The 115,343-nt window shown below is 65.3% G+C and carries 97 protein-coding genes and 2 tRNA genes (2 of these 99 running past the window's edge); 62 read left to right on the top strand and 37 right to left on the bottom strand.

Annotated features, from left to right (window positions below):
- From BRADO_RS27520 to BRADO_RS35525, 6 genes are all read left to right on the top strand, one after another.
- Positions 1-788 carry the 3' portion of an aliphatic sulfonate ABC transporter substrate-binding protein gene (locus tag BRADO_RS27520; protein ID WP_041757019.1) on the top strand. The gene continues 169 nt to the left of window position 1, outside the view, so the window shows 788 of its 957 coding nt (coding positions 170-957); the start codon falls outside the window, past its left edge; its stop codon occupies positions 786-788.
- 34 nt (positions 789-822) lie between these two features.
- Complete coding sequence (gene ssuD, locus BRADO_RS27515) at positions 823-1,998, top strand: FMNH2-dependent alkanesulfonate monooxygenase (protein WP_041757017.1); 1,176 nt, start codon at positions 823-825, stop codon at positions 1,996-1,998.
- Positions 1,995-2,801, top strand: a complete 807-nt coding sequence (gene ssuC / locus BRADO_RS27510) for an aliphatic sulfonate ABC transporter permease SsuC (protein WP_012029471.1) — start codon at positions 1,995-1,997, stop codon at positions 2,799-2,801. The genes ssuD and ssuC overlap by 4 nt, the downstream gene beginning before the upstream one ends.
- Positions 2,802-2,811: 10 nt before the next feature.
- Positions 2,812-3,672, top strand: coding sequence for an ATP-binding cassette domain-containing protein (locus BRADO_RS27505; protein WP_012029470.1), 861 nt, complete (start codon positions 2,812-2,814; stop codon positions 3,670-3,672).
- Between the two features lie 14 nt (positions 3,673-3,686).
- A complete protein-coding gene (locus BRADO_RS27500) occupies positions 3,687-4,262 on the top strand; it encodes a flavin reductase family protein (protein ID WP_012029469.1) in 576 nt (191 codons plus the stop codon).
- Between the two features lie 66 nt (positions 4,263-4,328).
- Entirely contained in the window at positions 4,329-4,484 is a 156-nt protein-coding gene (locus BRADO_RS35525; RefSeq protein WP_012029468.1) for a hypothetical protein, read from the top strand.
- Positions 4,485-4,628: 144 nt separating this feature from the next.
- Here the strand turns inward: BRADO_RS35525 and BRADO_RS27490 are convergent, their stop codons facing one another.
- Together BRADO_RS27490 and BRADO_RS27485 are read right to left on the bottom strand one after the other, a co-directional pair.
- Positions 4,629-4,895 (bottom strand): hypothetical protein, encoded by a 267-nt coding sequence (locus tag BRADO_RS27490; protein ID WP_041757015.1) that lies wholly within the window; start codon positions 4,893-4,895, stop codon positions 4,629-4,631.
- A gap of 58 nt (positions 4,896-4,953) precedes the next feature.
- Positions 4,954-7,185 (bottom strand): caspase family protein, encoded by a 2,232-nt coding sequence (locus tag BRADO_RS27485; RefSeq protein ID WP_041757013.1) that lies wholly within the window; start codon positions 7,183-7,185, stop codon positions 4,954-4,956.
- A gap of 438 nt (positions 7,186-7,623) precedes the next feature.
- On the opposite strand from BRADO_RS27485, the gene BRADO_RS27480 reads away from it, so the two are divergent.
- Positions 7,624-9,579, top strand: a complete 1,956-nt coding sequence (locus tag BRADO_RS27480) for an autotransporter domain-containing protein (protein WP_041757011.1) — start codon at positions 7,624-7,626, stop codon at positions 9,577-9,579.
- Between the two features lie 213 nt (positions 9,580-9,792).
- On the opposite strand, the gene BRADO_RS27475 is transcribed toward BRADO_RS27480, so the two are convergent.
- The 8 genes from BRADO_RS27475 to BRADO_RS27440 form a co-directional block, all read right to left on the bottom strand.
- Positions 9,793-11,166: a sigma-54-dependent Fis family transcriptional regulator gene (locus BRADO_RS27475; protein ID WP_012029465.1), complete on the bottom strand. Its 1,374-nt coding sequence runs from the start codon at positions 11,164-11,166 to the stop codon at positions 9,793-9,795.
- Between the two features lie 53 nt (positions 11,167-11,219).
- Positions 11,220-11,567 (bottom strand): flagellar motor switch protein FliN, encoded by a 348-nt coding sequence (gene fliN / locus BRADO_RS27470; RefSeq protein ID WP_012029464.1) that lies wholly within the window; start codon positions 11,565-11,567, stop codon positions 11,220-11,222.
- Positions 11,568-11,597: 30 nt separating this feature from the next.
- Entirely contained in the window at positions 11,598-12,215 is a 618-nt protein-coding gene (locus BRADO_RS27465) for a FliH/SctL family protein (RefSeq protein WP_012029463.1), read from the bottom strand.
- Complete coding sequence (gene fliG, locus BRADO_RS27460; RefSeq protein WP_012029462.1) at positions 12,215-13,303, bottom strand: flagellar motor switch protein FliG; 1,089 nt, start codon at positions 13,301-13,303, stop codon at positions 12,215-12,217. Before fliG ends, BRADO_RS27465 begins: the two co-directional genes overlap by 1 nt.
- Positions 13,304-13,347: 44 nt before the next feature.
- A complete protein-coding gene (fliF, locus tag BRADO_RS27455) occupies positions 13,348-14,946 on the bottom strand; it encodes a flagellar basal-body MS-ring/collar protein FliF (RefSeq protein WP_012029461.1) in 1,599 nt (532 codons plus the stop codon).
- A 329-nt stretch (positions 14,947-15,275) separates the two neighbouring features.
- Complete coding sequence (locus tag BRADO_RS27450) at positions 15,276-15,551, bottom strand: DUF1153 domain-containing protein (RefSeq protein ID WP_002714638.1); 276 nt, start codon at positions 15,549-15,551, stop codon at positions 15,276-15,278.
- A gap of 271 nt (positions 15,552-15,822) precedes the next feature.
- Positions 15,823-16,518: a flagellar hook assembly protein FlgD gene (locus BRADO_RS27445; protein ID WP_012029460.1), complete on the bottom strand. Its 696-nt coding sequence runs from the start codon at positions 16,516-16,518 to the stop codon at positions 15,823-15,825.
- A 12-nt stretch (positions 16,519-16,530) separates the two neighbouring features.
- A complete protein-coding gene (locus BRADO_RS27440; RefSeq protein ID WP_012029459.1) occupies positions 16,531-18,126 on the bottom strand; it encodes a flagellar hook-length control protein FliK in 1,596 nt (531 codons plus the stop codon).
- Positions 18,127-18,484: 358 nt separating this feature from the next.
- On the opposite strand from BRADO_RS27440, the gene mnmA reads away from it, so the two are divergent.
- The 7 genes from mnmA (at position 18,485) to BRADO_RS27405 (ending at position 24,954) form a co-directional block, all read left to right on the top strand.
- Positions 18,485-19,678, top strand: a complete 1,194-nt coding sequence (gene mnmA / locus BRADO_RS27435; RefSeq protein ID WP_012029458.1) for a tRNA 2-thiouridine(34) synthase MnmA — start codon at positions 18,485-18,487, stop codon at positions 19,676-19,678.
- 27 nt (positions 19,679-19,705) lie between these two features.
- The gene (locus BRADO_RS27430) at positions 19,706-20,344 is read left to right on the top strand and encodes a class I SAM-dependent methyltransferase (protein ID WP_012029457.1); all 639 of its coding nucleotides are present in this window, start codon (positions 19,706-19,708) and stop codon (positions 20,342-20,344) included.
- Positions 20,345-20,410: 66 nt separating this feature from the next.
- The gene (locus tag BRADO_RS27425; RefSeq protein ID WP_012029456.1) at positions 20,411-20,761 is read left to right on the top strand and encodes a hypothetical protein; all 351 of its coding nucleotides are present in this window, start codon (positions 20,411-20,413) and stop codon (positions 20,759-20,761) included.
- 246 nt (positions 20,762-21,007) lie between these two features.
- A tRNA-Met gene (locus BRADO_RS27420) sits at positions 21,008-21,084 on the top strand.
- Between the two features lie 615 nt (positions 21,085-21,699).
- A complete protein-coding gene (locus BRADO_RS27415) occupies positions 21,700-21,990 on the top strand; it encodes a hypothetical protein (RefSeq protein WP_012029455.1) in 291 nt (96 codons plus the stop codon).
- Between the two features lie 706 nt (positions 21,991-22,696).
- Positions 22,697-24,199 carry a hypothetical protein gene (locus BRADO_RS27410; protein WP_244422899.1) on the top strand — a complete coding sequence of 501 codons (1,503 nt, stop codon included), beginning with the start codon at positions 22,697-22,699 and terminating at the stop codon, positions 24,197-24,199.
- Between the two features lie 269 nt (positions 24,200-24,468).
- Positions 24,469-24,954 (top strand): hypothetical protein, encoded by a 486-nt coding sequence (locus BRADO_RS27405; protein WP_012029453.1) that lies wholly within the window; start codon positions 24,469-24,471, stop codon positions 24,952-24,954.
- 134 nt (positions 24,955-25,088) lie between these two features.
- On the opposite strand, the gene BRADO_RS27400 is transcribed toward BRADO_RS27405, so the two are convergent.
- The gene (locus BRADO_RS27400; protein WP_012029452.1) at positions 25,089-25,766 is read right to left on the bottom strand and encodes an XRE family transcriptional regulator; all 678 of its coding nucleotides are present in this window, start codon (positions 25,764-25,766) and stop codon (positions 25,089-25,091) included.
- Positions 25,767-26,008: 242 nt separating this feature from the next.
- Here BRADO_RS27400 and BRADO_RS27395 point away from each other — a divergent pair, with 242 nt between their 5' ends.
- The 4 genes from BRADO_RS27395 to glnT all read left to right on the top strand — a co-directional run bounded on the left by BRADO_RS27395 (position 26,009) and on the right by glnT (position 30,300).
- A complete protein-coding gene (locus tag BRADO_RS27395; protein ID WP_012029451.1) occupies positions 26,009-26,902 on the top strand; it encodes a glutamine amidotransferase family protein in 894 nt (297 codons plus the stop codon).
- A complete protein-coding gene (locus BRADO_RS27390; RefSeq protein ID WP_012029450.1) occupies positions 26,902-27,585 on the top strand; it encodes a protein glxC in 684 nt (227 codons plus the stop codon). Before BRADO_RS27395 ends, BRADO_RS27390 begins: the two co-directional genes overlap by 1 nt.
- Before the next feature lie 10 nt (positions 27,586-27,595).
- The gene (locus tag BRADO_RS27385) at positions 27,596-28,921 is read left to right on the top strand and encodes an FMN-binding glutamate synthase family protein (RefSeq protein ID WP_012029449.1); all 1,326 of its coding nucleotides are present in this window, start codon (positions 27,596-27,598) and stop codon (positions 28,919-28,921) included.
- A gap of 80 nt (positions 28,922-29,001) precedes the next feature.
- Positions 29,002-30,300 carry a type III glutamate--ammonia ligase gene (gene glnT, locus BRADO_RS27380; protein WP_012029448.1) on the top strand — a complete coding sequence of 433 codons (1,299 nt, stop codon included), beginning with the start codon at positions 29,002-29,004 and terminating at the stop codon, positions 30,298-30,300.
- A gap of 164 nt (positions 30,301-30,464) precedes the next feature.
- Here the strand turns inward: glnT and BRADO_RS27375 are convergent, their stop codons facing one another.
- From BRADO_RS27375 to BRADO_RS27360, 4 genes are read right to left on the bottom strand one after another with little or no spacing between them, the layout of a single operon-like run.
- Positions 30,465-31,061: a sarcosine oxidase subunit gamma gene (locus tag BRADO_RS27375; RefSeq protein ID WP_050781048.1), complete on the bottom strand. Its 597-nt coding sequence runs from the start codon at positions 31,059-31,061 to the stop codon at positions 30,465-30,467.
- Positions 31,054-34,029, bottom strand: a complete 2,976-nt coding sequence (locus tag BRADO_RS27370; RefSeq protein ID WP_012029446.1) for a sarcosine oxidase subunit alpha family protein — start codon at positions 34,027-34,029, stop codon at positions 31,054-31,056. Before BRADO_RS27370 ends, BRADO_RS27375 begins: the two co-directional genes overlap by 8 nt.
- Complete coding sequence (locus tag BRADO_RS27365) at positions 34,026-34,289, bottom strand: sarcosine oxidase subunit delta (RefSeq protein ID WP_012029445.1); 264 nt, start codon at positions 34,287-34,289, stop codon at positions 34,026-34,028. Before BRADO_RS27365 ends, BRADO_RS27370 begins: the two co-directional genes overlap by 4 nt.
- A gap of 8 nt (positions 34,290-34,297) precedes the next feature.
- Positions 34,298-35,548, bottom strand: coding sequence for a sarcosine oxidase subunit beta family protein (locus tag BRADO_RS27360; RefSeq protein WP_012029444.1), 1,251 nt, complete (start codon positions 35,546-35,548; stop codon positions 34,298-34,300).
- 55 nt (positions 35,549-35,603) lie between these two features.
- Between BRADO_RS27360 and BRADO_RS27355 the strand changes: the two genes are divergently transcribed.
- The 17 genes from BRADO_RS27355 (at position 35,604) to BRADO_RS27275 (ending at position 52,544) form a co-directional block, all read left to right on the top strand.
- Complete coding sequence (locus BRADO_RS27355) at positions 35,604-36,587, top strand: GlxA family transcriptional regulator (protein WP_041757006.1); 984 nt, start codon at positions 35,604-35,606, stop codon at positions 36,585-36,587.
- A 169-nt stretch (positions 36,588-36,756) separates the two neighbouring features.
- Positions 36,757-37,923 (top strand): transporter substrate-binding domain-containing protein, encoded by a 1,167-nt coding sequence (locus tag BRADO_RS27350; RefSeq protein WP_012029442.1) that lies wholly within the window; start codon positions 36,757-36,759, stop codon positions 37,921-37,923.
- Between the two features lie 35 nt (positions 37,924-37,958).
- Entirely contained in the window at positions 37,959-38,567 is a 609-nt protein-coding gene (locus BRADO_RS27345) for an ANTAR domain-containing response regulator (protein ID WP_012029441.1), read from the top strand.
- A gap of 251 nt (positions 38,568-38,818) precedes the next feature.
- Complete coding sequence (locus BRADO_RS27340) at positions 38,819-40,075, top strand: ABC transporter substrate-binding protein (protein ID WP_012029440.1); 1,257 nt, start codon at positions 38,819-38,821, stop codon at positions 40,073-40,075.
- Between the two features lie 63 nt (positions 40,076-40,138).
- Entirely contained in the window at positions 40,139-41,032 is an 894-nt protein-coding gene (gene urtB, locus BRADO_RS27335) for an urea ABC transporter permease subunit UrtB (RefSeq protein ID WP_012029439.1), read from the top strand.
- 2 nt (positions 41,033-41,034) lie between these two features.
- Positions 41,035-42,177, top strand: a complete 1,143-nt coding sequence (urtC, locus tag BRADO_RS27330; protein ID WP_012029438.1) for an urea ABC transporter permease subunit UrtC — start codon at positions 41,035-41,037, stop codon at positions 42,175-42,177.
- Between the two features lie 3 nt (positions 42,178-42,180).
- Positions 42,181-42,924: an urea ABC transporter ATP-binding protein UrtD gene (gene urtD, locus BRADO_RS27325; RefSeq protein WP_012029437.1), complete on the top strand. Its 744-nt coding sequence runs from the start codon at positions 42,181-42,183 to the stop codon at positions 42,922-42,924.
- A complete protein-coding gene (gene urtE, locus BRADO_RS27320; RefSeq protein WP_012029436.1) occupies positions 42,924-43,619 on the top strand; it encodes an urea ABC transporter ATP-binding subunit UrtE in 696 nt (231 codons plus the stop codon). Before urtD ends, urtE begins: the two co-directional genes overlap by 1 nt.
- Before the next feature lie 92 nt (positions 43,620-43,711).
- Positions 43,712-44,749: an aliphatic amidase gene (locus tag BRADO_RS27315; RefSeq protein ID WP_012029435.1), complete on the top strand. Its 1,038-nt coding sequence runs from the start codon at positions 43,712-43,714 to the stop codon at positions 44,747-44,749.
- Positions 44,750-44,944: 195 nt separating this feature from the next.
- On the top strand, positions 44,945-46,291 hold the full coding sequence (locus BRADO_RS27310; RefSeq protein ID WP_050781047.1) for a cytosine permease: 1,347 nt from the start codon (positions 44,945-44,947) through the stop codon (positions 46,289-46,291).
- 74 nt (positions 46,292-46,365) lie between these two features.
- Positions 46,366-47,385, top strand: coding sequence for an alpha/beta fold hydrolase (locus BRADO_RS27305; protein ID WP_012029433.1), 1,020 nt, complete (start codon positions 46,366-46,368; stop codon positions 47,383-47,385).
- A gap of 55 nt (positions 47,386-47,440) precedes the next feature.
- Positions 47,441-47,971 carry an urease accessory protein UreE gene (gene ureE, locus BRADO_RS27300; RefSeq protein WP_012029432.1) on the top strand — a complete coding sequence of 177 codons (531 nt, stop codon included), beginning with the start codon at positions 47,441-47,443 and terminating at the stop codon, positions 47,969-47,971.
- 2 nt (positions 47,972-47,973) lie between these two features.
- A complete protein-coding gene (locus BRADO_RS27295; RefSeq protein WP_012029431.1) occupies positions 47,974-48,645 on the top strand; it encodes an urease accessory protein UreF in 672 nt (223 codons plus the stop codon).
- A gap of 12 nt (positions 48,646-48,657) precedes the next feature.
- Positions 48,658-49,353 (top strand): urease subunit gamma, encoded by a 696-nt coding sequence (locus BRADO_RS27290; protein WP_012029430.1) that lies wholly within the window; start codon positions 48,658-48,660, stop codon positions 49,351-49,353.
- A 21-nt stretch (positions 49,354-49,374) separates the two neighbouring features.
- Positions 49,375-51,084 (top strand): urease subunit alpha, encoded by a 1,710-nt coding sequence (gene ureC / locus BRADO_RS27285; protein WP_012029429.1) that lies wholly within the window; start codon positions 49,375-49,377, stop codon positions 51,082-51,084.
- A 4-nt stretch (positions 51,085-51,088) separates the two neighbouring features.
- On the top strand, positions 51,089-51,736 hold the full coding sequence (gene ureG / locus BRADO_RS27280) for an urease accessory protein UreG (RefSeq protein ID WP_012029428.1): 648 nt from the start codon (positions 51,089-51,091) through the stop codon (positions 51,734-51,736).
- Positions 51,702-52,544, top strand: a complete 843-nt coding sequence (locus tag BRADO_RS27275) for an urease accessory protein UreD (protein ID WP_012029427.1) — start codon at positions 51,702-51,704, stop codon at positions 52,542-52,544. Before ureG ends, BRADO_RS27275 begins: the two co-directional genes overlap by 35 nt.
- A gap of 2 nt (positions 52,545-52,546) precedes the next feature.
- Here the strand turns inward: BRADO_RS27275 and BRADO_RS27270 are convergent, their stop codons facing one another.
- Together BRADO_RS27270 and BRADO_RS27265 are read right to left on the bottom strand one after the other, a co-directional pair.
- On the bottom strand, positions 52,547-54,862 hold the full coding sequence (locus BRADO_RS27270) for a nitric oxide reductase activation protein NorD (protein WP_244422898.1): 2,316 nt from the start codon (positions 54,860-54,862) through the stop codon (positions 52,547-52,549).
- Positions 54,850-55,650 (bottom strand): CbbQ/NirQ/NorQ/GpvN family protein, encoded by an 801-nt coding sequence (locus tag BRADO_RS27265; RefSeq protein ID WP_012029425.1) that lies wholly within the window; start codon positions 55,648-55,650, stop codon positions 54,850-54,852. Before BRADO_RS27265 ends, BRADO_RS27270 begins: the two co-directional genes overlap by 13 nt.
- Positions 55,651-56,656: 1,006 nt before the next feature.
- Between BRADO_RS27265 and BRADO_RS27260 the strand changes: the two genes are divergently transcribed.
- From BRADO_RS27260 to BRADO_RS27215, 11 genes are all read left to right on the top strand, one after another.
- On the top strand, positions 56,657-57,304 hold the full coding sequence (locus tag BRADO_RS27260) for a hypothetical protein (RefSeq protein WP_157872620.1): 648 nt from the start codon (positions 56,657-56,659) through the stop codon (positions 57,302-57,304).
- A 208-nt stretch (positions 57,305-57,512) separates the two neighbouring features.
- Positions 57,513-57,680: a hypothetical protein gene (locus BRADO_RS36030; RefSeq protein ID WP_371259346.1), complete on the top strand. Its 168-nt coding sequence runs from the start codon at positions 57,513-57,515 to the stop codon at positions 57,678-57,680.
- Between the two features lie 274 nt (positions 57,681-57,954).
- Positions 57,955-60,540, top strand: coding sequence for an ATP-binding protein (locus BRADO_RS27255; protein ID WP_012029421.1), 2,586 nt, complete (start codon positions 57,955-57,957; stop codon positions 60,538-60,540).
- Positions 60,541-60,883: 343 nt separating this feature from the next.
- Positions 60,884-61,612, top strand: coding sequence for an ABC transporter ATP-binding protein (locus BRADO_RS27250; RefSeq protein ID WP_012029420.1), 729 nt, complete (start codon positions 60,884-60,886; stop codon positions 61,610-61,612).
- Positions 61,612-62,532, top strand: a complete 921-nt coding sequence (locus tag BRADO_RS27245) for a branched-chain amino acid ABC transporter permease (protein ID WP_041757003.1) — start codon at positions 61,612-61,614, stop codon at positions 62,530-62,532. Before BRADO_RS27250 ends, BRADO_RS27245 begins: the two co-directional genes overlap by 1 nt.
- 1 nt (position 62,533) lies before the next feature.
- Complete coding sequence (locus BRADO_RS27240) at positions 62,534-63,565, top strand: branched-chain amino acid ABC transporter permease (RefSeq protein WP_012029418.1); 1,032 nt, start codon at positions 62,534-62,536, stop codon at positions 63,563-63,565.
- Positions 63,562-64,734: an ABC transporter substrate-binding protein gene (locus BRADO_RS27235; RefSeq protein WP_012029417.1), complete on the top strand. Its 1,173-nt coding sequence runs from the start codon at positions 63,562-63,564 to the stop codon at positions 64,732-64,734. Before BRADO_RS27240 ends, BRADO_RS27235 begins: the two co-directional genes overlap by 4 nt.
- A gap of 12 nt (positions 64,735-64,746) precedes the next feature.
- Entirely contained in the window at positions 64,747-65,460 is a 714-nt protein-coding gene (locus tag BRADO_RS27230; protein WP_012029416.1) for an ABC transporter ATP-binding protein, read from the top strand.
- A 77-nt stretch (positions 65,461-65,537) separates the two neighbouring features.
- The gene (locus BRADO_RS27225) at positions 65,538-66,998 is read left to right on the top strand and encodes an aldehyde dehydrogenase family protein (RefSeq protein WP_012029415.1); all 1,461 of its coding nucleotides are present in this window, start codon (positions 65,538-65,540) and stop codon (positions 66,996-66,998) included.
- Positions 66,999-67,239: 241 nt separating this feature from the next.
- Positions 67,240-67,644 (top strand): carboxymuconolactone decarboxylase family protein, encoded by a 405-nt coding sequence (locus BRADO_RS27220; RefSeq protein ID WP_012029414.1) that lies wholly within the window; start codon positions 67,240-67,242, stop codon positions 67,642-67,644.
- Positions 67,641-68,558, top strand: coding sequence for an NAD(P)-dependent oxidoreductase (locus BRADO_RS27215; protein ID WP_012029413.1), 918 nt, complete (start codon positions 67,641-67,643; stop codon positions 68,556-68,558). Before BRADO_RS27220 ends, BRADO_RS27215 begins: the two co-directional genes overlap by 4 nt.
- A gap of 250 nt (positions 68,559-68,808) precedes the next feature.
- On the opposite strand, the gene BRADO_RS27210 is transcribed toward BRADO_RS27215, so the two are convergent.
- Entirely contained in the window at positions 68,809-69,474 is a 666-nt protein-coding gene (locus BRADO_RS27210) for a nucleotidyl transferase AbiEii/AbiGii toxin family protein (RefSeq protein ID WP_012029412.1), read from the bottom strand.
- Positions 69,458-70,285: a hypothetical protein gene (locus BRADO_RS36025; protein ID WP_063822884.1), complete on the bottom strand. Its 828-nt coding sequence runs from the start codon at positions 70,283-70,285 to the stop codon at positions 69,458-69,460. The genes BRADO_RS27210 and BRADO_RS36025 overlap by 17 nt, the downstream gene beginning before the upstream one ends.
- Positions 70,286-70,406: 121 nt before the next feature.
- On the opposite strand from BRADO_RS36025, the gene BRADO_RS27200 reads away from it, so the two are divergent.
- Both BRADO_RS27200 and BRADO_RS35835 read left to right on the top strand, forming a co-directional pair.
- Positions 70,407-72,338 (top strand): DEAD/DEAH box helicase family protein, encoded by a 1,932-nt coding sequence (locus BRADO_RS27200; protein WP_244422896.1) that lies wholly within the window; start codon positions 70,407-70,409, stop codon positions 72,336-72,338.
- Entirely contained in the window at positions 72,335-72,832 is a 498-nt protein-coding gene (locus tag BRADO_RS35835) for a DEAD/DEAH box helicase (RefSeq protein ID WP_012029409.1), read from the top strand. The genes BRADO_RS27200 and BRADO_RS35835 overlap by 4 nt, the downstream gene beginning before the upstream one ends.
- A 142-nt stretch (positions 72,833-72,974) precedes the next feature.
- Here BRADO_RS35835 and BRADO_RS27195 read toward each other — a convergent pair.
- From BRADO_RS27195 to mobA, 5 genes are all read right to left on the bottom strand, one after another.
- A tRNA-Ile gene (locus BRADO_RS27195) sits at positions 72,975-73,050 on the bottom strand.
- Between the two features lie 185 nt (positions 73,051-73,235).
- Positions 73,236-74,201, bottom strand: coding sequence for a tripartite tricarboxylate transporter substrate binding protein (locus tag BRADO_RS27190; protein WP_041757001.1), 966 nt, complete (start codon positions 74,199-74,201; stop codon positions 73,236-73,238).
- Positions 74,202-74,284: 83 nt separating this feature from the next.
- Positions 74,285-75,493, bottom strand: coding sequence for an ABC transporter substrate-binding protein (locus BRADO_RS27185; protein WP_041757751.1), 1,209 nt, complete (start codon positions 75,491-75,493; stop codon positions 74,285-74,287).
- A gap of 211 nt (positions 75,494-75,704) precedes the next feature.
- Complete coding sequence (locus tag BRADO_RS27180; protein WP_041757750.1) at positions 75,705-76,295, bottom strand: cation transporter; 591 nt, start codon at positions 76,293-76,295, stop codon at positions 75,705-75,707.
- Entirely contained in the window at positions 76,295-76,933 is a 639-nt protein-coding gene (mobA, locus tag BRADO_RS27175) for a molybdenum cofactor guanylyltransferase MobA (RefSeq protein WP_012029405.1), read from the bottom strand. Before mobA ends, BRADO_RS27180 begins: the two co-directional genes overlap by 1 nt.
- A 224-nt stretch (positions 76,934-77,157) precedes the next feature.
- Here mobA and mobB point away from each other — a divergent pair, with 224 nt between their 5' ends.
- The 3 genes from mobB to BRADO_RS27160 all read left to right on the top strand — a co-directional run bounded on the left by mobB (position 77,158) and on the right by BRADO_RS27160 (position 80,449).
- Complete coding sequence (mobB, locus tag BRADO_RS27170; RefSeq protein WP_012029404.1) at positions 77,158-77,691, top strand: molybdopterin-guanine dinucleotide biosynthesis protein B; 534 nt, start codon at positions 77,158-77,160, stop codon at positions 77,689-77,691.
- A 124-nt stretch (positions 77,692-77,815) separates the two neighbouring features.
- The gene (locus BRADO_RS27165; protein ID WP_041756999.1) at positions 77,816-78,055 is read left to right on the top strand and encodes a sulfurtransferase TusA family protein; all 240 of its coding nucleotides are present in this window, start codon (positions 77,816-77,818) and stop codon (positions 78,053-78,055) included.
- A 738-nt stretch (positions 78,056-78,793) separates the two neighbouring features.
- Positions 78,794-80,449: an OFA family MFS transporter gene (locus tag BRADO_RS27160; protein ID WP_012029402.1), complete on the top strand. Its 1,656-nt coding sequence runs from the start codon at positions 78,794-78,796 to the stop codon at positions 80,447-80,449.
- Positions 80,450-80,575: 126 nt separating this feature from the next.
- Here the strand turns inward: BRADO_RS27160 and BRADO_RS27155 are convergent, their stop codons facing one another.
- The 3 genes from BRADO_RS27155 to BRADO_RS27145 form a co-directional block, all read right to left on the bottom strand.
- On the bottom strand, positions 80,576-80,851 hold the full coding sequence (locus BRADO_RS27155; RefSeq protein WP_041756997.1) for a hypothetical protein: 276 nt from the start codon (positions 80,849-80,851) through the stop codon (positions 80,576-80,578).
- 139 nt (positions 80,852-80,990) lie between these two features.
- Positions 80,991-81,239 (bottom strand): hypothetical protein, encoded by a 249-nt coding sequence (locus tag BRADO_RS27150; RefSeq protein ID WP_012029400.1) that lies wholly within the window; start codon positions 81,237-81,239, stop codon positions 80,991-80,993.
- 54 nt (positions 81,240-81,293) lie between these two features.
- Positions 81,294-81,734 carry a hypothetical protein gene (locus BRADO_RS27145; protein ID WP_012029399.1) on the bottom strand — a complete coding sequence of 147 codons (441 nt, stop codon included), beginning with the start codon at positions 81,732-81,734 and terminating at the stop codon, positions 81,294-81,296.
- A 436-nt stretch (positions 81,735-82,170) separates the two neighbouring features.
- Between BRADO_RS27145 and BRADO_RS27140 the strand changes: the two genes are divergently transcribed.
- From BRADO_RS27140 to BRADO_RS34385, 7 genes are all read left to right on the top strand, one after another.
- A complete protein-coding gene (locus BRADO_RS27140) occupies positions 82,171-82,260 on the top strand; it encodes a K(+)-transporting ATPase subunit F (RefSeq protein ID WP_006614032.1) in 90 nt (29 codons plus the stop codon).
- Positions 82,261-82,294: 34 nt separating this feature from the next.
- Positions 82,295-83,998: a potassium-transporting ATPase subunit KdpA gene (kdpA, locus tag BRADO_RS27135; protein ID WP_012029397.1), complete on the top strand. Its 1,704-nt coding sequence runs from the start codon at positions 82,295-82,297 to the stop codon at positions 83,996-83,998.
- A gap of 16 nt (positions 83,999-84,014) precedes the next feature.
- Positions 84,015-86,135, top strand: a complete 2,121-nt coding sequence (gene kdpB / locus BRADO_RS27130) for a potassium-transporting ATPase subunit KdpB (protein WP_012029396.1) — start codon at positions 84,015-84,017, stop codon at positions 86,133-86,135.
- Positions 86,136-86,250: 115 nt separating this feature from the next.
- The gene (locus BRADO_RS27125) at positions 86,251-86,859 is read left to right on the top strand and encodes a K(+)-transporting ATPase subunit C (protein WP_012029395.1); all 609 of its coding nucleotides are present in this window, start codon (positions 86,251-86,253) and stop codon (positions 86,857-86,859) included.
- Between the two features lie 64 nt (positions 86,860-86,923).
- A complete protein-coding gene (locus BRADO_RS27120; protein ID WP_012029394.1) occupies positions 86,924-89,641 on the top strand; it encodes a sensor histidine kinase KdpD in 2,718 nt (905 codons plus the stop codon).
- Complete coding sequence (locus BRADO_RS27115) at positions 89,638-90,327, top strand: response regulator (RefSeq protein WP_012029393.1); 690 nt, start codon at positions 89,638-89,640, stop codon at positions 90,325-90,327. Before BRADO_RS27120 ends, BRADO_RS27115 begins: the two co-directional genes overlap by 4 nt.
- A gap of 84 nt (positions 90,328-90,411) precedes the next feature.
- Positions 90,412-90,714, top strand: coding sequence for a DUF6496 domain-containing protein (locus BRADO_RS34385; RefSeq protein ID WP_012029392.1), 303 nt, complete (start codon positions 90,412-90,414; stop codon positions 90,712-90,714).
- Between the two features lie 300 nt (positions 90,715-91,014).
- Here BRADO_RS34385 and BRADO_RS27105 read toward each other — a convergent pair whose 3' ends face one another.
- Positions 91,015-91,893 carry a Ku protein gene (locus tag BRADO_RS27105; protein ID WP_012029391.1) on the bottom strand — a complete coding sequence of 293 codons (879 nt, stop codon included), beginning with the start codon at positions 91,891-91,893 and terminating at the stop codon, positions 91,015-91,017.
- A 373-nt stretch (positions 91,894-92,266) separates the two neighbouring features.
- On the opposite strand from BRADO_RS27105, the gene ligD reads away from it, so the two are divergent.
- On the top strand, positions 92,267-94,981 hold the full coding sequence (gene ligD, locus BRADO_RS27100) for a DNA ligase D (RefSeq protein WP_012029390.1): 2,715 nt from the start codon (positions 92,267-92,269) through the stop codon (positions 94,979-94,981).
- A 68-nt stretch (positions 94,982-95,049) separates the two neighbouring features.
- On the opposite strand, the gene BRADO_RS34380 is transcribed toward ligD, so the two are convergent.
- Positions 95,050-95,214, bottom strand: a complete 165-nt coding sequence (locus BRADO_RS34380) for a DUF3309 family protein (protein WP_012029389.1) — start codon at positions 95,212-95,214, stop codon at positions 95,050-95,052.
- A 171-nt stretch (positions 95,215-95,385) separates the two neighbouring features.
- On the opposite strand from BRADO_RS34380, the gene BRADO_RS27095 reads away from it, so the two are divergent.
- Entirely contained in the window at positions 95,386-95,697 is a 312-nt protein-coding gene (locus BRADO_RS27095; RefSeq protein WP_012029388.1) for a polyhydroxyalkanoic acid system family protein, read from the top strand.
- On the opposite strand, the gene treY is transcribed toward BRADO_RS27095, so the two are convergent.
- The 5 genes from treY to treS are packed head-to-tail and all read right to left on the bottom strand — an operon-like array spanning position 95,698 to position 107,788.
- Entirely contained in the window at positions 95,698-98,502 is a 2,805-nt protein-coding gene (gene treY / locus BRADO_RS27090; RefSeq protein ID WP_012029387.1) for a malto-oligosyltrehalose synthase, read from the bottom strand.
- A gap of 2 nt (positions 98,503-98,504) precedes the next feature.
- Positions 98,505-100,271 carry a malto-oligosyltrehalose trehalohydrolase gene (gene treZ / locus BRADO_RS27085; RefSeq protein WP_012029386.1) on the bottom strand — a complete coding sequence of 589 codons (1,767 nt, stop codon included), beginning with the start codon at positions 100,269-100,271 and terminating at the stop codon, positions 98,505-98,507.
- Positions 100,268-102,343: a glycogen debranching protein GlgX gene (gene glgX, locus BRADO_RS27080; RefSeq protein ID WP_012029385.1), complete on the bottom strand. Its 2,076-nt coding sequence runs from the start codon at positions 102,341-102,343 to the stop codon at positions 100,268-100,270. The genes treZ and glgX overlap by 4 nt, the downstream gene beginning before the upstream one ends.
- Before the next feature lie 4 nt (positions 102,344-102,347).
- Positions 102,348-104,486, bottom strand: a complete 2,139-nt coding sequence (glgB, locus tag BRADO_RS27075) for a 1,4-alpha-glucan branching protein GlgB (RefSeq protein ID WP_012029384.1) — start codon at positions 104,484-104,486, stop codon at positions 102,348-102,350.
- On the bottom strand, positions 104,483-107,788 hold the full coding sequence (gene treS / locus BRADO_RS27070; RefSeq protein WP_012029383.1) for a maltose alpha-D-glucosyltransferase: 3,306 nt from the start codon (positions 107,786-107,788) through the stop codon (positions 104,483-104,485). The genes glgB and treS overlap by 4 nt, the downstream gene beginning before the upstream one ends.
- 344 nt (positions 107,789-108,132) lie before the next feature.
- Between treS and malQ the strand changes: the two genes are divergently transcribed.
- Positions 108,133-110,085 (top strand): 4-alpha-glucanotransferase, encoded by a 1,953-nt coding sequence (gene malQ / locus BRADO_RS27065; RefSeq protein ID WP_012029382.1) that lies wholly within the window; start codon positions 108,133-108,135, stop codon positions 110,083-110,085.
- Positions 110,086-110,129: 44 nt separating this feature from the next.
- On the top strand, positions 110,130-111,941 hold the full coding sequence (locus tag BRADO_RS27060) for a glycoside hydrolase family 15 protein (RefSeq protein ID WP_012029381.1): 1,812 nt from the start codon (positions 110,130-110,132) through the stop codon (positions 111,939-111,941).
- Positions 111,942-111,950: 9 nt separating this feature from the next.
- On the opposite strand, the gene BRADO_RS27055 is transcribed toward BRADO_RS27060, so the two are convergent.
- The 3 genes in view from BRADO_RS27055 to zwf are tightly spaced (at most 18 nt apart) and all read right to left on the bottom strand, a layout consistent with a single transcriptional unit that may run on beyond the window.
- Positions 111,951-112,763, bottom strand: coding sequence for a Cof-type HAD-IIB family hydrolase (locus BRADO_RS27055; RefSeq protein WP_012029380.1), 813 nt, complete (start codon positions 112,761-112,763; stop codon positions 111,951-111,953).
- An 18-nt stretch (positions 112,764-112,781) separates the two neighbouring features.
- Positions 112,782-114,029, bottom strand: a complete 1,248-nt coding sequence (pgl, locus tag BRADO_RS27050; RefSeq protein ID WP_012029379.1) for a 6-phosphogluconolactonase — start codon at positions 114,027-114,029, stop codon at positions 112,782-112,784.
- A gap of 10 nt (positions 114,030-114,039) precedes the next feature.
- Positions 114,040-115,343, bottom strand: partial view of a glucose-6-phosphate dehydrogenase gene (zwf, locus tag BRADO_RS27045; RefSeq protein WP_012029378.1) — the 3' portion only. 220 nt of this gene lie beyond the right edge of the window; only the last 1,304 of its 1,524 coding nucleotides appear in the window; the start codon falls outside the window, past its right edge — the gene reads right to left on this strand; it ends in the stop codon at positions 114,040-114,042.

The raw sequence follows: 115,343 nt of genomic DNA, 5'->3' as shown, positions 1-115,343 counted from the left end.
CCGATGGCATCAGCGTCGTCTGGGTCGACTTCCAGTTCGGGCCGCCGCTGCTCGAGGCGATCAACGTCGGCAGCGTCGATTTCGGCTATGTCGGCGACGCCCCGCCGATCTTCGCGCAGGCCGCCAATGCCAAGATCCGCTACGCCGCCGCCGTCAAGCAGAACGGCAGCACGCAGGCGATCATCGTGCCGAAGGACTCGCCGATCAAGACGCTGGCCGATCTCAAGGGCAAGCGTATCGCGTTCGGCAAGGGCTCAAGCGCGCATAATCTTCTGGTCGCGGCGCTCGAGAAAGCCGGCATCGCCTGGAGCGACATCACGCCGGCGCCGCTCGCGCCCGCCGATGCAACCGCGGCCTTCGTCAAGGGCTCGGTCGACGCCTGGTCGATCTGGGATCCGTATCTCGCGCTCGCCGAGATCAAGGAGAACGCGCGCGCGATCGTGTTCGACAAGGACGTGCACAAGCCGAACTCGTTCTACATTGTCGGCAGCGACTTCGTGGAAAAGTACCCGGCCATCGTCGCGAGGCTGAACGCGGCCTTCGCCGCCGAGGGCGTGTGGGCCAACGATCACCATGAGGAGGTCGCCAAGGCGCAGGCCGAAGCGACCGGCGTCGATATCGAAGCCGTCAAGCGCTTCGTCGACCGCTCGGTCTACAGCGTCGTGCCGATCGACGACGAAATCATCAAGAGCCAGCAGGCGGTCGCCGATCGTTTCGCCCGCGTCGGGCTCATTCCGAAACAAGTCAATGTCGCCGACATCGTGTGGAAGTGGACGCCGTCCACCTGATCCCGGTCGCGACCTCAATTCGAAAGTGAACGACATGAGTAACGCTTCGAAGCCCAATGTGCTGTGGTTCCTGCCGACCCATGGGGATGGCCGCTATCTCGGCACCTCCGAAGGCGGCCGCGAGGTCAACTTCAACTATCTCCGCCAGATCGCGCAGGCTGCCGATCAACTCGGCTATTACGGCGTGCTGCTGCCCACGGGGCGGAGCTGCGAGGACTCCTGGATCGTGGCGTCTGCCGTGGCGCCGTTCACCGAAAAGCTCCGCTATCTGGTGGCGGTGCGTCCGGGCCTGCAATCGCCGAGCGTGGCCGCGCGCATGACGGCGACGCTTGACCGTGTCAGCAACGGCCGGCTGCTGGTCAATGTCGTCACCGGCGGCGATCCCGTGGAGAACAAGGGCGACGGCATCTTCCTGTCGCATGAGGAGCGCTACGAGGTCACCCGCGAGTTCCTCACCGTCTACAACAAGCTGCTCGAAGGCGAGGCCGTCAATTTCGCCGGCAAGCACATCACGGTCGAGGACGGCCGGCTGCTGTTCCCGCCGGTGCAGTCGCCGCGCCCGCCGCTGTTCTTCGGCGGCTCCTCCGATGCCGGCATCGACGTCGCCGTCGACACGGTCGAGAAATATCTCACCTGGGGCGAGCCGCCGGCCGATGTCGCCGCCAAGGTCGCCAAGGTGAAGGCGGTCGCCGACAAGCGCGGCCGCAAGCTGTCGTTCGGCATCCGGCTCCATGTCATCGTGCGCGAAACCAATGAGGAGGCGTGGGCCGCGGCCGACGACCTCATCAAGCACGTCACCGACGAGACCATCGCCTCGGCGCAGAAGATCTTCGCGCGGATGGATTCGGTCGGGCAGCAGCGCATGTCGCAGCTGCACGGCGGCCGCCGCGACAAGCTCGAGATCAGCCCGAACCTGTGGGCCGGCGTCGGCTTGGTGCGTGGCGGCGCGGGCACGGCGCTGGTCGGCGATCCCGATACGGTCGCGGCGCGCATTCGCGAATATCAGGACATCGGCATCGATACGTTCATCCTCTCCGGCTATCCGCATCTCGAGGAGGCCTATCGCTTCGCCGAGCTGGTGTTCCCGAAGCTCGGCCTGAATGTCGCGGAGCAGGGCGGCAACGTCACCAAGCTCCGCGCCAATACGGGTCCGTTTGGCGAGACCATCGCCAATGAGCATCGTCCCCTGCAGCGGGCCTCGCAGTCATGAGCTTGATCGAAAGCCTTCCCAAGGTCCGCAAGCTGGCGGTGCCCAAGGCGGATGGATTTCTGCCCTGGCTCGTGCCGCTTGCGATCATCCTGATCTGGCAGGCAGCCTCCGTCGCCGGTCTCGTGTCGCCGCGCGTGCTGCCGGCGCCGAGCGACGTCGCGCGCGCCGGCTGGAAGCTGCTGTGGTCGGGCGAGCTCGGCCGCAACATCTGGGTCAGCTTCTGGCGCGCCTCGATCGGCTTCGTGATCGGCGGCGGCATCGGCTTCGCCTTCGGTCTCGCCAATGGCCTGTCGCAGCTGTCGTCCAAGCTCACCGACACCACGCTGCAGATGATCCGCAACGTGCCGCATCTGGCGCTGATCCCGCTGGTCATCCTGTGGTTCGGCATCGACGAGAGCGCAAAGCTGTTTCTCGTCGCACTCGGCGTGTTCTTCCCGGTTTATCTCAACACGCTGCACGGGATTCGCACCGTCGATCCGCAACTCATTGAAATGGGCCGCGTCTACGGCATGACGGACGGCGAGCTGTTCCGCCGCGTGATCTTCCCCGGCGCGCTGCCGTCGATCTTCGTCGGCCTGCGCTTCGCGCTCGGCATCATGTGGCTCACCTTGATTGTTGCCGAGACGATCGCGGCGTCATCCGGCCTCGGCTACATGGCGATGCAGGCGCGCGAGTTCATGCAGATCGACGTCGTCGTGCTCTCCATCCTGATCTACGCCCTGCTGGGCAAGGTCGCCGACAGCGCCTCGCGGCTGTTGGAGCGGCTGACGCTGTCCTGGCATCCGGCGTTCAGCAAGCATTGAGGTTACGTAAATGCAGCAAGTGCTCCGACTTCCCGTGTCCAGCGCCGAGGCGATCGACGGCTCCGACGTGGTCGGGCATGCTGAGGCCTTCCGCCCTCAGAGGAAGCCCAGCGTGAGCCCGGCGACATCCAAGACGCGCGGCCTGCCGCTGGTGATCCGCGATCTCCGCAAGGCGTTCGGCGACAACGAGGTGCTGCGCGGCATCGACCTGGAGATCCCGGCCGGCCAGTTCGTCGCCATCGTCGGCCAGAGCGGCTGCGGCAAGAGCACGCTGCTGCGGCTGATCGCAGGCCTGGACAAGCCCACCTCCGGCACGATCAGCTTCGGCGAGACGGAGGCGCGGCCCGAGGACGTCCGCGTCATGTTCCAGGAGCCGCGGCTGCTGCCGTGGGCGCGCGTCTTGTCCAATGTCGAGGTCGGCCTCGGCCGCGATCGCAAATCGGCCGCCGCGCATGAGCGCGCACGCCAGGCGCTGGAGGAGGTCGGCCTCGCCGAGAAGCGCGACCAATGGCCTGCCGTGTTGTCCGGCGGTCAGAAGCAGCGCGTGGCGCTCGCTCGCGCCCTGGTCAGCGGGCCGCGCCTGCTCGCCTTCGACGAGCCGCTCGGCGCGCTCGACGCGCTGACCCGCATCGCGATGCAGCGGCTGCTGGAGCGGGTCTGGGCCGACCAAACCTTCACCGCAATCCTGGTCACCCATGACGTGGCGGAAGCCGTCGCCCTTGCTGATCGGGTCCTGGTGATCGAGGAGGGCCGGATCGCCGAGGACATTACGGTCGATCTGCCGCGCCCGCGACAGCGCGGCTCTGCCGAGCTGGCGGCGCTCGAAGGCTCGATCCTGGGCCAGTTGCTTGGACCGGGCCCGGCGGGTTAGGAAAGATCAACGCAATGAACTCCATCGTCCGCCACATGCCTGATGCCACGGCGCTGCCGCCGGATTTCCGCTCTGCGATGCGCCAGCTGGTCGGTGGCGTCAGCGTCATTACCGTCGGACGGGGCGACGAGATCACCGGCATGACCGTGAGCTCGCTGTCCTCGCTCGCGGTGGATCCGCCCTCGATCATCGTCAGCCTCAATCGCAATGCCTCGTCCTGGCCGATCCTGCAGCGGGAGCGCGTGTTCGGCGCCAATCTGCTGGCCGCCGACCAGATCGGCGTGGCCGAGCGGTTCGCCGGTAAAGGCGGCCTGCGCGGCGCGGAACGTTTTGCCGGCGCCGAATGGCGCAAACAGGTCACCGGCGTGCCGCTGCTGGTCGGTGCGCTGGCGACGCTCGACTGCGAGGTCGAGGAGATCATCGAGCGGCATTCCCATGCCATCGTCATCGGCAAGGTGGTCCATGTCGCGGTGGCGCCGCAGTCGGCTGCCCTGGCGTATTGGCATGGCAGCTATGTCACCGTCGATCGCGACGACGATCTCGGCCGGCTGGCGGCGCTGAGCGTGCCCGATCCCCGGCTGACGACCTGACCGGACGCGCTGGCGTCCGGGCGACGGACGCCGTAAAAGCCGCCGTCGGCGTCAGCGGCGGAATTCATGAAACGGATCGGAACCTGGGCTCTCTACGTGGTCGGCACGGTCGCGATGCTTTACCTCGCGCTCTACGCCTACGCCATGTTCACGCAGCGCGAGTTCACGCCCGGCGATCCGATCCACATCTTCCGCAATCCCGAGGCGCCGAGCTTTTCATAGGGCTACCGCGCTTGGTCGACGCCAAGGCGGCGCGCCCACGCCGCGCATGACGGGTTGCGTCGGGATCGACGGCCATCTGCCAAAATTGCAAACCGCTGAAACTCCGGGCTGCGCAGTCAGGAGATGGGGACCTTGTGGCCCGCTTCAGAACCCGATGCCGATCAGCTGCAGGAATGGCACGCTGCGTTCAAGGTTGTCGCATTTCGGGTGCTCAGCCACGGCCGCGATCCGAGCCGTCGCATGGTTTCGCCTGATCGCGCGTCGCTCGACCTGGAGGCCGTGGTGCTGCTGTAATGAGGATGCCGAGAAGAATCTGTCGATGAACTGGGAAGCATCCGCCCGACCTGTGGTCAGGAAGATCGCTTCAGCCGCCGTGACCGCAGCAAGCGCGACTGAACGGATGCGGGCCATGTTCTGATCCTTCCCTCGATACTGATTCGGTGACCCGAGTTGCCGGACCGGAAAACCATCAGAATCCGACGCCGATGATCGTGCTGTGAGCGCCGCCGCCACTCACGATGCTCGGACGCGCGACCGCCTGCTGCCGGGCGCGGGGAGTATCGATGTCGGATCTGGCGCGGCGAGCGGGCTCTCGCCCGGCTTCGCGATTGGCCTGCTTGCGTCGCGGCTTGTCCTCATCGTCCTCCTTGCGCGAGGTCGGAGCTGCCGAAACCGGCTTCTCGGTCGCGACACAGACGTCGCCCTTCAACGTCTCGTCGCTCTTGCACTGGATGGGACAGACCCGTGTCGCGTGTTTGCCGAGTTCGCCGACCAGATCCTGCGTCACACTGACCTTGTCCGCTTCGAACGGCTGCCCGCCAAGCGCAAGATAACGGTTGAGCGCGGCTTTGGTCGAATCTGTCAGCTTGCCATCCGGCTTCGCAGTCAAGCAGCCGAGCCTGATCAATTCGATCTGGGCGGCCGTCACAAGCTGGGGCGAATTCGGCTGCGCCGCGGCCCGCTTTGCGGCTTCCGCGTTGAACCGATCAACCGCAGCGATGATCAGCGGTCCCAGCCGTTCACAGGTGACGGCTTTGGAGAACGACTTGAGGTCGTCGATGCCGGACCCCGCGCTCCCCTTGGCGATGATCACATCGAGCTGGGCCTGCTGGTCCTTGCAGGCTGCTTCCTTGGCGGCCGCGAGGTCGGCCACCCTGCGCGCCTCCTCGGCTTCCTTCGCTTGCTTGTCGGCGGCTGCCTTTGCGGCAGCTGCGGCGGCCGCGGCACGATCGCGTTCGGCTTGCTCGGCCTGCTGCCTGGCCAGCTGGGCCTTGCGCTCGGCCTCGGCGGCCTTGGCCAGCCGATCAGCTTCGGCCGCCGCTGCGCGCCGCTCATCATCGATCCGCTTTTTCTCGGCTGCTGCAGCCGCCGCTGCTGCCTTTGCCTGCTCGGCCGCCTCCGCTATGCGCGCCCGGCGCTCGTCTTCCTCGCGCTTTTTCTGAGCGGCCAATTGCGCCTGTTCGGCCTCCGCTTTGCGCTTGGCGTCCTCTACCGCCTGCCGCGCGGCCTCGCGCGCGGCGCGCGCCGCCTCCTCGCGCTCCTCGATCGCTCGTTTCAGGACGTCAATGCGCTGCTGCGCAGTGATAGCGAGCGGTGCGTCCGGAAAGCGCTTGATGAAGCGCTGCAGCACGGGGATGTCGACGCTATCCTTGATCTTGTCCCACTCGATCCGGTCCTTCGTCGGCGGTGCGTCGCGGGTCTCTGGCGATGCCGGTGGTATGGCCGCGACTTGGATATTGGCCTGCGGCTGGCTGTTCATTGCATCCAGCTGCGCGCGCGCCAGGTCAGCATAGAATCCCGTCGGGTGGGTCGCCAAAAATACCTCCCAGGCTCGCTTGGTGCTGATCTTCTGGACCAGTTCGTAGTCCGCCTTGACGTCACTGACCGGGGCTTCCTGTGGTATCGCCGGCGCCGGGACCAGCGAGATCGTACCGCCGCCGAGCGCGCCATAAACATATGGCTCCTGCCGATTGCCGGTCGACCTCAGGACTTCGTCCCTGACGCGCCCGAAGGCCAGCCGCACGTCGAGACCAGGCACCGTCAGATTCTTGAGGATCGAGAGCGTGAAGGGACTGTGCTCGCCGTCGCCATCATCGGCCGTGGAGCCGGCCTTGGCCGCATACGCGATGAGCGTATCCGTCAGCGTCGGCTCGACCTTGCCAAGGCCGCCGCCGACCGCACGGGTCGTCGTGCTCCGTCGCTCCCTCCGCATCGTACTGACGAAGGGGTTGTCGCGACAGGCATCGAGGATGACCAGGCGCAGCCGCTTGGCTCCATCGGCCGAGGAGACCAGGCGTTCGAGCGGGATCGCCTCGTCGTCTGCGTCGCGGTCTGAAGCCAATCGCGCGTCCACCGGAATGAGATAGTTGAGGCCGCCGATCTCGAGGCCATGACCGGCATAGTAGACGACCACAATATCCGCCTGGTCGGCGGTGGCTTCGAATTTGCGGATCGCACGCTTGAACTCGAGGTTGCCGACGTTGATGAGCGTGTCCACCGTTTCGAAGCCGGCGTCCCGAAACATCTTTGCGATCGAATTCGCATCGCGGGCGGGGTTCGCCAATTGCGGTACCGACTGGTAGCTCGAGTTACCTATCACGAGCGCCACGCGACGCTCGGCAAGGGCGCGGTCGGGTGCCAGGACTGCCAAGAAAAGAGTCCCGACAATCGTCGCCACCATCGCGGTCAGCTGCCGGATCATCAAGCATTCCGTTGCGGGAAGACTTCACCAACCGAACCATTCGGCAAGAGTTGCGGCAACTCACCTGGCCCGATCCCAGAGACGCTACAGATGTTATCGCCGGGGGCGCCTTCCTGCAATGTGTGACACGATGCGTGCAGAAGGTATTAAATTACGCGTGTCATCTGTACGCTAGAGTTATCTGTTACCGTCGGATAAGTTGTTAGTCCGATTAAATGCACAATCGTGCGGAGCGAGCAGCAGGCCGGTCGAAGCGCTGTTCACGTCAGATGGTATTCGAACGCCGCGATTGCGTTCGAAATGTTGCTGAACAGAGACATCCGGTGGAATTAACAACTCATACCGCCACAAAGTTGAGCGGACAATATTCCTTGCTCGATGCGGGCCCGATAATCTTTGCGTAACTTTTTTCGATTCCGTTCTTTGGGGCAGATTGCAATGCGCGCTTTCGGGAAATGGGGTGGTGTTTTTGGCTTCGCGTTCACCGCGGCCATGATCACGGGAGTATCCACCGCTTCCGCGCAAAACTGCGGCGCAACGACGCAGACCGGTGCAACGATCAACAACATCGGCACGCTCGCCGTGCCGACGAGCTCCGCCAGCGCATCGATCTCGGCGGCGATCGGCAACGTCAACACCGCCTTCCTGACTCAGCAAGGCAGCGCCTTTGTGTCGGCTCCGGCGAACCCGGCTCCCGATCAGCCCGGCGGCGGTGTCTGGGCCCGGGGCGTCGGCGGTCAAGTGAACATCAGTTCGTCGTCACAATCGGCGGGTACCTCGACGCAGGGCGGCGCGGTCTTCAACACCACCTCCACCAACTGCTCCAACGTGCAGAAGGAAAATTTTGCGGGCGTGCAGCTGGGGACCGACATCGCGCGGCTGAACTGGAGCGGCTGGAACGTCCATCTCGGCACGACAGCCGGCTATCTCGGTGCGAAGACCACCGACAATGCCGGTTTCAGCAACAATTTCGAGGTGCCGTTCTTTGGCGCCTATGTGGTTGCCACCAAGGGTCGCTTCTTCGCTGACCTCATGATCCGGCAGGAATACTACAATATCAACGTGAACAACGCCGGCTTCGCGTTCGCGAATCAACCGATTGCCGCCCACGGTTACTCGATCTCGGCGTCGACCGGCTATAATGTCGATCTCGGTAATGACTGGTTCATCGAACCGTCCGCGGGCTTCATCTATTCGAAAACCTCCGTAGACAGCTTCACGGCACCTGGCGTTGGCGGGCCGAACTTTACTCAGATCGCAGGCATCGTCCGGACGAACGATGTCGAGAGCGAGATGGGGCGTCTGAGTCTGCGCGGCGGAAGGACGATCGCGACCTCCAGTGTGGTCTGGCAGCCGTTCGCGTCGGTCAGCGTCTTCCACGAGTTCGCCGGTAACGTGACGTCGAACTACACGTCCTTGAACGGCATCTTCCCGGCTCCGGGTGGAGCCCCATTCACCTACAATCAGGCGACGACGACCACGCGTGTAGGCACCTATGGCCAGTACTCTGTCGGTGTGGCCGGCCAGATCGTCAACACGGGATGGCTTGGTTTCGTTCGCGTCGACTACCGCAATGGATCGAGAATCGACGGCTGGTCCGGCAATGCCGGCGTTCGCTATCAATTCTCACCGGAAACGATTGCTGCCGCAATCATGCCGACCAAGGCCGCCGTCAAGGCTCTGCCGGTCGCCATGACATCGACCAATTGGACCGGTTTCTATGTCGGCGGCTTCTTCGGCGGCTCGGCGGGGCGCACCGACGTGCGGTTCGGCGACCCCGCCACCAACAGCACTCGGCCCTGGACGAGCGGCGTCTTCGGTGGCGGCCAAGTTGGATATAATTATCAATTTGCCGGCAGCTGGGTGTTCGGTGTCGAAGGTGATATCGGCGCTGCCAATATTCACGGTGCGCGGACCGTCGGCAACCAGGCGTTCGGCGCCGGTCTGACCTCGGCCTATTTCGTGGCTGAGGACAAGACCAACTGGGTCGCCAGCGCGACCGCCCGGCTTGGTTATGGTTTGGGACGCACGCTGTGGTACGTGAAGGGTGGTGCTGCGTTCGAGGATGGTCGCACGACCGCCACCTGCTACAATCCGAACGGCGTCGCCATCGGGAGCGTCTGCAACAACGCGGCCGGCGTCGTTTTCGCGAGCGGCACAGGGTTCGGAATCTCCAACACCCGGGTCGGCTGGACGATCGGCTACGGAACCGAATTCGATCTTGGCCGGAACTGGTCGGCAAAGGCCGAGTACGACTATCTGTCGTTCGGACGTTATCGCGCCCTTTCATCCGATGGCACGACGACCCTCTCGGCCAAGGCCGATAGCATCAGCCAGGTCAAGATCGGCCTCAACTACCGCTTTGCTCCCCAAACCGTGGTGGCCAAGTACTGAGGCGGCCAACCGGGGTCGGATCGCCGGCCCCGAGCTCTCGCCGACAGGAACCCTCGCAACTGGGCCGCGACACGCGGCAGCTCATTGGAGGGCGCCATCGGCGAAAAGCCTTTCTCGTCGGTTCAACTCACGCGTTTCGCCGTCTGGCAAATGGCAACGGCGCGCCGACACCGGCGCGCGCCGAGTTGAGTCGGAGCAACCAATTCTCGCTGTTCAGACAGAACTCGGCATCCGCTCGCCGGCGCCAGGTGGCGGGATCGGCACGCCGCCGTCGGCGTATTCGTTGAGCTTGTTGCGCAACGTGCGGATCGAGATGCCCAGAATGTTGGCCGCATGTGTCCGGTTGCCCAGGCAGTGCTTCAAGGTTTCCAGGATCAGGTCGCGCTCGACGTCGGCGACGGTGCGGCCGACGAGGGCGCGCGTGACCTGCTCCGCCGCCATCGTAGCATGAGCCACGGCCGGCTGGGTCTTGCCGATGTCGAGGCGGGCGCCGTCGGGAGTGAGGATCGCGTCGGGCCCGATCTCGTCGCCCTGCGCCATCAGCACCGCGCGATGCATGGTGTTCTCGAGCTCGCGCACATTGCCCGGCCAGCGGTTGGTCGTAAGAATACGCTTGGCCTCCGCCGAGATCGGTCGCAGCGGCACGGCGTTAGCCTCGGAATATTTGCGCGCGAAATGCTGCGCCAGCTCGAGGATGTCAGCGGGACGCTCGCGCAGGGGAGGGATCTTCAGGTTGACGACGTTGAGGCGGAACAGCAGGTCCTCGCGGAACGTGCCTTCGCGCACGGCATCGGCAAGGTTGCGGTTCGAGGTCGCGATGATGCGGATGTCGACCGCGACGGGGCGGGTGCCGCCGACGCGATCGATCACGCGCTCCTGGATCGCGCGCAGCAGCTTGGACTGCAGCCGCACGTCCATCTCGGAGATTTCGTCGAGCAGCAGCGTGCCGCCATTGGCCTCCTCGAACTTGCCGATGCGGCGCGCGACGGCGCCGGTGAAGGCGCCCTTCTCGTGGCCGAACAGCTCGGACTCCAGCAGATGCTCGGGGATCGCGGCGCAGTTGATCGAGATGAACGGGCGCTTGGCGCGGGCCGAGCGGGTGTGGACGTAGCGCGCCAGCACCTCCTTGCCCGTGCCGGACTCGCCGGTGATCATCACCGAGGCGTCGGAGCCCGCGATCTGCTGGGCGAGCTTGATCACCTTGGCCATCGCGTCGTCGCGATAGACGAGGTCGCGGCTGTCGTTGGCGACGGCGGCGAGAACCGCGGCGATCAGCTCGGGGTCGGGCGGCAGCGGGATGTATTCCTTGGCGCCGGCATGGATCGCGGCGACCGCGGCGCGGGCATCGCTGGTGATGCCGCAGGCCACGATCGGCACATGGATGTGCTCGGCATCGAGCCGCATCACCAGGTCGCGGATGTCGAGCGCGACGTCGACGAGCAGGAGGTCGGCGCCCTTGCCGCCGCGCAGCACGCGCATCGCCTGCTCGTTGTCCTCGGCATGGGTGACGGTCGCGCCATTTTCCATGGCGATCTTGGTGGCCGCGGTGAGCTGGCCCTTCAGCGTTCCGACGATGAGAAGCCGCATGGTGGTCTCCTATACGATCGCGCCGCTCTCGATCAGCGCGCCGGTCATGTCTGTCAGTTGCGGTCGGACTTGATGATTTCCGTCATCGTCACGCCGAGCTTGTCCTCGACCAGCACCACCTCGCCGCGGGCGACGAGACGGTTGTTGACGTAGATGTCGATGGCCTCGCCGACCTTGCGGTCGAGCTCGAGCACGGTGCCGGGCCCGAGCTTCAGAAGCTCGCCGACATCCATCTTCGAGCGGCCGAGCACGGCCGAGACCTGCACCGGCACGTCGAACACCGCTTCGAGATCTGCGGCAATCCGCGCCGCGTGCTCCTCCTCGGTATAGCCGGTATCGCCGGTAATCGGCGGGGCGTCCGCGGAATTGAGGTCGGGAAGCGGGATCTCATTGTCGCTCATGACTTAAACTCCCTCGGCCATCAGAGCCGCCTAGTTCTTCTTGGACGCCATGTAGCGTCCGACCAGTTCGTTGATCTTGGCGTCGATGGCAGCGCGTTCCAGCACCACGCCGCCATCCGCCCACTCGATTCGGCAATCACCGGTCGCGATCTCCGGCTCGGCCAGGATCACCAGGCGCCCCTCGAAGCCGCTCTGCTTGGCGAGCTTCTCGATCTTCTCGCGCGCCAGCTCGTACAAGGCGTCGTTGATGCGCAGCACGAGGTGCGGCGTGGCCACCAGATGCGCGAAGCAGTCGTGCACCAGGCCGGTGATCTCGCCGAGCGGCTCGGCTTCGATCAGTGCCGCGCACAGCTTGCGGGCGACGGCGACCGCGACGTCCACGGCTTCCGTCTCCATCCGCTGCTCGATCCCAGCGAAGCGGGCGGAGATGCCCTGCAGCTGAATGTTGATCTGCTCCAGCGCCGCGGCCACGCGCCGATCGGCCTCGACCTTGGCCTCGCGTTGCGCGGCCTCGTAGCCGTTGCGGTAGGCGGCGGCTTCGGCGGCCGCGACCTTATGTGCGATCTCGGCGGCCGAGGCGCCGCGCTCGCGCGTCTTCTCCGGCGCGGCAAAGTCGGTATCGAACAGGAACTTCGCGGGCTGGGCCATCAATACACCAGTTCGTCGTCGGCGCGGTTCTTGCTGAGCATGATCTCGCCCTTGGCGGCGAGGTCCTTGGCGAGGTTGACGAGCAGGGCCTGCGCCTCGTCGACGTCGCGCAGGCGCACCGGACCCATCGCGGCCATGTCGTCCTGCAGCATCTTGGCGGCGCGCGACGACATGTTGCCGAAGAAGAAGTTGCGGACCTCCTCGTTGGCGCTCTTCAGCGCCACGCCGAGCTTGTCCTTGTCGACATTGCGCAGCAGCGTCTGGGCGGAGGCGGAGTCGAGCTTGATCAGGTCGTCGAAGGTGAACATCAGCGCCTTGATGCGCTCGGCCGACTCGCGATTCTCTTCCTCCAGCGAGGTGATGAAGCGGGTCTCGGTCTGACGGTCGAAATTGTTGAAGATCTCGGCCATGACCTCGTGGGCGTCGCGGCGGCGGGTCTGCGACAGGTTCGACATGAACTCGGTGCGCAGGGTCTGCTCGACGCGCTCGATGACCTCCTTCTGCACCGCCTCCATGCGCAGCATGCGGCCGATCACGTCGAGCGCCATGTCCTCGGGCAGGATCGCCAGCACGCGCGCGGCATGCTCCGGCTTCAGCTTGGACAGCACCACCGCGATGGTCTGCGGGTATTCGTTCTTGAGGTAGTTGGCGAGCACCTCTTCCTGGACGTTGGAGAGCTTCTCCCACATGTTGCGGCCGGCGGGGCCGCGGATCTCGTCCATGATGCCGTTGACGCGCTCCGGCGGCAAATATTGCTGCAGCAGCCGCTCGGTGGCGTCGAAATTGCCCATCAGCGCGCCGGAGGCGGACATCCGCGAGACGAATTCGAGCATCAGGTCCTCGACGACGTCGGCCTCGACGGTGCCGAGCGTCGACATCGCCAGCGACAGTTCACGCACCTCGTCGTCGTCGAGCTGCTGCCAGATCTTGCCGCCATACTGCTCGCCCAGCGCAAGCATCATGACGGCCGCGCGCTTCGGGCCGCTCAAGGGCTCGGTCTTCTCGCGCTGCGCCTGGCGGCTCGCGAGCGTCGCGATGACGGTGGAGATGTCGTTGGCGTTGGCGTTCTGCGTTTGCGGAAGCGACATGGCGATCTACGTTCTTTTCACTTCAGATGGTTCACGTCGAAGGATCAGCTCTGCTGCGGCTCGGCGAGCCACTGGCGGATGATGGCGGCGGCCTCGCCCGGATTGCGGTCGGCCAGCTCGCCCACGCGGTGGACGGACTGGGCGTGGACCTGGCCCTGGACCTGGGCGACGTCGATCAACTGGGCGGTCTGCTGGGCGTGGGCCTGCGCTTGCGCGGTTTCGTCGGTGATCGCCGGAACGGCGTTGGCGGCAGCGATCTCCTCGGTCGAGATGATCTTCTTCACCAGCGGCCGCACCACCATGAACACCACGACGATGCCGAGCAGCATCATCACGGCGAGCTCGATGACGTACATCACGTCGTCCTTGGTGAAGTGCAGCATGCCGAGGAAGCCGGTGGGCTCGCTGATCTGCGGAACGACCGGACCGTCGGCGAATTTCAGGTTGACCACCTCGACCTGGTCGCCGCGCTTCTGGTCGAAGCCGATGGCGGAGCGAACCAGGGCTGCGATGCGATCGAGCTCCTCCTTGCTGCGCTCCTTGTAGACCAGGTCGCCCTTCTCGTTCTTCGAGTAGGCGCCGTCGACCAGCACCGCGACCGAGATGCGATTGACCCGTCCCGCCTCGGTGACTTCCGTCTTGGTGGTTCGGGAAATCTCGTAATTGTTGGTCTCTTCGGTCTTTTTGCTCTGATCCTTCGGCTGCTGGCCCTGCTGGTTCTGCTGATTGCCAGGCAGTTCATTGTTGACCGTGACCTGACCATTGCTCTCCGACGTCGCCGACTGCTCTTCGCGGGTCTGACTCGACCGGAGCACGCGGCCCTCCGGATCGTAGCGGTCGGAGGTCTGGGTGATGCGGTTGAAGTCGAAGTCGGCCGAGAGCTGGACCCGGGCGCGGCCCGATCCGACCACCGAGGACACGATGTCCTCGACCTGCTTGCGCATCCGCTTCTCGAACGCATTGCGGCGTTCGTCGCCGACCTGCTGGTCGATGTCGGTCTGCGTGCCGTCGGCGAGCAGCTGGCCGGCTTCGTCGACGATCGACACCCGCTGCGGCTTCAATCCGTTCACGGCTGATGCGACGAGGTGGCGGATGGCGCGGATCTGGTTGGCTTCGAGAGAGCCGCGCACGCGCACGACGATCGAGGCCGACGGCTCCGGGGTCTCGCGCGAGAACAGCGGCCGCTCGGGGAGAACGAGATGGACGCGGGCCGCCTGGACCCGGTCGATGGCGCGGATGGTGCGGGCGAGCTCGCCCTCCAGCGCCCGGAGATGGTTGATGTTCTGAACGAAGCTCGTGGTGCCCAGCGCGTCCGACTTGTCGAAGATCTCGTAGCCGACGCCGCCGCCCTTGGGCAGGCCGCCCTCGGCGAGCTTCATGCGCAGCCGGGTCACCTTGTCCTTGGGCACCATGATGACGCTGCCTTCATTGCGGATCTCGAAGGCGATGCCCTGCCGCTCCAGATCCTTGATGATGCTGGAGGAGTCGTCCATGCTGAGGTCGGTGAACAGGGTCGTCATCTGCGGCGCGGTCACGCGCATGATGACGAAGCCGAAGAAGCCGACCAAAGCAGCCGTGACCGCAACCATGGCTGCGAGCCGCGCGGCGCCCAAACCCTTCAGGAAGTCCAAGAGACCTTGCAAGCAACTGCCCCATAGTTCGGCGACGGGTGGCTGCTGAAAGGTGATTTGAGCTTCGCGGGCCTTTACGGCCGGTTGCAGAGATCGCGAAATTCAATCCTTAACCTTCACCGACACCCGCATTCCAGGTGGCGATCCGATCTCGGCCTCGGCTTCCTCGTGAGAGACAGGTCGCGGAGGTTGAATCGAACCACTGGGCAATATTTGCCTATGGGAAGGTTTCGATATGGTTAACGATCGTTAAAGGGTCCTAACAAAGTGTAGGCATGCCAAAAATCGGCTTAGCGGAGCCAAGCCGATTTCACGGAAATCCGGATCGCGCCGTTAACGCCTTATTGGCGATATTGCTGAATTCGGGTGGTGCGCAGCCCGGCGAGACCATGCTGGTCGATCGAGAACTGCCACGACAGGAATTCGTCGACGGTCAGGGTGTAGCGGCTACACGCCTCTTCGAGGGACAACAATCCGCCGCGGACCGCAGCGACGACTTCGGCCTTGCGGCGAATGACCCACCTCTTGGTGCCTGGCGCAGGCAAATCCGCGATGGTGAGCGGACTGCCGTCAGGCCCGATGACGTATTTCACCCTCGGGCGATGGGGTTCTGTCATGGCGTACTCACAAACTCTTAACCACTGAACTCACGGTAAGACCCTACGCCGCCTCGCTTAAAATTTGCCTAAGCAAAGGGCGGGAATCAGGAGCTCCGCGCCAACGCCGCCGCTCCCGGCGGCGGAAAGCCCCGAGAGCGAAAACGTGGTAAATGATTGGTTAAGAGTTTCCGGCGTTTACGCCGGCATGACGCCATATCGGTTGAGCTTGAAGCTCAGGTTCAACCGCAAGCGTATCCGTCGTCTTAAGATCGGGGCAGGGCGTTAAGGCCTAGCTAACGATGCGCTGGATCTGGTTGACGGTGTAGGTCTGGCCGCCGATCGACAGCAGCGGCGGCTGCTGGGTGAGATCGACCGAAGACACCGTGCCCTGGACCTGAGTCGAGACCGCCACGGGATTGCCGGAGCTGTCCTTGGCGGTGATCGTCAGCTTGTACTGGCCGTCGGGCCATTGCGTGCCGTCGCTGCCCTGGCCGTTCCATGTGTAGGGCTGGTTGTCGCCGGCGGTGCCGTTGTAGGTGCCGCTGAAGACGGTCTGGCCGACGCTGTTGGTGATCGTCGCCGTCATCGTGCAGTCCTTTGGGATGCTGACGTTCCAATCGGCCTTGCCGCTCGCCAGGGCTGTCTGCGAGCCGTTGACCACGGCGGTCTTGCCGACGAAGGCGAGCGCCTGGGTGGCCTGCGTCGTCTGCTGCATCGTGAGCAGGGACGCCAGCTGGTCGTTGGTCTTGAGCTGCTGCTCGACGCCGGCGAACTGCACGAGCTGCTGGGTGAACTGGTTGGTGTCCAGCGGATCGAGCGGGTTCTGGTTCTGCAGCTGCGTCGTCAGCAGCGTCAGGAAGGTCTGGAAGTTGCCCGCGATGGTCGAGGTCGCGCTCCCGCTCAGGCCGCTGCCCGATGACGTGGTGGTCGTCTTGGTCGTGCCCGAGACGGCGGGGCTTGCCGTGATTGCGTCGCCGATGGCCATGGAAGCCTCCTGTTAAACCCTGATATCGACACCGCCCTGCGCGCCGAACATCCGTCCATAGGACCGTCCGGCGAGCTGGACCGGGACGTTTTCGTCCTCGGTCACGATCAGGCGTTGCGAGTTGCCGTTCTGCTGGTAGTCGCCGCCGTTCTGGCCGGACGAGTTCTGGTCGCGGAGCGAGAATTGCAGCCCGCTGTTGTTGCTCTTGAGGCCGGCGTCCTGCAGCGCCTGCTGCAACTGCGGCGCGGTCTGCTGCAGCATGGCCAGGGTCTCGGGCTTCTCGACCCGCAGATGCGAGGTCACCTGGCCGTTGCGGTCGACGTCGATGCGGACATCGATACGGCCGAGCTCGGCCGGATCGAGCCGGATCTCGAAGCGGCTCTTGCCGTTCAGCGCGGAGGCCGCGATCTCGACCGCGAGCCCGTGCAGCGGCACGCTGGCGGTGGTCGCGGCCGTCGCCGTGAGATTCGCGGCGGTGATCGGGTTGGTCTGGGCGGCCGGCGTCGACAGCTGCGGCTGCAGCGCGGTTGCAGCCTGCGCCGACGGATCAATCTGGCCGTTGGTCTGGACGTTGCCTGGCGCGGCGCCGCGCTCATGCGCGGATGGGGCGGGCGTGGTGTTCCCCTTGGCCGGTTCGAGCTCGCTGCCATCCGGCTTCGTGGCCACCGCTGGCTGCTGCGTCGGGCCGGCCGCTTGGTTTTGTGGATGGGCGCCCTGCGCCGGGGCATTGCCCAGATCGGCGCTCTTGCCGGTCTCGCCGGCCGCAAGCCCGGTCTTGGCCTGGGCAGCGGCCTTGACCGCTGGCTTGCTGCCGCCGGGGGTGGCCGCGTCGAGCGCCGCTGTAAAGGTCTGGTCGGACGGGGCCGCAGTTTCGGTCCTGGCCGTCGTCGCGGCGTCCGCACCAGTGGTTGAGGCGGCGTCGCCCGCCGTCTTGGCTCCGGCCGTCTTCGCTGCCGCGGCCATCAAGCCGGCATTGGCATCGACCGATCCGTCGAGCACCGGCGCGGCGGTGCCGGCTGGTCCGGTCGGGGTCGGTCCGGCGGAGGTGCCATCGCCGTCAGTCGCACCGGGGCCGACGGCCGCGGTGGCGAGCGTGATCCCGGAGGGAAGCGCGACGGCCACCGGTGTCGGTCCGGTGGCCTGATCGGCGGTCGCGGCTTGTGCGGCCGCAATCGCGTCGGCACTGGCCTTGTCGCCGTCCGTCTTGTCCGTGGTCTTTTCCGTGGTCTTGCCGTCGGTGCTATCGGTCGAGTCTGTCGCGCTCTTGGCCGGCTTGCCGGCGGTCGTGTCCGATGTGGTGTCCGGTCCGGCCTTGTCGGTGCGGGAGGGGCCGTTGTCGGCCTGGCCCTGCGTCTTGTCCGAGGCCTTGGCCTGGCTGGTGCGATCCGTATCGCTGCTGCGGCCGGAGTCGCGGCTCGGTGCGGCGCTGCTGGCGCGAGACACCGGCTGGGGCGAGGGGAGGGACGATGTCGACGGGTCCGGCGGTGTCGCGGCATCGACCAGCGCCGAGAAGCTGTCGGGCAGCTGCGAGGCGTCCTGACGCGGCTGTTTCGGCGCCGTGGTCTTGAGAGCCGGGCTGGCCTGGATGTCTGACGTGACGCTGAACACCTTGGATCCTCTCGCGATAAAACTCGTCGACCCAGTTCAGCAAGGAGCGGGCCAAGGCGGGGTTTGTGAAAAGTATCAATCTTATCAATTATTTGTATGTATGTGCGAGATTGGCCCGCGGCACGACCTCCCCGTCATTTCTGCCCGGCCGGCAAGATTTGCCGCTGTGGCCACCGGCCGGCGCGATTGCTTCGCGGGAAGTGCGCCTATATGAAAGACCAATGCTTCTCGCGTTGTTTCCGACCGGGAGACCGGGTCCGGACATTGCTGGGAGCAAGCCATCCGCAAAGACGGCACATGCGCGGTGTTCCCGTGCCGGGGACCCGCAGCCTGATGCCGCGATCGCAGTGACCTGACCATGCTCAACAGTCTCGATCTCGAAGGCCGTCCCGAGGACACTAGGGTCGTCGTCGCCATGTCCGGCGGCGTGGACTCGTCGGTCACGGCTGCGCTGTTGAAGTCGCAAGGATACGACGTCGTCGGCATCACCCTGCAGCTCTACGATCATGGCGCGGCGACGCACCGCAAGGGCGCCTGCTGCGCCGGCCAGGACATTCACGACGCGCGCAACGTCGCCGAGCGGCTCGGCATCCCGCATTACGTGCTGGACTACGAGGACCGCTTCCGCGAGTCGGTGATCGACAATTTTGCCGCGAGCTACGCCTCGGGCGAGACGCCGGTGCCGTGCATCGAGTGCAACCGCGCCATCAAGTTCGGCGATCTCCTGAAGACCGCGCGCGAGCTCGGCGCCTCGGTGCTGGCGACCGGCCACTACGTCGCCTCGCGCCGTCTGCCGGACGGATCGCGCGCGCTCACCTGCGCCGCCGATGCCGATCGCGACCAGAGCTATTTCCTGTTCGCGACCACCCGCGAGCAGCTCGACTATCTGCGCTTCCCGCTCGGCGACATGACCAAGCCGGAGGTGCGCGAGCTGGCGCGCCGCTTCGAGCTCGAGGTCGCCGACAAGCACGACAGCCAGGACATCTGCTTCGTGCCGACCGGCCGCTATACCGACATCATCGGCAAGCTGCGTCCGAATGCGATGGAGCCCGGTGAGATCGTCGATCTCAACGGCCGCGTGCTCGGCGCGCATCAGGGCATCGCCAACTACACGATCGGCCAGCGCAAGGGCCTCGGCATCGCCGCCGGCGCGCCGCTCTACGTGGTGAAGCTGGACGTCACCACGCGCCGTGTCGTGGTCGGCCCGCGCGAGGCGCTGCGCACGCACCGCATCACTTTGCGCGAGGTCAACTGGATCGGCGACGGCGCGCTTGATGCCGCCGTGCGCGACGGCCTCGAGCTGTTCGTGCGCGTGCGCTCGACCCGCGCGCCGCAGCCGGCCTGGCTGCGTGGCGCCGACGGGAGCTACGAGGTCGAGCTCGTCGGCGGCGAGGAGGGCGTCTCGCCGGGACAGGCCTGCGTCTTCTACGACGCAGCTTCGGGCCGCGCCCGCGTGCTCGGCGGCGGCTTCATCCAGAGCGCGGTCGCCGAGAGCAGCGCGACCGCCGGCCTGGTCCGGCCGCAGCGCGTGGCCGAGCCGGTCCGCGGCTGATCAGCGTCCATCATTCAGGGCAGGGGCATGGGGGACATCGACCGCGCGGGGGTCGAAAAGGCCTACGAGCGCTGGGCGCCGATCTATGATCTGGTGTTCGGCAAGGTCTTCGATCAGGGGCGCCAATCGACCATCGCGGAAGCTGATCGCATCGGCGGCCGCATTCTCGACGTCGGCGTCGGCACCGGCCTGTCGCTGTCGGACTATGCGCGCACCACGAAGATCTGCGGCGTCGACATCTCCGAGCCGATGCTGCGCCGGGCGCAGGCGCGCGTGCGCGAGCTGAAGCTTTACAACGTCGAGACGCTCGCCGTCATGGACGCGAAGCATCTCGCCTTCCCCAACGATTTCTTCGATGCGGTGGTCGCGCAATATGTCATCACCGCGGTGCCGGACCCGGAAGCGACGCTCGATGATTTCATCCGTGTGCTGAAGCCGGGGGGCGAGCTGATCCTGGTCAACCATATCGGTGCCGAGAGCGGGCCGCGGCGGATCTTCGAGCTTGCCTTCGCGCCGGTCGCGCGCCGGCTCGGCTGGCGGCCGGAGTTCCCGTGGGCGCGGTTGGTGAACTGGGCCGCGAGGCATGGCGGGGTGACGCTGGCGGAGCGTCGGCCGATGCCGCCGATGGGCCATTTCTCGCTGATCCGCTACCGCAAGGGACGATGACAGCGCGCGCTTGCCGCGGTGGCCGTCTGGCTGGGAACGCGAGCGCCGGGTTCGCGTTGCTTCGCCATGAGCATCAGGCAATCACTGTTCCTCTCGTTCCTGCTGGCCTCGGCCGCCGCCGTGGCGCATGCGCAGGCGCCGCCGACGCCCGCCACGCCGCCGCAGACGACGGCGCCGGCTCCCAACGCCAACGCCGCCTGCGCGCCGAATGCGCGGGCGACGCCAACGCCGGACGGCATCACCACCGGCCGCGCCGGCGAGCCGCTGGGCGACAAGCTCGCCAAGACCAATGGCGTGCTGTGCCCGCCGAGCGGCGTCGATCCGGAGATGCACGCCCCGACTCCCGAAGGCGGCAACACGCCCGTGATCCCGCCGCCCGGCAGCCCCGGCGGCAATCCGAACGTGCAGCCGAAGTGAGCGCAACGTCTTCGTCGAGATTCGCCGCGGCTTGAGGCGGGTACGCGCAGGCGCGTGCATCTGGCCAGGCGTCGCTGCCCTCAACACCGGCTCAAACCCTGACGAGTCTTGAGGAAATCCTGCGGTCCGAAAACCGCCGCCGGCCGCGAGCTTTGCTTGACAGCAGCGGGACCGGCTCCTTATATGCGGCCCGTTCACAACGCCCGCCGCGCTCGTTCGACCGGCTCGGCCTTGATCGGACACCGTGGCGGGGTAGCTCAGCTGGTTAGAGCACGGGAATCATAATCCTGGGGTCGGGGGTTCGAGTCCCTCCCCCGCTACCAAGTGTCACCGTAGCTGGCATCAGGGAACACTCCTTCCCGAGTCAGGCACACAGCTTCCCCTTCAATGTCAAATCCTTCGCGGGCTCCCTGCGGGTCAATCGCGGCCCTGTGCACGAGCGACCGGAGTTCGTTGCGTGCCTGGTGGTCCTCGGCGTCAGCGTGGTCCGCCAAGTTCTTGCCAGCATCGACGGTTGCGACATAGCGGTCCAGGGTTGCCGGGTGAAGGGCAACTGAAACAAGGATTCCTCGCGCGCGGCTAGTTCCGCCTCGAAAGGCTCGCTGTTATTTGAGCCCGGCGACGCGTTGCCGAGCGTCGTTCTTCGACATGACGCAGCGGATGAGAAGATCGATGTTGCGCGGCCGCTCGCCCCTCGATCCGATCGGGCTTCGTCTCCAGGCCACGTGCGTGTTGCGGCAGCGTCTCCGGCACGCCGCTCGCTTTCGCGATTGTCGTTGCGCTCGTACGTCGCGGTTCTAACAGCTGTCGCTGTCGCGCACGGCCGAAACAGCCGCCATCCGGTGGCGAGCACTCGACCACGTTCAGCCAGGCTGCAAGGACGTTCACGGACGTGATCGCGACATCTCGCGCTTGTTTGAACGTTTGCGAGGAAATGCTTGGAGATCCCGAACGGTCTCGGAGATGCAGGCTCCAAGCTCGTTTGGCTGCTGCAGATCAAGGAGAAGCCGATGACCAAAGCGTCTCTCGTATGCGTTGCGCTCATCAATGCCGTCCTCTTCACCAACCAGGCGATGGCTGCCTGCCACGGCGTTGGCAAGAGACACATCGCTGCAAAGGCCCACGAAACGACAGGATGTATTCGAGCGCCAAATGTCGGCGCGTTTGCGTCCGATCCCTATACGTCGCCGCCATGCGTGCCAAATCCGTGGGGCGATATGATCCAATAGCAACCAATCGTGGGGCTGGCGAGCCTCGCCGGCTCCACGCGGAGTGGTCGCGCTCGCTCACGGCGAAGCGACCCCGCGCAACCAGCCGGTCGATCGAGAACAGGCCATGTCGGGCAGGATCGTCTTGGGATGTGCGTTGGCACTTGCGTTGTTGTCGCTCACGCAAGGCGGCTCGGCAGCCTCGCTCGCTCACAAGGAGCCTTGGCCCATTGACCAGGGCCGCAACCATCAGCCGACGAGGGCAGATCTGAGAGCGCGCGGAGCCGAAGATGTCACGCCCGATGAGGCAGTGTCATCGATCAACTCTACGGGCAGCTGATGGCAAGTGCCGGTGGCGAACACGAACTGACAGCCTGCCTTCAGCAACGTCGCCACAGAGGCAATTCGATCGGCGGCGCTCCAGTCCGACGCGATGCGTCTCCTGACCGATGAAGGAGCTGCAATTTGGAAAGTCCAGTATCTCGCGGATCGCGCTTGGCGGCGTGTTATTCCAGAGCGCACCTTCATAACAACGTGATGGAGGACATGCGGTTCGCGAGGAATAAGGGCGTCCCGAGTCACATCGTGCACCAGGAGTAAAGCACGCGCGCATCGCGATCGTGAGGATCGCATGCATAGCCTGCTTCTCATGAAGCGGAGGCTCGAAATGCGACCATTCACATGCGCAATGATAGCTTGTCCCGTGATCCTGGCGTCCGGACACGCCTTGGCGGATGACAACGCGGCACAGGAAATCCAGGCTTTGAGGGCCAGGCTGAAGCAGATCGAGAGTCGCGTGGACGCGGAGATCCACAAGCGTCAGGCACTGGCGGCCGAGGCGTCTCACATGTCGCCGACCGGCAAGGTGCCGTTGCCCGAGCCCTGTGAGCCAGGCAAATTCTGCTACAAGGGCGTGACTTTCACATTCGGCGGGTGGGTTGACCTGACCGGCATCTATCGCTCGCGCAATCTCGCTTCCGATACGGGCTCGGTCTACAACTTCATTCCGTATCCGCAGGCGCGAAACTTCAACACGCCGGAAGCGCGCTTCTCGGCGCGGCAGAGTCGATTCTCGGTGCTTGCCGCCGGCAATGTCGATCCTGACACGCATCTCGCCGGCTACGGCGAGATCGACTTCGAGGGCGCGGCTCAGACCGCGAATTCGGTCGCGACAAACTCGTTCAATCCACGCATGCGCCAACTCAGCCTGGAGTTGGATCGCTCGGATCTCGGTTTCCACTTCCTGGCCGGCCAGTCCTGGTCGCTCAATGCGCCCAGCAAGGCGGGCATTGATCCCCGGGGCGTCGATGCGCCGGGTGTCATCGACTTCGAATCCGTTCCGGGCTTCCTGGCGGTGCGCCAGCCCGGGCTTCGGATATGGAAGGACCTGGGTCCCGAGTTCAAGGTTGCCGCATCAGTTGAAAACCCGCAGACGGCGTTCTTCGGCGGCAACACGCCCGCCGTGGGCACGCCGGCGGTCGGGCCGCAAGGCGTGTTGAACCCCAATCTCCAGGTCAATCTGACCGGACCAGGCGGCAGCTTCTTCAACAGCCTCAACAATGTCAGCCTCAACCAGGTGCCCGACGTCACCGTCAAGGCTGCGTGGGATCCCCGGCTCGGACCCTACCGACTGCATGTCGAGGCCTGGGGGCTCTATCGGCAGCTGTTCGATCGCTTCAATTCCGCAAACCACGCCTACGACACCGGCAGCTTCGGCGGGCATATCAATGCCGAGCTGATCCTGAAAACACTGGAGCTTCAGCTCTACGGCTCACAGGGTGTTCTGGGACGCTTTACCGCCACCCCGTTCCCGGATGCGACGGTGGCGCAGGATGGCACGCTCCTGCCGCTGACGATCACGGCGGCGGCCGCGGGACTAATCTGGCACACGACACCGAGCCTTGATCTCTATACTTATGCCGGCCTCGAAAAAGCAAAGGCGGCGTTTGCAAATGTCGGGACGGTGCCGTTCGGCTACGGCAATCCGCTCTACAACAATACGGGCTGCAACATCGAGAACTCGCCGGCGGCAACCTGTAACGGCAACACGCGCGAGGTCAGGCAGATGACGGCCGGCTTCTACGAGACCGTCTATCAAGGCAATTTTGGCGCGCTCAAAGCCGGCCTGCAATATTCATTCACGCAGCGGTTCGCGTTCCCCGGCGTGGGCGGGGCTCCGAAGACGGACGACAATGTCGTCATGGCGCAAATTCGCTACTACCCGTTCTGACGCGCAGACGCACTTGCCGGCCGCCTCGACGGAAGCAATACAGTCGCGCGCCTCAATCCGAAACGGCCGGCGGCTCGCAAGGGAATGGGAAGAATGCAGTCCGCGCAGAGCGGCATTTTCAGGATCCGCCGGATCTCTACTCCGGATCGGACATTCCACGGGAGGACGTCGACGTGAGAGCAGAACGAGCGAGCCATCGTGCCGAAAACGATCGTGGACGAGTTTCGCGCGTAGTTGATCCGGATCTTCCCCGAGCAGAATTGCGCAGGATGTACAGCACTTTCGACGAGGGAACGGAGCGCGCCGATGAGACGTGGTTGATGGACGATGGCTGGCTCGATCTGCTGCGTCGGTGCAGCAGCGTCGTGGGAGGCTTCGGGCGGGCGATGGTAGGCGCGATGAGCGGGACGTTTGTCGCGGCTCAGCTCACCATGACAAGTCCGGCCATCTTTGATCATGCTGAGTTCATCGCAGGGGTGGTCCTGAGCGGAACAGTGGCCTTCTACCTCGCGACCGACGTGCCTTCGCCGCCACGCGCCGCCGGCGCGATGCGCCTGACCAGGCTCGTCCCCCAGCTTGCCAGGTCCCTCGGCGAGATAGGCTGGTTCCTTGCGGCGTTCGCGGCGCTCGTCTCGATCTACGATTTCGTCTTCGGGACGCCGGTCAGTCCGCGCTGGGAGGTGATCATCGCGGGCGGCTGGATGTTCGGTGTCTTGATGCAATCAGGCTCCGGGCTCATCGCGAGACTGAGATGAACAGCTGGGATGGGCAACCCTTTGGATCCTGTCTGCGGCCGGCCTGACGGGAGCGACGACCCGCCTGGCGCTCGACGCTCTCTCGGGTAAAGTCCATGCCAGCGTGCAGTCTTCACGACCGAGGCGTTCGCCTTCTAGCGACTGCGTCGGGGATAGATGATGACTGAGAGATAGGTCATCGGCGCCTTGATCAGCTCCTCGGGGCCGTGGCGGGCGGCGGCGTCGAAGAACAGGGCGTCGCCGGGCTCGAGCAGATAGAGGCGGTCGGCGTGGCGGTAACGCACCTTGCCGGAGAGCATGTAGATGAACTCAACGCCGGCATGGCGGAAATCGGTGTAGGGGACGGCGTCGCCCTTGAGCGTGATCAGATAGGGCTCCACGACGACGTCGCCGCCCAGCGAATGGCCGAGCAGATCGTAGAGATGGCCCGCCTTGGTGCCGCGCCGCTCGATCCGCACGCCATGGCCGGCTTTCACGAATGAGCAGTCGCGCTCCTCGCCGTTCTCGCGAAACAGCCGCGCGATCGGCACGTTCAGTGCCTTGGCTAGCGCCGACAATGTCGCCAGCGACGGCGAGATCGAGCCGTTCTCGATCTTGGACATCATGCCCGCGGAGATGCCGGCGGCGGCGCCGAGCTCCGCGACGGTGAGATCGAGATCCTTGCGCAGGCGGCGGACCTCGGCCCCGATCTCCGTCTCCAGCGTCGGCGTGGCCTCCTTCGGCGCCATCGAGCCGGTAAGAAGTTCAGGCTCCTGCCGTGGCGTCTCCGCCTTGCCGTGCTTCCGGGGATGCTTTGCGGCGCCTTTCGCCACAGGAAACCTCGCGATCGTGATCGGCCGCCGCAGCGCAGCCGCCCTCAGACTTCTATACGCCGCACATGCCCTCGCTGCCAGTGCGAGTGATGAGTCCATGCCGTGGACGGCTGTCGGGGCGTCCGACGACTGGCGTTCTTCGAGTGAATAAAAGTTTCTTGACGAGAACGTTGCCTGCGCTATGTTCGGCACCCTGACGGGAAGGCTCGGCCCGTCGCACAACGAGGTGGAGGGAGCAGCGCATGTGTGGAATCGTCGGGCTGTTCTTGAAAGCTCCACGGCTGGAGCCGGAGCTCGGCGCGCTGCTCAGCGACATGCTGGTCGTGATGAGCGATCGCGGGCCCGACAGCGCGGGCTTCGCAGTCTACGGCGCGCGGACGGAAGGGCGCGTCAAGCTCACCATCAGCGGCGCCGGCGAGCAGGTCCTGCAGCAGGCCGTGGCCGAGCTCGGCAAGGCGATCGACGAGGCGCCGGGGCTTGTTCTGCACGATACCCATGCCGTGGTGTCGATCCGCGCCGAGAAGGAGAAGACGGCGCGCGCCTTCGTGGAGCGTCGCGACGACATCAGCTTCGTCGGCGGCGGCGCGCGCATGGAGCTCTACAAGGAGGTTGGCCGTCCCGAGCAGGTGACGCAGCGCTTCGGCCTGCCGCGCATGGCCGGGAGCCATGGCATCGGCCACACCCGCATGGCGACGGAATCGGCGGTGACGACGCGCGGGGCGCATCCGTTCTCGACCGGGCTCGATCAATGTCTCGTGCACAACGGCTCGTTGTCGAACCATAATGGCGTCCGGCGCATGCTGCAGCGGGAGGGCATGCGCTTCGCGACCGAGAACGATACCGAAGTTGCGGCGGGCTATCTGAGCTGGCGTATCCGCGAGGGCGCCTCACTGAAGGAGGCGCTGACTGCGAGCCTTTCCGATCTCGACGGCTTCTACACCTTCGTGGTCGGCACCGAGACCGGCTTTGCCGTGTTGCGCGATCCGATCTCCTGCAAGCCCGCTGTCATGGCCGAGACCGACGATTACGTCGCGTTCGGCTCGGAATATCGCGCATTGGCGATGCTGCCTGGCGTCGACAAAGCGCACATCTTCGAGCCCGAGCCGGCCACGGTCTACGTCTGGGAGCGTGGCTGATGCCGAGCTTTGACTTGGCGACTGCGCCGTTGCGCGAGCTGAACGCCGCACTGCATGCGCTCTCGCCCGATACCAACGAGACGCACTGGGTGGTCAGCAATCCCTCCGGCAAGCATGCGCTCGCCTGCGGGCTCGATGCGCCCGTCACCGTCGAGATCGACGGTCATGTCGGCTACTATTGCGCCGGCATGAACAAGAACGCGACCGTCGTGATCTCCGGCAATGCCGGCGTCGGCGTCGCCGAGAACATGATGTCGGGCGAGGTCCGCGTCAAAGGCGATGCCAGCCAGTCGGCGGGCGCGACCGGCTGCGGTGGGTTGCTGGTGATCGAGGGCAACGCCTCGGCACGCTGCGGCATCTCCATGAAGGGCATCGACATCGTCGTGAAGGGCTCGATCGGACCGATGAGCGCGTTCATGGCGCAGGCCGGCAATCTCGTCGTTCTCGGCGATGCCGGCGATGCGCTCGGCGATTCCATCTACGAGGCCCGGCTGTTCGTGCGTGGCCGCGTCGCGAGCCTCGGCGCCGACTGCATCGAGAAGCCGATGACGGAGGAGGATCGCGCGATCCTTGCCGCCGTGCTCAAGCGCGCGGGCGTCGATGCAAGCGCCGGCGAATTCAAGCTCTACGGCTCGGCGCGGCGCCTCTATCACTTCCACATCGACAATGTCGACGCTTACTGAGGCTATCACGATGTCCGCGCCTCCACATCGCACCCCGCCGCGCTTCTCAGCGACCTTCAACCCGAGCGTCATTGCCGAGATCCAGCGCGCCGCGGCAACCGGCATCTACGACATCCGTGGCGGCGGCGCCAAGCGCGCGTTGCCGCATTTCGAAGATCTGCTGTTTCTCGGTGCCTCGGTCTCACGCTACCCGCTCGAAGGCTACCGCGAGAAGTGCGGCACCGACGTCACGCTCGGCACCCGCTTTGCGAAGAAGCCGATCAAGCTGAAGATCCCGGTCACCATCGCCGGTATGAGCTTTGGCTCGCTGTCGGGGCCCGCCAAGGAAGCATTGGGCCGCGGCGCGTCGGCCGCCGGAACGTCGACGACGACCGGCGACGGCGGAATGACGCCGGAGGAGCGCGGGCATTCGTCGATCCTGGTCTATCAATATCTGCCCTCGCGCTACGGCATGAACCCGGACGATCTGCGCAAGGCCGACGCGATCGAGATCGTGATCGGGCAGGGCGCCAAGCCCGGCGGCGGCGGCATGTTGCTCGGGCAGAAGATTTCGCCGCGCGTCGCCAAGATGCGCACCTTGCCTGAAGGCATCGACCAGCGCTCGGCTTGCCGCCATCCTGACTGGACTGGGCCGGACGACCTCGAGATCAAGATCGAGGAGCTGCGCGAGATCACGGATTGGGAGAAGCCGATCTACGTCAAGGTCGGTGCCAGCCGGCCCTATTACGACACGGCGCTCGCAGCAAAGTCCGGTGCCGACGTCATCGTGCTCGACGGCATGCAAGGCGGCACGGCGGCGACCCAGGACGTCTTCATCGAGCATGTCGGCCTGCCGACGCTCGCTGCCATTCGCCCCGCGGTGCAGGCGCTGCAGGATCTCGGCCTGCATCGCAAGTTGCAGCTGATCGTCTCCGGCGGCATCCGCACCGGCGCCGACGTGGCCAAGGCGCTCGCGCTCGGCGCCGATGCCGTCTCGATCGGCACGGCCGCGCTGATCGCGCTCGGCGACAATGATCCGCAGTGGGAGGCCGAGTATCAGAAGCTCGGCACCACGGCCGGCGCCTATGATGATTGGCAGGAAGGGCTCGATCCCGCGGGGATCACGACCCAGGATCCTGCGCTCGCGGCGCGGCTCGATCCGGTCAAGGCAGGCCGCCGTCTCGCCAACTATCTCTCGGTGCTGACCTTGGAGGCGCAGACCATCGCGCGCGCCTGCGGCAAGAGCCATCTGCACAATCTCGAGCCTGAGGATCTCGTCGCCTTGACGATCGAGGCGGCGGCGATGGCCGGCGTGCCGCTTGCAGGCACCAATTGGATTCCGGGGCTCGACAAATAGGCTGGCAGTGCTGCGCGCGCCGCTGACGAGATCGACGGATAGAAGATGCCGGGGTCTTCTGAGGACTCAAAGGGGAAACCATGTCGAGTAGTCTCCATGCCGTCGCGTGCGAACGAGGCATAAAATATTTCCTGATCTCCTACACCGACCTGTTCGGCGTGCAGCGCGCCAAGCTCGTGCCGGCTGCGGCAATCGACGGCATGGTCAAGACCGGCGCTGGTTTCGCCGGCTTCGCGACCTGGCTCGACATGACGCCGGCGGATCCCGACGTGTTCGCGATGCCGGATCCGGCGAGCCTGATCCAGCTGCCATGGAAGCCGGAAGTCGGCTGGCTCGCCGCCGATCCTTGGATGAACGGCAAGCCCGTGGCCCACGCGCCACGCAACCTGCTCAAGCACATGATCGCCGATGCGGCGGCGCAAGGCTATGAGCTGAAATCGGGCGTCGAATGCGAGTTCTTCCTGATCTCGCCCGACGGCACCGAGCTGTCCGATGCGGCGGACCGGCAATCGAAGCCCTGCTACGACCAGCAGGCACTGATGCGCCGATACGAGGTGATCGCCGAAATCTGCGACGCCATGCTGGCGCTCGGCTGGAAGCCGTATCAGAACGATCACGAGGATGCCAACGGCCAGTTCGAGATGAACTGGGAGTTCGACACGGCGCTGAAGACGGCCGACCGTCACGCGTTCTTCAAATACATGGTGCGCTCGATCGCCGAGAAGCACGGGCTGCGTGCCACCTTCATGCCGAAGCCGTTCGTTGATCTCACCGGCAATGGCTGCCATGCTCACGTCTCGGTATGGAAGGACGGCCGCAATCTGTTCGAGGACGAGGCCGGCGAGCTCGGCGTGTCCAAGCTGGGCTATCAATTCCTCGGCGGCATCATGCATTCCGCTGATGCGCTCGCCGCGCTCTTCAACCCCACGGTCAACTCATACAAACGCATCAATGCGGCGCGCACGACATCGGGCGCGACCTGGGCGCCGAACTCAGTGACCTATTCCGGCAACAACCGGACCCATCTGATCCGCATTCCGGAAGCCGGCCGCTTCGAGGTCCGTCTCGCCGATGGCGCCGCCAATCCGTATCTGCTGCAGGCCGGGCTGCTCGCTGCGGGTCTCGACGGCATCGCCCATGAGCGTCATCCGGGCACGCGTCTCGACATCAACATGTACACCGATGGCCATACGGTGACGACCGGCAAGAAGCTGCCGCTCAATCTGCTGGACGCCATCCGCGCGTTGGAAGCGTCGACTGTGCTCGGCGAGAAGCTCGGCGATTTCATTCCCTGCTATGTCAAGCTCAAGACCGAGGAATGGAATGCCTATGCGCGCCATCTGACGCAGTGGGAGCGCGACACGACGCTGGATTGCTGAGCGGTCGATGAGGCCGGTGACGTGAGCCCTGTCGTCACCGCGCGTCAACGCGAGGAGCGCAGCGACGACGCAATCCGGAGTCCCGCACGCGCCCCCGGGATTGCTTCGCTGCGCTCGCACTGACGAGGACAGAGCGTGGCGCTGCGCGACGAGTGGTGAGAAACCTACTGTCTCACGTCGCAGCCGAATTCCGCCGCGGCCTCCGAGAACCACCGCCAGAAGCTGCGGGACAGGCTGCGGAAGACGGCGATATCGAAGCAGGGATGGCCGTCCTGGTCGTCGTTGCGCCAGATGATGGCGCCGATATGCGCGACGACCGTCGTGGCGGCAGCGCTCGGCGGGAAGGCGCGCTCGTGCAGATCGATCGGGAATCCCTTGGCCAGCACGTCACGAATGGCGGAACCGCCGACGCGGAACACGACATAGCCGCCGCTCTGATCGACGATCGAGGCGAGCGGGCCGAGCGAGGTCTTCAGCGAGGAAGCCAGATGGTGGTTGCGGCCGTCCGCCACGGCGAGCCAATGCTGCGGGCCTAGACCCACGAAGGCGATAGCGTCCGTCCGCGCCAGGGCAGGGCTCTGCGGCAACGACACCCCGTGCCGTTGCTGGACGATATCGCGCAGCGCCGCGTCCTGGCCCTTGCGCGCCTGCAGCGTGGCGAGCCCGAGATCGGCGCGTTCGGTGATCGAGACCCGGCTGCTCGGCAGCAAGGTCGCTTGATCAGCGAGCGATGTTCGGGACGGCAAGCTGATATCAGCCATGGAGCCGCGCTCCCTGTGGATCGAGGAAGACCGGCGAGACCAGTTCGACTTCGGTGTCGCCGTCGCGCACCGGATCGTAGGCGCGCATGCGCTCACCGACCCGCTGCGGTCCGCGCTTCACCAAGGCGAGGCCGATCCAATGTCCCAGCGTCGGCGAGAACGCCACCGACGTGACGTAGCCCTCATCGTTCTCCGTTGTCGGCGCCGCGCCGAGCGCCAGCATGTGCGCGCCGGCGCGCAGCCGGTCCTGCGGCTTGATCGGGCGCAAACCGATCAGCGTCGGCCGGTCAGGATCGACGAGACCCGGCCGCTGCGCCAGCACGCGGCCGATATAATCCTTCTTCTGTGACATCATCCGCCCCAGCCCGAGATCGGCCGCCGTGGTCGTGCCGTTGATCTCATTGCCCGCGACATGGCCCTTCTCGATGCGCATCACGCCGAGCGCTTCGGTGCCGTAAGGCGTGATCCCGAATTCGGCGCCAGCCTTCATGATCGCACGGATCGCCGCATCGCCGTGCTGCGCGGGCACCGCGATCTCATAGGCGAGCTCGCCGGAGAACGAGACGCGGAACAGCCGCGCCGGAACGCCGTGCCAGGTAAATTCGACGCAACCCAGATAGGGCAACGCCGGGTCGGAAACGTCGGCTGCCTCGCCGAGGAGTTGCTCCAGCAGCCGCCGCGCGTGCGGGCCGGCGATCGAATATTGAGACCACTGCTCGGTGACCGAGACGAGCTGCACGTCGAGCTCCGGCCATAGCACCTGCCGAGCATGCTCGAGATGCTGCATCACCTTGGCGGCGTTGGCCGTCGTCGTCGAGACCACATAATGATCGGACGCGAAACGCGCCGCCGTGCCGTCATCCATCACGATACCGTCCTCGCGCAGCATCACGCCGTAGCGCGTCTTGCCGACCGGCAAGGTCGAGAACATGTTGATGTAGACGCGGTCGAGGAAGATGCCGGCATCGCTGCCCTGCACGTCGATCTTGCCCAGTGTCGACACATCGCAGACCCCGACCTTGCCGCGGACGTCGCGCACCTCGCGCGAGACGGTGGAGAGCCAGTCGGATTCGCCGGGCTGTGAGAACCATTGCGCGCGGAGCCAGGCGCCGGTTTCGACGAAGCTCGCATTGGTCTGCCCGGCCCAGTCATGTCCGGCGGTCAGCCGTGTCGGACGGAAGTCGCGGCCGCGGTGGTGGCCCGCGAGCGCGCCGATCGCGACGGGTGTGACGGGCGCGCGGAAGATCGTGGTGCCGACCTCGGCCATGCTGCGGCCCGTCAGTTCCGCCATCAACGCCTGGCCGTTGATGTTCGACGTCTTGCCCTGATCGGTCGCCATGCCCAGCGTGGTGTAGCGCTTGAGCAGCTCGACCGAGCGGAAACCCTCGCGCGCGGCGAGCGCGACATCGGCGCTGGTGACATCGTGCTGGAAATCGATGAAGGCCTTGGATGAGGTAGCGGCCTGCCAAAACGGCGCCAGCGCGATCTCCTCATCGTCCGCCCGCGGCGATGCAGCGGCGGTCGTGCCAAAGCCCGCGGCCGCTGCGGCCGCGGCACCGCGCGCCGTGCCCTGTTGCAGGGCCTCGGCGAGGCTGAAAGCGCCTGATGCAGCCCCCGCGACGGTCAGGCCCGGCGGCAACGCATCCGGCACGAAGGCCGCATGCACATCAGACCAGCGAGGCCGATGTCCGAGATGGGTGGTCAGAGCGAGATGCGGCGACCAGCCGGCCGACATGGCCAACAGGTCGACATTCAAACGGTGGTGCCGCCCGTCCGCCGTCCGCAGGATGACTGCCTGCAGCCCGGAGCGGCCGCGCGTATCAATGACGTCGGCACCGAGATGGACGGGAATGGCAAGCCGCGTGGCCTCGGCGCGGAGTCCCGGTCCGACGGCATCGCGGTGGTCGATGATCGCCGCCACGATGACGCCGCTGCGGGCGAGATCGAAGGCGGTCGTCCAGGCGTCGTCGGTGCCCGTATAGACCGCTGCCCGCCGGCCCGGTGCGACCGCGTACCGGTTCAGATAGCTGCGCACGCTGGCGGCCATCATCACGCCGGGCCGGTCGTTGCCGCCGAACACGATGGGGCGCTCGATCGCGCCGCTCGCAAGCACAGCAGCCCTTGCGACGATCTTCCAGTAGCGCTGGCGTGGCTGATGCGGCTGGGGTTCGGCGAGATGGTCGGATACGCGCTCGAGCGCGCCATAGGTGCCGCCATCATAGACGCCGAACACGCTGGTGCGCGTGAGGATGCGGACGTTCGGCAGAGCCGCGAGCTCGGCGGCCACGTGCAGCGCCCAGTCGGCGCCGGGCCTGCCATCGATCTCTCTGAGATCGCTGTTGAGACGGCCGCCGAGCATGCAATCGTCGTCGCACAGCAAGACACGCGCGCCGCTGCGTGCCGCGGCAAGCGCAGCCGCAAGCCCCGCAGCGCCGCCGCCGATGACCAGGACGTCGCAGAACGCGTGAACTTTCTCGTAAGTGTCGGGATCGGCCTCGGCGCTGGCGCGCCCGAGCCCTGCGGCGCGGCGGATCGCGGGCTCGTAGATCTTTTCCCAGAACGCGGCCGGCCACATGAAGGTCTTGTAGTAGAAGCCGGCAACGAACAGCGGCGACAGCAGCGAGTTGATGGCGCCGAGATCAAGACGCAACGACGGCCACCTGTTCTGGCTCCAGGCCTGCAGGCCCTGATACAGCTCGATCGTGGTGGCGCGCGTGTTCGGCTCGCGCCGGGCGCCCGATCTCAGTTCGACCAGCGCATTCGGCTCCTCCGGCCCCGCGGTCACGATGCCGCGCGGACGGTGATATTTGAACGAGCGGCCGACGAGTCGAACGTCATTGGCCAGCAGCGCCGCCGCCAGCGTATCGCCGGGATGGCCTTGATAGCTGCGGCCGTCGAAGCTGAAGCCGATCGTCCTGCTCCGATCGATCATGCCGCCGGAGGGGAGCCTGTAGGAGACCGGTTTCATGCCGCGCCTCGCCGCGCCAGGACCGCTCCGAGCACCTGATGGGTCCGGACGTTGCGTGTCACGACCAGCCAGCTGCGGCAGCCCTGTGCGTGATACCAGAGCCCGCGATGCTCGCCGGCCGGATTGTCGCGCAGATAGGTGGCTTCAAAGAAGCGTCGCGGCGCATCGTCGGTGGTGGGATCAGGGCGCGGCGCGGTGTCGCCGTGATAGGCGAACTCGCTGAGGTCGCGCTCGCCGCAGAACGGGCAGGGAATTCGCATGGCTGGCCTCAGTGCAGGTTGGGCTGCGCGCCCTGACCTTTTTCGTCGATCAGGTCGCCGGCGGCGAAGCGATCGAGGCGATAGGCGCTTGCGACCGGATGCGGCTCGTCGCGCGCGAGCAGATGCGCGAAGCACCATCCCGACCCGGGCGTGGCCTTGAAGCCGCCATAGCACCAGCCGGCGTTGAGATAGAGCCCCGCCAGCGGCGTGCGGTCGATGATCGGCGAGCCGTCCATCGACATGTCGACGAGCCCGCCCCAGGAGCGCAGCATGCGCACGCGGCCGATCGCCGGCATCAGCGCCATGCCGCCCTCGCAGACATCCTCGATGGTCGGCAGATTGCCGCGCTGGGCGTAGGAATTGTAGCCGTCGATGTCGCCGCCGAACACCAGGCCGCCCTTGTCGGACTGACTGATGTAGAAGTGGCCGGCACCGAAGGTGACGACGCCTGGGATCAGCGGCTTGATCGCCTCGGAGACGAAGGCCTGCAGCACATGGCTTTCGATCGGCAGCCGCAGGCCGGCATGGCGCGCCACGAGCGAACTGCTGCCGGCGACCGCGAGCCCGACCTTGCCGGCCTGGATCGTGCCCCGCGTGGTGGTGACGCCGGTGATGCGGTCGCCGTCACGCACAAAGCCGGTGACCTCGCAATTCTGGATGATGTCGACGCCAAGGTCGCTGGCACCGCGGGCGTAGCCCCAGACCACCGCGTCGTGCCGCGCGGTGCCGCCGCGGCGCTGCAGCAGGCCGCCCTTGACCGGAAAGCGCGCATTGTCGAAATCCAGCAATGGCAGCATGGTCCGGACGGCATCGGCGTCGAGCAGCTCGGCATCGGCGCCGGCCAGCCGCATCGCATTGCCGCGCCGGGCGAAGGCATCCCGTTGCGCGTCGGAATGGTAGAGGTTCAGAACGCCGCGCTGGCTGACCATCGTATTGTAGTTCAGGTCCTGCTCCAGGCCTTCCCACAGCTTCATCGACCATTCATAGAACGGCTCGTTGCCGGGCAGCAGGTAGTTCGAGCGGATGATCGTGGTGTTGCGGCCGGCATTGCCCGAGCCGATCCAGCCTTTCTCGACCACGGCGACGCGGCGGATGCCATGCTGTTTGGCGAGGTAATAGGCTGAGGCCAGCCCGTGACCGCCGCCGCCCACGATCACAATGTCGTAGCTCGCCTGCGGGGCGGCGTCGCGCCAGGCAGGCTGCCAGTCGCGGTGGCCGCGCAGCGCTTGGCGCGCGAGAGTGAACAGAGAGTAGCGCATGCGCGTCCGATCACGGGTTGTCCGTACGAGATTGCGCTGATAAGTATCCTTGCGCATGTCCAAAAACGACATAAAACTATCCAGAAGCGACGACCCCCGCTCGCACCGGGTCGGCTTCCTGCTGATCCCCGGTTTTGCGCTGATGTCCTATGCCTCGGCGGTCGAGCCGCTGCGCGCGGCGAATGTCCTCAGCGGCCGCACGCTCTATCGCTGGCGCCATATCGCGATCCGAGGCACCGACATCCCGGCTTCCAACGGCGTCCGCATCCCCGCAGACGTCACGATCGGCAGTGCGGCTCGTTTCGACTCGATCGTGGTCTGCGCCGGCGGCAATCCGGCGACGTTCTCACATCCGCCAACCCTCGCCTATTTGCGGAGCGCGGCCCGGCATGGCGTCCGGCTGATCGGCGTCTCGGCTGGCCCGTTCGTCCTCGCCCAGGCAGGCCTGCTCGACAGCCATCGTTGCACGATCCATTGGGAGCATGTGCCGGCGTTCACCGAGACGTTTCCGGCCTTGTCGCCGAGCCGCTCGCTGTTCGAGATTGATCGCGACCGCTTCACCTGCGCGGGCGGCATCGCGGCCCTCGACATGATGCATGCGATGATCCGGATCGATCACGGCGCGCGGCTTGCAGCAGCTGTGAGCGACTGGTTTCTGCAGACTCAGGTCCGCCACGGCGAGGCCGCACAACGGCTGTCGCCGGCCGAACGCTTCGGCGTCCACCACCCCAAGCTGGTCGATACGCTGGTGCGGATGGAAAAGCGGATCGAGCGGCCGCTGGCCGCGCCCGAACTGGCCCGGCTGGTCGGCCTCTCGCTGCGCCAGCTCGAGCGCCTGTTCGCGCATCATCTCGGGACAACCATCCATCGCCGCTATTTGCAGATCCGCCTGGAGCATGCCCGCAGGCTGCTCCGGCAGAGCACGATCGCGATCGGCGAGGTCGCGCTTGCAACCGGGTTTGCGACGCCGATGCATTTCGCACGCTGTTACCGGCATCAGTTCGGCATGACTCCGCGCGAGGAGCGCCGCACGCGCTGATCACGCCGCCGCCGTCGACCACTATCCGCGCTGCCGGCTCGAACCGCTATTTGTTGGCGCGGTTGACGCCGAGCAAACAATCATCCTAGACAGAACCAGGTGGCGTTCCCTCGGCACGGCCGGTCGATGGTGTCGGGAGACGCATTCAGGAGCGTGGTGCTGTCGTCCTATGGGTTCTTCAGAGAGGCAGCCTGAAAGCTGGCGTGTCGGCGTACTGTTTTCGCAGACCGGCGTGACCTCGGGCATCGAACGGACACAACTGAACGCAACTCTGCTCGCGATCTCCGAGATCAACGCCGCCGGAGGCATCCTGGGGCGCCCGGTCGAGCCGATCATCTACGATCCAGCGTCCGACCCCAAAAAATTCCGCGCCTTCGCCGAGCGGCTGTTCCAGGTTGACCGCATCCGTCTGCTGTTCGGCTGCTACATGTCGAGCACGCGCAAGGCCGTGTTGCCGTCGGTCGAAGGCCATCGCGGCCTGCTGTTCTACCCGACCCTGTACGAAGGCTTCGAGTACTCGCGCAACTGCATCTATACCGGCGCCGCCCCCAACCAGAATTCGTTGCAGCTCGCGCGCTTTCTGCTCTCGACCTACGGCAACCGCTTCCTGTTCGTCGGCTCGAACTATGTCTACCCCTACGAATCCAACCGGCTGATGGCCGATTTTGTCGTTCAGGGGAAGGGCAAGGTGCTGGACGAGATCTACGTGCCGCTGCACGCGCAGGCCAAGGATTTCGACAAGGTCATCGCCCGCATCAAGAAGACCTCGCCGGACGTGATCTTCTCGACCGTGGTCGGCAGCGGAACGGCCGATTTCTACCGCGCCTATCGCGCCGCCGGCTTCGATCCGACGCGGATGCCGATCGCGAGCCTGACCACCAGCGAGGCCGAGGTCGCCGAGATGGGCGCCGAATCCGCCGAGGGCCACATCACCGCCGCGCCGTTCTTCGAGACGCTGTCGTCACAGGCCGCGCGCCGCTTCGTCGCCAGCTTCAAGTCGAAGTATGGCGACGATGCGCCGGCGACGGCGTGCGCGGAGGCCGCCTACTTCCAGGTGCATCTGGCGATGCGGGCGGTGGCCAAATGCGGCTCCGATGATCCGGAGCAGGTGCTCGGCAACATGCGCGATTTCGAATTCGACGCGCCGCAGGGGCGGGTTCGGGTCGATCCCGAGAACAACCACACCTATCTGTGGCCGCGCATCGCGCGCGTCGACGGCCAGGGACGGTTCCAGATCGTCTGGAATCCCGGCGTTCGGGTGAAGCCGGATCCGTATTGCGTGGTCCAGAGTCTCGACGACTGGTCGGTCGACGAGCAGCAACTCATTCGGTCCTGAGGTCAGGGGTAGCGTGGCGGGGCGGAGAACCGGGCGTGGCGATCCAAATTCTTCGTGATCTGCGCGGCCTGCGGGTCCATGTCGTACACCCGCCGGACAGCGAGCGGACCAAACTGGTCGAACATCTGCGGCGCATCGGCTGCATGGTCGAGATGCAGTGGCCGGTGCCGGATTGCTGGGCCGAGGGCGCAGACGTGGTGCTGCTTGCGATCGAGCATGATGTGCGTTTGGAAATTCAGCGGCTGCTCAAATCGGATGCAAACCATCGGCCGACGCTGATCGCTGTCGTATCGTACGAGGATCCGTCGACGCTGCAACTCGTGCTCGAGGCCGGAGCCGTCGCCGTGATCGAGCGGCCGATCCGGCCGTTCGGATTGCTCACGAATCTGACGATCGCGCGCAGCCTTTGGCTGGAGCGGCGCGAAGCCGAGAAGCGCGTCCGCAAGCTCGAGCGCAAGCTGGCCGGCATCCAGCGCATTCAAAAAGCCAAGGCGATCCTGATGGATGGCCAAGGATTGAGCGAGGCTGATGCTTATGAGAGCATCCGTAAGCAGGCGATGTCCAAGCGGTTGTCGATGGACGACATGGCCGCGGCAATCATTCACGCTAACGAGCTCTTGCAATACCGCGTGAAAGGTGATTAGCTTTTATTAGTTGAGGGGAGAAATTCCTTCTCAGCGCCGCCGGACCATCAATGATGCTGGTCTGGCACCGGCTAGGTAGCCCGAAGAACCCGTGAAGGGTTCGTCGGGCTTTTTTGTTTTTGGGTTCGAGTCTGACCGTCGGCGCATGGCGCGTCGTCGGAGCTCGATCCGCTCTGGGCGATTTTTGGCAACAAGCAGCGTGCTTCGGCGCGAACGAGGACGCGTGCCTGGACAAACGGGGAGTGTGCGGTATGGCAGTCGATCGACGCAAATTCTTGAAGAGCGGTGCCCTGGCGGGCGGCGCGCTGATTACCTCGCCATGGGTGTTCTCGACCGGCGCGCAGGCGGCCGGCGAGATCAAGGTGGGCGTGCTGTTCTCGCTTACCGGCGGTCTTTCGATCGTCGAGAAGTCGCTGCACGATGCGACGATGATGGCGATCAGCGAGATCAACGCCGCCGGTGGCGTCAAGGGGATGAAAATCTCTGCGATCGCCGAGGATGGCGCATCCGATCCCAAGACGTATAACGAGAAGGCGTCGAAGCTCGTCATCCAGGACAAGGTCCCGACCGTGTTCGGCTCCTATACGTCCGCCAGCCGCAAGGCGGTCCTGCCGGTGTTCGAGAAGCGCAACAATCTCTATTTCTATCCGACCTATTATGAAGGCTTCGAGTGCTCGAAGAACGTCGTCTATACCGGCGCCGTTCCGAACCAGCAGCTGTCGAACTTCATTCCCTGGATCATCAAGACGCTCGGCAAGAAGAAGTTCTTCATCGTCGGGTCGAACTACATCTATCCGCGCGAGATGGCGAAGGTCTCCAAGATCCTGATCGAGAAGAACGGCGGCGAGTGGATCGCCGACGAATATCTCGAGCTCGGTCATTCTGAATGGGGCTCGATGGTCAACAAGATCAAGAGCTCCGGCTGCGACGTCGTGCTGTCCAACGTGGTCGGCGACTCCGTGATCGCGTTCTATCGCGAGTACAAGAACCAGGGCCTGACCCACGACAAGCTGCCGATCTGCGCGACGGTCACCTCTGAGATCGAGATCGCGGCGATGGGCGCCGAATACGCCGTCGGCTCCTTCACCTCGTTCCCGTACTTCCAGGCGATCGACACCGACCGCAACAAGGCGTTCATCGAGCGCTACCGTAAGTTCGTCAAGGACCCCAAGGCGGTGACGCACCACGCGCTTGAATCGTCGTACTTCCAGGTCTTCCTGTGGAAGCAGGCGGTGGAGAAGGCCGCCGAGATCACGCCGGTGGCGATCCGCGAGGCGGTGAAGGGCCAGGAGTTCGACGCGCCCAACGGCCACGTCAAGATCGAGGCCGAGAACCTGCATACGTACCTGACGCCGCGCATCGCGCAGTGGCTGCCGGACGGGCAGGGCAAGATCATCGATGCGTACAAGGAGCCGGTCATGCCGCTTCCTTACGTCGCCTACGGCGAAACTCCGACGAACCTCTTCTGCACCGGCAAGGGGCTCGACGCGGCCAAGCTGAAAACCTGACGTCAAGGAAACCCTGTCCACCGCGCGCCTCCCTCGCGCGGTGGATGGCGGGAGGCATCTGTCATGCTCGAGGTTCTGTTTATCGGTCTCAGCCTGGGATCGATCCTGCTCCTGGTCGCGCTCGGTCTCGCCATCACCTATGGCGCGATGGGCGTCATCAACATGGCGCATGGCGAGATGGTCATGGTCGGCGCCTACGTGACTGTGCTCTCCGGCCTGTGGCTCGGCACCAACATCTTCGTCGCGATCCCGCTGGCCTTCATCGTCACCGCGCTGCTTGGGCTGCTGATCGAGCGCGTCGTGGTGCGCAAGCTCTATGGCCGGCTGCTCGACACGCTGCTCGCGACCTGGGGCATCGCCATTCTGATTCAGCAGGCGGTGCGGCTCGAATTCGGGCTGTCGTTCCTCGGCATTCACATCCAGGGCCTTGGGCCGGGTCTGCAGAACGTGAGTGTGCCCGACATCCTGCAGGGCACGTTCCGCTTTGCCGGCTCCGACATCAACCGTTACCGCGCCTTCATCATTCTCATCACTGCCATTCTCGCCATTGCCACCTGGTTCGTGATCTACCGCACCGTGGCTGGCACGCAGGTCCGCGCCATCATCCGCAATCCGAAGATGGCGGCGGCCTGCGGCATCGACGTCACCCGGGTCAACGCGCTGACGTTCGCATTCGGATCGGGGCTCGCCGGAGTGGCCGGCGTGATGATGTCCGGCTTCAAGACGGTCTTCCCGGACATGGGCACGTCGATGGTGGTCGACGGTTTCCTCGTTGTCGTGATGGGTGGCGTCGGCAGCCTGCTCGGCTCGGTCCTGTCGGCCGGCATTCTCGGTGAGATCAACGGCCTCGTTGCTGCGGCGACCAACGACATCCTCGCCCGCGCTGTCGTGTTCGGCGTCGTGATCGCCATCATCGTGCTCAAGCCGAAGGGCCTGTTTGCCCTCAAGGGACGCTGATCATGATGTCGAAGCGACGCATCGACTGGGCGATCTACGCGATCTTCATTGTCGCGATCATGCTCGTGCCGCTGATCATGGACTCGTTCTGGCTCAACCGGCTGGCCAAATATCTCGTATTCGGAATGCTGGGTATCGCTGTGGCGCTGTCCTGGGGCTATGCCGGCATCCTCAACCTCGGCCAGGGCCTGTTCTTCGGGGCCGGGGCCTACATGCTGGCGATGTCGCTGAAGCTCGCAAGCTCGACCAGCCTGCAGCAGGGTTCCGACAAGCCGGTGCCCGACTTCATGCTGTGGAACGCCGAGCCCGGCGCCAAGACCGAGCTGTGCTGCATCAACAAGGCGTCGTTTCTCTGGCTGCCGTTCCAGAGCCAATGGTTCGGCGTTGCGATGGGTCTGATCCTGCCCGTCGTGATCGCCTTCGTGCTCGGTTCGATCGTGTTCCGCAAGCGCATCGCCGGGGTCTTCGTGTCTATCATCACGCTGGCGCTGGTGCTGCTGGTGCGGCTGGTCATGATCGACGCCCAGCCGGTGACGAACGGCTTCAACGGCCTCACCGACCTCGGCTGGTTCAAGCTCGGCGAGTTCGAATTCGATCCCTATGTGGTCCCGACCTATTATCTGATCGCGATCTCGCTCAGCGTCATGCTTGTGCTCGCCCGGCTGCTGGTCGAGACCCGGGCCGGCGTCATCCTCCAGGCGATCCGCGATGACCAGAACCGCGCGCGCTATCTCGGCTTCGACGTGCCGGCCTACCAGACGTTTTTCTTTGCCGTGTCGGCGCTCATCGCGGGCTTCGCCGGCATGCTCTACGTCATCGTGTCGGAGTTCGCCTCGCCCACCTTCATGGATCTGAGCTTCTCGATCACCATGGTGGTGTGGGCCGCGGTCGGCGGCCGAGCCTCGATCCTCGGCGCCTGCATCGGCGCAATTCTGATCAACATGATCTCGGCGACGGTCAGCGAGACCGAAGGGTTCGCGGAGGCCTGGAAGGCAATCATCGGCCTCGTCTTCGTTCTGGTCGTGCTCTATCTGCCGCGCGGCATCGCCGGCCTCGCGCATGACCTGATCGATCGCCTCGTCGCCCGCAAGCCGTCGACGCCGGCGCTCGGTGTCACCGATCCATCCTCGCAGCCCGCGGAGTAGCCGATGGCCCAGGCAGCGCTCACCATCGACGGACTCAGCGTCGACTTCGAAGGCTTCAAGGCGGTCAACGGCGTGTCGATGATCGTCGAGGACGGCGAACTGCGCGTGCTGCTCGGCGCCAACGGCGCCGGCAAGACCACGCTGATGGATCTGATCTCCGGCAAGACCAAGTCCACCAGCGGCCGCGTCTTCGTGCACGACACTGAGATCACCAATTGGGAGGAACACAAGATCGCGCGCGCCGGCATCGGCCGCAAGTTCCAGATCCCGAGCGTGTTCAAGGAACTCACCGTCCGCCGCAACCTGGAAGTAGCGAGCTGCAAGAATCCCGGTGTGTTCGCCAATCTCGGCTTCGGTTTTGCCGCGAAAGCCAAGATCGATGAGGTGCTGGAGCTGATCGGGCTCACCGAGGAGGCGAACCAGGTCGCGGCCTATCTCAGCCACGGCCAGACCCAATGGCTCGAGCTCGGGCTGCTGATCACTCAGGATCCCAAGATCATCCTGCTGGACGAGCCGACGGCGGGGATGACGCAGGCGGAGACGCACAAGACGTCGCTGATCGTCAACAACCTCAAGGGCCGCCACACCATTATCGTCGTCGAACACGACATGGCCTTCGTGCGCGAAATCGCGGAGCGGATCACGGTGCTGCATCTCGGGCAGGTGCTGGCGGAGGGAAGCGTCGCCGAGATCGAGAACGATCCCAAGGTGCGCGCCGCCTATCTCGGATCGAAGGGGATTTCCTGATGCTGGCGCTCGCCCATGTCGACAGCTTCTACGACCGCAGCCACATCCTGCACGACGTCACGCTCGACGTACCCGAGGGGCGCGTCACGGCGGTGCTTGGCCGCAACGGCACCGGGAAGACGACCCTGCTGAAGACGCTGATGGGGCTGACCGATCGGATGCACGGTCAGATCCGTTTGGGCGACCAGGAGATCGGCTCAGAGCCGACATTCAGGCGGGCGCGCGCCGGCATCGCCTATGTCCCGCAGGGTCGAGAGATCATCCCTGACTTCACCATTCGCGAGAACATCCTGATGGGCTCGTTCGCGCGGGCCGACGGCAAGCGCGAGATTCCGCCGCTGGTCGCCGAGCTGTTCCCGTATCTGATGAACAATCTTGACCGTAATGGCGGCGTGCTGTCCGGTGGTCAGCAGCAACAGCTCGCGATCGCGCGCGCGCTCGCCGCCAATCCCAGGATCATCCTGCTCGACGAACCGAACGAGGGGATTCAGCCCTCCATCGTCGAGGAGATCGAGCAGGTCATCATCCGGCTCAACCGCGAGGTCGGGCTGACGGTGATACTGGTCGAGCAGAACGTCGCGTTCGCCCGTAATGCGGCCCATCGCTTCGCGATGATGGAGAAGGGACGCATCGTTGCCGCGGGCGATATTTCGGAACTCACCGACGCGATGGTCCATCGCCATATGGCGGTGTGACGGGTCTGCGTCGTGGAGAAAGGGAGGTGCGTCGACCAGCGCACCGGATGTGTAACGGCAGGCTTTGACGGGTTGGTAGCAAGGAGAGCAAGATGCTGCACGGTGATATCACTTCGAGTAACGACACGATCGGCGTCGCCGTCGTGAACTACAAAATGCCGCGCCTCCACACCAAGGCGGAGGTGCTCGACAATGCCCGCAAGATCGCCGACATGATCGTCGGCATGAAGACGGGTCTGCCGGGCATGGACCTCGTGATCTTCCCGGAATACTCGACCCACGGCATCATGTACGACTCCAAGGAGATGTATGAGACGGCCTCGACCGTGCCGGGCGACGAGACCGAGATCTTTGCGGAAGCCTGCCGAAAGGCGAAGGTCTGGGGCGTGTTTTCGCTGACCGGTGAGCGCCACGAGGAACACCCGAAGAAGGCGCCCTACAACACGCTGATCCTGATGAACGACAAGGGCGAGATCGTGCAGAAATATCGCAAGATCATGCCCTGGGTGCCGATCGAGGGCTGGTATCCCGGCAACTGCACCTATGTCTCGGAAGGGCCGAAGGGCCTGAAAATCTCGCTCATCATCTGCGACGACGGCAATTATCCCGAGATCTGGCGTGACTGCGCCATGAAGGGCGCCGAGCTGATCGTGCGCTGCCAGGGCTACATGTATCCGGCCAAGGATCAGCAGGTGATCATGGCAAAGGCGATGGCCTGGGCCAACAACGTCTATGTCGCGGTTGCCAATGCGTCCGGCTTCGACGGCGTCTACTCCTATTTCGGCCATTCGGCGATCATCGGATTCGATGGCCGTACGCTTGGCGAATGCGGCGAGGAGGATTACGGCGTTCAGTACGCGCAGCTGTCCAAGTCGCTGATCCGCGACGCGCGCAAGAACGGCCAGTCGCAGAATCACCTCTTCAAGCTGCTGCACCGCGGCTACACCGGCATGATCAACTCCGGCGATGGCGATCGCGGCGTCGCGGCCTGTCCGTATGATTTCTACGCCAAGTGGGTCGCCGATCCCGAAGGAACGCGCGAGATGGTGGAGTCGTTCACCCGCTCCACGGTCGGGACCGAGGAATGTCCGATCGAGGGCATTCCGAACAAGAAGGTCGCGCACCGGTAGGCGGGGCCAAGCGAGAGCGGCGGAGCTGTCCGCCGCTCTCCTGATCCGCCGGACCTTCCGCTTGGGGTAGGCAGGGCCGGACGCGGCAGGTCGAGGCGCAACCCGAAAAGATTGGCTTTGCTGGCGTCGTCGGAACTCGACGGCGAATGAGACATCGTGCGTGAACGTCAACGACACATTCACAGGGGCACTGCAATGGATCACAGTTTGGCTAAGGCCGGTTCCGTCACCGGCAATCTTCATGATGCGGAGGATCAGGTCGATCATCTGCTCGGCAGCGAATACGAGCACGAGCCTGTGCCGATGAGCGCGCGGCGCAGCGCCTTCTCGGTGACCATGGTGTGGCTCGGCTTCCCGATGATCATTACCGGAGCCATGACGGGCTCGCTGCTCGTGCTGGGGATGGGCTTCTCCCGCGCGCTCGTCGCCATGATCGTGGGCAACCTGATCATGCTCGCCTATGTCGGACTGCTCGGGCTGATCGGGACCAAGCGCGGCATGAACTTCGCGCTGATCGCCAGCATCGTGTTCGGGAAGAAAGGATATGTGTTCGCCTCCGGCCTGCTCTCGACGCTGCTGCTCGGCTGGTACGCGGTACAGACCGGGATCACCGGAGCTCTTGTGAGTTCGACCTACGGGCTCAACTATGTCGCCATGACGATCCTGGCCGGTCTATTGTACATCGGCATCACGTTCGTCGGCGTGAAGGGACTGCACTATATCGGGCTGGTCTCGGTGCCGCTCTTCGTCGTTCTCGGCCTCTATGTCGCGATCGATGCGGCCGTGAGTCATTCGGCGTCCGCCATCTTCGCCTACGCCGGCAATGGCGGCGTCGCGACGATGTCGATGGGCGTCGGGCTGACGGTCGTGATCGCGCTGTTCATCGACGCCGGAACGGTGACGGCCGATTTCAACCGATGGGCCAAGACCCCGACCGCATCCCTGGTGGCGACCTTCAGCGCATTTCCCTTCGCCAACCTGATCGCGATGCTTGTCGGCGGCGTGATGACGGCAGCGCTGGCGGTTCCGAACGCCAATCCGTTCGGTGCCGACAACATGTTCGGCTACATGAACGGCAAGCAGATGGCGTGGCTCAGTGTGCTTGCGTTCCTGTTCCTCTACATCAACCTGGGGTCCGTCTGCTCGCACTGCCTCTACAATGCGGCGACCGGCTGGTCGCGGATCCTGGGAACGCATATGCGGCTGATGGCCGTCATTCTCGGCGCGATCGGCATTGCGGTCGCCGCGGGTAACGTCTGGGCGTTCTTCATTCAGTGGCTGTCGTTGCTCGGTATCCTCGTTCCCCCGATCGGCGCGATCATTCTGATCGACCAGTATCTGTTCAGGCCGGAGTCGAAGATCGATGCCGATTGGCGCCCGCAGGCGTTCGTGGCCTGGGCTGTCGGCTCGATCTGCGCCTTCGTCGTGGAGCAGTGGATGCCGTATCTGTCGACAGCGCTGTCAGCGGCGATCGTGGCCGGCGTGGTCTATTTCGGCATCAGCCGGTCGACGAGCGGTAGTGCCGTCCCTGCAAAATCGTGAAGCGCCATCTTCGGCGGCCACCGCGCGCGGTGACCGCCGAACCGTCATTGCAATTCCAGAACAGGAGCATCATCGTGAGTCTCGATTACGACATCTACGATCTCGGCGACGTCAAGCTCCAGCGCGGCGCAACCCTGCGCGGCTGCAAGCTGGCCTACAAGACGTTCGGAACGCTGAACGCAGCGAAGGACAACGTCATCGTCTATCCGACCTGGTACTCCGGGCAGCACTACGACAATGAATGGCTGATCGGCGCAGGCCGGGCGCTCGATCCGGCCAAGTATTTCATCATCATTCCCAACATGCTGGGCAACGGGCTGTCGTCGTCGCCGAGCAACACGCCGGAGCCCTATAATGGGCCGCGGTTCCCGCAGGTCACCGCCTATGACAACGTGCGGGTTCAGCATCGTCTGGTGACTGAAAAGTTCGGCGTCTCGCACATTCGCCTCGTCACGGGCTGGTCGATGGGCGCGCTGCAGACGTTCCATTGGGGCGCACTCTATCCCGACATGATGGACCTGATCGCGCCGTTCTGCGGCTCGGCGAAATGCTCGCGGCACAACTTCGTGTTCCTCGAGGGCGTGAAGGCGGCGCTCACCGCTGACGCCGCGTGGAAGGAGGGCTGGTACACCGACAAGCCGGCGCGCGGCCTTCGCGCCGCGGCACGCGTCTATGCCGGCTGGGGTTTCTCGCAGGCGTTCTATCGCGAGCAACTCGATCTCAAGGCCATGGGCTACTCGTCGCTGGAGGACTTCCTGGTCGCGTTCTGGGAAGGCTTCTTCCTGCCGAAGGATCCAAACAATCTGCTGACGATGCTGTGGACCTGGCAAAACGGCGATATCAGCGACAACGAGATCTACAAGGGTGATTTCAAGGCGGCGCTCGGCGCGATCAAGGCCAAGGCGTTCGTGATGCCGGGCCAGACCGATCTCTACTTCCCGCCGGAGGACAGTCAGTTCGAGGTCGCGCATATGCCGAACGCCGAGTTCATCCCGGTGCCGTCGATCTGGGGGCATTTCGCCGGCGGACCGGGCACGAACCCGGCTGACGTCGACTTCATCGATGCCAAGCTCAAGGCGCTGCTCGCCTCGTGACGCATCGCGGTGGCGGCGCGGGCCGCCACCGCAGACACAGTGAGGGATCGATCGCATGTTACGAATCGAGCACGTCCTGGGTAGCCGCATCGATGCCGCTCTGGCGGAGCCACTGCACAAGCTCGAGCATCGCGGCGGCATCGACGTGGTCGACATTCCCGCGCCCGATCTCGCACGCCGGCGGCTGCTCGTCTCGACTCGCAAAGGCGAGGAGCTGGCCATCGCGCTGCCGCGGGCCGAGAGGCTGTTCGACGGCGCGGTGCTGCTGTTGGAGGCCGACCGTGCGATCGTGGTGCGTGCCGCGACCGAACGCTGGCTGCGGCTCGAGCCGCGCTCGATCTCGGACGCGGTGGAGCTCGGCTATCAGGTGGGCAACCTGCACTGGCGGGTCCGGTTCGGCGGCGAGGTGCTGCTGGTGGCGCTCGAGGGGCGGCCCGAGGACTACACGGCGCGGATCGAGAACCTGGTCGCGGCCCGGCGTGTGGCCGTCACCGTGCTCGACGAGGAGTCCGCCGATAGCCCGGCGCAGGCCGACGCTGCACCCGGAAGCGGACATGGTCACCATCATCACCACGGCGATCACTGACCATGCTGCCGATGTTGCGCGCGATCTGGCAGGCCGACGCCGCGTTTCCAAGCGGCGCCTTCGCATTCTCCTACGGGATCGAAGGCGCGTTGTCGCTGCGCCCCGACATGACCCTGCATGATTTCGAGCGGCTTTGTGCCGCGGTGCTGCGGCAGCGCTGGGCGAGCTATGACCGGGTGGCTCTGCTGCGCGCGTTCCGGACCGGTCCCGGGCTGGACGCACTCGCGACGATCGACCGGCAGGTCGAAGCGTCGACGGTGATCGAGACGCTGCGCGCCGGCTCGCGCCGCAACGGCGCATCGTTCCTGGCGGCGCATGCGCGGCTCGGTCAGCCCCTGGCGGTCGATCTGCGGGAGGCCGTCCGGGCAGGGAAGTGTCTCGGGCACATCGCCGTGATGCAGGGCGCGCTGTGGGCGGCGCTCGGACTCGATCAGCGTCATGCCGAATTGTGCTCGGCCTATACGGTCGCGTCCGGACTGATCACGGCCGCGGTGCGGCTCGGCGCCGTCGGCGCGCTGCAGGGACAGGGTGTCTTGCAGGCGCTGCTGCCGCTGATCGACGATCTGCTCGCGACGCCGGTCGACGACGAGGCCGAGCTCGAAAGCTTCATCCCCTTTCTCGACGTCGCGACGGCGCGACACGTCCACGCCGAGCTGCGCCTGTTTGCCAATTGAGAGCGAGACCGTATGCTGCTGACACCCACCGAACTCGAGCGCCTCACCATCTTCAACGCCGCCGAGCTGTCGCGCCGCCGCCGCGGCCGCGGACTCAAGCTGAACTATCCGGAAGCTGTCGCGATCATCACCGACGAGATCCTTGAAGGCGCGCGCGATGGCCGCAGCGTGGCCGACCTGATCAGCCACGGCTCGACCATCCTCACCACTGACGACGTGCTGCCCGGGATCGCCGCGATGATGGACATCATCCAGGTCGAATGTGTTTTTCCCGATGGCACCAAACTGGTGACCGTGCACGAGCCGATCCGTCCCGCGCCGGGTTCGGCTGCCGATCCCGAACGGCCCGGCGAAATCAGGGCGCAAGCCGGACAGCTTGCGCTCAATGCCGGCCGACGCAGCGTGACACTGACCGCTGTCAACACGGGGGATCGGCCGATCCAGATCGGCTCGCATTTCCACTTCTTCGAGGTCAACAAGGCGCTCGAATTCGACCGCGCTTCTGCATTCAACATGCGGCTCGACATTCCTGCCGGCACCGCGGTGCGGTTCGAGCCGGGCGCCTCGAAGGAGGTCACCTTGGTGGAGTTCGGCGGCCACCAGCAGCTGAGCGGGCTGAACAATCTCACCGACGGCACCGCGTCGGATCCGGCCGTCCGCAGCGCGGCGCTGGCCCGGGCTAAGGCGCGCGGCTTTCGCGGGGCGTGACCATTTCAAGGGGGACATCACGTGGCGACGATCGACCGGCGTGACTACGCCGCACTCTACGGCCCGACAACGGGTGATGCGGTCCGGCTCGGCGACACCTCGCTGTTTGCCGTGGTCGAGAAGGACCACGCCGTCTATGGCGACGAGTGCCTTCATGGCGGCGGCAAGACGTTGCGTGACGGCATCGGCATGGCAGGTCTCACCAGCGCCGAGGGCGCGCTCGACTTCCTGCTCTGCAACGTCACCGTCATCGATCCCGTCATCGGAATCGTCAAGGGCGACCTCGGCATCCGCAACGGGCGCATCGTCGGCATCGGCAAGGCCGGCAATCCCGCGATCATGGACGGCGTCGATCCGCGCCTGATCGTCTCGACCGGCACCACCGTGCGCGACTGCGAGGGCCTGATCGCGACGCCCGGCGCGATCGACGTGCACGTGCATTTCGACAGCGCAGGTCTCGTCGAGCATGCGCTGGCGAGCGGCATCACCACGATGATCGGCGGCTCGCTTGGACCGATCACGGTCGGCATCGACTCCGGCGGTCCCTTCAATACCGGCAAGATGCTGCAGGCGGCAGAAGCCTGGCCGATGAATTTCGGCTTTCTCGGCCGCGGCAATTCGCATCGCGAGGCGCCGCTGATCGAGCAGCTGCAGACCGGCGTGATGGGGCTGAAGCTGCACGAGGACTGGGGCACGATGCCAGCGGCGATCGACACCTGCCTGAAGGTGGCCGATGCCTGCGATTTTCAGGTCCAGATCCACACCGATACGCTGAACGAATCGGGCTTCGTCGAGAACACGCTGGAGGCGATCGGCGGCCGCACCATCCACATGTATCACACCGAGGGCGCCGGCGGCGGCCATGCGCCTGATATCATCCGCGTCGCCGGCGAGATGCACTGCCTGCCGTCGTCGACCAATCCGACCAATCCCTACACGGTCAACACGTTCGACGAACATTTGGACATGACGATGGTGTGCCATCATCTCAACCCGGCGATCCCCGAGGATGTCGCCTTCGCCGAGAGTCGCATCCGCGCGCAGACGATCGCGGCCGAGGATGTGCTCCACGATATTGGCGCGATTTCGATGCTCGGCTCCGACAGCCAGGGCATGGGGCGCATCCATGAGGTGATCTGCCGGACCTGGCAGCTCGCTTCGAAGATGAAGGACCAGCGCGGGCCGCTTCCGGAGGACAGGCCTGGCTTCGGTGACAATGCCCGGATCCGGCGCTATATCGCGAAGTACACGATCAATGCCGCGAGGACCTTCGGCATCGCCGATCACATCGGCTCGCTCGAGGACGGCAAGATCGCCGACATCGTGGTGTGGCGGCCGTCGTTCTTCGGCATCAAGCCGGAGCTCGTGATCAAGAGCGGCTTCATTGCGTGGGGCGCGATGGGCGACAGCGCCGCCTCGCTGATGACCTGCGAGCCGATGCTGTTGCGGCCGCAATGGGGCGCGTTCGGCCGCGCACCGGCGGCGCTGTCGGCCTGCTTCGTGCATCCGCTGGCGATCGAGCGCGGGCTCGGCGCCGAGCTCGGCCTGTCGAAGCAGCTGTTGCCGGTGAAGGGCACGCGCAAGCTCTCCAAGCGCGACATGCTGTGGAACGACAACTGTCCGAAAGTCACGGTCGATCCGGAGACCTTCGACGTGTTCGTTGACGGCGAGCTCGCGACCTGCGAGCCGGCGCGCGAGCTGCCGCTGGCGCGGCGCTACATGCTGAGGTGAGACGATGCTGCAGACACTTCGGCAAGCCGACGCGCAAGTGACGGCCGGCGCGGCGCGGGTCGGCATCGGCGGCCCGGTCGGCTCGGGAAAGACCGCGCTGATCGAGGCGCTGATCCCGGTGCTGCAGCGGCGGGGCATCGATTTCGCCGTCGTCACCAACGATCTCGTCACCAAGGAGGACGCCGAGCGGCTGCGCCGTTCCGGCCTGATCGATCCGGAGAGGGTGTCGGCGGTCGAGGCCGGGGCCTGTCCGCACACCGTGATCCGCGAGGATCCCACGCTCAACATCGCCGCCGGCGACGAGCTCGAGGCGCGCTTTCCGGGTGTCGAGCTGATCCTCTTCGAGTCCGGCGGCGACAATCTCGCCTCGACCTTCTCGCTCGACCTCGTCGACTGGTGGATCTTCGTCATCGACGTCGCCGGCGGCGACGACATCCCGCGCAAGCGCGGACCCGGCCTGCTGCGCTGTGATCTCCTCGTCGTCAACAAGATGGACCTCGCGCCGCATGTCGGTGTCGATCTCGGCCGCATGCTGGAGGAGGCGCGGCAGGTGCGCGGTGGACGGCCGGTGATCGCCACCAATCTGAAGTCCGGCACTGGCGTGGAGGCGGTCGCCGATGCGATCTCCGCTGCAGTCCTGTTCCGCGTCTGAGGGCCGCGCGGTCGAGGCCGCGCTGTCCGTCGATCATGCCGGCGGCCGCAGCGTGCTGCGACGTCAGAATGTCGGCTATCCCTTGCACGTCACCCGCGGGTTCCATCTCGACGCCGCGCGGCCGGATCTGCTGACCTTGTATCTTCAATCGGCGTCCGGCGGCCTCTATGCCGGCGATCGAATTGCGCTCGACGTGAGCGTCGCGCGCGACGCGGCCTTCCATCTGACCACGCAGGCGGCGACGGTTGTTCATGACGGCCGTGGCATCGGCGCGCTGCAGCGCCAGACGATCACTGTCGACAGCGGCGCATTCTGCGCGATCACCACCGATCCCTACGTGCTGTTTCCCGGTGCCGAGCTCGCGCTCGATACGGTTGCGACCGTGGCGGACGATGCCGTGCTCTGCGTCGCCGACGGCTTCGCCGTGCACGATCCGCGCGCGAGCGGCCGCGCCTTCAGTGAGTTCTCCGGCCGGCTGCGGGTGCTGCGTCCCGATGGCCATCTGCTGCTGCACGATGCCGGCCGCGTCAGTGGCGACGAGCTGCATGGCGCGCTCGGCCCGTTCGCGGCCGCAGCCAATCTCATCATCGTCGCGCCGCCCGACCGGCTGCCGTCGGTCAAGAGCTTGCAACAGGCTGCGGATGGTTGCGGGGCGCTGGCCGGCGCGTCGCGTGCCCCGAACGATGCGGGTCTCGTGCTGCGCATCCTGGCCCCCGATGGCGGCACCTTGTCGCGCGCAACGGATGCGGCGTTCCACGTCGCAGCGGCGGCCGCGCTGGGCGTGACGTTGTCGCGCCGGCGCAAATAGCCTCATCGCCGCGCCAGCCTGAAATAGAGTTCGGACAGCCGCGCCGGCAGATCCTCGACCCGGTGCACCAGCATGGTGTTGCCGCGGCCGAAGACGCGCGTCGCGGCCTCCGCGCCGGCCCGGCCAAGCACGACGCCATAGGCATCGATGCCCTGCGCGTGCAGCCCGAGCGCGGCGCGACGGGCGTCCTCGATCAGGTCGAGCGGATCGGAGACGTCGATGTCGGACGGCTCGCCGTCGGTGAGCACGATCAGCAGCTTGCGGCTGCTTGTTGCTACGCCGAGCACGGCGCCGGCATGGCGCAATGCCGCGCCCAGACGTGTGGACAGTCCGGACACGAGGCCCGCGAGCCTTGCGCGGCAATCGCGGTCATAGGCTTCGCCGAAGTTCTTGATGCTCGTCATCCGGATGTCGTCGCGGCCGTCGGAGGCGAATGCGAGCAGCCCGAACGTGTCGCCGAGCTGGTCCATCGCCTCGGCCAGCAGAGCGACGGCCAGGCGTTCGAGATCGAGGACCGTCGCGCCCGACGCCAGACGGTCGCGTGTCGATTCCGACACGTCGATCAGCAGCAGCGCCGAGAGGTCGCGATGCAGCGCCTTGGCCGACCGGAAGACGCGCGGATCCGGCATCTCGCCGCCGCGGAGCGCGATCCCGGCGTCGAGCACGGCGTCGAGGTCGAGGTCGTGGCCGTCCTGCTGGCGCTTCAGCCGAACGGTGCGGCCGATGCGGACGGCGCGGACCAGCCGCGCGACACGGCTGCGCAAGCTGCTGGCCTGCTCCAGTGCGTCCTCGATGGCATGCGAGCCGCCGCTTCCGGCCGCGACCTCGCGCACAGTGGTCCAGTCCGGCCGCTCGATCGCATCGACGCGATCCCATTCCGGATAGCGCGCCAGCATGACGCCGCGCGCGTCCGGCGCGACGGGGCGGGCGCGTCCGGGCTCGGCCGCCGCGTTGTCCTCATCCTGCTCGCGCCGTTCGCCGCTCTCGCTCTCCTGCTGCTCCGGTCTGACCGCATCGATGAACAGCTCGAGCACCTCGGCCGACGGAGCCGCATCGCCGTCGAACTCCCACAGGCCGAGACCATCGTCGCGATAGAGCGGCTCGACGACATAGGTCTTGGCGTTGAACTGCACGCGCATCTGGCCGAGATCGTTGCCGAGCAGCATGCCGATCTCGCGGCTGATGGCGTGATCGTCGAGGCGCGGCAGCGCCGCGGTGAACAGCGCGCGGCCCTTGCTGACGAAGCCGTCCTCATCGCGATAGGACGGATCGAACAAGGCGCGCGCCAGCCGTGCCAGCAGCATCGGCGCCGTCGCGACGCTGGTCGGGACGGCGACATGGTATGGCGCCCACAGCCGCCGCAGGCCCGAAAAGTCGCGCATCGCAAGCGTTTCGACGCGGGCGTCCTCGATCAGGTTGACCAGTGCGAGCTGCAGCGGCTTGAGCTGCCCGACAGCAAAGCGCGCGCGTCCGAGCACGAGATGCGCCTGCGCATGGGCCGCGGCCGCGCGAAACAACGCGCGCGCCGCCGCGCCTTGCGTGCCGCGATAGATCTCGGGCAGGCGGATCAGCGGCCCAGCGATCGCCACGCGGCGTTGCGGCGTCTGGCCGCCGTCCACCGCCATGCTTCGCAGCAGCGGCACCTCGCCGAACAACGCCGTGAGAAAAGCCTTCAGCTCGGTCTCGACGTCGGCGAACGTCACCGCGCCGGGATCGCGCGCGATCAGCCGCAGCGCCAGCTCGTCCTGCAGCGAAAAAAACGCGAGCCGCTTGCGGCGGTCGCCGGCGGCAGCGCGCAGGCCGGAGGCGACAAAGCTTTCGAACGCCTCGATCGTGCCCGGCCGCAGGATCTCGGGCATGTGGCCCGCCGCGGCCGCGAGCGACTCCGGCGCCTGGGTTGCCAGCGCCGTCATCGTCCGCCACCAGCGCGATAGCGCCGCGCCGCGCCCGAGGATGCGGCGCGCGGCGGGCAGCGCCTTCAAGGCGCTGGTCGCCGCCGGCGCGCCGGCATGGCGGCAGATCTCGGCGGCGGCCTGCGCGGCGCCGAGCAGCGGCGCGATCTCGTCCGCGGCGTCGCTGGTGCTCGCATCCCAATAGGCGATCAGGCAGGCCGCGCCTGCATTGACGTTGGCGAGAGTGAGCACCGCGCCGGCCCATGCCTCCATCACGGGCGGATCGAAGCGGCGCGACAGCGTGTCCCACGCGGCAATGAACAACGGCCGCAACGTCTCGCGCTGGCGCATCCACAGATGCAGCGTGCGGGTGTGCCCTTCCGCGCCGCTCACCAGCTGCAGCGGCGCCGCGCTCACGGCAGGCACGCCGCGATCGCGTCGGAGAGCGCGACGCGGATATCCGGATTGTCGGTGATCGGCAGCACGATGCCGGATTGCACGGCGTCCTGCAGCGGCAGGCCAGCGCGCACCATGCGGCCGGTGTGGATGAGCATCCGGGTCGAGGCGCCCTCGTCGAGCCCGTGACCCTGCAGGTTGCGCGAGCGCTCGGCGATGCTGACCAGCAGGCGTGCGAGATCGGCATCGGCGCCGCTCTCGCGGGCGACGATCGCGCTCTCGGCGGCCGGCGGCGGATAGCCGAAATCGATCGCGATGAAGCGTTGCTTGGTCGATTCCTTGAGGTCCTTGACCGCGCTCTGATAGCCTGGATTGTAGGAGATGGTGAGCTGGAAGTCGGGATGCGCCGGCACGATCTCGTTGTGCTTGTCGAGCGGCAGGATGCGGCGCGCGTCGGTCAGCGGATGGATCACCACCGTGGTATCCTGCCGCGCCTCGACGATCTCGTCGAGATAGCAGATCGCGCCGTGCCGCACGGCGAGCGTCAGCGGGCCGTCGTGCCAGACCGTGCCGGCGGGTTCCAGCAGATAGCGTCCCGCGAGGTCCGCTGCCGTCATGTCCTCATGCGCAGCGACGGTGATCAAGGGCTTGCCGAGCCGCCAGGCCATATGCTCGATGAAGCGGGTCTTGCCGCAGCCGGTCGGCCCTTTCAGCATCACCGGCAGCCGCTCGTGATACGCCGCCGTGAAGGTGGCGATCTCCTGACCCGCGGGCTGATAATAAGGCTCTTTGTCGATACGATAGGAGTCGAGGATCATGCTGGTCTCCGCTTCCCTCGTGGAGACCGGCCAAGCACCGCCGTTCTCCGCACAGGGAGATAGGGCGATCATTGCCATGGGAGCACGCTGCAGCCTCGGAGCGTGCGGGAATGCAGCTGCGCTGCAGCGGGAATTAGAGACGAAAACCCGGCGCTCGACAAGACGAAATGAGTTGCGGTGACGTCCCTGCAGCATAGGCCCTGCCGGGGATGCGTTCATGGGGGCGGCGATTGCGTGCGTTCGGGCGAATGGCATGTGCAAGGATCCAAGGCGTCACCGACGGACCAGCTGCGACTTGACGGCAAAGGGATGTTTGGACGTGCCGGTCCCCTCCGAGCTGCAAGCGCGGCTCATCAGCCTCGCGGCGCGTTTGTGCGTCCGAGCTTTGCTCTCAGGCACGCCCTCAACTGAGAAGGGCGCAGGGAAGGCCGGGTGCGGGCCGCACCCATGGCCCGCCTGCAGACAAAAAAGCAGGCGGCAGTCACCACAGGATTGGCCGAACAACCCGGCCTTCCCTGCGCGATGGATCTTACGGCTGCTCCGTGCTCTCCCAGGGGACCGGGCTTGCTTGCCCCCGTCATCGACATCGTCGCCGACCAAGACACCAGCGTCGGGGTGTCGGGACCACACGGCTTGACCGTCCGCGAAGGGATCGTTCGTCCGCACGCGAAACGCGCACTGCGACCCCACGCGGCCACCGCATCTCCCGCTCCACGGTCCGTGACGATCGCGAAACGCCCCTTCGGTGAGCGGAAGACGCGCGGAGCATCGATCTGATTTGCCCGACGACACAAGGCCGGATTTGCTCGACGGAATGCGGCAAACTGGCACGACGGGCAGTTTGCTCGGGTGGGTACGGACGGCTCATTCTCAGGCGGTAGGTTCGAGGGCGGAACACCATCTTGCCAGATCGCGCACGGTGCCAAGCTGTCCGAAACGGAAGGTCTTCAATTGAAAGGCTCGCTACTTTAAGATGTGGTGCGTCGGCCAGATAGGAGGTAGCGCCATGGTGCAAAATGAGCGTGCGGACGGAGCCACTCATGATGGCACACAGGCTCAAACGGCTGCGAGCTTCTCAGATAGAGCCGCCTTAGGAACGTCGCGCGGTCTTTTTAGTAGGCCGAGGCCTATGCCAGATGATCGCTTTTCCGGCCAATACTTCATGATCTCCGTTGCAGGTGGTTGGGTCGTAGAGCTCGTCTACTGCTTTGTGTCGGAAGCCCAATTTTTGGAAGGTATCCGTACCTTCTGTTTGCTTTGGCTTGCCTCGGCAGCAGCTTTCTTCTGTGGTACCATCATCGGCTTCTTGTTTGCCGTGCCGAAATCCTTGTCTAGCCCAGACACAGCAGCTGCTCAGAGGATTGGTCGCTATAGAGGCAATACGAATCTCGAGGAGGTGTCCGACTGGCTGACGAAGATCATCCTAGGATTAGGCCTCGTGCACGTCGATAAAGTCATTCAATTCATTGACGGACTGGGTGATGCGGCCGCGACTTCAATTGGACCCACGCAAGGTGCAAAACTGATTGCGATTTCGTCGATGATTTATGGCTTCGTGGCAGCGTTCATCATCGTTTATACGTGGACGCGTACGGCTGTGCGGCGAGACTTCGAGAGAAGTGAGTTCGCGGTCGTGGACTCGGTGAGAAGCTAAGCATACCAATAGGTTCCAACGCGCACTTAAGCTCCAGATGGTTTTGCGCTGATCTCCTGTTGCGGCGAGCCGACCGGCGTTGCGACCTGCTTCAATGCCGACGTCGCCGCAACCGCCAAGCGAGATCTCACGCCCGGTGAGGTGCTCGACGGGGAAGGCGGCTACACCGTGTTCGGCAGGCTGACGCCGGCGGAGACCTCTCTGGCCCATGGCTATCTTCCGCTGGGGCTGGCGCATCAGGTCCGGCTGGTTCGTCCCGTCGCCAAGGACGCCTTGCATCACCTGGTCGGACGTCGCGATGGACGAGACGGTCCCTGTGCGGCTGCGCCGCGAGCAGGAGGCGATGCATACCCCGGCCGCACGCCGGCACGCGTAACGGACACGCCCACCAGCCCGTGCGGTACAGGGGAGCCTTGGCTTCCGGCGCGGACATTGAAGTGAGCGGGCGCGGTCGGCGCGGCGTCATCAAATACCGCAAAGATGACATTCGCGCGGAAACCATGCTATCCAGGCGCTGCGATTGCTCGCGAGGCGCGGGCCCGGAACGTCGGGCTCGGCAAGACGTCCGGAGATTGGCGGGAGTTGGGCTGAGACTCCCGGGGACCCATCGCCGGGGAATCGGCTCGACGCTTTCCTGAAGTTCTGCGCTGATGTTGGACCCAACCACAACGATTGCCGACCATCGGCGTGGCTCGCGACGAGACGGCATTGTCCGTGCCCTGATCCGCCGCGCGCCGCGGTTCGGGATGAGACGCCGCTGGACGCCGCGGATCATCGTGCTGAGTGGTCTGGTCGTCGCCCTGCTGTGTGACGCCTTCGTCGCGCACATGCTGTTCGTCAATCATCGGGAGACGTACCGGGCGACCGAGGCGGCCAATGGCGACCTTGCCCGCGCGCTCGAAGAATACATGCTGCGCAACATCCAGGGCGTCGAGCTGCTGTTGAGCACCACCATCGACAGCCTGCAGCGCAACCCGTCGCTGCTCACCCGCGGAAATCCCGCGCTCGTCAGTGAGCTCAAGCGCAGGGTGGCGCCGTATCCCGTCGCCGGCGGCATCGCGGTTCTCGACGCCGAGGGCAACCTGCTCGGCGACAGCGAGGGGAACGGCGGTCCGGGCCGCGAGAACAATTTCGCCGATCGGGCCTATTTCAAGGTCCAGCGCGACGACCCGGACCATGGTCTTTTCATCGACGTTCCGGTTGCCGCGCGCGTCAACACCGGTCTGTTCATCGCGATGAGCCGCGCCTTCGTCATGCCGGACGGGCGCTTCGCAGGCGTCGTGTTCGTGCCGGTCGACTACGAGAATCTCCGGCAGTTCTTCCTGTCGCTCAATGTGGGGCAGCGCGGCACCGTGACGCTGTATCGCGACGACGGCACGATCCTGCTGCGGACGCCGAACGCTGACGCGTTTGCCGGCCGCAACCTTCGCTCCAATCGCCTGTTCACGCAATTTCTCCCGCTCGCCCCTTACGGAAGCTTCGAAGGCAGCGGCGTCACCGACGGGGTGTCCCGCAGCATCAGCTATCGGCGCGTCGCCGGCCTGCCGCTCGTCGTCACCGTGGCGCGCCATCCGGTGGAGTATCTGGCGGGGTGGAAGAACAACGCGCTGTACTACAGCGCGGTTGCCGCCGGGCTCAATCTGCTGATCGTCGGATTCGGCTTCAGCCTCGCGCGGCAATGGCAGCTGCGCGCGGCGTCCGAACAGGCGGTGCGGGACAATCTGGAGCAGTATCAGCTGGTGACCGAGAACGTGCCCGCGCTGATCGTGCGGGTCGGCGCCGACGGCCGCATCCGCTTCGCCAACCGCGTCGCGCGGGAGTGGTATGCCCAGGCTCCGGCGCAGGCCATCCGCAGCCGCAAGGTCGACGATTTCATCGATCCGCTGCGGGCCGGAGAGGCGAGGCTGAAGATCGAGTCGGCGTTGGCCGGACGCGCTATGCGCGGCGAGGAGAAGATCACCTTTCCCGACGGTCGCGAGCGCTGGTGCGAGACCATCCGGGTGCCCGACCGCGCCCAGGACGGCACGGTGCGCGGCTATGTCGTGCTGTCGGTCGACATCACCGAGCGCAAACGCATCGAGGATGAGTTGCGCCAGGCGCAGAAGATGGATGCCATCGGCCAACTGGCCGGCGGCATCGCGCACGACTCCAACAACATGCTGGCGGCGACGCTCGGCAATCTCGATCTTCTGCTCGACACGTTGCCGCCGGGCGAGGCCGCCTCGCGCGGCATGGCCGAGCGGGCGATCGAGGCAGCCGAACGGGTCGCCGATCTCAACCGGCGCCTGCTCGCCTTCGCGCGCAAGCAGACGCTGCAGCCGCAGATCACCGACGTCAATCAGCTGGTCGGCGGCATGACGACGATCCTTCAGCGGACGCTCGGCGAGACCATCGCGATCGAGCTGGTGCAGGATCCGGACTTGTGGCACTGCCTGATCGATCCCACGCAACTGCAGAACGCGCTGCTGAATCTCGCCCTCAACGCGCGCGATGCGATGCCCGGAGGCGGACGGCTCACGATCACGACCGCGAATGCCGTGCTCGCTCAGCCGCTCGACGACGGCGACGAGCGCATCGACGCCGGCGACTACGTGACGATCGCGGTATCGGACAAGGGCGCCGGCATGACGCCCGACATCGTGCGCCGCGCCTTCGAGCCGTTCTTCACCACCAAGGAGTTCGGCAAGGGGAGCGGGCTCGGGCTGAGCATGGTCTACGGCTTTGCGAGGCAGTCCGGCGGCACGGTGGTGATCGCGAGCCGGGTGGCGGAAGGCACCCGCGTCACGCTCTATCTGCCGAGCGCAGGACCGGCGCTGATCGAGCGGACGAATCCCGGAGCATCGCGCCCGCCGCGGCCTGAGACGGCCGAACGGATTCTCGTCGTTGAGGACAATGTCCTGGTCGGCGCCATGGCCTCCACCATGCTGTCCGCGATGGGATACGATCCCGTCGTGGTGATCAATGCGACCATGGCGATCGCTGAACTGGAACGGCGGGGGCCGTTCTCGCTCATGCTGACGGATATCGTCCTGCCCGGCGACATGACCGGAATCGACCTCGCGCGCCAAGTGCGGGGCAGGTGGCCCGGCCTGCCCATCATCTTCATGTCCGGTTTCGCGGATCCCTCGCTGGTGCCCGAGGACTTTCGCGCCACCACCACGCTTCTCGCCAAGCCGTTTCGCCTCGGTCAATTGTCCGACGCGATCGTGTTGGCGCTGGCTCCGGCAAGGAACTGACACGCGCCGGTGGACCGGTCGGCACGTCATGGCCAGCGCGGTTTCCGCTCGGACCGTTTGTGTGCGCTGCAGGAGAGTCCCTCTTCGTTGTTCGAGAAGGCTGCCGTCGAGCGCGCGACAATTGCGCTCCGGCGCGTCGTCGCATGGCGACGCATGTATTCCGTCGCATGAAAGAGACACTTGTCGCGGCGCGGAAAACGAAGCGTCCAGCAACTCGCGCTTGACGACGTCGCGTTGTCCGGGTGTGTTGACGCAGTTCGACGCTTACAGAGCTTCCCGGCCGACAAGGGAGGCCGGCGTCACGGGAGGAAGGGTCGAGGCCATGGCTCTCCGCGCGAGAGATGTGTCCATCCGTTTCGGGGGCGTTCTGGCGGTCGACAGCATGTCGCTCGACGTCGAGCCGCATGAGATCGTCGGATTGATCGGCCCGAACGGAGCCGGCAAGACCACCTTCATCAACTGCCTGTCGGGGGCCTATGTGCCGCAGAGCGGCAAGGCCACCTGGAAGGAGGTCGACCTGCTCGGGCGCCAGCCGCATGAACTGATCCGCCGCGGCGTGGTGCGGACGTTCCAGAACGTGGCCTCGCTGCACGATCTGACGGTGCTCGACGTCGTCAAGCTCGGCCAGGCGGTGCGGCATGGTGATCCCATGCGGCAGCTGCGCGACATGCTGCGCAGCGAGCGGGCGCGCGATGCCGAGCTGATCCGCACCATTCTGCAGCCGCTGCGGCTCGCCGAGGTCGCGCACCAGCCGATCCAGAGCCTGTCTTACGGCATGCGCAAGGCCGTCGATCTCGCGCGAGCGCTCGCCGCGCAGCCGCAGATCCTGCTGCTCGATGAGCCGGTGGCCGGCCTCACCGCCCAGGAGGGCGCGATGATGGCGGGCGTCATTCGCGAGGTTCGCGACCGCGTCGGCTGCGCGGTCGTGATGGTCGAGCACAAGATGGACGTGGTCAACGCGACCTGCGACCGCATCGTCGTGATGGCCGCCGGGGCGCGGATCTTCGAGGGATCGCCCGCGCAAGTGCAGTCCGATCCGTCGGTCCGTCGCGTCTATCTGGGAGAGCCGTGATGCTGATGTTCACCCTGCAGCTCATGGTCGCGGGCATCGCGACCGGCAGCGTCTACGCGCTCATCGCGCTCGGCATCGTGCTGATCTACAAATGCTCCGGCGTCGTCAACTTCGCGCAGGGCGCCTTCGTGATGCTCGGGGCCTACCTGACCTATGGCCTGGTGAAGCTCGGGCTGCCGCCTTACGTCGCGCTCCTCGGCGCGATGATCCTGATGGCGGGCTGCGGTGTCGCCTCGGAGCGGCTCGTGCTGCGCCCCATGATGAAGGCGCCGCTGGTCGCCGTGATGACGGTGACGCTCGGCATGCTGATCCTTGTCAAGGCGGTGTGCCTGGCCGTCTGGGGACCGGATCAGCTTGCGTTTCCGCGCTTGTTCCCGGACGGCGCGCTCGATGTCTTCGGCATCTTCATCACCTATAATTATCTCGCGGCGTTCGTGCTCTCGATCTGCCTCAGCGTCGGCTTCCTGGCGTTTTACCAGCTGACGCCGATCGGCCTGATGCAGCGCTGCACGGCCGACAATCCGCGGGCGGCGCTGGCGATCGGCATCCACACCAGCAACCAGATCTCGCTGGCATGGTCGATGTCGGCGGCACTCGCCGGCATCGGCGGCGCGCTGCTGGCCTCTCTCAACGGCCTGTCGCTCGGACTGTCCGACATCGGCCTGGTCGCCTTTCCCGTCATCGTGCTCGGCGGGCTGACGAGCCTGACCGGAGCGCTGGTCGCCGGCCTCCTGCTGGGCGTGCTGCAGGCGCTGACCGACGGTTTGCTGACGCCGGTCGCCGAGCAGTTCCTGCGCACCCACACCTCGATCTACTCCGCCGGCGCCCTGCAGCAGGTCGTGCCCTATGCGCTGCTCGTTGTCGTTCTGCTGGTGCGGCCCGAAGGCATTTTCGGCCAGCGTGGCACGGAAAGGCTCTGACATGTCGCGGAGCGTGATCGCCGCCGTCATTCTCGCGGTTCTCGCGATCCTGGGCACGCTGCTGCTCGGCCGCTTCGGCGCCTACCTGATGCATGCGGTTGCGATCGCCGCAATCGGCGCGCTGTCGCTCAATCTGCTGACCGGCTTCTGCGGCCAGATCAACTTCGCCCAGGCTGGCCTGCTCGGCGTCGGCGCCTACACGGCGGGGCTGGCCGGCAATGCCGGCTGGGATGTGCTGGCGCTCCCCGTGGCGGGCCTTGCCGCTGTCGTGACCGCGATGCTGATCGGATTGCCGGCACTGCGGCTGCGCGGTCTCTATTTCGCGATCGCTACCCTCGCTGCACAGTTCATTCTCGAATATCTGTTCAAATTCGCCGAGCCGATCACCCATGGCGTCTCGGGCCTGCTGATCAGGCCGATGACCGTGCTCGGCCAGCCGATCCAGACAGACCAGGGTTATGCGATCGTGGCGATCGTGCTGCTGCTCGTCACCTTCCTCGTGATGCAATGGCTGCGCCGCACCGATCTCGGCCGCGCGTTCCTGGTGGTCCGCGAGAACGAGGTGGTCGCCAAGGGCATGGGCATCAACGTCGCCCGGACCAAGATGCTGGCTTTCATGATCAGCGGCTTCTTCGCCGGCGTCGCCGGCGGCCTGATCGGCTTCACCGCGCGGCTCGCGCATCCCGAATCCTTCGGCATGAGCATGTCGGTCGACTATGTCGCGATGATCATCGTCGGCGGTCTCGGCTCGATGTCGGGTGCGGTGCTCGGGGCCGGCTTCATCACACTGCTGCCCGAGGCGATCCAGCGCCTTGGCGAGATCGTCCATATCTCCGACCTCTTGTCCGCGCTGCGCGAGATGGCGTTCGGCCTGCTCATCATCGTCTTCCTCATCTTCGAGGGGCGCGGACTGTCGGCGATCGGCGCGCGGCTGATGTCCCCACGCTGGCTGCGGAAGGCAGGCCAGGTCGACCGCGACAAGCAGGGCCTGCAGTTACAGAAGATCAAATCAACACAGGGAGGACTGGAATGAAGAAGCTCATCGCGGCCGCGCTCGCGGCCGGCCTGCTCACATCGGCGGGCGCGGCCCGCGCGGCCGACATCACCGTCTGCATCTGGGGCACGATCACCGGGCCGGACGCACTCGTGAACGGCATGAGCTATGGCCCGCGCGACTATTTCGAGTTCCTCAACCAGACCAAGGGCGGCATCGCCGGCAACAAGGTGAAACTGCTGCTGCTCGACGGCCGCTACAAGCTCGACGAGGAGCTGAAGATCTACCGCCGCTGCGTCGACCAGGAGCAGGCGGTGTACGTCAACGGCTGGTCGACCGGATCGGTCAAGGCGCTGCGCGACCAGATCACGCAGGACAAGGTGCCGTTCATGACCCAGAGCTACGCGAGCGAGGTGCTCGACCCGCAGAAGCTGCCCTACATCTTCATGGCCGGTCCGACCTACGAGCAGCAGATGATCATCGCGCTGCGCGATCTCGCCAAGAGCGGCGGCAAGAATCTCGTGATCATGCACCCTGACAACGAATACGGCCGCGGACCGGTCAACGTCGTGCGGCAGTCCAAGGTGATCGAGGGCAACGGCCTGACGCTGCAGGACACGATCGAATTTCCCTATGATGCCCAGGACTTGACCGCGCAGATGCTGCGCGTCAAGGCCAAGAACCCCGACATGGTCTACGTCCAGGCGTCGACCCCGCAGCTCCTCGTCGTGCTGCGCGACGCCGCCAAGGTCGGGCTTTCGGCGAAGAAGTTCGTCGGCAACATCTACAACATCTCGCCGGCGATCCCCGAGCAGCTCGGCAACAATGCCGAAGGCTTCCGCGCCATCCAGGTCTATTCGGATTTCGGCAGCGACATTCCGGCCATGGCCGATATCAAGGCGTTCGAGGCCAAGGGCAACGAGATCCAGAAGCGCGACGTCTACTACATGAAAGGCTGGTTCGAGGGGCTCGTCATGGCCAAAGCGATCGAGGCTGCGATCGCCAAGAACGGCGGCAAGGTGCCGGAGGACATCTCGGCGTTCCGCCAGAGCGTGCGCAACGAGATGGAGGGCCTGAAGGACGTCGACACCGGCGGCATCGTGCCGCCCGCGAGCTATGCCAACCACCAGGGCTCGACCCAGGCGCGCATGGCCGAGATCAAGGGCGGCAAATATGTGCCGGTCGGCGACTGGATCGACGCCCGCTGAGCGGAGAGGATCATGCTCGCGCTGAAGCAGCTTTCCGCGAATTATGACGGCGCGATCGTGGCGCTCGACGAGGTCGACGTTAGCTGCGGTGCGGGCCAGATCGTGGCGCTGCTCGGGGCCAACGGCGCCGGGAAGACCACGCTGCTGAAGGCCGTCGCCGGCATGCTGCCGTTCGATCGCGGCGACATCGTCGCCGGCGACATCCTGTTCGAGGACGTCTCGCTGCTCCGCCGACATCCGGCCGACATCTCGCGGCGCGGCATCGCACTCGTCCAGGATGGCCGGCAGTGCTTCCGGCAGCTGACCGTAGCGGAAAACCTGCAAGCCGCGTCCTTTGCGCATTCGAAGGGCGCGTCCGAGCGGCTGGAGCTCGTCCAGAGCTATTTCCCGTTCCTGCGCGAGATGATGGACCGGAAAGCGGGACTGCTGTCCGGAGGTCAGCTGCAAATGCTGGTGATCGGCATGGCGATCATGTGCAATCCCAGGCTTCTGATGCTAGACGAGCCAAGTCTCGGCCTGTCGCCGGTGATGGTGCAGAGCGTGTTCGACGCGATCGAGCGCATGCATCGCGAGCTGAAGATGACGATCGTCGTCGCGGAGCAGACCGTGCCGCGGCTGCTCAAGATCGCCTCCGACGCCTATGTGCTGTCGCGGGGCCGGATCGTGATGCATGCGCCGCCATCCGAGATGACCGAGGAAGAGCTGCAGAAGGTCTATTTGAACTAGCATGTGGCCCGCGCTGCCCGTCACCGGCGTGACGCCGCGGAGCGCATCCAAGGATCATAAGAAGTCGGAGAGCCGCCATGAACGCCAATGTCAAACTGCCTGCCGCCAAAGGTGTCTTCATCGACAACAAGTGGCAGCCCGCGCAATCCGGCCGCACCATCGCGATGCTGGCGCCGGCGACCGGACAGGTGATCGCCTCCATCGCCGCCGGCGACAAGGCCGACGTCGATCTGGCGGTCGCGGCCGCGCGCCGCGCGCTCGAAGGCCCGTGGGGCCGCCTCACGGCCGTGGAGCGTGGGCGGCTGCTGTCCAGGCTCGGCCGCCTGGTCGAGGACAATGCCGAGGCGCTGGCCAAGCTCGAGGCCGCCGACACCGGCAAGCCGATGAAGCAGGCGAAGGCCGACGTCGTCGCGGTCGCGCGCTACTTCGAATATTACGGCGGCGCCGCCGACAAGGTGCATGGCGACACCATCCCCTTCCTCGACGGCTTCTTCGTCACTACGGTCTACGAGCCGCTCGGCGTCACCGGCCATATCATTCCCTGGAACTATCCGGGCCAGATGTTCGGCCGCACCGTGGCGCCGGCGCTCGCGATGGGCAATGCGACCGTGATCAAGCCGGCCGAGGAGGCCTGCCTGGTGCCGCTGCGGCTCGCCGAGCTCGCTGCCGAAGCCGGCTTCCCGGCCGGCGCCGTCAACGTCGTGCCGGGCCTCGGCGAGGAAGCGGGGGCTGCCTTGTCGGCGCATGACGGCATCGACTTCATCTCCTTCACCGGCAGCCCCGAGGTCGGCACGCTGGTGCAGACCGCGGCCGCGAGAAACCACATCGGCTGCACGCTCGAGCTCGGCGGCAAGTCGCCGCAGATCGTGTTCGCCGACGCCGATCTCGATGCCGCGCTGACATCGGTCGCGGCCGCGATCGTGCAGAATGCCGGCCAGACCTGCTCGGCCGGCTCGCGCGTCCTGGTCGAACGGTCGATGTGGGACCGCTTCCTGTCCGAGCTCAAGCTGCGCTTCGAGAAGGTCACCGCCGGCACGCCGGAGATGGATCTCGATCTCGGCCCGGTCATCAGCGCGGTCCAGAAGAAGCGCATCGAGGGCATGCTCGCGCGCGCCGAAAGTGGCGGCGCCACGCGCGTCGCCTCGGGGCGGATCGCCGATGGCGTGCCGAGCGAGGGCTTCTACGTCGCGCCGGCGCTGTATCAGCACGTCGACCGCAACTCCGAGCTGGCACGCGAGGAGGTGTTCGGCCCGGTGCTGGCGGCGATGCCGTTCGACGACGAGGCCGATGCGATCAGGCTCGCTAACGGCACCGATTTCGGTCTGGTCGCCGGCGTATGGTCGGGCGACGGTTCGCGCGCGATGCGCGTCGCGCGCAAGGTCAAGGTCGGTCAGATGTTCGTCAACGGCTATGGCGCCGGCGGCGGCATCGAGCTGCCGTTCGGCGGCATGAAGAAGTCGGGCCACGGCCGCGAGAAGGGATTCGAGGCGCTCTACGAGTTCGGGGCGATGAAGACCCTGATTGTCAAGCACGGCTAGATAGACCTTCCTGAGTCCGACGGTTGCTTCTGGGACGAGCTTTCGCCGTCGCAGCTGCTGTCATGCTCCGCGAAGGCGGAGCATCCACTACTCCGCGGCGGACGAGATTGAACTGAGGTGTCACGGCGTCGTGGATCGTCCGCTTGCGCCGATAATGACAGCCGGGCTTACATGATGGACGCGCCAAGCCTTTGCCAACGGTCGTCGAGACAACAAGTTTTGCAATAGAGGAGACGTGCGGATGAGCGACGAGAAAGAGCTGTTCGAGAAGGGCCTGAAGGTGCGTCGCGAGGTGCTCGGCGAGGCCTATGTCGATGGCAGTCTCGCCAAGGCGGACGATTTCATGATGGCCTTCCAGCACATCACGACCGAGATGTGCTGGGGGTATGCCTGGACCCGCCCGGGTCTCGACCGCCGCACCCGCAGCATCGTCAATCTCGCGATGCTGACGGCGCTGAGCAAGCCGAGCGAGCTGAAGCTGCACGTCAAGGGCGCGCTCACCAACGGTGTGACGGTCGAGGAGATCAAGGAAATCCTGCTGCATGCGACCGTGTATTGCGGCATTCCCGCAGGTCTCGAAGCGTTCAAGGCGGCGCATGAGGTGCTGGTCGCGGAGGGCGCGATTGCCAAGAAGGGCGGCGCATGAGCGCGCCGCGAAGCGTCCTGTTCGTGGGCATCGGCAACATGGGCTGGCCGATGTCGGCGCGGCTGCTCGAGGCCGGCTGGGCCGTGGCGGTCAATGACGCGGTCGCCGGCCGCGCCGCGGATTTCGTCCGCCAGGTTGGCGGCACCGAGGCTTCCGATCTCGCCGCGGCTGCGGCGCAGGCGGATGTCGTCATCACGATGCTGCCGACCAGCAAGCACGTCGCCGATGCCGTGAGCGCGTTGCGCCCCGGCCTGAAGCAAGGTCACATCCTCGTCGACATGAGCTCCGGCGCGCCGGCGGCGACCCAGGCGATCGCGGCCGATCTCGCCCCGCTCGGCGTGGTGATGCTCGATGCGCCCGTCAGCGGTGGCGTGCCGCGGGCGAAAACCGGTGAGCTCGCGATCATGGCCGGCGGCGACGCCGCGGCGCTCGACCGTGTCGAGCCGATGCTGCGCGCGATGGGCACCACGATCCATCGCATCGGCGGCCTCGGCTCGGGACAGGCGATGAAGGCGCTCAACAACCTCGTCTCGGCCGGCGGCTTCCTGATCGGCATCGAGGCGTTGCTGATCGGCCAGCAGTTCGGCATCGATCCCGGCCTGATGACCGACGTGCTGAATGCCTCCACCGGCATGAACAATTCGACGCAGAAGAAGTTCAAGCAGTTCGTGCTGTCACGCCGGTTCAACAGCGGCTTCGGTCTCGACCTGATGCTCAAGGACCTGTCGATCGCGCTCGATGTCGCCCGCGCGGCCGGCGTCGCCGCCCCCTTTTCGAATCTCTGCCGCGAGCTCAGCGCCAGCGCGCAAGGACTGCTCGGTCCGGGTCAGGATCACACCGCGCTCGCGAAGCTGAGCGAGGCCCTGGCCGGCGTTGAACTCGGCGGTGAACAAGGCCCGCGCCCGCCAGGCTGAGCTCGTCGCCCCCGCAGCCTGACGATGAAGGATCGGTAGCGCTTTGGCCATCAAATCGCTGGTGGGCCCGGCAGGACTCGAACCTGCAACCAGACCGTTATGAGCGTGGGGATATCGGTCGGGTTCGTTGATGTCGCTGGGTTTTCGTTTGATTTCGATCGCATCCGTTGTGTTTTGATGCGATCGTTTCTGGTGCGAAACTGGTGCGGATGCAGAAGCCAATTCAAGCCTTTGTTCTCGTATCGTGCAGCTAGCCGGCTTTTGAAATCTGCTCCACGAGTTCGCGAACGGTTTCGAGGCATGTTTCTTGTTCGTGCTCCCATCCAGGTTGGATGTCGAGCTCTGCGAGGTCTGCTTTGAGGTAGTCGACGCGGATACTATTGACGCGACGAAGGAGGTCGTTCTTTTTCGAAGCAACTGCATTCAAGTTTTTGGTGAGGGAGACGCTGTCGATCTTTTTGATGACTGTGATGTCGAAGATGTCGCGAGGCTTCAGCATCGTCGCCCGATGGTACATCTTCTTGAGCGCGATCTCCGTTGGCGGCTCAACCATGATCGTTGACTTCCAGCCCGTCCGAATCGACGTCAGGTCGATCTCTTTCTCGACTGGCTCAAGATCCGAGAGGGCGCCGCTGACGATAAAGTCGATCTCGCCCTCTGGATATTTGAGTTTGAGATAGTGGGCGGCCTTGTCCCAATCAGCGCAGTTCCACACGTCCGTGATCTCAGGCGATAGCAAGGCAAGATACTGCGGGTCGTCGATGAACGCGTCGATGTCCCGGCTCAGCCGGTGGTTCGCATGAAGCATGAGGGCGGTGCCGCCGCCCAGCACCCATTCTGGAGCCGGCAGGCCCTGCTGCTTGAGGTCCTGGAGCCCGTCGAGTGTTCGCCCAAGAAGTCTACGCCAGCCGCTCAAGCGCGCGCTCCAATGCCGGGTTGCTTTCGCCTGTGGCCGACTTCATCGATCGATATGAGGCCGCGAGGTCTCGAATGGGAATAGCGTGAAGCCGGGCGAACTCCAGAACGAGTGCAGGTCGTACTTCTGTAAAGAACGTCACAACATGGGCGATCCAGTTTTGCCAGTCTCTCGAGGTGAGGCGATCAACAAGATCGACAGCTTCCATGGTTCGACGGTAGGGAGCGTTGATCGTGCCCAGAACAAGTTGATCGATGCTCTGACGCTTTGTGGCCCGATTGGAGGAGCGCGCGGGAGGATCCGATGTCGTCGTGCGACGCGTCGGTTTGTTTTTTGTTGCGGGATCGGCCGCAATAGTTTCCGTGGAGCTGCCTCTGCGCTTCCCAAGACCCGCGGCGTCTTCGGCAAGCGCTTCCATCGCTGCTCGCTGGGCGTCGATCTGCGACTTCAGCACCAACACGTCCCTTAGCTTGGCACGGCGGTGCTTGCCGACATACCGGAACGGCAGGTCACCGACGTCCATGCGATGGACGACCAGTGGCCTGGAAATTCCCAGAATGTCCGCCGCATCGTTCGGACTGAGCTCCTGATCCTCGGCGAGGACAGCGACGCGCTCTCCCTGGAGCAGATGGCCGAGCGCCGTCTCCAGCAGCGACGCTGCATTCGGTGGCAGCCTGATGACTTGATCCTCGCCCGACCGGCGACGGACCCGGACTTCGACCTGATCGCCCTTGCCAAGCTTCTCGAAGGTCTTGGCCGCCTTGCGGTCCTGGTCGGAGAGCTCGACGAATTGCAGCACATGGGTGGTCATGGTCGGATCCTTGCCGGGTCCCAATATATGACGTCCCTCAATTAACTGCAATATCTGAAATGTTCTGCTGAAGGCGCGGACCTCGGCAATGAGCTATAGAATGGTAACCGAGGGAAGAGCCGTGACCCGAGACCAGCCCAACCTTCTTGGGACAACAGAACGCGATCGCGAAATCGCGGCCCTCCGCGAGCGGTTGGCACGGCTCGAATCCGAAAAGGCAGAACTACAAGCCAATCTCAAGAGGCTGATCTCCGCTCCGGAAGCTCATCGCAGCCCGCATCTTGCCGGCGGCGTCTCGGTGACAAATGCCTCGAGCCCCGCCACCAAGATAGCTCTGTTTCGTTCGCTATTTCGAGGCCGACATGATGTGTTCCCGAAGCGTTGGGAGAACGCGAAGACTGGCAAGGCAGGCTATGCCCCGGCCTGTGCCAATGAGTGGATGCCGCGAATCTGCGGCAAGCCGAAAGCAAAGTGCGGTGACTGTCCGCATCATGCCTTCCTTCCCGTCACCGATGATGTGATCGGTGGACACCTCCGTGGACACCATACGATTGGTGTCTATCCTCTCCTGACGGATGAAACTTGCTGGTTTCTGGCAGTCGATTTTGACAAGGCGACTTGGACGAATGATTCCGCCGCTTTCCTGCAAGCATGCTCGGCGCGCGGCATTCCGGCGGCGCTCGAGCGTTCCCGTTCAGGGCAAGGGGCTCACGTGTGGATTTTCTTCGCGGAGCCGGTTACGGCCGCGATCGCGCGTCGGCTCGGCGCGCATCTCATCACGGAGACCATGGAGCGCAATCCAGACATCGGCTTTTCGTCCTATGACCGGTTCTTCCCCAGTCAGGATAGTATGCCGGCAGGCGGTTTCGGCAATCTCATCGCGCTTCCCTTGCAACATGATCCGCGCTCGACTGGGAACAGCCTTTTTCTCGACGAGACGACCTTCGAGCCTTATTCCGATCAATGGGCTTTCCTTGCGACGGTCAGGCGTATGACGCTTACAGAGGCAACAGCGGTTGCGGAAGAGGCCGGAAGACAGGGACGAGTGACGGGACTGCATTTGCCTCTGGATGAGGAGGACGATGCGCCTTGGGCCGTGCCGCCCTCCCGGCGGAAACCGGAGATCTCGATTACCGGACCCATGCCTGACCGCATCGATGTCGTGCTGGCAGACCAGATCTATATGCAGCGTGAAGGGCTTCCCGCCAGCCTCGTCAATCGGCTCATTCGGCTGGCCGCTTTTCAGAACCCGGCGTTCTACAGCGCACAAGCCATGCGGCTTTCGACATTTGGCCTTCCGCGCATTATTGCATGCGCCGAACTGCTTTCGCATCACATGGCCCTGCCACGCGGGTGCCGTGAGGGTCTTGCGGAGTTGGCGAGCGGCCTGAACGTCGATCTGCGCTGGCAGGATAAACGAAACGCGGGAGCCGACATCCAGGCGCGCTTTCTTGGGACGCTGACCAAGGAGCAGAAGACAGCAGTCACAGCCCTGCTGGCGCACGAAACCGGCGTGCTGGCAGCGACTACGGGATTCGGGAAGACGGTCGTGGCGGCGGCGATGATTGCCGAACGCAAGGCCTCCACGCTCATCCTCGTGCATCGCCGTCAGCTCATGGAGCAATGGGCCACACGTCTGCAAAGCTTCCTCGATTTGCCGCAGCACAGTATCGGCCAGGTCGGTGGAGGAGCGCGCAAACCGACTGGCATCATTGACATCGCGATGATCCAAAGCCTTGCCCGCGGGGGCGTGGTGGATGATCTGGTTGCTGGATATGGCCAACTGATTGTCGATGAATGCCATCATCTTTCGGCCGTCAGCTTCGAGGCGGTCGTCACCCGCAAAGACGGTCATCACACGATCATCTTCATGCAATGTGGTCCCGTACGTTTCCGTGTAGATGCAAAATCTCAAGCCGCTCGACGTCCCTTCGGTCTCGCGTCGTGCGGCGCAGAACATTCTTCGTGCTTCCACCTGAGCTCCAGTACGATCGTCCGCCGATTCAGCAGGTCTACGCGGCGCTTGCCGCTGACGAGGCTCGCAACGCTATGATCTTTGACGATGTCTTACAGGCGCTGGAGCATAAGCGGTCGCCGGTCATCTTGACCGAGCGCAGGGACCACGCGTTGCTCCTGGCCGAGAGGCTGTCTCGTTTCGCGCGCAATGTCATTGTCTTGACCGGTGGGGTAGGAGCAAAGCAAAGAAGAGGCGCAACGCAAAGGCTCGGCGATATTCCTGCGACCGACGAGCGGGTGCTGATCGCCACCGGGCGATACATCGGCGAGGGCTTCGATGATGCTCGGCTCGATACGCTCTTTCTTGCGATGCCGATCTCATGGAAGGGAACGCTCGCACAATATGTCGGGCGTCTGCATCGATCATACGATGCCAAGCGCGAGGTTATCGTCTACGACTACGTCGATGAAGCCGTGCCAGTCCTCAAACGCATGAGCGAGAAGCGGGGCAGGGGTTACAAGAGCGTCGGCTATTCGATCGATTGCGGCCCGGCATCGTCATGCCATCCAACGATGTTGCCGATTTTGTAAGCGTCGCTGCCTTATCGGGAAAGGCCAAGAGTCGCGAAATGTCGGCCCTTCGACCTTCGCCAGCCTATCCTTTTCGCCCCTGTACTCTCCGATTGCGCGACCCTTGACAAGGAGGCCTTCTGGCATCTGCATCCAAGGATTATGGTGGGCCCGGCAGGACTCGAACCTGCAACCAGACCGTTATGAGCGGCCGGCTCTAACCATTGAGCTACAGGCCCCGCGGCGCGGAGGGCTTTGCTGGGGGCGAGGGGCGGGAGGACCCGCGGCGCCCGGCAAAGGCCGGCGACGGTGCGGGCTTCGTTTACAGCCCTTGCGGCTCTGCGGCAATGCCGTCGCCGGATCGATTTGCAGCGCCATCCTCGGCGCCCGCGGCCGAACCGGGGCGGGGCGTCGGGCCGCCGCGCTAATCCACCGAAACCCCGGCGAATTCGACCACCTTGCGCCATTTCTCGGTCTCGTCGGCGACGAGCTTGCCGAATTCCGCCGGCGTCATCGCGCGCGGAATGCCGCCGGTCTCGGTCAGCCGGGCCACCAGCTTGGGATCCTTCAGCGCCTCGCCGACCGCCTTGTTGAGCAGCTCGACGATCTCGGGCGGCGTGCCCTTCGGCGCCGAGATGCCGTAGAAGCCGACCGATTCGTAGCCCGGCACGGTCTCGGCGATCGGCGGCACCTCGGGCACCGTCGGCCAGCGCTGCGGCGAGGTCACGCCGAGCGCGCGGACGCTGCCGCCGCGGGACTGCTCCAGCGCGGTCGGCAGGTTGTCGAAGATCAGCTGCACCTTGTTGGAGATGATGTCGGGAAAGGCCAGCGCCGAGCCGCGATAGGGCACGTGCAGCATGTCGCATTTGGTCATCGCCTTGAACAGCTCGGCGGCCATGTGCACCGAGGTGCCGTTGCCGGAGGAGGCGAACGCGATCTTGCCGGGATTGGCCTGGCAGTAGTCGATGAACTCCTTCACCGTCTTCGCCGGCAGGTCGTTGCTGACCACCAGCATGTTGGTGAGCTGCATGATGCTTGCGACCGGCACGGTGTCGCGGATGAAGTCGTAGGGCAGCTTCTTGTAGAGCGAGGTGCTGATCGCGTTGTTCGGCGCGACGAACAGCAGGGTGTAGCCGTCGGGCGCCGAGTTGATCATCGCCGCGGCGGCGATGTTGCCGCCGGAGCCGGTGCGGTTCTCGACCACGACCTGCTGGCCGAGACGCTCGGAGAGCCATTGCGCCATGATGCGGGCGACGATGTCGACGGGGCCGCCGGGCGCGAAGCCGACCAGCCAGCGGATCGGACGGTCAGGATAGGCGGCCATCGCCGGCGTGACGGCAAGGCCCGCCGCCACCAGCAGTCCGAACAGCAGTGCACGCGCCAGTCTCATGTTCGCTTCCCCCATCTGTTTCTTGTCGCGCAGGCCACGTCAGGCGGCCCGGCTCGACTAGGCCGCCTGACTTCGGTGAGGCACTACTTCTTGATCAGCGGACAGGCCGGATCGGGCGGGCCGAAGGCGTCCTCGCCTTTGATGGTCGCGAGGATCTTATAGTAGTCCCACGGATACTTGCTCTCCTCCGGCGACTTGACCTGGGCCAGCACGAGGTCGTGCACCATCAGGTTGTCGGCGCGGAGCTTGCCGTTGCGGGCGAAGAAGTCCTCGACCGGCGTCTCGCGCATCTTCGCCGCGACCGCGAGCGGATCGTCGCTGCCCGCGGCCTTGACCGCGTTGAGATAATGCGTGACGGCGGAGTAGACGCCGGCCTGCCACATCGTCGGCATCCGGTTCATCTTGGCGAAATAGCGCTTCGACCATTCGCGCGTCTTGTCGTCCATGTCCCAGTAGAACGACGTCGTGAGCAGCAGTCCCTGCGCTGCCGGCAGGCCGAGCGAGTGGATATCGGTGATCAGTGCGAGCAGCGCCGCCATCTGCTGGCCGCCCTTCAGCAGGCCGAACTCGGCCGCCGTCTTGATCTCGTTCATGTTGTTGGGCGGGCCTGCGGCAATGCCGATGATCTTGGCCTTGGAGGCCTGCGCCTGCAGGATGAAGGAGGAGAGATCGGGCGTCGCGAAGGGCGGCCTGACGGCGCCGACGACCTTTGCGCCATTGGCGGTGACCACGCTCGAGGCGTCTCGCTCCAGCGAATGGCCGAAAGCGTAGTCGTCGGTGATGAAGAACCAGCTGTCGCCGCCGCGCTTGACGACCTCCTTGGCCGTACCGGTCGCGAGGGCCTTGGTGTCGAACACCCATTGCATGGCGTAGGGCGAGCAGAACTTGCCGTGGAAATCGGCGGCGCCCGTCGACTGAGTAATGAACAGCTTCTTCTTCTCGGTCGCAATCGTCTGCACAGCGAGGCCGACCGCCGAAACCGGCACGTCGACGATGAGATCGACCTGCTCGGTGTCATACCAGCGCCGCGCGATCGCAGCCCCGATATCGGGCTTGAGCTGATGGTCGCCGACGATCACGCTGATCGGCTTGTCCAGCACCTTGCCGCCGAAATCGTCCACCGCCATCTGCGCGGCGGTGACCGAGCCTTGTCCGGTCGGGGTCGAAGCCGGGCCGTTCATGTCGCTGAGCACGCCGATCTTGACGACATTGTCGGAGATCTCGGCCTGCGCGGCCGTGGTGACCAGCAGCGCCGCCGCGGCGCATGCGAGCTTCAACGAGCTGAGTTGCAATCCGTCCTCCACCCTCGGCCTGATGCCGATGCTTGTCACGGCTCTGCCGGCCGTTCCCGCCTATCTGCAATCAATCCGCGACAGCCGTCAATCGCGTGACGCCACGCAGCGGTGGAGTGATCATGTGCGCTGCAGCACCGGGCGGTAGCACCTTGGCGCGCCGAGGGGCACGCCAGCCTTCAAGCCTTCACGGATTCAGGCCTTCACGGATTCAAGCCTTGGCTGCCTTGTGCTCGTCATGCGCGGCCTCCCACACCTCGCGCGCGGCGTCCGCATTCATCAGCGCAATGCCGACGCCGACGATCAGATCGGGCCAGATCGATCGCCACAGGAAGGCGGTGACGAGACCAGCCGCGATGATCGCGATGTTGGCGAAGGCGTCGTTGCGCGCGGACAGGAAGGCCGCCTTGGTCAGGCTGCCCTGGTGATGCCGGACCCGCGCCAGGATCAGCGCGCAGCCGAGATTGACGATCAGCGCGCCGAGGCCGGTGATGGTGAGCGGCAGCGGCGCCGGCACCTCGGCCGTGACGAATTTCTCGCCCGCGGTCCAAAGCCCGGCGAGGGCCGGCGCGAGCAGGATCAGCGCCAGCACCTTGCCGAGCCGCGCCCGTTGCGCCGGGCTCCAGCGCAGCGCCAGCGCGATCAGCAGATTGACCGAGGCATCTTCGAGAAAATCGACGCTGTCGGCGAACAGCGCGACCGAGCCGATCGACACCGCCACCGCGAACTCGATGCCGAAATAGCCGAGATTGAGCGCGGCGACGGTCAGCACGGCGCGGCGGACTGATGTTGTCGTGTCGATCACGCGTCTCGATCCTCCATCGCCGCGAGACGTTCCGCCTCGGCGAGATCCTCGGCGGTGTTGGCGTTGAAGAACGGATCCCGCGGGACGACCGGCCATGTCACGGTTGCGACCTTGTAGCGCGCGGTGAAGCGGGTGACCTTGCGGATGTCCTCGCTCACCAGGGCGTGGCGGAGATCCTCCCGCAGGCGAACCGGCCACAGGCCGATCACGGGATGGGTATGGCCGCCAGAGGCGGCCAGCGCCAGGTCCGTGTCCTCGGCCATGCAGGCCGCGGTCAGGCGCGCCACCAGATCACGTGGCAGGAAGGGGCAGTCGGCCGCCACGCTGATCATCCGCTGCGCCGCGGGCCGGTGCGAGGCTACCCAGTCGAGCCCGGCCAGGATGCCCGCCAGCGGCCCGGCAAAGCCCGGGACATCATCGGGCACGACGGTCAGGCCATAGGCTGCGAACCGCGCGGGATCGCCATTGGCATTCAGGACCAGCGGCTCGCATTGCGGCGCCAGCCGCGTGATGACATGCGCCAGCAGCGTGCGGCCGGCGATCACACGCATCGGCTTGTCGCCGCCGCCCATGCGGCGAGCGAGACCGCCGGCGAGCAGCAGGCCCGGAACCGCAGTGGTCGTCGAGGATGTCATCATTGTGTGCGTTATCACGTTCGGGAGTATCGCGTCAGCGGCGATCGGCGCGATCCACTCACGCCCCGTCCCACGGCGCTCCCTGGTGAGCGGCTTGATCACCGGCATGACACCGCCGGCCGCCCCGTATAGAGGTGGCTGAACAGCCCGGCCCGGGAACGCGCTGCTTCAAGGTTCAGGGCTTGGCGGCGCACGGACCGCCTCGGCGCGACCTGGAGATTGCGATGAATGTCATCGGCCTCGCCGGCTGGAGCGGCGCCGGCAAGACCACGCTGCTGACGCGGCTCATCCCGCATTTGAACGCTCAGGGACTTCGCGTGTCGGTGATCAAGCATGCCCATCACCGGTTCGACGTCGACGTGCCCGGCAAGGATTCCTGGCGCCATCGCGAGGCGGGCGCGGCGGAGGTGCTGGTCGCCTCGGGCACACGCTGGGCGCTGATGCACGAATTGCGCGGGGCAGGCGAGCCGTCGCTGGCGGATCTGCTGGGCAAGTTGTCGCCGGTCGACCTCGTCGTGATCGAAGGCTACAAGGCCGGCCCGCATCGCCGGATCGAGGTGCACCGCAGCGACAATGCCAAGCCGCTGCTGTTTCCCGATGACCCCGGCATCGTTGCGATCGCCAGCGACGTTCCGGTCGAGGCCGCGCTGCCTTGGGCACATCTCGATGACATCCCGGCGATCGCGGATCTCGTCCGGGCTCACGCCATGCCCATGGCCGACGTGCTTCGGCTGCCGCAATCCCTAGGTCCGCGTTGATGGAACTCGACTCTCGCACAGGTGGAACCCGCACAGCGATTTGAGTTCCACTCCGGAACTTGGGTTTCACGAAGTCGGAGGCCGCGGGGTTGACGTCTGATCGTCGCTTCGCCAAGGTCCGCCCATGAGCATGACACGGCTGGATTTGACGGGATTGAAGTGCCCGCTGCCGGCACTCAAGACGCGGAAGGCGCTGCAGTCGCTGCGGCCGGGCCAGCGTCTTGAGGTGTGCTGTACCGACCCCTTGGCCGTGATCGACATTCCCAACCTGATTCGCGAGACCGGCGACCAGGTGGAGATCGTCGAACGCAGCGAGCACCGGATCCTGTTCCTGATCGAGAAGACGATGTCTGGCACGCAGTGATCGGCTGGGACGATCGCGCCCGACGACATGCCAGGAGTTGTTGGACTAAGTAGTTCGTGTGCATCTGCAGCAGCCGGGCAGGTGTCAAGCGCTCGAGCCGCTTCCTATCGTCGCATCTGCGCCAGGGCCCGCTCATAACTCTGCCGCGTTCTCAGTCCAGGCTTGCGGCGTGGTGATGAGGCAAGGAGAGGTTGTCACCCTGTTCACAATTTCGAGAGCGTCAGCGACGTGACCTGCGGATCAAGTCGGTCCAACGCAAGCGGTCTTCTCATTAGTTGATTCCCTTCGCGACACGCGTCCGCCATCTCGAAGTAATCAAGCGTCCGATAACTACAGCCGAGAGTGGCGGTGGCGTCGGTTGCACGTGAAATTCTGTGTTTGTTAGCAACACAGGTTCGCTGCATTGCGGTCAATCCACGAAGTTTGACCAGTTATTACCATTTTACTATCGACAATTTGCCTTGGTTCTGCACCAATTGAGGCGCCTTCCGCGGAGGTTGCGGATGGCAGGCCATGCCCGTTGTGGATCGGCCAGGTGGAACCGCGGCACGAGAATGACACGACGCCTGACGCCTCGGTGGGGGGTGTCATGCGCATGGAACCGATCTCGGTGTTTGTGCATCGCGAAAATTGTCTGGTAGGTCGACGGTCGGCAGGGTGAGTGAGCGTATTGATTCTGATCAAGGGGACAGAACATGACGTCGTTGCGTTTGACGGGAGTCCGTAGGGGAGGAATGCATGGCAACCATTGAGAGCGCGGGCTCGCTCCCGAACGCGCAAGCGGGCATCTTCGACCGTGAGCACACGGTCGCAAAGGCGGGGTTCAACCGCTGGCTGGTTCCACCGGCGGCCCTGTGCATTCATCTGTGCATTGGCATGGCCTATGGCTTCTCGGTGTTCTGGCTACCGCTGTCGCGCGCGATCGGCGTGACGCAGAGCACCGTCTGCACCGACATGACCCTGCTGCAGGAACTGTTCACGACCAGCTGCGACTGGAAGGTCGCGAGCCTCGGCTGGATGTACACGCTGTTCTTCGTGCTGCTCGGCGGCTCTGCGGCGGTCTGGGGCGGCTGGCTGGAGCGGGCGGGCCCGCGCAAGGCCGGCGCGGTGGCGGCGTGCTGCTGGGGCGGCGGTCTGCTGATCGCAGCGCTCGGCATCTATGTCCACCAGCTCTGGATGATGTGGCTCGGCGCCGGCGTGATCGGCGGCATCGGCCTCGGTCTCGGCTACATCTCGCCGGTCTCGACCCTGGTAAAATGGTTCCCGGACCGTCGCGGCATGGCGACCGGCATGGCCATCATGGGGTTCGGCGGCGGCGCGATGATCGGTGCTCCGCTGGCCAACCTGCTGATGAACTACTTCAAGACCCCGACCTCGGTCGGCGTCTGGGAGACCTTCGTCACGATGGGCGTGATCTATTTCGTGTTCATGATGATCGGCGCCTTCGCCTATCGCGTCGCTCCGGTGGGCTGGCAGCCCGAGGGCTGGACGCCGCCGGCGGTGAAGAAGGCGATGATCTCCGAGCATCACGTGCATCTCGATAACGCGCACAAGACCCCGCAGTTCTGGCTGGTCTGGTGGGTGCTGTGCTTGAACGTGTCGGCGGGCATCGGCGTCATCGGCATGGCTTCGCCGATGCTGCAGGAGATCTTCGCCGGCAAGCTGATCGGTCTGCCCGACGTCAGCTTCAACCAGCTCGACGCCACGCAGAAGGCCACCGTCGCCGGCATCGCAGCCGGCTTTGCCGGCCTGCTGTCGCTGTTCAACATCGGCGGCCGCTTCTTCTGGGCCTCGCTGTCCGACCACATCGGCCGCAAGGCGACCTATTACTGCTTCTTCCTGATCGGCATCGTGCTCTACGCGCTGGCGCCGACCTTCGCGGCGATGGGCTCGAAGCTGCTCTTCGTGGGCGCCTTTGCCATCATCCTCTCGATGTATGGCGGCGGCTTCGCGACGGTGCCGGCCTATCTCGCTGACCTGTTCGGCACTCAGTTCGTGGGCGCCATCCACGGCCGGCTGCTGACGGCCTGGGCCACCGCCGGCATCATCGGTCCGGTGGTCGTCAACTACATCCGCGAGTTTCAGCTTGCCGCCGGCGTGCCGCGCGACCAGCTGTACAACACCACGATGTACATCCTCTGCGCCATGCTGCTCGCCGGCCTGATCTGCAACTTCATGATCAAGCCCGTCGATCACAAGTGGAACATGAGCCCCGAAGAAGTGGCGCGCTACCAGGCTGAGCTCGCCAAGAGCGAGTCGGCGATCCAGCACGGCTCGTTCGGCATCGGCAAGGGCGGCCTCGACCTGAGCTCGGCGCTGTTCTGGGCCTTCGTCGGCGTGCCGCTGGCCTGGGGCGTCTGGAAGACGCTCGAAAGCGCGGTAAAGATCTTCTGATCCACCGATCGCGAAGCTTGCATGCGGGGCGGCCTGATCGGCCGCCCCGTTTTTTTGCCCATGCCAGAATAAGCGATTAGCTTCGCCGTCCCGGCGCAGCTTCCCCGCTGCCCTTGAGCGCGTCGTTCATGCGTCGGGCCGCTTGCTGGTGCCGTACGACAGGCCGATCGAGGCAAGCCCGCGGGTCGTGTCGAGCTCGATCGTGCGCGACAGCTCGACGATCGTTTCGGGATGATGGCCGTTCTCGAACAGCGCATATTTCATGGCCTCGGCGCGGCTGACGAACAGGCCGCCATAGAGACCATTCTGCTCCTGCGCGACCCATTGGCCATGGCTGTTGCGGCCGATGAGCACGAGGGCGGCCGCGGACTTGTGGCACGAGGGAGGTTCGACGAGCTTCATGGACGTGGTCCTTCTGGTGTGACGCGGGCCTTCCGCGCGGAATGGCCTCGCTGTCTTGGATCGGATATCGCGTGTCCGGATTGAAAATCGATGGGGCGGTGCGGGCGGCGTCATAGCCGTCGCGTAAAGGGATCGGGCTCTAGGATCCCGCGAGCTGGATCAGCGCCATTGCGGCGCAATACAACGCGAAATAGCCGACCATCTCGTCCCAATGGTTCAGGCCGGCGGTGAAGACGCGCTCGCGCCGCAGGGTGGCAAGCACGGCGCAGAGGATGACGGTCATCCACAGCAGCGCCGCGAGGCTGCGCGCGAAGCCGATGCTGCCGAAGCTTGCGAACACGGCGAGGATCGTCGCTCGCAGGCCGAAGCGCAGCAGGACACGGGCCATGGAGCGTTCCACGGGTTTGTCAGCCGAGAGGATCATCGCTGGGCTCGCGCCGCCTCAGAAATTGTCACAGCAGAGCAGGGCGTCGAGGTCGGGCTCGGCGGCACGGCGTCCCGAGCCGGAGGCTGGGCTCGGCTCGCGTCGCTTCGCCTCGACTGCGGCGTGGAGGATGGCCAGCGACAGGTCGCTGTGCGTCGCCTCGGCGCAGTGATCGAGCCAGTCGGGCATTTCACGGCGCCGCGACAACGCGCAGTGCCATTCGCCGTTGTCATAGGCGAGGCGGCGCAGCGACCAGCCAGGCAATTGCAGCGCGATCAGCTCGAGCGCCGCGTCGATCCGCGCGTCGGCCCGCAACATCTGGTCGATCCGGACCCGGCGTCGTCCGCGCGCCGACAGCGGCGAGACATCGTCCGTTGTGCCGAGCAGATCGGTGAGCAGCGTGGCCGCTTCCTGCGCGTGCTGCGGCTCGACGAGATCGAGAGCTGTGGTGACCGGCATGATGTCGCTCCATCAGAATTGAGCAGGACCCGTCCGGGCCCTGGCGCCAATCTGGCGGCGAACGCCGTAGGAATGCGAGAGGGGGGCTGCCGGCAAGAAATAAGCGCGGCATAAAGGGGACGGCTGCTGAGCTGGGTCTTATGGCGGGCGGGGGCATTCGGCAGGGATTCCCGAAGGGAACGCCGCCGTTCTTATGAGATTCCTATAACTTTCCGAGCAGCGCTCTCTCGAAAACCTATGCATCCGGATGCCATCTGGCGGAGTGGATCGGACCATGCCGCCCATCTCCGCGCTGGCCGCTCCACGGCTTTGCGCGCATCTCGCGCGCGAGAGGAGCACATGATGATGGACCTTTTGATGCTGGCGCTCGGCGCCGGCTTCTTCGCTTTGGCGATCGGCTACACCTATGCCTGCGAGCGGCTGTAGGAGACGCGCGATGATCGTCGACTATTCGCTCGCCGGCGCCGTGTCGCTCGGCCTCCTGATCTATCTCACCTACGCGCTGCTGCGGCCCGAGCGGTTCTGACCGCCCGTATCAGCACTTCCCTAGGACAATCCCCATGACCGTCATCGGCTGGATCCAGATCCTGCTTTATTGCGCCGTCGTCGTCGCGCTCGCCAAGCCGCTCGGCTGGTACATGACGCGAATCTTCAACGGCGAGCGTACGTTCCTCTCTCCGGTGCTGCGACCGGTCGAAGCCGCGATCTACTGGGCCGGCGGCGTCGACGAGCGCCGCGAGCAGCATTGGCTGACCTACACGGTCGCGATGCTGCTGTTCCATGTCGGCGGCTTCCTGATCATCTACGGCGTGATGCGGCTGCAGGCCGTGCTGCCGTTCAATCCCGCCGGCCAGTCCGCGGTCGCCGAGGACCTGTCGTTCAACACCGCGATCAGCTTCCTCACCAACACCAACTGGCAGAACTACGGCGGCGAGAGCACGCTCTCTTATCTCGTCCAGATGCTCGGCCTGACGCACCAGAACTTCCTGTCGGCCGCCACCGGCATCGTGCTCGCGATCGCGCTGATCCGCGGCTTCTCGCGTGCCTCTGCGCGCACCGTCGGCAATTTCTGGGTCGATATTACCAGATGCACGCTCTACATCCTGCTGCCGCTGTGCATCGTCTACACTCTCTTCCTCGTCTGGCAGGGCATCCCGCAGACGCTGGGGCCCTATGTCGAGGCAACGACGCTCGAGGGCGCCAAGCAGACCATCGCGGTCGGGCCGGTGGCCTCGCAGGTCGCGATCAAGATGCTCGGCACCAATGGCGGCGGCTTCTTCAATGCCAATGCCGCGCATCCGTTCGAGAACCCGACCGCGCTGTCGAACTTCATCCAGATGATCTCGATCTTCGCGCTCGGCGCCGCGCTCACCAACGTGTTCGGCCGCATGGTCGGCAACCAGCGCCAGGGCTGGGCGATCCTCGCTGTCATGGGCGTGCTGTTCATCGCCGGCGTCGCCGTCACCTACTGGGCCGAGGCGAGCGGCAGCAATGTGCTGAACGCGCTCGGGCTGACCGGCGGCAACATGGAGGGCAAGGAGGTCCGCTTCGGCATCGTCGCGTCGTCGCTGTTCGCCGTGATCACCACGGCCGCCTCCTGCGGCGCGGTCAACGCGATGCATGACAGCTTCACCGCGCTCGGCGGCATGATCCCGCTGATCAACATGCAGCTCGGCGAGATCATCGTCGGCGGCGTCGGCGCCGGCCTCTACGGCATGCTGCTGTTCGTGGTGCTCGCGATCTTCGTCGCCGGCCTGATGGTCGGGCGCACGCCGGAATATGTCGGCAAGAAGATCGAGGCCCGCGAGGTCAAGATGGCGATGCTGGCGATCCTGGTCCTGCCGCTGATGTATCTCGGCTGGACCGCGGTCGCCGTCGTGCTGCCGTCGGCCGTGGCATCGATGGCCAATGCCGGACCGCACGGCTTCACCGAGGTGCTCTACGCCTTCACCTCGGCGACCGCCAACAACGGCTCGGCCTTCGGCGGCCTCACCGGCAACACCTTCTTCTACAATCTGACGCTCGCGTCCTCGATGTTCGTCGGCCGCTTCTTCATGATCATCCCGGCGATGGCGATCGCAGGTTCGCTCGCCGAGAAGAAGTCGATCCCGCCGTCCGCCGGCACCTTGCCCACCACTGGCGGGCTGTTCGTCGGCCTGGTCGTCGGCGTCATCCTGATCATCGGCGGCCTCACCTTCTTCCCCGCACTCGCTCTCGGTCCCATCGTCGAGCATCTCGCGATGACCGCCGGCACGGTGTTCTGATCTCGGAGCAACCTCCATGGATACCATCAAACTCTCGAGGCGCTCGCCGATGTCGACGATGCTCGACACTGCGATCCTGCTGCCTGCCATCAAGGCGGCCTTCGTCAAGCTCGATCCGCGGTTGATGATCAAGAACCCCGTGATGTTCGTGGTCGAGGTGGTCGCCGCGCTCACCACGGTGATTTTCCTGCGCGACGTCATCACCGGCGGAGCCAATCTCGGCTTCACCTTCCAGATCATCCTCTGGCTGTGGTTCACCGTGATCTTCGCCAACTTCGCCGAGGCCGTCGCCGAGGGCCGCGGCAAGGCGCAGGCAGATTCGCTGCGCAAGACACGCACCGAGAGCCAGGCCAAGCTGCTGACCGGGTCGAGCCCGACTGATCATTCGTACAAGCTGGTCGCAGGCACGAGTCTCAAGGTCGGCGACATCGTACTGGTCGAAGCCGGCGACACCATCCCCTCGGACGGCGAGGTGATCGAAGGCGTCGCCTCGGTCAACGAGGCCGCGATCACCGGCGAGTCCGCGCCGGTGATCCGCGAATCCGGCGGTGACCGCTCGGCCGTGACCGGCGGCACGCAGGTGCTGTCGGATTGGATCCGTGTGCGGATCACCGCGGCGCAGGGCTCGACCTTCATCGACCGCATGATCAAGCTGGTCGAGGGCGCCGAGCGGCAGAAGACGCCGAACGAGATCGCGCTCAACATCCTGCTCGCCGGCCTCACCATCATCTTCGTGTTCGCCACGGTCACGATCCCGAGCTATGCCGCGTATGCCGGCGGCTCGATCTCGGTGGTGGTGCTGGTCGCGCTCTTCGTGACCCTGATCCCGACCACGATCGGCGCGCTGCTGTCGGCGATCGGCATCGCCGGCATGGACCGCCTGGTGCGCTTCAACGTGCTGGCGATGTCCGGCCGCGCCGTCGAGGCTGCCGGCGACGTCGACACCCTGCTGCTCGACAAGACCGGCACCATCACGCTTGGCAATCGCCAAGCCACCGCGTTCCGCCCGGTCAGGGGCGTCACCGAGCAGGAGCTTGCCGACGCGGCGCAGCTCGCCTCGCTAGCCGACGAGACGCCGGAGGGCCGCTCGATCGTCGTGCTCGCCAAGGAGAAGTATGGGATCCGCGGCCGCGACATGGCCGAGCTCGGCGCCACCTTCGTGCCGTTCACGGCGCAGACCCGCATGAGCGGCGTCGATGCCGGCGGCTCCTCGGTACGCAAGGGCGCGGTCGACGCCATCCTCAACTACATCGGCGGTGGCGGCATCGCGCAGGTCGCGTCCGGCAACGCGATGCGCGCGATTCCGCAGGCCGAGAGCGAGCTTGCCCGCGAGATCCGCGCCATCTCGGACGAGATCGCGAAGGCCGGCGGCACGCCACTGGCCGTGGCCAAGGACGGCCGCCTGCTCGGCGTCATCCAGCTCAAGGATATCGTCAAGGGCGGCATCCGCGAGCGCTTCGCCGAGCTGCGGCGGATGGGCATCCGCACCGTCATGATCACCGGCGACAATCCGATGACCGCCGCCGCGATCGCCGCCGAAGCCGGCGTCGACGACTTCCTGGCGCAGGCGACCCCCGAGGACAAGCTCAAGCTGATCCGCGACGAGCAGGCCAAGGGCAAGCTGGTGGCGATGTGCGGCGACGGCACCAACGACGCGCCGGCGCTGGCGCAGGCCGATGTCGGCGTCGCCATGAACACCGGCACGCAAGCGGCGCGCGAGGCCGGCAACATGGTCGATCTCGACTCCAACCCGACCAAGCTGATCGAGGTGGTCGAGATCGGCAAGCAGCTGTTGATGACGCGCGGGGCGCTGACGACATTCTCGATCGCCAACGACGTCGCGAAATATTTCGCGATCATCCCGGCGATGTTCCTGGCGTTCTACCCGCAGCTCAACGTGCTGAACGTCATGAACCTCGCGAGCCCGCAAAGCGCGATTCTCTCTGCGATCATCTTCAACGCGCTGATCATCATCGCGCTGATCCCGCTGGCGCTGAAAGGCGTCGCCTACCGCGCCATCGGCGCCGGCGCGCTGCTCGGCCGCAATCTGCTGATCTATGGTCTCGGCGGCATCATCATCCCGTTCATCGGCATCAAGGCGATCGACCTGCTCGTGACCGCCTTGCATCTGGCCTGACACTCCCAACCGCCGTCAGTGCGAGCGAAGCGAAGCAATCCAGAGTCCCGCGCGCAGCCTGGATTGCTTCGTCGCTTCGCTCCTTGCAATGACGGAAGAAACACAGGAGACTCACATGCTCAAAGAAATCCGTCCCGCCATCTTCGTCCTGCTCGCGCTCACACTCATCACGGGCCTGCTCTATCCGCTCGCCATGACCGGCCTCGCCGTCACGATTTTCCCGGCTCAGGCCGCAGGCAGCCTGATCACGCGCAACGGCCAGGTCATCGGCTCGGCGCTGATCGGCCAGGAGTTCAAGGACGACAGATATTTCCACGGCCGCCCCTCGGCGACCTCGACCGCCGATCCGAATGACTCCACCAAGACCGTGCCGGCGCCCTACAACGCGGCGAACTCCTCCGGCTCGAACCTCGGCCCGACCAGCAAGGCGCTGGCCGATCGCGTCAAGGAGGACGTCGACAAGCTCAAGGCGGAGAACCCCGCGCAGCCCGTCCCGGTCGACCTGGTCACCACGTCGGCAAGCGGCCTCGATCCGCACGTCTCGCCGGAAGCGGCGATGTTCCAGGTGCCGCGCGTCGCCAAGGCGCGCGGCGTGCCGGAGGATCGGGTGCGGGCGCTGGTCGTGAAAAACACCGAGGGGCGGCTGATCGGGCTGCTCGGCGAACCCCGCGTTAACGTGCTCGCGCTCAATCTGGCGCTCGATGCCGCAACGGCAACCAAGTAACGGTCAAGTGAGGTCGCCGGGGGTCCTGGTCTTGGCGCCGAGAGACCCCCGTCTATAATGCCGCATGGCTCATCAACGCCGCGATCCTGACCAGCGTCCCTCGCCGGAAGCCCTGCTCGAAGCGGCCCGGCGGGAGGAGAGTCCTGCCGGCAAGCTCAAGATCTTTGTCGGCGCCGCCCCCGGCGTCGGCAAGACCTACGAGATGCTGTCGAGCGCGCACGCCAAGCTGAAGGCCGGCATCGATGTCGTGATCGGCTTCGTCGAGACCCACGGTCGTGTCGAGACCGATGCGCTGGTGCGCGGCCTCGAGGTCATTCCCCGCAAGCGTATCGGCTACAAGGACCAGGTCATCGAGGAGATGGATCTGGATGCCGTGATCGCGCGGCGTCCGAAGCTTGCGATCGTCGACGAGCTGGCTCACACCAATGCTGCGGGCAGCCGTCATCCCAAACGCTACCTCGATGTCGAGGAGCTGCTGTCGCACGGGATCGACGTCTATACCGCCGTGAACGTCCAGCATATCGAAAGCCTCAACGACGTCGTCGCCCAGATCACCCATGTGCGCGTGCGCGAGACCGTGCCGGATTCGATCCTCGATCGCGCCGATGCCATCGAGCTCATCGACCTCACGCCCGACGACCTGATCCAGCGGCTGAAGGAGGGCAAAGTCTATGTGCCCAAGCAGGCCGAGCGTGCGCTGGAGCACTACTTCTCGCCGGGCAATCTGACGGCGCTGCGCGAGCTCGCGCTGCGCAGGACGGCCGAGCGCGTCGACGAGCAGCTGCTCAACCATATGCAGGCCAATGCGATCGCCGGCCCCTGGGCCGCGGGCGAGCGCATTCTCGTCTGCGTCTCCGAGGATCCGCGCGCAGCCGGCCTCGTGCGCTACACCAAGCGCCTCGCCGACAGGGTTCATGCGCCGTGGACGGCTGTCACCATCGAGACCCGTCGCAACCTGCAGCTCTCGGACAAACAGCGCGACCGCCTTGCCGATACGCTCCGGCTGGCCGAGTCGCTCGGCGGCGAAGCGCTGACAATTCCCAGCGCGGGCCGCCGCATCGCCGATGATCTCATCGGCTTTGCCCAAGCCAACAACGTCACCCAGATCATCATCGGCAAGTCGCAGCGCTCGCGTCTGTTCGAGATCATCAGGGGCTCCGTCGTCCACGATCTCGTGCGCCGGGCCGGCAACATCAGCATTCACGTCATCCCCGGCGAGGAGACGCCGGGCGAGACCGGTACGTCGGTCCAGACGCGGGCTCGCAGCGAGCCGCTGCAGGCCAAGCCCTACATCATGGCCCTGCTGATCACGGCCGTCGGCCTCGGCCTCGCCGAGCTGATCCAGCCGTTCTTCGGCATCGAGAACGTCGACCTTGTCTTCCTCACCGCCGTCGTCGGCGTCGCCGCGCGCTATGGCCTGTGGCCGTCGCTGCTGGCGAGCCTGATGGCATCCTTGTGCTACAATTTCTTCTTCCTGCCGCCGATCTACACCTTCACGATCACCGATCCCACCAATGTCGCCGCGTTCTTCTTCTTCATGCTGATCGCGCTCCTGGTCTCCAATGTCGCCTCCCGCGTGCGTGTGCAGGCGGATTCGGCAACGCAGCGGATTCGGACCACCGAGCAGCTGTATGCCTTCAGCCGCAAGCTGGCGGGCACCGCTACGCTCGACGACGTCCTGTGGGCGACGGCCTATCAGGCCGCGCTGATGCTCAAAGTGCGCGTCGTGCTGCTGCTGCCGCAGGACGGCAAGCTCATCGTGATGGCCGGCTATCCGCCGGAGGATCAACTCGATGATGCGGACCTTGCCGCGGCCAGCTGGGCCTGGAGCAATGACCGCGCCGCCGGCCGCGGCTCGGACACCTTGCCCGGCGCCAAGCGCCTGTTCCTGCCGATGCGCACCGGCCGCGGACTGATCGGCGTCATCGGCATCGATGACGACCGCTCCGGTCCGCTGCTGACGCCCGACCAGCGCCGGCTGCTCGACGCGCTGGTCGACCAGGGTGCGCTGGCGATCGAGCGCGTGCTGCTGGTCGAGGACATGGACAAGGTCAAGCGCACCATGGAGCAGGACCGGCTGCGCTCGGCGCTGCTGACCTCGATCTCGCACGATTTGAAGACGCCACTCGCCTCCGTGCTCGGCGCCGCGTCGACCATGCGCGACCTCGCGACACGCTTGTCGGACAAGGAGAAGCTCGACCTGCTCGCGACCGTCATCGACGAGTCCGAGCGGCTGAACCGCTTCATTGCCAACCTCCTGGACATGACCAAGCTCGAATCCGGCGCGATCAAGCCGAATACGGCGCCGCACGATCTCGGCGAGATCGTCGGCAGCGCGCTGCGCCGCGCCAGCAAGATCCTGGCGGGTCACAAAATCTCGCTGGAACTCGCCGCCGACCTGCCGATGCTCGAGCTCGATGCCGTGCTGTTCGAGCAGGTGCTGTTCAACCTGCTCGACAACGCCGCCAAATATGCTCCGGCCGACACGACGATCGAGTTGCGCTCGCGGCGCGACGGCGCCTGGGTGGTGCTCGACGTCCGCGACGAGGGAGACGGCATTCCGCCCGATGAGGTCGAGCACGTGTTCGACAAGTTCTATCGTGTGCAGAAAGGCGACCAGGTGCGTCCCGGCACTGGCCTCGGGCTTGCGATTTCGCGCGGCTTCGTCGAGGCGATGCAAGGCCGGATGACCGCCGGCAACCGTGCGGATCGCAGCGGCGCGGTTCTCACGATCCGTCTGCCGGTGCCACCGCAGGCGAAGACCCTGGAGACTGCGGCATGACCGGTGCGCCCATCAAGGTGCTCGTGATCGACGACGAGCCGCCGATCCGCAAACTGCTGCGGATGGGGCTGGCGACGCAGGGCTATGAGATCCTGGAAGCGCCGAGCGGCAAGGTCGCGCTCGACAAGCTCGCCGAGGAGCCGGCCCTGATCATCCTCGATCTCGGCCTGCCGGACATCGACGGCCACGAACTGTTGCGGACCATCCGGGCGCGCAACGAGAGTATTCCGGTCGTGGTGCTGTCCAGTCGCGGCGACGAGGCCGGCAAGGTGAAGGCGCTCGATCTCGGTGCCGACGACTACATCACCAAGCCGTTCGGTATGGACGAGCTGCTGGCGCGGCTGCGCGCCGCCCTGCGCCATCAGCTGCAGGTGCAGGGTGAGCGTCCGCTATTCCGCACCGGCGATCTTTCCGTCGATCTGGTGCGGCGCATCGTCAAGGTCGGTGAACGCGAGATCAAGCTCTCGCCCAAGGAGTATGATCTGCTGCGCGTCCTGGTGCAGCACGCCGGCAAGGTGCTGACGCATCGCTTTCTGCTCAAGGAGCTGTGGGACGAGCTGACCGACGCGCAATATCTGCGCGTCTACGTTCGCCAGCTGCGCCAGAAGATCGAGGCCGATCCTGAACGCCCGTACTTCGTGCTGACCGAAACCGGCATCGGCTATCGCCTGCGCGCGCCGGATTAGCTGTTCTTCATGTTCGCCATTCCCACAAAGCGGAACCTTCGCCTGATCTCGTAATTGCCGTGCTGTCATAGGGAGACCATGTCGATGGCACGAACAGCACGCAAATACTCCAAGGGCGCATCCAGGGACGTCGAGCGCGCGATGAAGAAGCGCAAGGCCGGCACGTTGAAGAGCGGCGGCTCCGGCCGCAAGGTCAAGAGCCGCAAGCAGGCGATCGCGATCGGCCTGTCCGAGGCCCGCCGAGAGGGCAAGAAGGTGCCGCCGCGGAAGAGCGCTAAATCGTCGGCGAAGAAGTCGTCGGCGAAGAAGTCCTCGAAGAGTTCGAGCAAGAAGAGCGCGAAGAAGAGCACCAAGAAAACGACGAAGAAGTCGTCGAAGAAGAGCTGACATCTGCGCTTATCCGCGCCGTGAGCGCAGTCGTCACCCAATCCTCCGCTGTCGTCCCGGCGAACGCCGGGACCCATAACCCCAGGGAGATGTGATGGGCGGGATGTTCGACCAATCGTGTCTCACCACAATCGCCGCGGAGTATGGATCCCGGCGTTCGCCGGGATGACTGCGGTGGGGTCGGGGAGCGCTTGTGCGACCCAAGCGATTTTTAGCCAGGATTAGCGGCGCGACATCCGGGTTCTCACGAACGATACACGTGAACCCGGATGTCGCTGCGCTCATCCGGCTACGGATTCCTCACCCCGCTTTCCTCTGCCGCGCCGCCGAGCGGTGCGCCTTCTTCGCCGGACGCCGATGCGCAGGCGCACGCCGCGATGGCGCCGGTGCCGCCTTCTTGTCGCCCTTGCCCAGGCTCTGCTTCAGCGCATCCATCAGGCTCACGACATTGCCGGACCGCTCCTCGGGCTCCGGCAGCTTGATCGGCTTGCCCGAGGCCTTGCGTTTCACCAGCGCCTTCAGCGCGGTCTCGTACTGGTCCTTGAACTCCGACGGCTTGAAGTGCGCCGCCTTGGTCTGCAGGATGTGTCCGGCGAGCTCCACCATGTCCTTGGTGATCTTCGGCGCCTTGATGTCGTCGAAGAACTCCGCTTCGTCGCGCAGCTCATAGGGGAAGCGCAAGGTGGTGCCGAGCATGCCCTTGCCCATCGGCTCGATCGCAATGACGTGCTCGCGATGCGTCAGCACGATGCGCGCCAGCGCGACGCGGTCCTGGTCCTTCATCGCGTCGCGGATCACCGCAAAGGCATCGACCGCCGCCTTGCCGTCGGGAGCGATGTAGTAGGGGTGGTTGAGATAGCGCTGGTCGATCTCCTCGCGCGGCACGAAGCTGTCGATGTCGATGGTGTGGTTGCTCTCGATCTGGACGGCCTCCAGCTCCTCCGGCTCGATCTCGACATATTGCCCCTTGGATAGTTCGTAGCCGCGGCCCTTCTGATCGCCCTCGACGAGGTCACCGGTCTCGGCATCGATCATCTGCTGCTTCAGCCGGTTGCCGGTCTCGCGGTTGATCAGGTGAAAGCGCGTCTTCTCCACCGAGGTCGACGCCGGATAGAGCACGACGGGGCAAGTGACGAGCGAGAGTTTGAGCGAGCCTTTCCAATAGGCGCGGGGGGCCATTGTGATCTCCGAGAGCGAGTGGGACGGCGCTGCAACGGATGAGCCGTCGCGGCGGTTCCATGTGCAGCAGCTTGGAGCAGTTACCCGGGATGCGCCGCCTATTCGTTCCTCGTCATGCCCGGGCTTGTCCCGCCTGCGCGGGCGTAGCCGCTTCGGCGGGGCGAAGGCCCGGGCATCCACGTCGACCCGCACCCGCCGAACGACGTGGATGGCCGGACAAGCCCGGCTTGCTTCCGCAGAGGGCGACGGCAGCAAACCCCGGTGCTCGCCGAGCGCTGGGAACGCGGAACTTTGCCCGGTGTTATCATGCGGACCAGCCGGTTTCACGACCTCGCCGGCTTTGCTACGCTACCGCTCAACGCGAGGGATCACCGTGGCGCTCAAGAAGCTTTCCACCTATCGCAAGAAGCGCGATTTCGAAAAAACGGCAGAGCCGTCCGGTGACGCCAGGATCGCGCCCGCCGCGCGGCCGCGCTTCGTCATCCAGAAGCATGACGCCACCCGGCTCCATTACGATCTCAGGCTCGAATTCGACGGCGTCTTCAAGTCCTGGGCAGTGACCAAGGGGCCGTCGCTCGATCCGCACGACAAGCGCCTCGCGGTTGAGGTCGAGGATCATCCGCTCGACTATGGCGATTTCGAAGGCACGATTCCTGAAGGCGAATATGGCGGCGGCACGGTGATGCTGTGGGACCGCGGCTATTGGGAGAGCGATGATCCCGAACGCGGCTTCACGAAGGGCGACCTGAAATTTACGCTTGAGGGTGAGAAGCTGCACGGCAGCTGGGTGCTGGTGCGGATGCGCCACGACCGCACCGGCGGCAAGCGCACCAACTGGCTGCTGATCAAGCATCGCGACGAGTTCGCCCGGGAAGGCGCGGCCAACGACGTTCTCGATGCCGACAAGTCGGTGGCCTCGGGTCGCACCATGGAGCAGATCGCGGCCGGCAAGGGCAGGGCACCGAAGCCGTTCATGCTCGCCAAGAGGCAGCGCATGAATGCCGACGCCATATGGCACTCCAATCGCAGCGACGGCGAAACGAAGACCAGCAAGGTGTCGACCAAGGCAGCATCGTCGAGAACGAAGGCCGCGAAGGCAGGGAGGGCGAAGTCCTCGCGCGTGTCGAAGATGGCGGAGCCAAAGACCGTCTCGTCGCTGCCAGACTTCGTGCCGCCCGAGCTGTGCACCTCCGTCGCACAGCCGCCCAGCGGCGAGGGCTGGGCGCACGAGATCAAGTTCGACGGCTACCGCGTGCAGATCCGGGTCGAGGATGGCCAGGCGGCGCTGAAGACGCGCAAGGGCCTCGACTGGACCGCCAAGTTCGGCGTGATCGCCGAGGCGGCTGCCAAGCTGCCGGATGCGATCATCGACGGCGAGATCGTTGCGCTCGACAAGGATGGTAACCCGAACTTCTCCGCGCTGCAGGCGGCGATCTCGGCCGGGCAGACCGACGAGTTGGTGTTCTTTGCCTTCGACCTGATGTTCGTCGAGGAGTTCGACCTGCGCCGCCAGCCGCTCCGCGAGCGCAAAGCACGCCTGGCCAAGCTCTTGAAGGCCAACATCAAGGGCAAGACGCCCGTGATCCGTTACGTCGAGCATTTCGAGAGCGACGGTGAAGCGGTGCTGGAGTCGGCGCGCAAGCTATCCCTCGAAGGGATCGTCTCGAAGAAGCTGGACTCGGCCTATCACTCCGGTCGCACCGAGAGCTGGACCAAGGCGAAGACCCGTCCCGGCCACGAGGTCGTGGTCGGCGGCTGGAAGACCACCAACGGCAAATTCCGCTCGTTGATGGTCGGCGTCAACAAGGACGATCATCTCGCTTATGTCGGCATCGTCGGCACCGGCTTCGGTCAGGATACGGTGAAGGCGATCATGCCTGCGCTGAAGGCGGCCGCATCCGACAAGAGTCCGTTCAGCGGCAAGAATGCCCCGCGCAAGGCGCGCGAGGTGCATTGGCTCAAGCCCGAGCTGGTCGCCGAGATCGAGTTCGCAGGCTTCACCGGAGACGGCAATGTGAGACAGGCCTCGTTCAAGGGGCTGCGTCAGGACAAGCCGGCGCGCGAGGTCGTCGCGGAGGAGCCGGTGGTCGCGGCCAAGGTGACGAAGCCGGTGGCGCGGGCCGCCGCCACGGTCGCGACCGGCGGCACCACGGTCCACAAGACGCCGTCACGCACCAAGGGCGCGGCCACGGTGATGGGCGTTGCGATCTCGAAGCCGGACAAGGCGCTATGGCCGGATGCGGGCGATGGCGAGCCGGTCACGAAGCTCGATCTCGCCACCTATCTGGAAGCGGTCGGCGACTGGATGATCGAGCATCTGAAGGGCCGGCCGTGCTCGATCGTCCGTGCGCCCGACGGAATCGGCGGCGAGAGGTTTTTTCAGCGGCACGGCATGCAGGGCATGTCGGACCTGCTCGAACTGGTAAAGGTGTCCGGAGACCGGAAGCCTTATCTGCAGATCGATCGCGTTGAGGGACTGATCGCGGTGGCGCAAGTGGCCGCGGTCGAGCTGCATCCGTGGAATTGTGCGCCCGATGCCTACGATGTGCCGGGCCGCCTGGTGTTCGATCTCGATCCGGCACCCAACGTTGCATTCGAGGAGGTGATCGCGGCGGCCAAGGAGATGCGGCAGCGTCTCAAGACGCTCGGCCTGGAGAGCTTCTGCAAGACCACCGGCGGCAAGGGCCTGCATGTCGTGACACCGCTGCTGCATGGCGCGCGCGACCAGGTGACATGGCCGGAGGCGAAAGCGTTTGCGCAGGGCGTGTGCCAGTGGATGGCCAATGACAGCCCCGACGACTATTTGCTCAACATGTCGAAGAAGCTGCGCAAGGGAAAGATCTTCCTCGACTATCTGCGCAACGATCGGATGTCGACGGCGGTTGCCGTGCTGTCGCCGCGGGCGCGCGAGGGCGCGACGGTGTCGATGCCGGTGACGTGGGCGCAGGTGAAGAACGGACTTGATCCCAAGCGCTACACCATCCGCACCGTACCGGCGCTGCTGGCCAAGACCAAGGCGTGGGATGGCTACGATGATGCAGCCGGAGCGATCAGGCCGGCAATCAGGAAGCTGACCGACACGTTGTGAGAACTCTGAGATCGTTCGGGCAGACGTGGTTTGCGCCACATCTGCCCAACGACGTCATCGCAGGTAGATCAGATCCGTCCGAGCAGGACAAGGATCAGCACGATGACGATGATCAGGCCGAGGCCGCCGCCGCCGTAATAGCCGGTGCCGTAGAACGGGCCGCCGCCGATGCCGGAGAAACCTCCGAGCAGGGCGATGACGAGAATGATGAGGATGATCGTTCCGATGGACATGTACTTCCCTCCAGAGCCCGGCAGCGGGGCGGTGCGTCACTCTGCCTTCGCCGAGGAAACTGGTCGGAACTTCGAAAGTTCCGGAGATGGATCAGGTAAAATGGGGGGTGTGGCTTTGCGGTCGTAACGCGTCGTGACTACATCAGGACGGTTGTTAGTCAGGAGAATGCGATGTCAAGGCCGCTTGTCGTTTCCATCCCGCATCGCCTCGGCAAGGACGAAGCCGTGCGCCGGCTGCAATCCGGCCTGAGCCGGGCCGCGAGCAGCATTCCGGTGCTGAGCGTGGATGAGGAGCGCTGGGAGGGGGACAAGATGTTCTTTCGCGTCCGCGCGCTCGGGCAGGCGGCGTCCGGCCACGTGGAGGTCGCCGAGGATCGCGTCCAGGTCGAGGTCACTCTGCCCTGGTTGCTGCAGCGCTTTGCGGAGGCCGCGCAGAATGCCATCCGCAGCCGGGGACAATTGCTGCTGACCAAGAAGAACTGATCAGCTCTGGGTTGCCAGCACAGGCGTCTGCTTGGTGCCGAGGCTGGGGGAACTTTCCGCGCGGGCTGCGAGCACCGCGGCGGGAAGATGAGTGAACAACGCGGAGACGGGGAGGGCGCCGTTCTGGATCTGAGGCGCGGAATAGCCGGGAAGATGCACGGTCGCGTCGAATGCATCCGCGTGCGGCCAGACGCGGCCGCTGTCGGCGAAAGGCGCCAGGGAGCGGGCGATCACAATGACGACCGCCTCGCGGCCGCGACGGCGCGCAAAGGCTATGATGTGCCCGGCATGCCGCCCGCTCACCTCCAGCGGCTCGTAGGAGCCGTCGGTGAAGACCGATGGCAACGCTTGGCGCAGCTTGAGCAACTCGTGCGTCCAGGCGAGCTTGATGCGGCCATCGGGCCAATGATCCGCGAGGTCGGCCCAATCGGGCGACTCGTTCTCCCGCAGCGCCCGCTCGCGCGCAGCGAAATCGACCGGGCGGCGGTTGTCGGGATCGACCATCGACAGATCCCAGAACTCGGTGCCCTGATAGAAATCGGGCACGCCCGGCATCGTCGCTTTGAGCGTCAGCTGAGACAGCGAGTTCAACGCGCCCAGCAGCGCGATCCGCTTGGCGACGGTCTCCAGCGACTGCAGGAACTCGGCCGAGCGCTCGCGGTCCAGGATGCGTTCGATGAACGTGCGCAAGCCATTTTCATAGGCCTCGTTCGGATTGAGCCAGCTGGTCTCCTCCTTGCCCTCACGCGCGGCCTTCAGCGCATAGGCCTGGAGTCTTTCGACCAGCGACTCATCGGCGCCGCTCGCAGGCCAGATGCCGACGAGAGTCTGATAGAGCATATATTCGAAGGTCGCCGAGGGCGCCCGCATGTTGCCGTCGGTGACGACATGCGGTGCATTCATCGTCTTCCAGCGCGCCACCGCCGATGTCCAATCGTTGGGAATCTCGGTCAGCGCCGCAAGGCGGGTGCGGGCATCCTCGCCGCGCTTGGTGTCGTGGGTCGCGGTCGCCGTCATGCCGTGCGGCCAATGCTTGGCCCGCGCCTGCATCAGCGTGTGGAAATCGCGGATCGCCAGCGCATGCGCGGAGGGATCACCGCCGACCTCGTTGAGCGCGAGCAGCCGATGGAAGCGGTAGAAGCCGGTGTCCTCGAGCGATTTCGCCATCATCGGTCCGGTGAACTGCTGCACTTTCAACGCGAAGCGGCGGACGCGCGGAACGCTGTGAGTCGTGTTGCGGTCGCGTTTGATGAGGTCCATCGTCAGTGCGTCGCGCAGGAAGTCGAAGATCGAGCCGTCGGAGGCGAACCACTCGGCGCGGGCAGCCGCGATGGCATGGTCGATCAGCTTGCGGTCGGCCTCGGTCGGTCCGGCGCCGGTGAGATAGGTGCGATAGACCGGGAAGTGCAGCACATAAAGCTCGAGCGCCTGGCGCAGACTGTCCTCGGAATAATCGCGCGTGGAATAGTGACCGTTGGCGATGCGCGCCAGCAGGCGCGTCAACACGGTGAACTCGGAGGTCAGCAAGGTCTCGAGGACGCGCCGCTTGGCCTCCTTGATGACCGGCGCAAGCTTCGGCGGCTTGTTGCTGATCTGCCGCCAGATCTCGTCGAGCGGCTCCAGCCCCTTGCCGTCGATCAAGAGCTGCGTGATCACGTTCATCCACTCGTAGCCGGTGGTGCCGTGCACGCCGGCGAAGCTCGGCAGCTTCTCATGCTCGCAGAGAATCTTCTCGATGACCACGTAGAACGGACCGACGGCCGGTCCGCGCGCGTCGCGAATGAGACGCCGCAGGCGCTGGAAGTATTGCGCGGGATCGCGCAGCCCGTCGATATGGTCGAGCCGCAGCCCCTGCAACTGGCCGTCGGCGATCAGCTTCTTGACCAGCCGATGGATTGCCTCGAACGTGCCGGCATCCTCGACGCGCAGGCCGGCCAGCGTGTTGACGTCGAAGAAGCGGCGATAGTTGATGTCGCTGGAGGCGAGCCGCCAGTGCCCGAGCTTGTAGTGCTGGCGCTCCAGCAGATGATGCAGGGCCAGCGTCTGGGCCGGGCGGCCCTCGCCGGCCCGATAGGCGGGCAGACCGCGAGCAATGACGTCGGCGGCACCTGGAATGGCCTTCAGCGCAGCCTTGAAGGCGGGCGCCTCCTTGCGGTTCGGATGACGCAGGCCGCGGTAGCGCGAAGCGAGGTCCAGGATGGCCTTGCCATCCGCGCTGTTCTCCTCGCCGGCCTCCTTGAGTATGATGCGCAGCATCTCGCCATATCGCTCGGGCGCGACCGGCAGCCGGTGCTCGAAGTACCAGCAGGAGAAGGAGCCTTCCTCCGCGTCGTAGCGCAGCTCGATGTCGCCATGTTCGAGCGCGTGGCCGTAGGACGTTCCGATGATCGGCAGCAGCACGCCGCCGCGCGCGCGATAAGGCAGCTGATCCCAATCGATGTCGAACGAGGCCGCGTGCGGCGAGGCCTGCCCCCATTCGAGCACGTCCAGCCACCAGGGATTGTCGTCGAAATGCACGCCGACATGGTTGGGCACGAAATCGAGGATCAGCCCGAGGTCGTGCGCTGTCAGCGCGGCACTGAGCTTGGCAAAGCCCTCCTCACCGCCGAGCTCGGGATTGAGCTTGGCATGGTCGGTGATGTCGTAGCCATGCGTCGAGCCCTTGCGCGCCGTCATGAACGGCGAGGCGTAGACATGGCTGATGCCGAGCGCCTTGAGATAGGGCACGACGCGCGCCGCGGCCTCGAAGTTGAAGTCGGCGGTGAGCTGCAGGCGATAGGTCGCGAGCGGAATGGCGGGAGGCATGGCTATCCTCCGATGCTCCAGAACACGGACCAGGGCGGCAGACAATCGCCCGGCGTGCCGCCCCAGATGGGTGTGCCGACGGTGTTCGCCGAAGCGCCTGCGATCTCCGTGCCCGAAACGTTGGCGAGCAGCCGCAGTGTGCTGCCGTCTCCCATCACCCAATGCCCGGTCAGGCGGCCGTCTTCGCTGACGTCGGCTTTGCCGAATCGCGCGCCCGGCAACCGCGGCGCCACGTGCTTGTGGCGCACAGCGAGGAGATCTCGCACCAGAGCCAAGCGCTCACGGCCAGGCGATGTGCTGCGCGCGTCCCAATCAATGATGGCGGACTTGAAGGTTTCGATGTCGAGCGGATCGGGGACCTCGTCGCCATATCTCGCGTATGCCCACTCATACTCCTTGCGGCGTCCCTTGCGCACGGCGTTCGCGAGATCGCCCTTGAAGTCGCAGAAGAACGGGAATGGCTGTTTCGAGCCCCATTCCTCGCCCATGTAAAGCATCGGCACGGTGGGTGCGAGCAGTGTGACCGCCAGCGCTGCAGCAATACCTTCGGGCGGCGCCAGTACTTCAAGGCGATCGCCGAACACGCGGTTGCCGATCTGGTCATGGTTCTGCAAAAAATTCACGAAGGCACCGGGGGCGAGATGACCGCTCGGCTCGCCCCTGTTGATGCCGCCCCAGAACGTGGCCTGTTCGCCCTGATAGACGAAGCCGGAGGCGAGCGCGCGTGCAAGATCGCGGGTCGGCGATTGCTGATAGTCGCCGTAATAGCCGCCGGTCTCGCCGGTCAGCATCACATGCCAGGCATGGTGATAGTCGTCGTTCCACTGCGCGCGAAACTTTCCGCGAGGCGGATCCTCCGCCGCGTCCAGCATGCTGGCGCGGTTGTCGCCGTTTTCCAGCACGAGGTGGATCTGCCGTCCTGTGCGCTCGACCAGCCTGCCGACGGCCGCACTGAGATCGTGCAGCATCGGGATCTCGCCTTCATTGTGGAGGATGTGATTGACGGCATCGAAGCGCAGTCCGTCGAAGCGATAGTCAGTCAGCCAATGCAGCGCGTTCTCGATCGCGAACGCGCGGACCTCCGGCCTCCGGTAGTCGATAGCGCTGCCCCAGGGCGTATGCGCGTCGGTGAAGAACGTCGGTGCGTAAACGCCTATAAAGTTTCCTTCCGGGCCGAAATGATTGTAGACGACGTCGAGAAACACCATCAGCCCGCGCAGATGCGCCTCGTCGATGAGCGCACGGAGATCGTCGGGGCGGCCATACACGCTGTCGGGCGCATAGAGCAGTACGCCGTCATAGCCCCAGTTGCGGCTGCCGGCGAAATCTGCCAGCGGCATCAGTTCGAGCGCGGTGATGCCGGTCTCGACCAGATGATCGAGCTTGTCGATCATCGCCCGATAGGTGCCATGTTGCGTGAACGTGCCGACATGGCTTTCCAGGAACACCGCATCCTGCCACGGTCGTCCGCGCCAATCCTCCGCGCGCCACGCGTAGCGGCCGTGATCGATCACCTCGCTCGGGCCGAACACGTCCTCGGGCTGAAAGTCGGAGCCGGGATCGGGAACGTCAAGTTCGTCATTGATGCGAAATTTGTAGCGCGCGCCGGCGCCGACGCCCGAGACATGGAGCGTGTACCAGCCGCCATCACCGCGCTGCATCTCATGTTGACCGTCGAGCACCAGATCAACCCGCTTCGCCGCGGGCGCCCACAGCCGGAAGGTCGTGCCGTTTGCCGTGATCGCGGGTCCGAACTGCCGCGCGGTCATGACAGGCCCGCAAACGCCAGGACGGAGCGGGGCGGGGCCTTGAGGTCCGTGCCGGACGCGAAGTCGATCGGCTTCTGCTGGGCTTCGGTGGTGTTCAGAACCTGTTGCCAAATCTTGGTTTCGGCGAGCTTGGGCAATTTGAATCCGATCTCTTCGGGGGCCGCGTTCAGAACGATAAAGATCGGAGCCTGCTCCTGTTCCACCGGGGCGAGCACATAGGCGAGAAATCGTCCATCGGGAAAGGTCCAGTCGGTTTGCGTCATCTCCTCCGCCGAAGGCGTCAGCCACAACACGCCGAAGCTGCCGTCCGAGCGGCGGCCGTCCAGCCAGCGCCGCGCACGGATCTGGCCGAAGCGGCGGCGCAACTCGGTCATATGCGCGATGAAATCGATGAGGTCGTCGCCCTCGCGGCCCATGCCGCTCCAGTCGATCCAGCCGACCTCGTTGTCCTGGCAATAGGCGTTGTTGTTGCCGGCTTGCGAGTTGCCGACCTCGTCGCCCGCGAGCAAAAGCGGCAAGCCTTGTGCGAGGAACAGACAGGCGAGCTGGTTCTTGCGCGACTGCCGGCGCAGCGCGTTGATCACGACGTCGTCGGTCGGACCCTCGTGACCGAAATTGTTGCTGTGGTTGTCGTTGGAGCCGTCGCGATTGTCCTCGCCGTTCGCCTCGTTATGCTTGCTGTTGTAGGCGAAGAGATCGGCCAGGGTGAAGCCATCGTGGACGGTGACGTGGTTGACGCTGGCGCGCTGGGTGCGGCCGTCGTGATTGAAGATGTCAGAGGAGCCGGTCATGCGGCTCGACACCTCGCCGATCAGGCTGCCTTCGCCGCTCCAGTAGCGGCGCATGGCGCTGCGATAGCGGTCGTTCCATTCCGACCATTGCGACGGGAACGCGCCGACCTGATAGCCGCCAAGGCCGACGTCCCAGGGCTCGGCGACCAGCTTGACGCCGGCGAGCACCGGGTCCTGGCGGATCGCGGTGAGGAAGCCGCTGCGCCGGTCGAAGCCGTGCTTCTCGCGGGCGAGCGTGGTGGCGAGGTCGAAGCGGAAGCCGTCGACATGGCAGACCTCGACCCAGTAGCGAAGAGAGTCCATCACCATCTGCAGCACGCGTGGATGCGTCAGGTTGACCGACGAGCCGCAGCCGGTGAAGTCGTCATAGAAGCGCGGATTGTCCGGCTTCAGCCAGTAGTAGGAGGCGTTGTCGATGCCGCGGTAGCACAGCGTCGGGCCGAGATGATTGCCCTCGGCAGTGTGGTTGTAGACGACGTCGAGCATCACCTCGATGCCGGCATCGTGCAGCCGCGCCACCGTGGTCCTGAAAGCGTCGAGCGGGTTGTCCTGCGCGTAGCGCTGCTCCGGCGCGAAGAACGAGATGGTGTTGTAGCCCCAATAGTTGACCAGCTTCTTCTCGACCAGCATGCGGTCGTCGATGAAGGCGTGGATCGGCAGCAGCTCGATCGTGGTGACGCCCATGCGCTTCAGATGCTTGATCATCGCCGGCGACGACAGCCCGCCATAGGTGCCGCGCAGGTTCGGCGGCACGTCGTCGCGTCTGTTGGTCAGGCCCTTGACGTGGGCCTCGTAGATGATCGTGTCCTCCCACGGGATCTGCGGGCGCATCTCGCGCCGGCCCCAGTTGAAGGTCTCGTCGATGACGACGGCCTTCGGCATGCCGCGCGCATTGTCGCGGCGGTCGAAGGAGAGGTCCTCGCGCGGCGAGCCGGCACGGTAGGCGAAATGCGCGTCGCTCCAGACAAGGCGGCCGGCGAGCCGCTTGGCATAGGGGTCGAGCAGCAGCTTGTTGGCATTGAAGCGGTGGCCGCGCTCCGGCTCATAGGGGCCATAGACGCGGTAGCCGTAGAGCTGCCCGGGCGAGACGTCGTTGAGATAGCCGTGCCAGACGTCCTCCGTCCGCTCCGGCAGCTCGATGCGCTCGATCTCGCGGCGGCCCTGGCTGTCGAACAGGCAGAGCTCGACCTTCTCGGCATTGGCGGAGAACAGGGCAAAGTTGGTCCCTCGCCCGTCCCAGGTGGCACCGAGGCGGGCGTGACTTCCTGCGGCCAGGCGCATCGCGTCAGGCTTCCGGGACGAGAAATACCGCTGCCATGGGCGGGAGGATGAGGTTGAGGTGCTGATCTTCAGAGGCATGGACCTGGCCGACATTGCCGACATTGCTGCCGCCATAATGCGAGGAGTCCGAATTGAAGACTTCCCGCCATGTGCCGCCGAGCGGCGCGCGGACCCGGTAATTGTAATACACGTTTGGGGAAAAGTTCACGACCACGACGCAGTGGGCGCGCTCATCAAAGCCTTTTCGCACCCAGGCGAACACGTTGCGGTCGGCATCGTCGGTGATCAGCCACTCAAAGCCCTCCGGATCGCAGTCGCGCTCGTGCAGCGCCGGCTGGTTGCGGTAGAGGTGGTTGAGGTCGCGAATCAGGGCCTGGATGCCGGCATAGCGCGCATCTCCCAGCAGATGCCAGTCCAGCGAGGTGTCGTGATTCCATTCCCGCTCCTGGGCGAGCTCGCAGCCCATGAACAGCAGCTTCTTGCCGGGATGGCCGAACATGAAGCTGTAATAGGCGCGCAGGTTGGCGAAGCGCTGCCAGTCGTCCCCGGGCATGCGGCCCAGGATGGAGCGCTTGCCGTGCACGACCTCGTCATGCGACAGCGGCAGGATGAAGTTTTCCGAAAAGGCGTAGTGCAGGCCGAACAGGATCTCGCCGTGGTGATATTTGCGGTGGATCGGGTCCTTGCTGACGTAGCGCAAGGTGTCGTGCATCCAGCCCATGTTCCACTTGTAGCCGAAGCCGAGCCCGCCCGTGTCGACGGGACGCGATACTTGCGGCCAGGCGGTGGATTCTTCGGCCGCGGTCGTGGCCTGCGGGAAATGGCCGAACACGTCGATGTTGGTCCGGCGCAGAAACTCGATGGCTTCGAGATTCTCGCGTCCGCCATATTTGTTGGGGATCCAGCCGCCCGAGGGACGGCTGTAGTCGAGATAGAGCATCGAGGCGACGGCGTCGACGCGCAGGCCGTCGATGCCGTAGCGCTCCAGCCAGAACAGCGCGTTCGAGCGCAGGAAATTGGCCACTTCGGTGCGGCCGTAATTGTAGATCAGCGTGCCCCAGTCGAGATGCCGGCCTTGCATCGGGTTGGCATGCTCGTACAGCGCGGTGCCGTCGAAATGGCCGAGCCCGTGCGGATCATCCGGGAAATGGCCGGGCACCCAGTCGAGCCACACCGCAAGGCCCTCGCGGTGACAGGCATCGACCAGCGCACAGAAGTCCTCAGGGCTGCCGAAGCGGCTGGTTGGCGCGTACAGGCCGGTCGGCTGATAGCCCCAGCTGCCGTCGAACGGATGCTCGTTGATCGGCAGGAATTCGATATGGGTGAAGCCCATGTCGCGCGCATAGGCCGGCAGCTGCTCGGCCAGTTCGCGATAGGTCAGCCACTGATTGTTGTCCTTGCGCCGCCACGAGCCGAGATGCACCTCGTAGATCGAGACCGGCTTGTTCAGCTTGTTGATGTCATGAGGCGCCGGGCGCGGCCGCGGCAGACGCGTCTCATCCACCACGATCGACGCCGTCTTGGGGCGCATTTCGGCCGCGAACGCCATCGGGTCGGATTTCAGCGGCAGGTGCTCGCCCTGCGGACCGATGATGTCGAACTTGTAGTGGTCGCCAGCCCGGGCGCGCGGGATGAACAGCTCCCAATAGCCGTTGCCGCGCACCCGCATCGGATGCCGCCTTGCATTCCAGAAGTTGAAATCGCCCACCACGCTGACGCGCCGCGCATTGGGAGCGAGCACCACGAAGCCGACGCCATCGACGCCGTCGATGACCATCGGATGTGCACCGAGCTTGTCGTAGAGCCGCTCATGATTGCCTTCCCCGAGCAGGTGCAGGTCGAAATCCCCGAGGATCGGGAGGAAGCGATAGGGGTCCTCCAGATCGGTCACGGAATCGCCGAAGGTCGCGCGCAAGCGATAGCGCTGCATCGACGACATCGTCCCGGTGAACAGACCAGCATCGTGAATGCGCGCCAGTGGCGCGACCTCGCCGTGCTCGCCCACCACCTCGACCCGGGAGGCCTCCGGCAGGAAGGCGCGCACGATGGTTTGGCCGTCGACGTTGTGCTGACCGAGATAGCGAAACGGGTCGGCATGCCGGCCCTCGATGATCGCAAACGCCTCGGGAGAAAGATGGGTCATGAAGACTCGCTGGAAGGGGCTGACTCGGACAGGACGCGAAGCAGATTGCCCAGCGCGACGCGCAACCAGTCCGGCCGGTGAGCCAGATCATATTCGAGCGCTCCGAGCGCTTTTTCCAGCAGGAAAAAGTTAAGGAGCGCCTCTGCGCTGCGCGAATTCTCCGGCCAGAGCGGCTCCGTGGCCTTCACCTCGTGATAACCGGCCAGAAAGGCCGCAATGGCGCGATCGCGCCATTCCGTCAGCGCGGCAGCGAGCCGGCCATGGTCATCGGGGCTGGCCCGCAGCGCGCGTTCGAGCGCCACGCGCACGGAGCAGTCGATCGAGCGCAGGAAGCCCGCGATGTCGCGCGCCGGCGGCGCCTTGCGCCAGCGCTCGGCAAGCGGCAGCCCTTCGTCGCCGTCGAAGTCGATGATGACGATGTCGTCCCTGACGATCAGGATCTGACCCAGGTGAAAGTCGCCATGCACGCGGATATCGCAGCCGTCCATCTGGTAGGGAAGAAGATGACCCAGTCTCTCCGACAGTTCACTTCGCCTCGCGAGGACCTGATCGGCCAAACCGCGCTCGGGGTCCTTGAGATGATCGTGGCGCTCGCTCAGGCTGGCGACGATCCGCACGGCCTGGGCCCGAAGCCGGTCGATCCAGTGATCGAGGCTATCGGCCGTGGTCGGCTCGGGAGCGAAGCCGGGGATGTCGCCGCGCGAGGCCAGGGCTGCATGCAACTCCCCGGTGCGTCGGCCGGTCTGGGCCATGTAGCGCAGATAGGGTGAAAGCTCCTCGCTCTGTCGTTCGTCGCCGCTCGTGGCGAACACGCGCTGGTCGTCGATGTAGCGGTCGAGATAGGCCGCGGTGACGGTCCAGCCGTCGCCCTGATTCTCCACGAAGCCGTGCACGGCGCCCACCGTGCGGCGCTCGTCGTCCTGGACCAGCTCGACGCTGCCGAGCAGCGGTGGCACGTTGGAGAACTGGACGCTCTCGGTGAGGAAGCGGCCGAACTCGACTTCCGGATGAGGGCCGGCCTCGAGCTCGCGATAGATCTTGATGAAGAACTCGTTGTTGACGACGGCCTTGCTGCTGCAGCGGTCGGTCTCGATGACGCGCACCTGCTCGGACTCGCGCACCGGCTTGTCGGGAAAGCGCGAGGTCGGGCGGAATTCCAGCCGCAGCCCGTTCTCCTCGACGGTGAGCGACTGCGCGAGATTGCGCAGCAGCAGCGACAGGAATATCGGATTGGTGGCGGCATCGAGCAGCGTGCCCTCGCGGGCGCCCTGGCGCACGGCGGCGAACGCCTGCGGATTGTAGCGCTCGCGATCGAACCGCACCCAGTCGATCTGCATCGGTAGCAGGTAGCGCATCTCGTCCTTGCGCTCGGCGGCCTTGAAGAAGATCAGCCACGGACGGTTGTCGCCGATGTCGCAAAATGGGATCGCGGACGTCAAAGTCGGGTGGATCGCGTCTGGCGTGCGTTCGGGATACCAGCGCGTGCGCGCGAGATGGCCGGGCAGCACGTCGCGCTCGAACAGGCTGCGAGTGCGCGCCAGCGACACCCAGGTCGAGCCGAGCGGCACCACCAGCGTCTCGAATTCCGGTACGGCGCGCTGAACCACCGGCTCCGACTTGTCACGCTCCTTGAGCTGGAACCAGTAGAAGCTATAGGGCGACAGCGTGATCATGTAGGGCAGCTCGCCGATGGCGGGAAAGCGCGAGCGGCCGAGCATCTCGACCGGAATGCGGTCCTTGAATGCGGAGAGATCGAGCTCGGTCGCCTGCGCCGAGCGCGACAAATTGGCGACGCAGAGAATGACCTCGTCCTTGTATTGCCGCACATAGGCCAGCACGGAGCGGTTGGCCGGACGGATGAACGTCATCGTGCCCCGGCCGAAGGCGAGCGTCGACTTGCGCACCGAGATCAGCTTCTTCGTGGCGTTGAGGAGCGACGACAGGCTGCGTGACTGCGCCTCGACGTTGACCGCCTCGTAGCCGTAGACCGGGTCCATGATCATCGGCGCGTACAGCCGCGCCGGGTCGGCGCGCGAGAAGCCGCCATTGCGGTCCGGCGTCCATTGCATCGGGGTGCGCACGCCGTTGCGGTCGCCAAGATAGATGTTGTCGCCCATGCCGATCTCGTCGCCGTAATAGATGATCGGCGTGCCCGGGAACGACATCAGGAGCGAGTTCATCAGCTCGATCTTGCGCCGGTCATTGTCCATCAGCGGCGCCAGCCGCCGGCGGATGCCGACATTGATACGCGCGCGTGGATCGTTGGCGTAGGTCGACCAGAGATAGTCGCGCTCGACGTCGGTCACCATTTCGAGCGTCAGCTCGTCATGATTGCGCAGGAACAGCGCCCATTGGCAGCTCGCAGGGATGTCCGGCGTCTGGCGCAGGATGTCGGTGATCGGGAAGCGGTCCTCCTGCGCGATCGCCATGTAGATGCGCGGCATGAGCGGGAAGTGATAGGCCATGTGGCACTCGTCGCCCTGGCCGAAATATTCCTGCACGTCCTCCGGCCATTGGTTGGCCTCCGCCAGCAGCAGCTTGTCCTTGGCGTAGTTATCGAGCTCGACGCGCAGGCGCTTGATGATCGCATGCGTCTCGGGCAGATTCTCGTTGTTGGTGCCGTCGCGCTCGCAGAGATAGGGGATCGCGTCGAGGCGGAAGCCGTCGACGCCGGCATCCAGCCAGCGCTTCATCACCTGGATGATGGCGCTGACCACGCGCGGATTGTCGAAATTGAGATCCGGCTGATGTGAGAAGAATCGATGCCAGTAGAACTGGCCGGCTTCCGGATCCCAGGTCCAGTTCGACTTCTCGGTGTCGGTGAAGATGATGCGCGTGCCAAGATATTTCTGGTCGGTATCGCTCCAGACATACCAGTTGCGCGCGCTCGATCCCGGCGGGCTGCGGCGCGCGCGCTTGAACCAATGGTGCTGGTCGGAGGTGTGGTTGACCACGAGCTCGGTGATGACGCGCAGGCCGCGGCGCTGCGCCTCCTGGATGAAGCGCTTGAACTCCTTCATCGTCCCGAAATCGGGATTGATGCTGCCATAGTCGGCGATGTCGTAACCGTCGTCGCGGCCGGGCGAGGGATAGAACGGCAGCAGCCACAGCGCGGTGACGCCAAGATCCTGCAGATAATCGAGCTTCTCGGTGAGGCCGGCAAAATCGCCGATGCCGTCATTGTTGCTGTCGGCGAATGCCTTGACGTGCAACTGGTAGATGATCGCGTCCTTGTACCAGAGGCCGTCGCCATCGGTCTCGGTCTGGAGGCTCGGGGCGTCCAGGGATGACATCACGTTCATGAGGCCCTCACACCGAAGAGAGAACAACAAGGGATCGGCTGTGGTCGGAGGCGCGCGAGCGCCGGCCAGATGCGGCTCTCCTCAAAAGAGGGCAGAATAGGGGAGAAAGCGCCGGGGATCGCGACGCTCTCGAACGTGTGCGGAAATTTGTTCACGGTGATGCCATTGACAAGAAAACCGTGTCCCGGTTCGCTAGGAACCGGAACCACCCGATACAAAGCCGCAGTCCGGGTTTTTGTTCCCCAGGGAACGAGGGCCAGCGCGGCGCGTTAGGGGCCTATCCTCTTGCCGTCCCACAACAATTTCACGACGTGCGACCCTCGCGACGTCAGAACGCGTGTCGAATGGATCTCTACAGCCAAGCTCACAGTCTCGGAATCCTGACAGAATTCTATGACGGTCAGGGCAATCGCCGCGTCACCGACGAGGCCGCCCTCAAGATCATCGTCGAGGCCTTTCCCAGGCCGACGCCGCATCGGCTGCTCAGCGGCGCGATCGTGATTCGGCCGGCCCAGCCGACGCGAAGCCGGCTGAGCGATGCGGCCAAGTTGCCGGTCCAGTGGACGGTCAGGCGCGGCGATATCGCCGTCGCGCGCGGCGAGACGGGTGAGGCGTTCATCGAATGGCCGGTGGATCTTCCCGCCGGCAGCTATCGCGTCGAGCTCCTGGATGCGTCGTCATGCCGCGAGGAGTTGCCGCTGCTGGTCGCACCCGACAAGGCGTTTTCGGGCGATTTCGATCGCGTCTGGCTGCTGGCCGTGCAGCTCTATGGCATCAAATCGCGCCGCAACTGGGGGATGGGCGACTTCACCGACCTCGCCAACCTCATCGAGACCTGCGCCAAGCTCGGCGCCGATGGCGTCGGCCTCAACCCGCTGCATGCGCTGTTCGACGATCGTCCCGGCGATTTCAGCCCCTATGCGCCGAACAGCCGGCTGTTCCTCAATGCGCTCTATGTCGACGTCGAGCAGGCGCCGGGCTTTGCCGACGGGCCCCATAGCAAGGTGCTGGAGCCGCTGCGGCAGGCCGAACTGGTCGACTACAAGGGCGTGGCGGCGTTGAAATGGCCGGCGCTGCGCGCGGCCTTCGATGCGTTCATGGCCGCGCCCGACGCTGCCGATGCGGCCGAGTTCAAGGCCTACCGCGCCGAGCGCGGCGATCTTCTGGCGCGCTTCACCTGTTTCGAGGTGCTGCGGCATCGCTTTCAGAAGCCTTGGTGGGAGTGGCCCGAGGGGTGGCGGCAGCCGGATGCGGCGCGCTGCGCGGCGCTGCTCAACGGCCCGGATGCGCGCGAGGCGGATTTCGTTGCCTATGTGCAGTGGCTGGCCGAGCGGCAACTGCGCCGTTGCAAGGATCTTGCCCATCGCCTGGGCATGAAGGTCGGCCTGTATCTCGACGTTGCCGTCGGCGTTCAATCCGACGGTTTCGATGCCTGGAACGAGCAGGGCGCAATCTCGCGCACCCTGTCGGTCGGTGCGCCGCCGGATCCGCTGAATACGGTCGGGCAGAATTGGGGCTTGGCCGGCTTCAATGCACCTGGGCTCGAGCTCAGGAATTTTGAGCCCTTCAGAGAGATGATCCGTGCCTCGATGCGCCATGCCGGCGCGATCCGGCTCGATCATGTGCTCGGGCTGAAGCGGCTCTATCTGGTGCCGCATGGTTTTCCGGCCAAGCAGGGCGCCTATGTGCAGATGCCGTTCGACGCGCTGCTCGCCGCCACCGCGATGGAGAGCGTCGCCAGCCAGTGCATCGTCATCGGCGAGGATCTCGGCACGGTGCCGGAGGGGTTCCGCGAGCAGATGGCCGATTGGGGACTGTGGTCCTACAAGGTCATGATCTTCGAGCGTGACGACAACGGCCGCTTCCGGGACGTCGACTACTATCCGCCGAACGCGCTGGTCACGCTGAACACCCACGATCTCTCCACCTATGCCGGCTGGCGCTCGTTCGGCGACCTCAAGACCAAGCGCGGGCTGGACATCGATCCCGGCGAGACCGACCAGGATCGCTGGCATGCGCTCGGGCTGTGGGACGAGGTGCTCCGCCACAACGGGATCCACAACAACGACGTTCACTCCGCGATCGGCTTCCTGTCGCGGACGCGGTCGCGGCTGCTGGCGATCTCGCTGGAGGATCTGCTCGGCGTCGTCGATCAGCCGAATATCCCAGGCACCATCGACGAGCATCCGAACTGGCGTCGCAAGATGCCGATCGACCTGGAGGACATCACCGGTGCCGTGGGCGTCGACGCGCTCAAGGCCGCAACCGCTGAACGGATCAGCCCGGCCAGCGTTTAAGCAGCGGGGAATTCGGCGGGGGGCATTTGCACACGGGATGTGGAATGTCCTGCAGGATCGAAGACTACGCGCTGATTGGTGATTGCGAGACGGCGGCGCTGGTGAGCCGCAACGGGTCGATCGACTGGCTGTGCTGGCCGGCGTTCGATTCCGACGCCTGTTTCGCGGCGCTGCTCGGTGATCACAGCCACGGCCGCTGGCTGATCGCACCGCGCGACGAGGTGACCATCACCTCGCGCCGCTATCGTGGCGACAGCCTCATTCTCGAGACGCGCTTCGAAACCGCGGAGGGCACAGTCGAGCTGATCGACTTCATGCCGCCCCGCGGCAGAGCCTCCGACGTCGTCCGGCTGGTGCGCGGCGTGTCCGGGAGGGTCGCCATGCGCATGGACATGATCATCCGCTTCGGCTTCGGTGTCGAGATCCCCTGGGTCCGGCGCTCCGAGGACCGCTCCGCGCTGCTCGCCGTGTGCGGGCCGGACATGGCGGTGCTGCACACGCCGGTCGAGACCCACGGCGAGGATATGACGACGGTCGCCGAATTCGAGGTCGCCGCCGGCGAGACCGTGCCGTTCGTGCTGACCTATGGCGCATCGCATCTGCCACCTCCCAAGCCGATCGACTACGGGCAGGCGCTTCGCGATACCGAGGCGTTCTGGTCGGACTGGTCGCGCCGCTGCACTTATCAAGGCGACCATCGCGATCTCGTCATGCGCTCGCTCGTCACGCTGAAGGCGCTGACCTACGGCCCGACCGGCGGCATCGTCGCCGCGCCGACGACGTCGCTGCCGGAGAAGCTCGGCGGCTGGCGCAATTGGGACTATCGGTTCTGCTGGCTGCGCGACGCGACCTTCACGCTGCTGGCCCTGATGAACTCCGGCTACACCGAGGAAGCGCTGGCTTGGCACAATTGGCTGTTGCGCGCGGCTGCCGGCGCGCCGGCCCACATGCAGATCATGTACGGCATCATGGGCCAGCGCCGCCTGACCGAATGGGAAGCGGAATGGCTGCCGGGCTACGAGGGCTCGCAGCCGGTCCGCATCGGCAACGCGGCGCATGCGCAGCTGCAGCTCGACGTCTTTGGCGAGCTGATCGATGCGTTCCACCAGGCGCGCATGACCAGGCTGAAACTGAATGACGGCACCTGGGCCCTCGAACGTGCGGTGGTCGATCATCTCACCGATGTCTGGGACAAGCCGGACCACGGCATCTGGGAGCGCCGCGGCGACGGCCGACACTATGTGTTCTCCAAGGTGATGACCTGGGTCGCGTTCGACCGCGCCATCAAGAGCGCCGAGCGCTTTGGCCTGGAGGCGCCGCTCGAGCGCTGGCGGCGGCTGCGCGAGACGATCCATTGCGACATCTGCGAGAAGGGGTACGACGCGGAGATCGGCAGCTTCGTCGAGTCCTATGGCTCCAAGCTGCTCGATGCGAGCCTTCTGTTGCTGCCGGCGGTCGGCTTCCTGCCCAGCTCCGATCCGCGTATTCGCGGCACCATCGCAGCGATCGAGCAGCACCTGATGCGCGACGGTTTTGTGCTCAGGCACGATCCGCGCGAGGTCTCGTCGCAGGAGCAGCAGCCGATCGAGGGCGCCTTCCTGGCCTGTACCCTGTGGCTGGCTGATGCGCATGTGCTGTCGGGCGACGTCGCGAAGGCCGAGACGCTGTTCCAGCGCGTGGTCAAGATCGCGAACGATGTCGGATTGCTGTCCGAGGAATACGACATCGATGCGCGACGGCAGACCGGCAACTTTCCGCAGGCGCTGACGCATATCGCCTTGGTCAACACGGCGCAGAATCTCAGCGGCGCCAAAAGGACGTGCGACAAGCCCGCCAAGCAGCGCTCGGATGCGTGACTCCGAGCGCTAGCCCTGCGCGTTCTCGGCGAGGATCATCTCCATGGCGTTGGCAAAGCCCTCGTCCTGGTTGGAGGTCGTAACGCGCCTCGCCTTGCTTTTCACGTCGTCGCTGGCATTGCCCATCGCGATCGACAGGCCGCTCACCTCGAACATGGCGACGTCATTGTGCATGTCGCCGATGGTCGCCACCTGGTCCAGGGCAATTCCGAGCCGCCGCGCCATCGCGGTGACGAAGGTGCCCTTGTTGCGGCCGGGCGGGGTGATGTCGAGATAGTAGCTCTGCGAGCGGACCGCGGTGGCCTCGCTGCCCAGCAGTTCGCGCATCTCGGCTTCGCAGCGGGCGAGCAGATCGAAGTCGCGGCTGGCGCCGACGATCTTGCAGGCGCTCGACAGATAGGGCGCGAAATCGCCGATGATGGTGGGGTCGGCGCGGATGGCGCGCTGCTCGTTCGGCACATAGTCGCCGTCCGGATTGCGCGTCAGCCAGGCGTCGGCGGTGAACAGCCAGATGTCGATGCCGCGCTGATGCAGCAGGTCAACCGAGCGCTCGGCGGCGTCCGCCGGAATCAGGCTCTGCTCGAGCGGCCGCATTTCGGGACTGACGATCGAGCTGCCATTGAAGGGACCGACCGGCAGATCGATCTGCAACGGCGCGATCAGGAAACCCATGCCGATCGCCGGGCGGCTCGAGGTGATGGTGAAGGCGATCCCGGCCTCGCGCAGCTCGCGCGCGGCCTTGGCCGCGCGCTCGGTGAGGACCTTGTCCTTGGTCAGCAGCGTGCCGTCGACATCGGACACGACGAGAGCGATGCGGGTCATGAGCCCTTCCATTCGTGGTCAGGCACGGTCCCGACCGATTGCAAGCTGTTGCAGGACGTCGTCGACGATATGCTCGACCGGCGCGTTGACCGAGACCTTGATAGGATGCTCGTCGGCGCCGGGTGGTTCCAAGGTCGCGAACTGGCTGTCGAGCAGCCCGGGCGGCATGAAATGGCCCTTGCGGTGGCCCATGCGGTCGCCGATCAGCTCGCGGTCGCCTTCGAGATAGATGAGGCGGACGTCATGGGGATCACCGGCCAGGATTTTGCGGTATGCCTTCTTGAGCGCCGAGCAGGCGATGATGATGCGCTCGCCCTTGGCGCGGCAGCGCGCGATCTCGTCCGCGATCGCCCGCAGCCAGGGCCAGCGATCCTCGTCGGTCAGCGGCTGGCCCGCGCTCATCTTGGCGACGTTGGCGGGCGGATGAAAGTTGTCGCCGTCCTCGAACCGCCAGCCGAGGCGCCGGCCCAGCGCCTGGCCGACCGTGCTCTTTCCCGAGCTCGACACGCCCATGACGATCAGCGCGTGGGGGAGCGTCGCCGATGGCCCCGGCCACGCCGAATCATCGATGAGAAATGTCGTCCTCTCATTCGACCGCGCGCGATTGGCCGGCAGGTCTTCGCCGGCCAGAACGCGCGTCAGGATCGGCCGCTTGTCCGCCCCGCCCACCTCGAACAACATGGTGCGACAGGAGGCGAGCACAGGCAGCGTCAGGCTGACCCGCGGCACGAACGGCGCGACATGCGCCTTGTCGACGCCGACCACCCAGCGATCCCTGACGTCGACCGCCGGAAAGCCTGGAAACAGCGAGGCGACGTGGCCATCCGGCCCGATGCCGAGCAGCACGAGATCGAACAGCGGCCGCGCCGGATCGAGCACGTTCGCGCCGTAGAATGCCATCAGCTCGCGCGCATAGGCCGCCGCGCTGCTCTCGGGACTGCTCGTCTCCGTCGGGATCGGATGGATATTGGACGCGGGCGCGCAGGCGTCGAGGAAGGCGCGGCGCGCCATGGTCATGTTGTGCAGCGGATCGCCGGGCGGAACAAAACGCTCATCGCCGATGAACCAGTGCACGCGCGGCCAGGGAATGCGGTCGCGATAGGCGTCCGTCGCCAAGAGCTCATAGAGCTGCTTCGGACTGGAGCCGCCGGTGAGGCAGATGGCGACACGGCCGGGATTGGCGGCGATGCGTACGAGCAGGACATCGGCGGCGGCCTGCGCCATCGCCGCCTTGTCGGCGACGCGCACCAGCTCGGGAGAGGGCATGCCCATCGCCTCAGGCCAGCTTGCGCCAGCTGCGGCCGTCGCGCGCGAGCAGGTCGGCAGCAGCCTTGGGCCCCTCGCTGCCCGCCTCGTAGCTGTGCAGGCCGTCGCGGCCGGCCTTCTTCCAGGCCTCGATGAACGGCTCAACCGCCTTCCAGCCGGCCTCGACGCTGTCGGCGCGCTGGAACAGGATGTTGTCGCCGATCATGCAGTCATAGATCAGCGTCTCGTAGCCGGTGGCCGGCTCGGCCTGGAAATAGTCCTTGTAGTTGAACTTCATCTGCACGCCGTCGGTGCGGATGGTCGGCCCGGGGATCTTGGTATTGAACTGCAGGGTGATGCTCTGGGTGGGCTCGATGCCGATAACGAGATAGTTCTCGGCCAGCGTATCGATCGGCGTGCAGCTGAACATCGCGAACGGCGCCTGCCGGAACTTGATCGCGACCTCGGTGCGCTTGGCGCCGAGCGCCTTGCCGGTGCGCAGATAGAACGGCACGCCGGCCCAGCGCCAATTGTCGATAGTCAGTTTGAGCGCGGCATAGGTCTCGGTCGCGCTGTCGGGATTCACATCCTTCGTCTCGCGATAGCCCGTCACCTCGGTGTCGCCGACGATGCCGGCCTTGTACTGACCGCGCACGGAGTTCAGCAGCGCTTCCTTTTCCGTGAGCGGCTGGATGGCCGAGAGCACCTCCGCCTTCTCGGAGCGAACGGTATGCGCGTCGAAACGCGCCGGTGGCTCCATCGCCACCAGCGAGAGCAGCTGGAACAGATGGTTCGGCACCATGTCGCGCAGCGCGCCGGTGGCGTCATAGAAGCTGCCGCGCGTGCCGACGCCGAGCTTCTCCTCAACGGTGATCTGCACGTGGTCAATGTGATGACGATTCCAGATCGGCTCGAACATGCCGTTGGCGAAGCGCAGCACCAGGATGTTCTGCACTGTCTCCTTGCCGAGATAATGATCGATCCGGTAAATCTGATGCTCGGTGACGAGCTCCAGCAATTGATCGTTGAGCTTCTTGGCCGAGGCGAGATCGGTGCCGAACGGCTTCTCGACCACCAGTCGGCGCCACGCCTTGCCGTCCTCCTTCAATAGCCCGACGCGGCCGAGCTGCTGGGCGATCGGCGCGAAGGCGGCGGGTGGGGTCGCGAGGTAGAACAGCCGGTTGCCGTGTGTCTCTCTTGCCGTCTCGAGCTTTTCGAGCCGCTCCTTCAGCTCGTCGAAACTGTCCGGCTCCTTCGGATCGGCCTCGATCGCCGTCACACATTGCAGAAGGCGCTGCGCGATCTCGTCCTCGACCGGCCGGGTCGCGTATTTCC

Origin of the sequence: Bradyrhizobium sp. ORS 278 (genome assembly GCF_000026145.1) — a bacterium.
Taxonomy (GTDB): Bacteria; Pseudomonadota; Alphaproteobacteria; order Rhizobiales; family Xanthobacteraceae; genus Bradyrhizobium.
Note: the sequence above shows the minus strand (reverse complement) of the source record. Positions and strands in the feature narration are given on the sequence as shown.

What these genes read in the sequence shown, in the direction of transcription:
- BRADO_RS34380 (WP_012029389.1), bottom strand. Translation starts at nt 95,214, where the DNA reads ATGTCCATCGGAACGATCATCCTCATCATTCTCGTCATCGCCCTGCTC.
- mobA (WP_012029405.1), bottom strand. Translation starts at nt 76,933, where the DNA reads ATGACATCCTCGACGACCACTGCGGTTCCGGGCCTGCTGCTCGCCGGC.
- treS (WP_012029383.1), bottom strand. Translation starts at nt 107,788, where the DNA reads ATGAACGTGATGTCATCCCTGGACGCCCCGAGCCTCCAGACCGAGACC.
- BRADO_RS27160 (WP_012029402.1), top strand. Translation starts at nt 78,794, where the DNA reads ATGGCAACCATTGAGAGCGCGGGCTCGCTCCCGAACGCGCAAGCGGGC.
- urtD (WP_012029437.1), top strand. Translation starts at nt 42,181, where the DNA reads ATGGCCCAGGCAGCGCTCACCATCGACGGACTCAGCGTCGACTTCGAA.
- BRADO_RS27450 (WP_002714638.1), bottom strand. Translation starts at nt 15,551, where the DNA reads ATGACAGAACCCCATCGCCCGAGGGTGAAATACGTCATCGGGCCTGAC.
- BRADO_RS27475 (WP_012029465.1), bottom strand. Translation starts at nt 11,166, where the DNA reads ATGCGGCTTCTCATCGTCGGAACGCTGAAGGGCCAGCTCACCGCGGCC.
- BRADO_RS27255 (WP_012029421.1), top strand. Translation starts at nt 57,955, where the DNA reads ATGTTGGACCCAACCACAACGATTGCCGACCATCGGCGTGGCTCGCGA.
- pgl (WP_012029379.1), bottom strand. Translation starts at nt 114,029, where the DNA reads ATGCCCTCTCCCGAGCTGGTGCGCGTCGCCGACAAGGCGGCGATGGCG.
- BRADO_RS27060 (WP_012029381.1), top strand. Translation starts at nt 110,130, where the DNA reads ATGTCCTGCAGGATCGAAGACTACGCGCTGATTGGTGATTGCGAGACG.
- BRADO_RS27150 (WP_012029400.1), bottom strand. Translation starts at nt 81,239, where the DNA reads ATGGCCCGTGTCCTGCTGCGCTTCGGCCTGCGAGCGACGATCCTCGCC.
- BRADO_RS27445 (WP_012029460.1), bottom strand. Translation starts at nt 16,518, where the DNA reads ATGGCCATCGGCGACGCAATCACGGCAAGCCCCGCCGTCTCGGGCACG.
- BRADO_RS35835 (WP_012029409.1), top strand. Translation starts at nt 72,335, where the DNA reads ATGATCTTTGACGATGTCTTACAGGCGCTGGAGCATAAGCGGTCGCCG.
- BRADO_RS27295 (WP_012029431.1), top strand. Translation starts at nt 47,974, where the DNA reads ATGCTGCCGATGTTGCGCGCGATCTGGCAGGCCGACGCCGCGTTTCCA.
- BRADO_RS27315 (WP_012029435.1), top strand. Translation starts at nt 43,712, where the DNA reads ATGCTGCACGGTGATATCACTTCGAGTAACGACACGATCGGCGTCGCC.
- BRADO_RS27360 (WP_012029444.1), bottom strand. Translation starts at nt 35,548, where the DNA reads ATGCGCTACTCTCTGTTCACTCTCGCGCGCCAAGCGCTGCGCGGCCAC.
- BRADO_RS27350 (WP_012029442.1), top strand. Translation starts at nt 36,757, where the DNA reads ATGGGTTCTTCAGAGAGGCAGCCTGAAAGCTGGCGTGTCGGCGTACTG.
- BRADO_RS27390 (WP_012029450.1), top strand. Translation starts at nt 26,902, where the DNA reads ATGCCGAGCTTTGACTTGGCGACTGCGCCGTTGCGCGAGCTGAACGCC.
- BRADO_RS27365 (WP_012029445.1), bottom strand. Translation starts at nt 34,289, where the DNA reads ATGCGAATTCCCTGCCCGTTCTGCGGCGAGCGCGACCTCAGCGAGTTC.
- BRADO_RS27115 (WP_012029393.1), top strand. Translation starts at nt 89,638, where the DNA reads ATGACCGGTGCGCCCATCAAGGTGCTCGTGATCGACGACGAGCCGCCG.
- BRADO_RS27405 (WP_012029453.1), top strand. Translation starts at nt 24,469, where the DNA reads ATGTACAGCACTTTCGACGAGGGAACGGAGCGCGCCGATGAGACGTGG.
- malQ (WP_012029382.1), top strand. Translation starts at nt 108,133, where the DNA reads ATGGATCTCTACAGCCAAGCTCACAGTCTCGGAATCCTGACAGAATTC.
- BRADO_RS27375 (WP_050781048.1), bottom strand. Translation starts at nt 31,061, where the DNA reads ATGGCTGATATCAGCTTGCCGTCCCGAACATCGCTCGCTGATCAAGCG.
- BRADO_RS27260 (WP_157872620.1), top strand. Translation starts at nt 56,657, where the DNA reads ATGGTGCAAAATGAGCGTGCGGACGGAGCCACTCATGATGGCACACAG.
- glgX (WP_012029385.1), bottom strand. Translation starts at nt 102,343, where the DNA reads ATGCGCCTGGCCGCAGGAAGTCACGCCCGCCTCGGTGCCACCTGGGAC.
- BRADO_RS27430 (WP_012029457.1), top strand. Translation starts at nt 19,706, where the DNA reads ATGGGGGACATCGACCGCGCGGGGGTCGAAAAGGCCTACGAGCGCTGG.
- treY (WP_012029387.1), bottom strand. Translation starts at nt 98,502, where the DNA reads ATGCCTCCCGCCATTCCGCTCGCGACCTATCGCCTGCAGCTCACCGCC.
- BRADO_RS27425 (WP_012029456.1), top strand. Translation starts at nt 20,411, where the DNA reads ATGAGCATCAGGCAATCACTGTTCCTCTCGTTCCTGCTGGCCTCGGCC.
- BRADO_RS27125 (WP_012029395.1), top strand. Translation starts at nt 86,251, where the DNA reads ATGCTCAAAGAAATCCGTCCCGCCATCTTCGTCCTGCTCGCGCTCACA.
- BRADO_RS27465 (WP_012029463.1), bottom strand. Translation starts at nt 12,215, where the DNA reads ATGGCCCAGCCCGCGAAGTTCCTGTTCGATACCGACTTTGCCGCGCCG.
- BRADO_RS27290 (WP_012029430.1), top strand. Translation starts at nt 48,658, where the DNA reads ATGCTGCTGACACCCACCGAACTCGAGCGCCTCACCATCTTCAACGCC.
- ssuD (WP_041757017.1), top strand. Translation starts at nt 823, where the DNA reads ATGAGTAACGCTTCGAAGCCCAATGTGCTGTGGTTCCTGCCGACCCAT.
- BRADO_RS27355 (WP_041757006.1), top strand. Translation starts at nt 35,604, where the DNA reads ATGTCCAAAAACGACATAAAACTATCCAGAAGCGACGACCCCCGCTCG.
- BRADO_RS27340 (WP_012029440.1), top strand. Translation starts at nt 38,819, where the DNA reads ATGGCAGTCGATCGACGCAAATTCTTGAAGAGCGGTGCCCTGGCGGGC.
- BRADO_RS27500 (WP_012029469.1), top strand. Translation starts at nt 3,687, where the DNA reads ATGAACTCCATCGTCCGCCACATGCCTGATGCCACGGCGCTGCCGCCG.
- mnmA (WP_012029458.1), top strand. Translation starts at nt 18,485, where the DNA reads ATGCTCAACAGTCTCGATCTCGAAGGCCGTCCCGAGGACACTAGGGTC.
- BRADO_RS27140 (WP_006614032.1), top strand. Translation starts at nt 82,171, where the DNA reads ATGATCGTCGACTATTCGCTCGCCGGCGCCGTGTCGCTCGGCCTCCTG.
- ssuC (WP_012029471.1), top strand. Translation starts at nt 1,995, where the DNA reads ATGAGCTTGATCGAAAGCCTTCCCAAGGTCCGCAAGCTGGCGGTGCCC.
- BRADO_RS27120 (WP_012029394.1), top strand. Translation starts at nt 86,924, where the DNA reads ATGGCTCATCAACGCCGCGATCCTGACCAGCGTCCCTCGCCGGAAGCC.
- BRADO_RS27240 (WP_012029418.1), top strand. Translation starts at nt 62,534, where the DNA reads ATGTCGCGGAGCGTGATCGCCGCCGTCATTCTCGCGGTTCTCGCGATC.
- BRADO_RS27490 (WP_041757015.1), bottom strand. Translation starts at nt 4,895, where the DNA reads ATGGCCCGCATCCGTTCAGTCGCGCTTGCTGCGGTCACGGCGGCTGAA.
- BRADO_RS27215 (WP_012029413.1), top strand. Translation starts at nt 67,641, where the DNA reads ATGAGCGCGCCGCGAAGCGTCCTGTTCGTGGGCATCGGCAACATGGGC.
- urtC (WP_012029438.1), top strand. Translation starts at nt 41,035, where the DNA reads ATGATGTCGAAGCGACGCATCGACTGGGCGATCTACGCGATCTTCATT.
- BRADO_RS27105 (WP_012029391.1), bottom strand. Translation starts at nt 91,893, where the DNA reads ATGGCCCCCCGCGCCTATTGGAAAGGCTCGCTCAAACTCTCGCTCGTC.
- BRADO_RS27385 (WP_012029449.1), top strand. Translation starts at nt 27,596, where the DNA reads ATGTCCGCGCCTCCACATCGCACCCCGCCGCGCTTCTCAGCGACCTTC.
- BRADO_RS27230 (WP_012029416.1), top strand. Translation starts at nt 64,747, where the DNA reads ATGCTCGCGCTGAAGCAGCTTTCCGCGAATTATGACGGCGCGATCGTG.
- kdpA (WP_012029397.1), top strand. Translation starts at nt 82,295, where the DNA reads ATGACCGTCATCGGCTGGATCCAGATCCTGCTTTATTGCGCCGTCGTC.
- fliN (WP_012029464.1), bottom strand. Translation starts at nt 11,567, where the DNA reads ATGAGCGACAATGAGATCCCGCTTCCCGACCTCAATTCCGCGGACGCC.
- BRADO_RS27190 (WP_041757001.1), bottom strand. Translation starts at nt 74,201, where the DNA reads ATGAGACTGGCGCGTGCACTGCTGTTCGGACTGCTGGTGGCGGCGGGC.
- urtE (WP_012029436.1), top strand. Translation starts at nt 42,924, where the DNA reads ATGCTGGCGCTCGCCCATGTCGACAGCTTCTACGACCGCAGCCACATC.
- BRADO_RS27165 (WP_041756999.1), top strand. Translation starts at nt 77,816, where the DNA reads ATGAGCATGACACGGCTGGATTTGACGGGATTGAAGTGCCCGCTGCCG.
- BRADO_RS27095 (WP_012029388.1), top strand. Translation starts at nt 95,386, where the DNA reads ATGTCAAGGCCGCTTGTCGTTTCCATCCCGCATCGCCTCGGCAAGGAC.
- BRADO_RS27505 (WP_012029470.1), top strand. Translation starts at nt 2,812, where the DNA reads ATGCAGCAAGTGCTCCGACTTCCCGTGTCCAGCGCCGAGGCGATCGAC.
- BRADO_RS27310 (WP_050781047.1), top strand. Translation starts at nt 44,945, where the DNA reads ATGGATCACAGTTTGGCTAAGGCCGGTTCCGTCACCGGCAATCTTCAT.
- treZ (WP_012029386.1), bottom strand. Translation starts at nt 100,271, where the DNA reads ATGACCGCGCGGCAGTTCGGACCCGCGATCACGGCAAACGGCACGACC.
- BRADO_RS27275 (WP_012029427.1), top strand. Translation starts at nt 51,702, where the DNA reads ATGCGATCTCCGCTGCAGTCCTGTTCCGCGTCTGAGGGCCGCGCGGTC.
- BRADO_RS27055 (WP_012029380.1), bottom strand. Translation starts at nt 112,763, where the DNA reads ATGACCCGCATCGCTCTCGTCGTGTCCGATGTCGACGGCACGCTGCTG.
- BRADO_RS27245 (WP_041757003.1), top strand. Translation starts at nt 61,612, where the DNA reads ATGCTGATGTTCACCCTGCAGCTCATGGTCGCGGGCATCGCGACCGGC.
- BRADO_RS35525 (WP_012029468.1), top strand. Translation starts at nt 4,329, where the DNA reads ATGAAACGGATCGGAACCTGGGCTCTCTACGTGGTCGGCACGGTCGCG.
- mobB (WP_012029404.1), top strand. Translation starts at nt 77,158, where the DNA reads ATGAATGTCATCGGCCTCGCCGGCTGGAGCGGCGCCGGCAAGACCACG.
- fliG (WP_012029462.1), bottom strand. Translation starts at nt 13,303, where the DNA reads ATGTCGCTTCCGCAAACGCAGAACGCCAACGCCAACGACATCTCCACC.
- BRADO_RS27480 (WP_041757011.1), top strand. Translation starts at nt 7,624, where the DNA reads ATGCGCGCTTTCGGGAAATGGGGTGGTGTTTTTGGCTTCGCGTTCACC.
- BRADO_RS27395 (WP_012029451.1), top strand. Translation starts at nt 26,009, where the DNA reads ATGTGTGGAATCGTCGGGCTGTTCTTGAAAGCTCCACGGCTGGAGCCG.
- glgB (WP_012029384.1), bottom strand. Translation starts at nt 104,486, where the DNA reads ATGACCCATCTTTCTCCCGAGGCGTTTGCGATCATCGAGGGCCGGCAT.
- kdpB (WP_012029396.1), top strand. Translation starts at nt 84,015, where the DNA reads ATGGATACCATCAAACTCTCGAGGCGCTCGCCGATGTCGACGATGCTC.
- glnT (WP_012029448.1), top strand. Translation starts at nt 29,002, where the DNA reads ATGTCGAGTAGTCTCCATGCCGTCGCGTGCGAACGAGGCATAAAATAT.
- BRADO_RS34385 (WP_012029392.1), top strand. Translation starts at nt 90,412, where the DNA reads ATGGCACGAACAGCACGCAAATACTCCAAGGGCGCATCCAGGGACGTC.
- BRADO_RS27235 (WP_012029417.1), top strand. Translation starts at nt 63,562, where the DNA reads ATGAAGAAGCTCATCGCGGCCGCGCTCGCGGCCGGCCTGCTCACATCG.
- urtB (WP_012029439.1), top strand. Translation starts at nt 40,139, where the DNA reads ATGCTCGAGGTTCTGTTTATCGGTCTCAGCCTGGGATCGATCCTGCTC.
- BRADO_RS27155 (WP_041756997.1), bottom strand. Translation starts at nt 80,851, where the DNA reads ATGAAGCTCGTCGAACCTCCCTCGTGCCACAAGTCCGCGGCCGCCCTC.
- ureE (WP_012029432.1), top strand. Translation starts at nt 47,441, where the DNA reads ATGTTACGAATCGAGCACGTCCTGGGTAGCCGCATCGATGCCGCTCTG.
- BRADO_RS27220 (WP_012029414.1), top strand. Translation starts at nt 67,240, where the DNA reads ATGAGCGACGAGAAAGAGCTGTTCGAGAAGGGCCTGAAGGTGCGTCGC.
- BRADO_RS27485 (WP_041757013.1), bottom strand. Translation starts at nt 7,185, where the DNA reads ATGATCCGGCAGCTGACCGCGATGGTGGCGACGATTGTCGGGACTCTT.
- BRADO_RS27225 (WP_012029415.1), top strand. Translation starts at nt 65,538, where the DNA reads ATGAACGCCAATGTCAAACTGCCTGCCGCCAAAGGTGTCTTCATCGAC.
- BRADO_RS27370 (WP_012029446.1), bottom strand. Translation starts at nt 34,029, where the DNA reads ATGAAACCGGTCTCCTACAGGCTCCCCTCCGGCGGCATGATCGATCGG.
- BRADO_RS36025 (WP_063822884.1), bottom strand. Translation starts at nt 70,285, where the DNA reads ATGACCACCCATGTGCTGCAATTCGTCGAGCTCTCCGACCAGGACCGC.
- ureG (WP_012029428.1), top strand. Translation starts at nt 51,089, where the DNA reads ATGCTGCAGACACTTCGGCAAGCCGACGCGCAAGTGACGGCCGGCGCG.
- BRADO_RS36030 (WP_371259346.1), top strand. Translation starts at nt 57,513, where the DNA reads ATGGCTATCTTCCGCTGGGGCTGGCGCATCAGGTCCGGCTGGTTCGTC.
- BRADO_RS27145 (WP_012029399.1), bottom strand. Translation starts at nt 81,734, where the DNA reads ATGCCGGTCACCACAGCTCTCGATCTCGTCGAGCCGCAGCACGCGCAG.
- BRADO_RS27265 (WP_012029425.1), bottom strand. Translation starts at nt 55,650, where the DNA reads ATGATCCTCGACTCCTATCGTATCGACAAAGAGCCTTATTATCAGCCC.